This is a genomic window from Sporosarcina ureae, assembly GCF_029267015.1.
In the GTDB taxonomy this organism is placed as follows: domain Bacteria; phylum Bacillota; class Bacilli; order Bacillales_A; family Planococcaceae; genus Sporosarcina; species Sporosarcina ureae_D.
The window spans coordinates 1-115,343 of record NZ_JARIEA010000070.1 but is presented as its reverse complement, the minus strand read 5'-3'; the positions used below and the strand labels follow the sequence as shown (position 1 = coordinate 115,343).

The 115,343-nt window shown below is 41.5% G+C and carries 103 protein-coding genes and 3 other annotated features (1 of these 106 running past the window's edge); of the genes, 16 read left to right on the top strand and 87 right to left on the bottom strand.

What is annotated here, in order from left to right:
* The 4 genes from Q7P97_RS11865 to zapA all read right to left on the bottom strand — a co-directional run.
* Window positions 1–369: the 5' portion of an endonuclease MutS2 gene (locus Q7P97_RS11865; RefSeq protein WP_303969375.1), read on the bottom strand. The gene continues 1,989 nt to the left of window position 1, outside the view; 369 of the gene's 2,358 nt are visible here — the first part of the coding sequence; it begins with the start codon at window positions 367–369; its stop codon lies off the left edge, out of view.
* A gap of 16 nt (window positions 370–385) precedes the next feature.
* Window positions 386–2,092, bottom strand: coding sequence for a DNA polymerase/3'-5' exonuclease PolX (gene polX / locus Q7P97_RS11860; RefSeq protein ID WP_303969374.1), 1,707 nt, complete (start codon window positions 2,090–2,092; stop codon window positions 386–388).
* 86 nt (window positions 2,093–2,178) lie between these two features.
* The gene (locus Q7P97_RS11855) at window positions 2,179–2,718 is read right to left on the bottom strand and encodes a CvpA family protein (RefSeq protein ID WP_303969373.1); all 540 of its coding nucleotides are present in this window, start codon (window positions 2,716–2,718) and stop codon (window positions 2,179–2,181) included.
* 10 nt (window positions 2,719–2,728) lie between these two features.
* On the bottom strand, window positions 2,729–2,989 hold the full coding sequence (zapA, locus tag Q7P97_RS11850) for a cell division protein ZapA (RefSeq protein ID WP_303969372.1): 261 nt from the start codon (window positions 2,987–2,989) through the stop codon (window positions 2,729–2,731).
* A 174-nt stretch (window positions 2,990–3,163) separates the two neighbouring features.
* Between zapA and rnhC the strand changes: the two genes are divergently transcribed.
* Window positions 3,164–4,102: a ribonuclease HIII gene (gene rnhC / locus Q7P97_RS11845; RefSeq protein WP_303969371.1), complete on the top strand. Its 939-nt coding sequence runs from the start codon at window positions 3,164–3,166 to the stop codon at window positions 4,100–4,102.
* A gap of 53 nt (window positions 4,103–4,155) precedes the next feature.
* Here rnhC and pheT read toward each other — a convergent pair whose 3' ends face one another.
* The 3 genes from pheT to Q7P97_RS11830 all read right to left on the bottom strand — a co-directional run bounded on the left by pheT (window position 4,156) and on the right by Q7P97_RS11830 (window position 8,758).
* Window positions 4,156–6,567, bottom strand: a complete 2,412-nt coding sequence (gene pheT, locus Q7P97_RS11840; protein WP_303969370.1) for a phenylalanine--tRNA ligase subunit beta — start codon at window positions 6,565–6,567, stop codon at window positions 4,156–4,158.
* Between the two features lie 12 nt (window positions 6,568–6,579).
* Entirely contained in the window at window positions 6,580–7,617 is a 1,038-nt protein-coding gene (gene pheS / locus Q7P97_RS11835; protein ID WP_303969369.1) for a phenylalanine--tRNA ligase subunit alpha, read from the bottom strand.
* Window positions 7,618–7,699: 82 nt separating this feature from the next.
* Window positions 7,700–7,934: a binding site (T-box leader), on the bottom strand.
* Window positions 7,935–7,987: 53 nt separating this feature from the next.
* Window positions 7,988–8,758 (bottom strand): TrmH family RNA methyltransferase, encoded by a 771-nt coding sequence (locus tag Q7P97_RS11830; RefSeq protein WP_303969368.1) that lies wholly within the window; start codon window positions 8,756–8,758, stop codon window positions 7,988–7,990.
* 83 nt (window positions 8,759–8,841) lie between these two features.
* On the opposite strand from Q7P97_RS11830, the gene sspI reads away from it, so the two are divergent.
* The gene (sspI, locus tag Q7P97_RS11825; RefSeq protein WP_303969367.1) at window positions 8,842–9,057 is read left to right on the top strand and encodes a small acid-soluble spore protein SspI; all 216 of its coding nucleotides are present in this window, start codon (window positions 8,842–8,844) and stop codon (window positions 9,055–9,057) included.
* A gap of 235 nt (window positions 9,058–9,292) precedes the next feature.
* On the opposite strand, the gene Q7P97_RS11820 is transcribed toward sspI, so the two are convergent.
* From Q7P97_RS11820 to Q7P97_RS11800, 5 genes are all read right to left on the bottom strand, one after another.
* Window positions 9,293–10,915, bottom strand: a complete 1,623-nt coding sequence (locus Q7P97_RS11820; protein ID WP_303969366.1) for a long-chain fatty acid--CoA ligase — start codon at window positions 10,913–10,915, stop codon at window positions 9,293–9,295.
* Window positions 10,916–11,139: 224 nt separating this feature from the next.
* Complete coding sequence (locus Q7P97_RS11815) at window positions 11,140–11,598, bottom strand: small multi-drug export protein (RefSeq protein WP_303969365.1); 459 nt, start codon at window positions 11,596–11,598, stop codon at window positions 11,140–11,142.
* 104 nt (window positions 11,599–11,702) lie between these two features.
* A complete protein-coding gene (argF, locus tag Q7P97_RS11810; protein ID WP_303969364.1) occupies window positions 11,703–12,668 on the bottom strand; it encodes an ornithine carbamoyltransferase in 966 nt (321 codons plus the stop codon).
* A gap of 147 nt (window positions 12,669–12,815) precedes the next feature.
* Window positions 12,816–13,901, bottom strand: coding sequence for a M42 family metallopeptidase (locus tag Q7P97_RS11805; RefSeq protein ID WP_303969363.1), 1,086 nt, complete (start codon window positions 13,899–13,901; stop codon window positions 12,816–12,818).
* Between the two features lie 48 nt (window positions 13,902–13,949).
* On the bottom strand, window positions 13,950–14,936 hold the full coding sequence (locus Q7P97_RS11800; RefSeq protein ID WP_303969362.1) for a diaminopimelate dehydrogenase: 987 nt from the start codon (window positions 14,934–14,936) through the stop codon (window positions 13,950–13,952).
* Between the two features lie 156 nt (window positions 14,937–15,092).
* Between Q7P97_RS11800 and Q7P97_RS11795 the strand changes: the two genes are divergently transcribed.
* On the top strand, window positions 15,093–16,262 hold the full coding sequence (locus Q7P97_RS11795; RefSeq protein WP_085426501.1) for an MFS transporter: 1,170 nt from the start codon (window positions 15,093–15,095) through the stop codon (window positions 16,260–16,262).
* Between the two features lie 87 nt (window positions 16,263–16,349).
* Here the strand turns inward: Q7P97_RS11795 and recQ are convergent, their stop codons facing one another.
* The 3 genes from recQ to pssA form a co-directional block, all read right to left on the bottom strand.
* Entirely contained in the window at window positions 16,350–18,122 is a 1,773-nt protein-coding gene (gene recQ / locus Q7P97_RS11790; protein ID WP_303969379.1) for a DNA helicase RecQ, read from the bottom strand.
* A 30-nt stretch (window positions 18,123–18,152) separates the two neighbouring features.
* Entirely contained in the window at window positions 18,153–18,572 is a 420-nt protein-coding gene (locus Q7P97_RS11785; RefSeq protein ID WP_303969361.1) for a hemerythrin domain-containing protein, read from the bottom strand.
* A 106-nt stretch (window positions 18,573–18,678) separates the two neighbouring features.
* Window positions 18,679–19,212 (bottom strand): CDP-diacylglycerol--serine O-phosphatidyltransferase, encoded by a 534-nt coding sequence (pssA, locus tag Q7P97_RS11780; protein ID WP_303969360.1) that lies wholly within the window; start codon window positions 19,210–19,212, stop codon window positions 18,679–18,681.
* Window positions 19,213–19,269: 57 nt separating this feature from the next.
* Here pssA and asd point away from each other — a divergent pair, with 57 nt between their 5' ends.
* Together asd and Q7P97_RS11770 are read left to right on the top strand one after the other, a co-directional pair.
* Window positions 19,270–20,049, top strand: coding sequence for an archaetidylserine decarboxylase (gene asd / locus Q7P97_RS11775; protein ID WP_303969359.1), 780 nt, complete (start codon window positions 19,270–19,272; stop codon window positions 20,047–20,049).
* A gap of 17 nt (window positions 20,050–20,066) precedes the next feature.
* Entirely contained in the window at window positions 20,067–20,555 is a 489-nt protein-coding gene (locus tag Q7P97_RS11770; RefSeq protein ID WP_303969358.1) for a DedA family protein, read from the top strand.
* 152 nt (window positions 20,556–20,707) lie between these two features.
* Here the strand turns inward: Q7P97_RS11770 and cydC are convergent, their stop codons facing one another.
* From cydC to Q7P97_RS11745, 5 genes are all read right to left on the bottom strand, one after another.
* Entirely contained in the window at window positions 20,708–22,435 is a 1,728-nt protein-coding gene (cydC, locus tag Q7P97_RS11765) for a thiol reductant ABC exporter subunit CydC (protein WP_303969357.1), read from the bottom strand.
* Complete coding sequence (gene cydD, locus Q7P97_RS11760; protein ID WP_303969356.1) at window positions 22,432–24,153, bottom strand: thiol reductant ABC exporter subunit CydD; 1,722 nt, start codon at window positions 24,151–24,153, stop codon at window positions 22,432–22,434. Before cydD ends, cydC begins: the two co-directional genes overlap by 4 nt.
* Window positions 24,153–25,169: a cytochrome d ubiquinol oxidase subunit II gene (gene cydB / locus Q7P97_RS11755; RefSeq protein WP_303969355.1), complete on the bottom strand. Its 1,017-nt coding sequence runs from the start codon at window positions 25,167–25,169 to the stop codon at window positions 24,153–24,155. The genes cydD and cydB overlap by 1 nt, the downstream gene beginning before the upstream one ends.
* Window positions 25,156–26,559, bottom strand: coding sequence for a cytochrome ubiquinol oxidase subunit I (locus tag Q7P97_RS11750; RefSeq protein WP_303969378.1), 1,404 nt, complete (start codon window positions 26,557–26,559; stop codon window positions 25,156–25,158). Before Q7P97_RS11750 ends, cydB begins: the two co-directional genes overlap by 14 nt.
* Before the next feature lie 353 nt (window positions 26,560–26,912).
* Window positions 26,913–27,407 carry a hypothetical protein gene (locus Q7P97_RS11745; RefSeq protein WP_303969354.1) on the bottom strand — a complete coding sequence of 165 codons (495 nt, stop codon included), beginning with the start codon at window positions 27,405–27,407 and terminating at the stop codon, window positions 26,913–26,915.
* 334 nt (window positions 27,408–27,741) lie between these two features.
* Between Q7P97_RS11745 and Q7P97_RS11740 the strand changes: the two genes are divergently transcribed.
* Window positions 27,742–29,166 carry a catalase gene (locus Q7P97_RS11740; RefSeq protein ID WP_483315716.1) on the top strand — a complete coding sequence of 475 codons (1,425 nt, stop codon included), beginning with the start codon at window positions 27,742–27,744 and terminating at the stop codon, window positions 29,164–29,166.
* A 606-nt stretch (window positions 29,167–29,772) separates the two neighbouring features.
* Here Q7P97_RS11740 and Q7P97_RS11735 read toward each other — a convergent pair.
* Both Q7P97_RS11735 and Q7P97_RS11730 read right to left on the bottom strand, forming a co-directional pair.
* Window positions 29,773–30,588, bottom strand: coding sequence for a DUF368 domain-containing protein (locus Q7P97_RS11735; RefSeq protein ID WP_303969352.1), 816 nt, complete (start codon window positions 30,586–30,588; stop codon window positions 29,773–29,775).
* 193 nt (window positions 30,589–30,781) lie between these two features.
* Window positions 30,782–32,161, bottom strand: a complete 1,380-nt coding sequence (locus tag Q7P97_RS11730) for a polysaccharide deacetylase family protein (RefSeq protein ID WP_303969351.1) — start codon at window positions 32,159–32,161, stop codon at window positions 30,782–30,784.
* A gap of 394 nt (window positions 32,162–32,555) precedes the next feature.
* Between Q7P97_RS11730 and trhO the strand changes: the two genes are divergently transcribed.
* Window positions 32,556–33,530, top strand: a complete 975-nt coding sequence (trhO, locus tag Q7P97_RS11725) for an oxygen-dependent tRNA uridine(34) hydroxylase TrhO (RefSeq protein ID WP_303969350.1) — start codon at window positions 32,556–32,558, stop codon at window positions 33,528–33,530.
* A 95-nt stretch (window positions 33,531–33,625) separates the two neighbouring features.
* Here the strand turns inward: trhO and pstB (Q7P97_RS11720) are convergent, their stop codons facing one another.
* The 6 genes from pstB (Q7P97_RS11720) to Q7P97_RS11695 form a co-directional block, all read right to left on the bottom strand.
* Complete coding sequence (gene pstB, locus Q7P97_RS11720; RefSeq protein WP_303969349.1) at window positions 33,626–34,402, bottom strand: phosphate ABC transporter ATP-binding protein PstB; 777 nt, start codon at window positions 34,400–34,402, stop codon at window positions 33,626–33,628.
* 12 nt (window positions 34,403–34,414) lie between these two features.
* Complete coding sequence (gene pstB / locus Q7P97_RS11715) at window positions 34,415–35,215, bottom strand: phosphate ABC transporter ATP-binding protein PstB (protein ID WP_303969377.1); 801 nt, start codon at window positions 35,213–35,215, stop codon at window positions 34,415–34,417.
* A 43-nt stretch (window positions 35,216–35,258) separates the two neighbouring features.
* Window positions 35,259–36,143, bottom strand: a complete 885-nt coding sequence (gene pstA / locus Q7P97_RS11710; RefSeq protein ID WP_303969348.1) for a phosphate ABC transporter permease PstA — start codon at window positions 36,141–36,143, stop codon at window positions 35,259–35,261.
* Window positions 36,143–37,072 (bottom strand): phosphate ABC transporter permease subunit PstC, encoded by a 930-nt coding sequence (gene pstC / locus Q7P97_RS11705; RefSeq protein WP_303969347.1) that lies wholly within the window; start codon window positions 37,070–37,072, stop codon window positions 36,143–36,145. Before pstC ends, pstA begins: the two co-directional genes overlap by 1 nt.
* Window positions 37,073–37,114: 42 nt before the next feature.
* Window positions 37,115–38,023, bottom strand: a complete 909-nt coding sequence (locus Q7P97_RS11700; protein WP_303969346.1) for a phosphate ABC transporter substrate-binding protein PstS family protein — start codon at window positions 38,021–38,023, stop codon at window positions 37,115–37,117.
* Window positions 38,024–38,261: 238 nt separating this feature from the next.
* On the bottom strand, window positions 38,262–38,966 hold the full coding sequence (locus Q7P97_RS11695; RefSeq protein WP_303969345.1) for a response regulator transcription factor: 705 nt from the start codon (window positions 38,964–38,966) through the stop codon (window positions 38,262–38,264).
* 284 nt (window positions 38,967–39,250) lie between these two features.
* Between Q7P97_RS11695 and Q7P97_RS11690 the strand changes: the two genes are divergently transcribed.
* A complete protein-coding gene (locus Q7P97_RS11690) occupies window positions 39,251–40,267 on the top strand; it encodes an NADP-dependent oxidoreductase (protein ID WP_303969344.1) in 1,017 nt (338 codons plus the stop codon).
* 150 nt (window positions 40,268–40,417) lie between these two features.
* On the opposite strand, the gene Q7P97_RS11685 is transcribed toward Q7P97_RS11690, so the two are convergent.
* Both Q7P97_RS11685 and Q7P97_RS11680 read right to left on the bottom strand, forming a co-directional pair.
* A complete protein-coding gene (locus Q7P97_RS11685; RefSeq protein ID WP_303969343.1) occupies window positions 40,418–41,401 on the bottom strand; it encodes an NAD(P)/FAD-dependent oxidoreductase in 984 nt (327 codons plus the stop codon).
* 109 nt (window positions 41,402–41,510) lie between these two features.
* Entirely contained in the window at window positions 41,511–41,798 is a 288-nt protein-coding gene (locus Q7P97_RS11680) for a DUF6509 family protein (RefSeq protein ID WP_085426520.1), read from the bottom strand.
* Between the two features lie 169 nt (window positions 41,799–41,967).
* On the opposite strand from Q7P97_RS11680, the gene Q7P97_RS11675 reads away from it, so the two are divergent.
* On the top strand, window positions 41,968–43,659 hold the full coding sequence (locus Q7P97_RS11675) for a M3 family oligoendopeptidase (RefSeq protein WP_303969342.1): 1,692 nt from the start codon (window positions 41,968–41,970) through the stop codon (window positions 43,657–43,659).
* A 62-nt stretch (window positions 43,660–43,721) separates the two neighbouring features.
* Here Q7P97_RS11675 and Q7P97_RS11670 read toward each other — a convergent pair whose 3' ends face one another.
* The 6 genes from Q7P97_RS11670 to Q7P97_RS11645 form a co-directional block, all read right to left on the bottom strand.
* Window positions 43,722–45,203: a GGDEF domain-containing protein gene (locus Q7P97_RS11670; protein ID WP_303969341.1), complete on the bottom strand. Its 1,482-nt coding sequence runs from the start codon at window positions 45,201–45,203 to the stop codon at window positions 43,722–43,724.
* A gap of 174 nt (window positions 45,204–45,377) precedes the next feature.
* Entirely contained in the window at window positions 45,378–47,057 is a 1,680-nt protein-coding gene (locus Q7P97_RS11665) for a formate--tetrahydrofolate ligase (RefSeq protein ID WP_303969340.1), read from the bottom strand.
* Between the two features lie 34 nt (window positions 47,058–47,091).
* Entirely contained in the window at window positions 47,092–48,075 is a 984-nt protein-coding gene (locus tag Q7P97_RS11660; RefSeq protein WP_303969339.1) for a zinc-binding dehydrogenase, read from the bottom strand.
* 471 nt (window positions 48,076–48,546) lie between these two features.
* A protein-coding gene (locus Q7P97_RS11655) for an IS3 family transposase (RefSeq protein WP_303969338.1) occupies window positions 48,547–49,874 on the bottom strand; the annotation gives its coding sequence in 2 pieces (ribosomal slippage) (window positions 48,547–49,502 and window positions 49,502–49,874; 1,329 coding nt in all).
* A 132-nt stretch (window positions 49,875–50,006) separates the two neighbouring features.
* A complete protein-coding gene (locus tag Q7P97_RS11650; RefSeq protein WP_303969337.1) occupies window positions 50,007–50,495 on the bottom strand; it encodes a helix-turn-helix domain-containing protein in 489 nt (162 codons plus the stop codon).
* 122 nt (window positions 50,496–50,617) lie between these two features.
* Window positions 50,618–51,103: a dUTP diphosphatase gene (locus tag Q7P97_RS11645; RefSeq protein ID WP_303969336.1), complete on the bottom strand. Its 486-nt coding sequence runs from the start codon at window positions 51,101–51,103 to the stop codon at window positions 50,618–50,620.
* A gap of 94 nt (window positions 51,104–51,197) precedes the next feature.
* Between Q7P97_RS11645 and Q7P97_RS11640 the strand changes: the two genes are divergently transcribed.
* Window positions 51,198–51,578 carry a sigma-w pathway protein ysdB gene (locus Q7P97_RS11640; RefSeq protein WP_085426527.1) on the top strand — a complete coding sequence of 127 codons (381 nt, stop codon included), beginning with the start codon at window positions 51,198–51,200 and terminating at the stop codon, window positions 51,576–51,578.
* A gap of 42 nt (window positions 51,579–51,620) precedes the next feature.
* Here the strand turns inward: Q7P97_RS11640 and Q7P97_RS11635 are convergent, their stop codons facing one another.
* The 20 genes from Q7P97_RS11635 to citZ form a co-directional block, all read right to left on the bottom strand.
* Entirely contained in the window at window positions 51,621–51,911 is a 291-nt protein-coding gene (locus tag Q7P97_RS11635; RefSeq protein WP_085426528.1) for a DUF1294 domain-containing protein, read from the bottom strand.
* 79 nt (window positions 51,912–51,990) lie between these two features.
* On the bottom strand, window positions 51,991–52,350 hold the full coding sequence (gene rplT, locus Q7P97_RS11630) for a 50S ribosomal protein L20 (protein WP_029052910.1): 360 nt from the start codon (window positions 52,348–52,350) through the stop codon (window positions 51,991–51,993).
* Between the two features lie 42 nt (window positions 52,351–52,392).
* Complete coding sequence (gene rpmI / locus Q7P97_RS11625) at window positions 52,393–52,593, bottom strand: 50S ribosomal protein L35 (RefSeq protein ID WP_029052909.1); 201 nt, start codon at window positions 52,591–52,593, stop codon at window positions 52,393–52,395.
* Between the two features lie 26 nt (window positions 52,594–52,619).
* The gene (gene infC, locus Q7P97_RS11620) at window positions 52,620–53,126 is read right to left on the bottom strand and encodes a translation initiation factor IF-3 (RefSeq protein WP_143560340.1); all 507 of its coding nucleotides are present in this window, start codon (window positions 53,124–53,126) and stop codon (window positions 52,620–52,622) included.
* A 479-nt stretch (window positions 53,127–53,605) separates the two neighbouring features.
* Window positions 53,606–55,540, bottom strand: coding sequence for a threonine--tRNA ligase (gene thrS, locus Q7P97_RS11615; RefSeq protein WP_303969335.1), 1,935 nt, complete (start codon window positions 55,538–55,540; stop codon window positions 53,606–53,608).
* Window positions 55,541–55,586: 46 nt separating this feature from the next.
* Window positions 55,587–55,817: a binding site (T-box leader), on the bottom strand.
* A gap of 103 nt (window positions 55,818–55,920) precedes the next feature.
* The gene (gene dnaI, locus Q7P97_RS11610; protein ID WP_303969334.1) at window positions 55,921–56,862 is read right to left on the bottom strand and encodes a primosomal protein DnaI; all 942 of its coding nucleotides are present in this window, start codon (window positions 56,860–56,862) and stop codon (window positions 55,921–55,923) included.
* A 1-nt stretch (window position 56,863) separates the two neighbouring features.
* The gene (locus Q7P97_RS11605; RefSeq protein WP_303969333.1) at window positions 56,864–58,225 is read right to left on the bottom strand and encodes a replication initiation and membrane attachment family protein; all 1,362 of its coding nucleotides are present in this window, start codon (window positions 58,223–58,225) and stop codon (window positions 56,864–56,866) included.
* A 33-nt stretch (window positions 58,226–58,258) separates the two neighbouring features.
* Window positions 58,259–58,726, bottom strand: coding sequence for a transcriptional regulator NrdR (gene nrdR, locus Q7P97_RS11600; RefSeq protein WP_085426533.1), 468 nt, complete (start codon window positions 58,724–58,726; stop codon window positions 58,259–58,261).
* A gap of 116 nt (window positions 58,727–58,842) precedes the next feature.
* Window positions 58,843–59,865 (bottom strand): glyceraldehyde-3-phosphate dehydrogenase, encoded by a 1,023-nt coding sequence (locus tag Q7P97_RS11595; RefSeq protein WP_303969332.1) that lies wholly within the window; start codon window positions 59,863–59,865, stop codon window positions 58,843–58,845.
* Between the two features lie 129 nt (window positions 59,866–59,994).
* Window positions 59,995–60,594: a dephospho-CoA kinase gene (coaE, locus tag Q7P97_RS11590; protein WP_303969331.1), complete on the bottom strand. Its 600-nt coding sequence runs from the start codon at window positions 60,592–60,594 to the stop codon at window positions 59,995–59,997.
* Window positions 60,595–60,606: 12 nt separating this feature from the next.
* On the bottom strand, window positions 60,607–61,479 hold the full coding sequence (gene mutM / locus Q7P97_RS11585) for a bifunctional DNA-formamidopyrimidine glycosylase/DNA-(apurinic or apyrimidinic site) lyase (protein WP_303969330.1): 873 nt from the start codon (window positions 61,477–61,479) through the stop codon (window positions 60,607–60,609).
* Between the two features lie 10 nt (window positions 61,480–61,489).
* Window positions 61,490–64,114 (bottom strand): DNA polymerase I, encoded by a 2,625-nt coding sequence (gene polA, locus Q7P97_RS11580; protein ID WP_303969329.1) that lies wholly within the window; start codon window positions 64,112–64,114, stop codon window positions 61,490–61,492.
* 98 nt (window positions 64,115–64,212) lie between these two features.
* The gene (gene hflC / locus Q7P97_RS11575) at window positions 64,213–65,238 is read right to left on the bottom strand and encodes a protease modulator HflC (RefSeq protein WP_303969328.1); all 1,026 of its coding nucleotides are present in this window, start codon (window positions 65,236–65,238) and stop codon (window positions 64,213–64,215) included.
* Window positions 65,235–66,212, bottom strand: coding sequence for an FtsH protease activity modulator HflK (gene hflK, locus Q7P97_RS11570; RefSeq protein WP_303969327.1), 978 nt, complete (start codon window positions 66,210–66,212; stop codon window positions 65,235–65,237). The genes hflC and hflK overlap by 4 nt, the downstream gene beginning before the upstream one ends.
* Window positions 66,213–66,281: 69 nt before the next feature.
* Window positions 66,282–67,697, bottom strand: coding sequence for a two-component system histidine kinase PnpS (gene pnpS, locus Q7P97_RS11565; RefSeq protein ID WP_303969326.1), 1,416 nt, complete (start codon window positions 67,695–67,697; stop codon window positions 66,282–66,284).
* Window positions 67,698–68,399, bottom strand: coding sequence for a response regulator transcription factor (locus Q7P97_RS11560; RefSeq protein ID WP_303969325.1), 702 nt, complete (start codon window positions 68,397–68,399; stop codon window positions 67,698–67,700).
* Window positions 68,389–68,874 carry a MaoC/PaaZ C-terminal domain-containing protein gene (locus Q7P97_RS11555; protein WP_303969324.1) on the bottom strand — a complete coding sequence of 162 codons (486 nt, stop codon included), beginning with the start codon at window positions 68,872–68,874 and terminating at the stop codon, window positions 68,389–68,391. Before Q7P97_RS11555 ends, Q7P97_RS11560 begins: the two co-directional genes overlap by 11 nt.
* A gap of 148 nt (window positions 68,875–69,022) precedes the next feature.
* Complete coding sequence (mdh, locus tag Q7P97_RS11550; RefSeq protein WP_303969323.1) at window positions 69,023–69,961, bottom strand: malate dehydrogenase; 939 nt, start codon at window positions 69,959–69,961, stop codon at window positions 69,023–69,025.
* A gap of 69 nt (window positions 69,962–70,030) precedes the next feature.
* Window positions 70,031–71,299 carry an NADP-dependent isocitrate dehydrogenase gene (gene icd, locus Q7P97_RS11545; RefSeq protein WP_085426544.1) on the bottom strand — a complete coding sequence of 423 codons (1,269 nt, stop codon included), beginning with the start codon at window positions 71,297–71,299 and terminating at the stop codon, window positions 70,031–70,033.
* A gap of 71 nt (window positions 71,300–71,370) precedes the next feature.
* Window positions 71,371–72,486, bottom strand: a complete 1,116-nt coding sequence (citZ, locus tag Q7P97_RS11540; protein ID WP_085426545.1) for a citrate synthase — start codon at window positions 72,484–72,486, stop codon at window positions 71,371–71,373.
* A gap of 45 nt (window positions 72,487–72,531) precedes the next feature.
* Between citZ and Q7P97_RS11535 the strand changes: the two genes are divergently transcribed.
* On the top strand, window positions 72,532–73,635 hold the full coding sequence (locus tag Q7P97_RS11535) for an AI-2E family transporter (protein ID WP_303969322.1): 1,104 nt from the start codon (window positions 72,532–72,534) through the stop codon (window positions 73,633–73,635).
* On the opposite strand, the gene Q7P97_RS11530 is transcribed toward Q7P97_RS11535, so the two are convergent.
* From Q7P97_RS11530 to Q7P97_RS11495, 8 genes are all read right to left on the bottom strand, one after another.
* The gene (locus tag Q7P97_RS11530) at window positions 73,628–74,011 is read right to left on the bottom strand and encodes an FxsA family protein (protein WP_303969321.1); all 384 of its coding nucleotides are present in this window, start codon (window positions 74,009–74,011) and stop codon (window positions 73,628–73,630) included. The two genes, Q7P97_RS11535 and Q7P97_RS11530, sit on opposite strands and share 8 nt — an antisense overlap.
* 55 nt (window positions 74,012–74,066) lie before the next feature.
* Window positions 74,067–75,827 carry a pyruvate kinase gene (gene pyk / locus Q7P97_RS11525; protein WP_303969320.1) on the bottom strand — a complete coding sequence of 587 codons (1,761 nt, stop codon included), beginning with the start codon at window positions 75,825–75,827 and terminating at the stop codon, window positions 74,067–74,069.
* Between the two features lie 38 nt (window positions 75,828–75,865).
* Window positions 75,866–76,825 carry a 6-phosphofructokinase gene (pfkA, locus tag Q7P97_RS11520; RefSeq protein WP_303969319.1) on the bottom strand — a complete coding sequence of 320 codons (960 nt, stop codon included), beginning with the start codon at window positions 76,823–76,825 and terminating at the stop codon, window positions 75,866–75,868.
* A gap of 63 nt (window positions 76,826–76,888) precedes the next feature.
* Complete coding sequence (locus Q7P97_RS11515) at window positions 76,889–77,842, bottom strand: acetyl-CoA carboxylase carboxyltransferase subunit alpha (protein ID WP_303969318.1); 954 nt, start codon at window positions 77,840–77,842, stop codon at window positions 76,889–76,891.
* A complete protein-coding gene (gene accD, locus Q7P97_RS11510; RefSeq protein WP_483315715.1) occupies window positions 77,839–78,660 on the bottom strand; it encodes an acetyl-CoA carboxylase, carboxyltransferase subunit beta in 822 nt (273 codons plus the stop codon). Before accD ends, Q7P97_RS11515 begins: the two co-directional genes overlap by 4 nt.
* A 47-nt stretch (window positions 78,661–78,707) precedes the next feature.
* Entirely contained in the window at window positions 78,708–79,370 is a 663-nt protein-coding gene (locus Q7P97_RS11505) for a FadR/GntR family transcriptional regulator (protein WP_303969316.1), read from the bottom strand.
* A gap of 237 nt (window positions 79,371–79,607) precedes the next feature.
* A complete protein-coding gene (locus Q7P97_RS11500) occupies window positions 79,608–82,676 on the bottom strand; it encodes a DNA polymerase III subunit alpha (protein ID WP_303969315.1) in 3,069 nt (1,022 codons plus the stop codon).
* A gap of 19 nt (window positions 82,677–82,695) precedes the next feature.
* Window positions 82,696–83,637 (bottom strand): DHH family phosphoesterase, encoded by a 942-nt coding sequence (locus Q7P97_RS11495; RefSeq protein WP_303969314.1) that lies wholly within the window; start codon window positions 83,635–83,637, stop codon window positions 82,696–82,698.
* A 119-nt stretch (window positions 83,638–83,756) separates the two neighbouring features.
* On the opposite strand from Q7P97_RS11495, the gene Q7P97_RS11490 reads away from it, so the two are divergent.
* Window positions 83,757–84,086, top strand: coding sequence for a YtpI family protein (locus Q7P97_RS11490; protein WP_303969313.1), 330 nt, complete (start codon window positions 83,757–83,759; stop codon window positions 84,084–84,086).
* Window positions 84,087–84,096: 10 nt separating this feature from the next.
* Here Q7P97_RS11490 and Q7P97_RS11485 read toward each other — a convergent pair whose 3' ends face one another.
* On the bottom strand, window positions 84,097–85,404 hold the full coding sequence (locus tag Q7P97_RS11485) for a DRTGG domain-containing protein (protein ID WP_303969312.1): 1,308 nt from the start codon (window positions 85,402–85,404) through the stop codon (window positions 84,097–84,099).
* A 126-nt stretch (window positions 85,405–85,530) separates the two neighbouring features.
* Window positions 85,531–86,208: a metal-dependent hydrolase gene (locus Q7P97_RS11480; RefSeq protein ID WP_303969311.1), complete on the bottom strand. Its 678-nt coding sequence runs from the start codon at window positions 86,206–86,208 to the stop codon at window positions 85,531–85,533.
* A 106-nt stretch (window positions 86,209–86,314) separates the two neighbouring features.
* Here Q7P97_RS11480 and Q7P97_RS11475 point away from each other — a divergent pair, with 106 nt between their 5' ends.
* A complete protein-coding gene (locus Q7P97_RS11475) occupies window positions 86,315–87,409 on the top strand; it encodes a M24 family metallopeptidase (protein ID WP_303969310.1) in 1,095 nt (364 codons plus the stop codon).
* 125 nt (window positions 87,410–87,534) lie between these two features.
* Here Q7P97_RS11475 and ald read toward each other — a convergent pair whose 3' ends face one another.
* Window positions 87,535–88,656, bottom strand: coding sequence for an alanine dehydrogenase (gene ald / locus Q7P97_RS11470; protein WP_303969309.1), 1,122 nt, complete (start codon window positions 88,654–88,656; stop codon window positions 87,535–87,537).
* 242 nt (window positions 88,657–88,898) lie between these two features.
* Here ald and Q7P97_RS11465 point away from each other — a divergent pair, with 242 nt between their 5' ends.
* The gene (locus Q7P97_RS11465) at window positions 88,899–89,354 is read left to right on the top strand and encodes a universal stress protein (RefSeq protein WP_085426559.1); all 456 of its coding nucleotides are present in this window, start codon (window positions 88,899–88,901) and stop codon (window positions 89,352–89,354) included.
* 137 nt (window positions 89,355–89,491) lie between these two features.
* Here Q7P97_RS11465 and Q7P97_RS11460 read toward each other — a convergent pair whose 3' ends face one another.
* The 5 genes from Q7P97_RS11460 to sppA all read right to left on the bottom strand — a co-directional run bounded on the left by Q7P97_RS11460 (window position 89,492) and on the right by sppA (window position 93,933).
* Window positions 89,492–90,718, bottom strand: coding sequence for an acetate kinase (locus Q7P97_RS11460; RefSeq protein ID WP_303969308.1), 1,227 nt, complete (start codon window positions 90,716–90,718; stop codon window positions 89,492–89,494).
* A 149-nt stretch (window positions 90,719–90,867) separates the two neighbouring features.
* The gene (locus tag Q7P97_RS11455) at window positions 90,868–91,782 is read right to left on the bottom strand and encodes a class I SAM-dependent methyltransferase (protein WP_303969307.1); all 915 of its coding nucleotides are present in this window, start codon (window positions 91,780–91,782) and stop codon (window positions 90,868–90,870) included.
* A 51-nt stretch (window positions 91,783–91,833) separates the two neighbouring features.
* Window positions 91,834–92,337: a thiol peroxidase gene (tpx, locus tag Q7P97_RS11450; RefSeq protein WP_085426562.1), complete on the bottom strand. Its 504-nt coding sequence runs from the start codon at window positions 92,335–92,337 to the stop codon at window positions 91,834–91,836.
* Window positions 92,338–92,365: 28 nt separating this feature from the next.
* Window positions 92,366–92,911, bottom strand: a complete 546-nt coding sequence (locus Q7P97_RS11445; RefSeq protein ID WP_303969306.1) for an RDD family protein — start codon at window positions 92,909–92,911, stop codon at window positions 92,366–92,368.
* 17 nt (window positions 92,912–92,928) lie between these two features.
* The gene (gene sppA / locus Q7P97_RS11440) at window positions 92,929–93,933 is read right to left on the bottom strand and encodes a signal peptide peptidase SppA (RefSeq protein ID WP_303969305.1); all 1,005 of its coding nucleotides are present in this window, start codon (window positions 93,931–93,933) and stop codon (window positions 92,929–92,931) included.
* Between the two features lie 105 nt (window positions 93,934–94,038).
* On the opposite strand from sppA, the gene Q7P97_RS11435 reads away from it, so the two are divergent.
* Window positions 94,039–94,839 (top strand): NAD kinase, encoded by an 801-nt coding sequence (locus tag Q7P97_RS11435; RefSeq protein WP_303969304.1) that lies wholly within the window; start codon window positions 94,039–94,041, stop codon window positions 94,837–94,839.
* Between the two features lie 81 nt (window positions 94,840–94,920).
* Here Q7P97_RS11435 and mbcS read toward each other — a convergent pair whose 3' ends face one another.
* The 9 genes from mbcS to Q7P97_RS11390 all read right to left on the bottom strand — a co-directional run bounded on the left by mbcS (window position 94,921) and on the right by Q7P97_RS11390 (window position 108,237).
* Window positions 94,921–96,495 carry an acyl-CoA synthetase MbcS gene (gene mbcS, locus Q7P97_RS11430; protein WP_303969303.1) on the bottom strand — a complete coding sequence of 525 codons (1,575 nt, stop codon included), beginning with the start codon at window positions 96,493–96,495 and terminating at the stop codon, window positions 94,921–94,923.
* A 573-nt stretch (window positions 96,496–97,068) separates the two neighbouring features.
* Complete coding sequence (gene hisS / locus Q7P97_RS11425; RefSeq protein WP_303969302.1) at window positions 97,069–98,331, bottom strand: histidine--tRNA ligase; 1,263 nt, start codon at window positions 98,329–98,331, stop codon at window positions 97,069–97,071.
* A gap of 74 nt (window positions 98,332–98,405) precedes the next feature.
* Window positions 98,406–98,623, bottom strand: a binding site (T-box leader).
* A 248-nt stretch (window positions 98,624–98,871) separates the two neighbouring features.
* The gene (gene dtd / locus Q7P97_RS11420; RefSeq protein WP_303969301.1) at window positions 98,872–99,312 is read right to left on the bottom strand and encodes a D-aminoacyl-tRNA deacylase; all 441 of its coding nucleotides are present in this window, start codon (window positions 99,310–99,312) and stop codon (window positions 98,872–98,874) included.
* 15 nt (window positions 99,313–99,327) lie between these two features.
* Window positions 99,328–101,526, bottom strand: a complete 2,199-nt coding sequence (locus Q7P97_RS11415) for a RelA/SpoT family protein (RefSeq protein ID WP_303969300.1) — start codon at window positions 101,524–101,526, stop codon at window positions 99,328–99,330.
* A 145-nt stretch (window positions 101,527–101,671) separates the two neighbouring features.
* Window positions 101,672–102,184: an adenine phosphoribosyltransferase gene (locus Q7P97_RS11410; protein ID WP_085426367.1), complete on the bottom strand. Its 513-nt coding sequence runs from the start codon at window positions 102,182–102,184 to the stop codon at window positions 101,672–101,674.
* Window positions 102,175–104,520, bottom strand: a complete 2,346-nt coding sequence (gene recJ / locus Q7P97_RS11405) for a single-stranded-DNA-specific exonuclease RecJ (protein ID WP_303969299.1) — start codon at window positions 104,518–104,520, stop codon at window positions 102,175–102,177. Before recJ ends, Q7P97_RS11410 begins: the two co-directional genes overlap by 10 nt.
* A 574-nt stretch (window positions 104,521–105,094) precedes the next feature.
* Complete coding sequence (locus Q7P97_RS11400) at window positions 105,095–105,454, bottom strand: LapA family protein (RefSeq protein WP_303969298.1); 360 nt, start codon at window positions 105,452–105,454, stop codon at window positions 105,095–105,097.
* Window positions 105,455–105,526: 72 nt separating this feature from the next.
* On the bottom strand, window positions 105,527–107,794 hold the full coding sequence (secDF, locus tag Q7P97_RS11395) for a protein translocase subunit SecDF (protein ID WP_303969297.1): 2,268 nt from the start codon (window positions 107,792–107,794) through the stop codon (window positions 105,527–105,529).
* 131 nt (window positions 107,795–107,925) lie between these two features.
* The gene (locus tag Q7P97_RS11390; RefSeq protein WP_303969296.1) at window positions 107,926–108,237 is read right to left on the bottom strand and encodes a post-transcriptional regulator; all 312 of its coding nucleotides are present in this window, start codon (window positions 108,235–108,237) and stop codon (window positions 107,926–107,928) included.
* A gap of 132 nt (window positions 108,238–108,369) precedes the next feature.
* Between Q7P97_RS11390 and Q7P97_RS11385 the strand changes: the two genes are divergently transcribed.
* Complete coding sequence (locus tag Q7P97_RS11385) at window positions 108,370–109,887, top strand: putative polysaccharide biosynthesis protein (RefSeq protein WP_303969295.1); 1,518 nt, start codon at window positions 108,370–108,372, stop codon at window positions 109,885–109,887.
* Here the strand turns inward: Q7P97_RS11385 and Q7P97_RS11380 are convergent.
* From Q7P97_RS11380 to ruvA, 6 genes are all read right to left on the bottom strand, one after another.
* Window positions 109,884–110,519 carry a DUF421 domain-containing protein gene (locus Q7P97_RS11380; protein ID WP_303969294.1) on the bottom strand — a complete coding sequence of 212 codons (636 nt, stop codon included), beginning with the start codon at window positions 110,517–110,519 and terminating at the stop codon, window positions 109,884–109,886. The genes Q7P97_RS11385 and Q7P97_RS11380 overlap by 4 nt on opposite strands.
* A 108-nt stretch (window positions 110,520–110,627) precedes the next feature.
* Window positions 110,628–110,891 carry a preprotein translocase subunit YajC gene (gene yajC, locus Q7P97_RS11375; protein ID WP_099630010.1) on the bottom strand — a complete coding sequence of 88 codons (264 nt, stop codon included), beginning with the start codon at window positions 110,889–110,891 and terminating at the stop codon, window positions 110,628–110,630.
* Between the two features lie 50 nt (window positions 110,892–110,941).
* Entirely contained in the window at window positions 110,942–112,081 is a 1,140-nt protein-coding gene (tgt, locus tag Q7P97_RS11370) for a tRNA guanosine(34) transglycosylase Tgt (protein ID WP_303969293.1), read from the bottom strand.
* Window positions 112,082–113,134, bottom strand: coding sequence for a tRNA preQ1(34) S-adenosylmethionine ribosyltransferase-isomerase QueA (gene queA / locus Q7P97_RS11365; RefSeq protein ID WP_303969292.1), 1,053 nt, complete (start codon window positions 113,132–113,134; stop codon window positions 112,082–112,084). It abuts the gene before it with no gap.
* 18 nt (window positions 113,135–113,152) lie between these two features.
* A complete protein-coding gene (gene ruvB, locus Q7P97_RS11360; RefSeq protein WP_085426376.1) occupies window positions 113,153–114,151 on the bottom strand; it encodes a Holliday junction branch migration DNA helicase RuvB in 999 nt (332 codons plus the stop codon).
* A 19-nt stretch (window positions 114,152–114,170) separates the two neighbouring features.
* Window positions 114,171–114,776, bottom strand: a complete 606-nt coding sequence (gene ruvA / locus Q7P97_RS11355; RefSeq protein WP_099625894.1) for a Holliday junction branch migration protein RuvA — start codon at window positions 114,774–114,776, stop codon at window positions 114,171–114,173.
* Window positions 114,777–115,343 lie beyond the last annotated feature (567 nt).

Sequence of the window (115,343 nt, the reverse complement as noted above, 5' to 3'; positions counted from 1 at the left end):
CCGTGCAATTAAATGTGGAATGGAAATCTCATCTTCAGCTGTAACAGCTTCTAAAAATTGACGAAGAATTCTACTAGCACGGATTGTGTCTGCAATTTCTACTAGTTCCATCGCACTCAACATTCCACCAATTTGTGCGCGTTTGGCATGGGATCGAATATCATGAATCCCACCCATCGGTACATTTCCGCGTATCCGCAATAGCGCCAATCCTTCATCTGTCTCTTCTAGTAGGCGACTGACCTCTTCGAGACTCGTTGACGGTACTAATTGTTCTATGTGAGCACGCCCAGCGATCGACGTACATTGTGCTGATACTTGTTGAATAATTTTATCAAATTCAAGTGTTTTTAAGACACGCTTTTCCAATGTCTTACACTTCCTTTCATCTACGAATCACTTTCTCAATAAATGTTTCAAGCGGCCATGTGTTGATAACCTGTTCTGCAGGAAGCCATGCTTTTTGTGCGTACTCTACGCCAATCGGCATAATATCCAGTTGTTCTGTCGCATGCGCATCTGTATTGATCGCAATATTGACACCCGCTTCGATTGCTTGGATTAAGTGTTCTGTGCGTAAATCCAAACGGTATGGACTCGCGTTTACTTCTAATATTTTACCGTATTCGCTCGCCCACTTGATGAGCTGCTCAATATCGGGATTATAGCCTTCACGTTGACCAACAATACGACCAGTTGGATGAGCAATCATGTGTACATGTGGATTTTTACATGCGGCATGCAAACGCTCCATAATCTGTTCCTGAGGTTGATTGAAACTAGAGTGAATAGAGGCAATGACAAAGTCCAGCTGTTCCAGAATTTCGTCTTCGAAATCCAATGTCCCATCCGGAAGAATATCCATCTCTGTTCCACAGAATACTTCAATATCCGTATACTTTTCATTCACTGCGCGAATTTCTTCAATTTGCTTTATTAAACGTTCAGGTGTTAAACCATTTGCTACTTTCAAATAATGCGAATGATCGGTGATGACCATGTGTGAGTAGCCTTTTGCACGACAAGCTTCAACCATTTCTTCTATGGAATATCCTCCATCCGACCAAGTTGTATGCATATGCAAGTCAGAACGGATCAATTCCGGCGTGACAAGTTTTGCAATTTCATCTGTTCGATCAAGTTCCGTTCCATCCTTGCGAATACTTGGTGGAATGAATGGCAAATCAAAATGTGCAAAGAATTCCTTCTCACTTGAAAATGTCTGCACATGCCCCGCTTCATCTTCTACACCATACTCACTGATTTTCTGTTTGCGACTTTTAGCCAGCTGCCGCATTCGTATGTTATGTGCAGCGGAACCGGTAAAGTGATGGAGGGCGGTTGCGAATTGGTCTTCAGTGACAAAACGAAAGTCTGCATCGATTGGATGTTCTGTATCAAGTGAAATGGATAATTTGGCATCGCCTGCCGCAATCACTTTTTCAATTGGCAATGCAGCTAGTATTTTCTCACGAACAATTTGTGGTTGCTCTGTTACAAGAATCCAGTCAACATCGGAACTCTCTTCTTCACGTCTACGGTAGCTACCCGCCACTTGATACTTCTGAATCTCATCAATCAATTCTAATTCAGCCTGAACAATGTCAACAACTTTTGCGACTTGCCAAATCGGCGTCTTACCAGATCGTTGTGCTAGTATCTCAATTTCACGCAGTAAGTTTTCTTCCGTTTTTTTACCGAAACCTGGAACCTTACTTACTTCTTGTCTTTCGCAAGCTGCTTGAAGAGATTCAATTGAATCTATATTCAACGCTTCACGAAGCTTAGCTATTTTCTTTCCACCAAGTCCTGGGATATCCAACAGAGGAATTAACCCTTTGGGCACTTTCTCCTCCAGTTCAGTTAATGCATCTGAAGTTCCTTTTTCCATGAGATCAATAATAACGGCACCCGTTCCCTTACCGATTCCTTTCAATGAAAGAATATCATCCATTTCAGCGAGACTTCTGGTATCCAATTCTAGGATCGAAGCCGCTTTTCTGAATGCTGCTACCTTAAAATGATTTTCTCCAAGTAACTCCATGTATAATGCAATTTTCTCAAACGTGCGGATTATCGTCTTTTTATTCAAGTCAGTATCCTCCTCACTCTGTTAAAAAAGCTTCCACGCGTTCGGGAAGCTTTTGGTTCATATGTACAGTACATTATTTACTTGCGTTAGCCTATATAAACGAACCACCAATTTTTTATTGCCGAGGAAATAATCGGTGTGTGTTCAAACATCGCTTTCGCCAACATAGAATGACTCAATGAATTCTGGATTACCTCAATCGGCAGCATGGCCAGTAAAGATAATGTAAAAAAGATAAGTACGTAAAATTCAATAAAGCCTAGTGCAGCACCAATCAGACGTGCACCAAAACCAAGTACTGGTAAATGCTTCAAAAAGTCCAACATGGAACCAATTAATTGTAGAATCAATTTCATTCCGACAAATATCAATATAAATGCGATTAGCCGATAAAACGTCATATCCATATCCAAGTTTTCAAATGTCCAGCTAAGTGCATCTGCCGCAGTCGCACCCGGATATGGTATCCATAAAATTAGTTTTTCTGCTAGAGGCTTGTAGAACTTATACGCTACAATCACCGATATGATCAATCCAAACATGTGGATGAGCTGTACGATGAATCCACGTCTAAATCCTGCGATTAAGCCGCCTACCAGCAATAAAATGATGAGTAAATCTATCATATTTTGCCCCTCAACCCTTCAAATTTTTCAATTCTTCTTCTAATTCTTTTACTTTGTCCCGCATTTTCAAATATTCATTTACACTATTTACCGCCGTCAGAACAGCAATTCTTTTGCTGTCAAGATGCCGGTTATGCTTACTAATTTCGCGCATTTTTTCATCAACGAGCGAGGCTACATAACGCACATGTGAAGATGGTTCCGTACCAACAACCGTATATGTTTGTCCGTAGATATCAACTGTCACTCTTGCCTTTTTTTTGTCCGCCATTGTTACGACCTCCCCCTAAAAACCCTCTCATAATCATACCATGAAAATCGATTACTTGTGAATCAATTATGCCTCATATTGACATCAGGTTCGAATTTTTGACATTATTCTTCAGTACGGACTCTAGTTTCAGGTATACTGAGGAATAGATTATTTCAAGGAGTGGGTAAATATATGAGCCATCAAGTCATTGTTCTGTCTGAAAAAGAAATGCCAGAAGTAGTTCGCTACTATGGAACGAATAAAGTGATTCGCAATGCACCAGGTGTCATTTTCGCTGCAAAGACTTCCGATACATCCATCACTGCCTACCGTTCGGGTAAAGTGTTATTTCAAGGAGCAGGTGCGGATAGAGAAGCTGCACGCTGGAGCGCTAATGGTTCTAGTACTGCAGTAGCGAAGCCGAAGTCATCTATAGCAACTGGAGATACGTTACCCGCAAACTTTGCCTCCCTATCTGTTCTTGGATCGGATGAAACAGGTACTGGTGACTTTTTCGGCCCTATCACAGTAGCTGCTTGCTTTGTCAGTAGCGATCAAATTGAATTGGTAAAGGAATTAGGAGTAAAGGATTCCAAACAACTTACGGATGCGTATATGCAACAAATCGCAAATGACTTAAAAGAAGTCGTCACCTACTCCGTGAAAACGCTCGATAATGTTGCGTATAACGACATTCAAAGCCAAGGTTGGTCGCAAGGAAAGATTAAAGCGATTCTTCATAACCAAGCACTTCAGGAAGTATTGGAAAAAATAGATCCAGTCGTACCGGAACATATTTTAATCGATCAGTTTGCTCAACGAAAAACCTATTTCAATTACTTAAAAGATGAATCCAGCATTATTCGTGACAGGGTTCTTTTTTCAACAAAAGCTGAAAATCTCCACGTATCGGTAGCTACTGCCTCTATACTGGCACGGGTCGCTTTTCTCGAAGCAATGGATCAATTAAGTATTGAAGCAGGTGTAACGCTACCTAAAGGTGCAGGACCAAGAGTTGATCAAGTAGCTTGTCAGATTATCCGTAAAAAAGGAGAGCCTTTTTTACACTCCATCACAAAAGTTCACTTCGCCAATACTCAAAAAGCTTTGAAATTAGTGTATAAGAAATAATTCAACAGTATCAAAAGAAAATCTGGCCGCCCGAATGGGGAGCCAGATTTTTATTATGAGCGAAGTTGTGCATTTGCTTGGACTGTTAATGCATCCAATACTTTACTATGCGCATTGACGACATCTTCGTCCGTTAATGTACGTTCAGGATCAAAATATGTGAGTGAGAACGCAACAGATTTTGTTCCTTCTTCCACATTCTTTCCTTCATATAGATCAAACAACTGAACTTTTTTCAGTAACTTACCGCCTGCCTGATGGATAATCTTCTCTAACGTAGCAGCCGATGTATCCCGATCAACAACTAAAGCAATATCGCGGGAGATAGATGGATAGCGAGGAACAGCTGTATACAACAGTTCTTCCGTTGCCGTTTGCATAATAGATTGCAAGTTCATTTCCATTACGTATGTTTCCTGCAAGTCCCGTTGGTTTTGTACTGTCGGATGGACTTGACCGATGATTCCTACTGACTGATCATCCAACCAAACTGTTGCAGTACGCCCCGGGTGCATTTGATCGACAGTCGCTTTTGTGAATTGGACTCGCTCAAGCAAACCTAATTGCTCAAATAGTCCTTCTACAATTCCTTTCATGACGAAGAAATCAACTTTTTTCGTTTCACCTTGCCAAGCATGATGAACCCATTTACCCGTCACTACTGCGGCAACATGTTCTACTTCTTTTGGCAAGCCATCTTCTTCGATACCTAGGAAAACAGATCCCGTTTCGTAAAGTGCAATTGATTCATTTCGACGTGCCACGTTATACGTTGTTGCATCCAGTAGGTGTGGAATGATGCTTTGACGAAGAACACTGCGTTCTTCACTCATTGGCATAAGTAATTTCGTTACAGGTGCGGTCTCCAATGCAAAAGCCTGTGCATCTTTCGGTGAAGCTAATGAATATGTCAGAGCTTGTGAAAGACCTGCTGATTCAAGAAAGCCACGAACGATGCGACGTTTCGCTTGGTAAGGTGTTAATCCGCCTGGTGTACTTTCTACAACCGGTAATGTTTTCGGAATTTCATCGTAACCATATAGTCGTGCAATTTCTTCAATCATATCTTCTTTAATTTTCAGATCTTGACGACGTGTCGGAATATCCATTACCAGTTGGCCATTGATTAGTTCGGTAGGTATTTGCAAACGGTCCATGATCGTTTTCATTTCATCCATTGCAATTTTCATACCTAAACGATTATTCACGTAATCAGGTGATAGAATGATTCTTTCAGGTGTTTTGTCAAGTTCGTCGAAGATTACAGACCCTTCTAGAACTTCTCCACCTGCAAGTTCTGCCATCAATTGCGCAGCTCGCTCTGCCGCTTCGGCTACACGATTTGGATCAACACCTTTTTCAAAACGAGTGCTTGCGTCACTGCGTAGACCTACTTCTTTAGACGTTTGACGAACAGAACCTGGTGCGAAATAAGCCGACTCAATAACAACAGTCGTTGTTCCTTCATATACTTCCGAATTAGCGCCACCCATCACTCCAGCAAGTGCAACAGGCTCTCTGCCATTCGTTATAACCAATTGACGATCATTCAATGTACGTTCTGCTTGATCAAGCGTCACCATCTTTTCACCTTCACGAGCATGACGTACGACAATCTCTTTTGTTTCGAGTCGATCATAGTCAAACGCGTGAAGCGGCTGACCGTATTCCAACAATACATAGTTCGTGATGTCGACCACATTATTATGCGGACGAATACCTGAAGACATCAACGTGTTTTGCAACCACTGAGGTGATTCTGCAACCTTGATGTTTTTCACTACTTTGGCCACGTACATTGGATTGTCTTCAGGCGTTTCAACTGTAAGCTTCAAAGCGTCTTGAGCTTTCTCTGCAGTTGCTACATAAGAAATTTCCGGAAGTTTGATATCTTTCGATAAAATTGCTCCTACTTCATATGCCACACCGAGCATACTCAATGCGTCAGAACGGTTTGGCGTTAAATCGAATTCCAAAACGCGATCATACAAACCAAGATGAGTCAAAGCGCTATCTCCAGCACGAACATCATTCGGCAAAACATAAATTCCTTCTGCGTACGCTTTCGGAACCAATTTACCTTCTATGCCGAGTTCTTGCAATGAACAGATCATACCATTAGACTCTTCGCCACGAAGTTTTGCCTTTTTGATTTTCATGCCACCAGGTAAAACAGCTCCTGGACGCGCGACAATTACATTTTGTCCTTCTGCAATATTTGATGCTCCACAAATAATTTGTGAGATTTCTCCACCTACATCTACTTGACAGATATGTAATTTATCCGCTTCCGGATGTTTTACACAGTCGTTTACGTGTCCAATAACGATATTGTCCATATCGAATGAACGATCAATAATGCCATCTACTTCTATGCCAGCACGAGTGATTTTCTCAGCCAGTTCTTCTATGGAAAGTTCATTCCATTCTACGTAATTACTTAACCAATTTGTTGATACTAACATCAGTATTCCTCCTTATGCCTCTGTCCGGTGGAATTGTGAAATAAACCGAATGTCATTCGTATAGAAATGACGAATATCTTCCACTCCGTATTTTAACATCGCGATTCTTTCAGGCCCCATGCCGAATGCAAATCCTGTAACTTCTTCCGGGTTGTAGCCAGCCATTTCCAAAACGTTAGGATGTACCATACCCGCTCCCAATATTTCGATCCAACCTGTTCGCTTACATACATTACAACCTGAACCGCCACATTTGAAACAAGATATATCCATTTCAACTGAAGGCTCGGTGAATGGGAAGAAGCTTGGACGCAAACGAATTTCACGCTCAGCGCCGAATAATTTCTTCGCAAGTAGATCAAGCGTGCCTTTCAAATCACTCATGCGGATATTTTCACCCACGACAAGTCCTTCAATTTGAGTAAACTGATGGGAATGCGTCGCATCATCTGAGTCACGTCGATATACTTTACCAGGACAAATGATCTTAATAGCCGCTCCATCTTTCGCTTCCATAGTCCGCGCCTGGACAGGAGACGTATGTGTACGCAATAAAATATCCTCTGTAATATAGAAGGAATCCTGCATATCGCGAGCTGGATGACCTTTTGGCAAGTTCAATGCTTCAAAGTTATAATAGTCTTTCTCTACTTCTGGGCCTTCTGCGATTTCGTACCCCATACTGATGAAAAAGTCTTCGATTTCCTCTACAACACGTGTTAGCGGATGGTGGTTACCAAGTTCAACAGGACGACCTGGTAATGTAACGTCTATTGATTCATTTTCCAGTTGTTCCTGGATTGCTTGTTGTTCAAGCAGCACTTTACGTTCTTCAAGAATTTCCGTAACACTTTCGCGGATTTCATTGACTAGCGCCCCCATCTTAGGGCGTTCTTCAGCAGGTAGTTTACCCATTCCTTTTAACAGGTCAGTAATTGGACCTTTTTTCCCAAGATACGCTACGCGTACATCGTTCAATTCTTTGACAGTATTGGATTCTTTGATTTTCAGCATGACTTGTTCTTTTAGTTCGTGCAACTGTTCTTTCATGTGTACTTGCTCCTCTCTCTATTTCAGTGGCAATCGCATACTTCCCGATAATTTATCGGAAAACAAAAAAACTCGCCCCTATAAAAGGGACGAGGTCGATTTCGCGGTACCACCCTGATTAGTTTGCATCAAAAATATGATACAAAATCACTTGAATTGGAATAACGGTCCTTTGCCGGCACGCCTTTACATGTCTGGTCCAAGCGTGCAGCTCGCGGGGTGAACTTCAATGGAACATCGTTTTCCACACTTTCAGTCGAGGTGTGAAATCCCTGATCACGTGTTGGCCATTTACTTTTCCCGGTCATTGCTATTTTCTTTGATTCGCCTTCTAGTATACCGTAAAACGTTTACGCCTTCAATAGTGATATCATGACTGACGTAGTGTATAGAGCAATATGCCTGTCGCAACTGCCACATTTAATGATTCGGCCTGACCGTATAATGGAATTTTCACTACATGATCTGCTTGTGATAGTAACTCGTTATCAACACCGCTTCCTTCATTGCCTACTAGTAACGCAAATGAGGATTGTGCTTGCAATTCGTTAAGAGAAATTGCTTGCTGCAAACCTGTGCCGATGATCGGAACGTCATGAGCTTTTAAACGCTCGATCCACACCGTCAATTCTTCGCGGACTACAGGAATGTGGAAGTGTGAGCCTTGTGCTGAACGTACCGTTTTCGGATTAAATGGATCTGCACTTCCCTTACCGAGTACCACCGCATCAAGACCTGCCGCGTCTGCTGTACGAATCATCGTACCAATATTGCCTGGATCCTGTACAGCATCAATTAGTAATACTTTCTTCCATTGATGTTGATCGGCTTCCTCATATTGTGGCTGTTTACAATAAGCAAAAACACCTTGCGTTTGTTCCGTTTCAGAAATTTCTTTTGCAACTGCCGCTGTCAGTTCAATAATCGGCGCATTCCAGTGCGCTGGAATTTCAATATCCTCGCGTGCAAGCAATTGAATAACCAAATCCGGCTGTTTAATAGCTTCTTCTACAAGATGAAAACCTTCCACAAGAAACTCTTTTGTTTGATCTCGTTCTTTTCTCGTCGTCACTAATTTCTTCCAATGCTTCACTAAAGAATTCTGAGTTGATTCAATTCGTTTATTCAAGAGGCTGTACATCCTTTTTTTCTTTTTAGTGTACCAAATCAGCGTATATTTAGCGACTTTTGTGGAAAAGATACGAATAAAGGAGGCTGATGCAAATGAATTTCCAAATACGTGATGCAATTACAGCAAACATGACAAATAATAGTTCCACTGACGTTCGAGGTGTAATAGACGACGCCATACAAAGAGGAGAAGAACACCTTCTACCCGGACTAGGCGTATTTTTTGAACAACTATGGAAGCGTTCCGACGAAAAAGAAAAAGAAGAAATCACAAACGAACTATCCCAGTCATTCGCAAAAGCACAATAAAAAGGTGTGTAAAGAAAGACAAAAGAGATGCCACAGTCATTACAATGGCATCTCTTTTGTCTTAACTTATTCAGATTCAAGTACTGAAGTTCAAAATAGATTACAGCACTTACTTTAATGCGCAATAAAAAATATCTTCAATTCGCATTGCGAAGGATTGGCGCGGAGGAAGGGGACAACTACTTTATTTTATATCTGTCTAAAAAGCAATGAAACGATGCATCTCCGTATCCTTTTACTTGCTCGTATAATGCTCTTTCAACTGATCACGCAACGCAGCTTTCAAGAACTTTCCGACTGATGTCTTAGGAATCTCCTTCACGAACAAAACTTCATCCGGAATCCACCAACTCGCAAATTGTCCCTTTAACGAATCCTTCAACTCTTGCACTTTCGCATCATCTTCCGCCACATTTTCATTCAACACTACGCAAGCAAGCGGGCGTTCCATCCACTTCTCATGCGGAACCGCAATCACCGCTGCCTCGTAGACATCTTTATGTGACATTAACGCATTTTCCAAATCGACTGACGAAATCCATTCGCCACCACTCTTGATAAGATCTTTCGTACGATCCATCAACTTTAGGTAGCCATCTTCTGTCATAGCAGCAATATCTCCTGTATATAGCCATCCATCTTTGAATGCTTCTTCCGTACGTTCATCCTTATAATACTCGTCCGCGATCCATGGACCCCTAATGGTTAATTCGCCCATCGTCTTACCATCCCAAGGCACTTCTCCGTCTTCATTGATTATACGAATGTCGAGTCCCGGCATAACTAAACCTTGCAACGCACGCGTGTTGATTCGTTCTTCTGTCGACAAGTTGTCCATAGAGGAAGTTAGAACCGATAGACTAACGAGTGGTGTCGTTTCCGTCATACCATAGCCAACAATAAACGGTATATTGTATTTTTCTTCAAATGCACGAATCAAGCCTTTAGGAGATGCAGAGCCACCACACACAATGGCACGAAGTGATGAAATATCATGCGATGCTTGCTCGAGCTCTTTTAATATAGCTAGAAAAACGGTTGGAACGCCAGCTGTCATTGTTACTTTTTCACTTTCAATCATGTCAAGAAGTACGGAAGGATTGAATCCCGGGCCAGGTAATACTTGGGTTGTCCCATAGAACACACCAGCGAACGGAATTCCCCATGCATTTGCATGGAACATCGGCACGATAGACATCGCGACGTCACGTTCGCACAGCCCCATAGCATCTGACAATCCAAGTGCATAACTGTGCAGCACTAATCCTCTATGCGAATAAATCACGCCTTTGGGCTGACCTGTAGTAGCCGATGTGTAACATAAGCCTGCTGGAGTATTTTCATCTAAATCTTCTGGATAGTCATACTCATCCGAAGCCTTTTCCAATAATGCTTCATATGAATGGACGTTTTCTAACGTAGTTTCAGGTATTTCCTTACTGTCACTCATGACGACAAAATGCTTTACCGTTTTCAACATAGGTGCCATTTTCTCAAGATGAGGGAAAAACTCTTCATCCACTAGCAAGATTTCGTCTTCTGCGTGATTAATGATATACATAATATGTTCAGGCGATAGCCGAATATTGATCATGTGCAAGACTGCTCCCGTACAAGGGACCCCAAAATAGGCTTCCAAATGGCGGTGGTGGTTCCACGCAAATGTACCCACTTTTGTTCCGTGTCCCATTCCTAGCTCTGTTAATGCATTTGATAGTTTACGTGTTCTCTTCGCCCATTCACGATACGTAAAACGCTGTATGCGCTGCTCTCCTGTACGTGAAATGATCATCTTGTTTGGAAAGAATCGTTCTGCCCGTGTAATAAATGTTGATAGAATCAATGGGGTTTGCATCATATCCATCCGCTCCTCTTTTTTTAGAAGTGAAATTATCAATCCGTCGTGCATGATTCAAAGCATGTACTCTTCATTTCAATGAAATCGATACGCAGATGGAATGATTCTCAGGATGTACTCTATGCGCAAACGAGTAGTACTATGAATAGTTGTTCACGTTACTTTCTGAATATAGTATATACGTTGTCGAACTATTCTGTCTACATAATTCGGTAGTATATCGCTTACGCTAATTTTTCACGTGTCCAAAAGAATACGTCAACTCCCATAACCGTTAACGTTCCAAATACAACTGACCAGATCGCAAGACTAATTAGTAGCCAAATGGCGGTCTGAGATTTGGAAGAACCGAGCGCCAACGCTAAAAATGCAGCCAGATGAGAGCCAATGAGAACCGGACCAAGAAGGGCAAGGCCAGGAATACCAAAGCGCTTCCAAATACTTTCAGCTCGTGCAGTACGTTTTGACGGAGCTGTCGAATCCGTTTTCTTTCTACTTTCCCACCAGTCTTTTAACTTTTGAAAGATCATAATTTCTAGTATTATAGTCAAAGCATTTCCTGCAAATCCAACTAGCACGGCAGTTACCAAAGGCATTCCACGTAAAATACCGAGCGGAACTGCCACCAGCACTTCAAACCCTGGCGCTGCACCTGCAAGAAACACAAGTAGATATGTTAACAAAAAGTTTCCTCCCCTACTTCGATTCCATTCAGTATATCAAATGATAGGAAGCAGAGCATAAAAAAACTGTTTTCCTCGTAAAGGAAAACAGCTAATCAATTTATTTATAGTAATGAAGCAATTACCGCTTTTTGTGCGTGCAGACGATTTCCTGCTTGTTGGAAGACATACGAGTTCTTACCGTCGATTACGGAAGTCGATACTTCTTCTTCACGATGCGCTGGAAGACAGTGCAAGAATACATAATCTTTTTTCGCATGACCGACCAATTGATCATTGATCTGGAAGTCTTTAAAGTCGATCAAACGCTGCGCTGCTTCTTCTTCCTGCCCCATGCTAGTCCAAGTATCTGTATAAATAGCGTCTGCATCAGTGGAAGATTCGATTGGGTCGTAAGTAGACGTTACGCTACCTCCGTTCAACTCAGCAATTTTCTTTGCTTTTTCAAACAAACCTGAATGATATTCATAGCCTTTTGGCGTTGCGACAGAAACGTGCATACCCATATGTGCACCTGCAATCACTAATGAATGGGCAACGTTATTTCCGTCACCAATATACGAAAGTTTCAAGCCTTTCAAGTCACCTTTAACTTCTTTGATTGTCAGTAGATCTGCCATCGCTTGGCACGGATGGAATAGATCGGTTAACCCGTTAATGACAGGAACTGATGTATGTTCTGCCAATTCTTCCACCATTTTATGAGATTTCGCACGGATCATCACGCCGTCCAAAAATTCGGACAATACTTTTCCAGTATCTGAAACGGATTCGCCACGCCCAATCTGTAAATCACGCGCATTCATGAAAATGCCATGTCCGCCTAACTGGATCATGCCCACTTCGAATGAAATACGTGTACGTGTGGAGTTTTTCTCGAAAATCATCCCGAGTGTCTTACCTGCTAAAATGTCCGGCGTTTTACCAGCCAATGTATCCTGTTTCATGTCATATGCCAGTTGTACGAGATACGCGACCTCTTCGCTAGAATAATCAAGTAGTGTTAAAAAATCGCGTCCTTTTAAGCTGTCTTTTTCTATAAGTGAAGTTGTTTGATTTGTTTTTACCATTTTTTAATCCCCATCCATCCATTTGAAGTATGTATAAACTAGTATACATATGTATATTTATGAAGTCAAATGAATTTTTATAACTTATCATATAATTTAATTAAAAAAACAACGATGCTTTTGAGCATCGTTGTCTACTAGTATTATTTATTCAAATGTAATGTTTTTTACTTCATCTGCATCGAGACGTTTAACGACTTCCACTAAAAGTTTCACTGTGTTTTCAAAATCTTTACGGTGAAGCATGGCCGCATGACTATGGATATAGCGTGTTGGAATACAGATCGCCAATGTCGGAGTTCCCGTTCCGCTTACATGAATTGATCCGCCATCCGTTCCACCGCCGGACATGGTTGCAAATTGATACGGTATATTCAACTCTTCTGCTGTATCCACTACGAAGTTGCGTAATCCTCTATGCGATACCATCGAAGCATCATATAGTAAGATTTGTGGACCTTCGCCCATTGTTCCAACAGACTCTTTCGCGGTAACACCGGGTGTATCACCAGCAATACCTACGTCGACAGCGAAACCGATATCCGGCTGAATTTTATTTGCCGCTGTTTTAGCTCCACGCAAACCTACCTCTTCTTGAATTGCCCCCACACTATACAAACGGTTCGGGTGTTTCTCATCTTTCAACTGCTTCATCACTTCAATCGCGATTGCACAGCCGATACGATTATCCCACGCTTTTGCGAGCAAGTAGTTTTCATTTTTCATCACGGTAAATTCGAAGTATGGCACAATCATATCGCCTGGAAGAACACCCCATGATAGAACCTCTTCTTTTGTTTCGGCACCTACATCAATGAACATGTCTTTAATATCAACAGGTTTCTTACGTGCTTCAGGAGTCAGGATATGTGGCGGCTTTGAACCAATTACGCCTGTAATCGTCTCGCCTGAACGTGTAACGATGGACACTCTCTGCGCAAGCATAACTTGTGACCACCAGCCACCAACTGTTTGGAAGTAAATGAACCCCTTATCATCGATTCGTGTCAACATGAAGCCTACTTCATCCAAGTGTCCTGCGATCATGATCTTCGGTCCGTTTGCATCGCCTTCTTTGCTTGCAATCAGTGAACCGAGTCCGTCATGATCGATTTCATCTGCATAGGGTTTAATGTGCTTCGTCATGACGTCACGTGCTTCGCGCTCATTGCCCGGAATTCCTCGTGCATCGGTTAAGTCTTTTAGCATTTCTAATGTCTCATCCAGTTTCATAAAAGATTCTGCCTCCTCATTATACATTCCAAAATAATTTGTCTGATATTATAGTAATTCTTTACGAATAGCTGCAGGTGATTTAGGTGATAACAAGCCTGGTGCGATGTCATAAACTGTTTTCGCTCCAGTATCGCCTTTTTGCTGCAATTTATAAGCTGCTCTTGCATATGCGACAAGGACACTTGATGTAAATTCGGGATTGCTATCTAATTTAAGTGAGAACTCTATGACTTGATCTGTGTGCTTGCCCGTGTTGCCACTGCGAATGACGAAACCGCCATGCGGCATCTTCGCATGGTCAAGACGAAGTTCTTCTTCTGTAATAAAATGAACGATCGTATCGTAATCTGCGAAGTAATCAGGCATCGTAACAATCGTTTCACGTACTTGATCTGCACTAGCTCCTTCTTCAAGAACGACATAACATTCACGTGTATGTTTATCTTTTGTCGAAAGCTCAGGGTGCTCACCGTTACGCACACGATTGATCGCATCTTCAGCTGGCAATGTGTACTGAACGCCTGCTTTCACGCCGTCAACACGACGCACAGCATCGGAGTGACCTTGACTTAATCCTTTACCCCAGAACGTATACGTTTCACCTTCAGGCAAAATAGATTCACCCATTAAGCGGTTGATCGAAAATAAACCCGGATCCCATCCGACAGAAATAATAGCTGTTGTTCCTGCCTCTTTAGCTACTTCATCAACTGCCGCGAAGTACTCTGGAATCTTGGCATGCGTGTCGAAGCTATCTACCGTTGTAAAGTGTTTCGCAAGGGCTGGCCCTTGTTCTGGCAAGTCATTTTTAGAACCACCGCATAAGATCAAGACATCAATATCATTTTTAAATGATTCTATTTCGTCCAGCTTATGAACGGGTACTTGCTCTGAAAGTAATTGTACGTCTTTTGGCTCTCTGCGCGTGAATACGCCAACTAATGTCATATCTTTATTTTGACTGATTGCTGACTCTACGCCACGCCCTAAATTACCGTAACCAGCGATTCCTACTCGAATTTCTTTCGTCAAGATCACTCATCCCCTTATGCTTTGTTGTTTACGTTTCTCATTTTACCGTGAAGGATGGTAGATTGCGAATATTTATCTTTGAGCAGTTCAGTTCTATTCAAAAAGTTTCATGTTAAAATAGATAGTAGTTGAATTTTTTGTAAAGTGAGGATCATTATGCGCTTTTTTGTCTATCTAATTGTTTTCTTCTCGTTTTTTGATTTATTTTCACAGTTGCCCATCATGAGTCCGTTCGCTACCGGTCTCGGCGCTTCTGCTTTTATTGTTGGATTATCGGTCGGTATTTACTCGTTTGCGAATATTTTCGGTAATATCATTTCAGGTATTTTGACAGATCGCAAAGGACCATTCTATATTCTATTATTCGGTTTGTTCACATCCGCTTTGTCGTTGTTCTCATATGGATTGATTTCTGGTTCAGGAACATTAATCGGCATTCGTTTTGTGCACGGCTTAACGGAAGGTTTGATCATTCCAGCTGCCTTCACGTTTCTAGCTAACGGTTCCGAACGTTCCAAGCGTGGTAGAAATGCTGCAATCTCAGGTGCGTTTGTTGGACTTGCTGCCATTTTCGGACCTGCTTATAGCGGGATCGTTTCCGTTAAGACAAGCGTTGTAACAATCATGGCCATCAATGGGGTCTTCATGGTTCTACTGACAATTGGCGCCATTATATTTTTACGTTCGTTTACATACGTAAGAAAAGTAAAGACAGCGAAACAAAAAGCAGTCAAGCCGTTAGCATTTTTCCGACACCCAGGTATCATACGAGCTTTTCTTGGCGCGTTCTTCCTGATGTTCTCACAAGGCGTGTTGGCCTTAGTACTCCCACTAAAAGTCGAGTACCTTCAGTTTGATGCAAAAACGACAGGCATGCTGCTAAGTGTTTTCGGTCTAGTCGCTGTGTTGATTTTCGTTTTGCCGATCAATCGGATTTTTGATATTGCTCGTCCGATGGTCACATTGGCAGTCGGCTTGATTTTGATGAGTGGCAGTATGTTGTTCTTATCACAAGTTGACGAACTATCTTTGATGATGTTGGCGATGGTCGTCTATGGAACTGGATTCGCATTCCTATTCCCTTCTATTAACTCATTGCTAATTGATTCTACGGAACCAGAAACGAGAGGGAAAGCGTACGGATTCTTCTATGCGTTCTTCTCGTTTGGCGTTGTAGTAGGATCTAGTGCTATCGGTATATTGGACTTGGAATTCCATCATGCCTTTATGCTTGCAAGTGCGATTTTGTTGATCGCAGCTATTTTTACATTAATCGGTTTGCGAAAAGATACTCGTCCATTCGAGGGTCAACGCTCTGCACAGTAAATATTATAAAAAAGGTATCATAGTCTTAGAATTAAAAAAGACATCACAGGAAGTCGAAAAACAACGACTACCTGTGATGTTTCCTATTTACGCTTGCTGTGTTGAAAACGAATCGATAATCTCAAGGAACACTTCTCCGTAACGCTCAAGCTTCGTTTCGCCTACCCCTTGCACAGTTAATAACTCTTCATTAGTGGCAGGCATTTTTGCTACCATATCTCGTAATGTCTTGTCCGAGAAAATAACGAATGGTGGGACACCAGCTTCTTGTGCCAGTTTCAAGCGCATCGCTCGCAGTTCGTTGAATAACGGATCGTCTTTAGCGATGACAGTTGTCACCATCTCGCCTTTACGCCAGACTTTTACTTTTCCTAGTAAGACGTCTTTCCCATCTTCACTGACGAAAATAGTTGGATACGGCCCACTTTCAACTTGTAGATAATTCTTTGAAATCAAAAATTCGATAAAATCTGCTACGTCTTTGGCATTGCGCCCTTTCATCAATCCATATGTCGATAGCTCATCAAAGTTCAATTCTTTGAGCTTCTTATTTCTCGATCCTGTCAGTACTTGCGCAACCATCGTCTTACCGAAGCGTTGCCCCATGCGAATAACACAGGAAAGCACTTTTTGCGTATCAACGGTTACATCAAACTGTTCGCGCGTGTCGGTGCAGTTACCGCAACGACCACAATCTTCAACATCCTCTTCGCCAAAATACTTGATGATATGTTTTTGCAGACAGCCTTCCGTATGGCAGTAATCTACCATCACTTGCATCTTTTTGATTTCATTCGATACACGGGAAGGATCTGGAGACTGTTCGATGAGGAAGCGTTGTGTTAAGACGTCTTGCGAAGAGAATAACAAATAACAATCACTGTCGAGCCCGTCACGCCCTGCTCTTCCAGCTTCCTGATAATAACTTTCCATATTCTTCGGCATTTGATAATGAATGACGTAGCGAATATTGGATTTATCAATTCCCATACCAAACGCGTTAGTTGCGACCATCACGCGTGCATCTTCCATGATGAATCGATCTTGTTGCTGTTGGCGTTCATCAATTGATAATCCTGCATGATACTTTGCAGCTTGAATACCGCTTTTTTCAAGTAATAAATAAACTTGCTCCACTGCTTTTCTAGTAGCGGCATAAATAATGCCCGATTCATTTTTGTTTTTTTGAACATATTCTTTAACAAATTGATCTCGGTTTTGACCTTTGACTACAGAGAACACCAAATTGCTTCTTTCGAAACCAGTTACGACGCGACTTACAGGCGGGATATGCAATTGCTGGCATATATCATCCTGTACTTCCGGCGTGGCCGTTGCGGTTAGTGCAAGAACAATGGGTCGGCTGTTTAAATAATCAAAGATACGATGGATATTTCGATAACTCGGCCGGAAATCATGTCCCCATTGTGAAATACAATGCGCTTCGTCGATCGCAATCAGTGGAATCGTCATTTTTTGCAATTGGTTGAGAAAGGATTCGGAATCCAATCGCTCTGGAGCCACATATAACAGTTTATATTTTCCTTCAAGTGCGTTGTCCATTGTACCAAAATATTCTTCTGTCGATAGCGTACTATTAATATACGCTGCAGGAATACCTAACTGATGCAATGCATCGACTTGGTCTTTCATCAAGGAAATAAGCGGCGAGATGACAAGAACGGTTCCTTCCATCGCTAGCGCAGGTACTTGATAACAAACCGACTTACCGCCACCTGTTGGCATGACGCAGAGTGAATCATCACCTTGCAATACTTGATCGATGACCCGTTGTTGTCCCTCCCGAAATGCTGAATAGCCAAAATACTTATCCAATATATCTAATGGATTTTGAATGATCGCCACCACCTCCTCTTAGTCATTCATGTTTTATGATTCAAATAATATCCGTTCTTCTTCTCGGCTATGTAATTCATTCACTACAATTAATCCGTTGAACTTTTGAAGAATTTCAGGTGTTACAGTTGGATCTTCTTCACGCAACGCTTCTATATCTGCTACGAGTATTCGCATTAAATCATGATCTCGTGTAAGTTGAATAATATCTCGTTCGAGTTCAGGTTTTTCTTCCATCATTTGCTTGTAGAAACCTTCTTCTTCCGCATCTGCATGACTGATGACACGCGTCTTCCAATAATCCACTAAATGATCGCAAGCTTGCTGAACCATTTCCGTTTCACCTTGTTCGAAGTACTCCAATAAATCATCTGTTTTCATGATGGCTCCCGAGAGTCCCCCTTCATGAATAGCCTTATGTGAATGAAGCTGTCTTAATGCGGGTCCTGACATAGTGACCACTCCTTATAGTTTTCTTAAGCATAACAGAATTCATGTTTTAGTGATAGTTTCCCCTAATGAAAAATGCCTCGCAGAAACTTTCTCCGCAAGACATTATTTATACTTTTGCTATACGAATGCGACTGACCATCATCCAAGCTAGCACACACATATAGATTACAAAATAAGGTGCAATCAAATACGGTACAGCAAAATATCCCAATGTAAGCAATACTCCAGCTACAGTAATAGGCAAGCCATAATAAGAACCGTCAAACTCTTCTACATTATAGCGAGCCAAACGAACAGCACCTGCTAGAATATAAAATATTACAGCAGACAAGCCAATCCACATCGTATCGGACAACGCCGTGGAATATAGTAGAATAGCAGGAGCTACTCCAAAAGAGACCAGATCACTAAGTGAATCAAGTTCCTTGCCGAAAGCTGATTCCGCTTGGTAGTGTCTAGCGACCATGCCGTCAAACCGATCAAATAAAGCAGCAAAGAAAATAAACATTAAACTCATATGCGCATGACCCTGAAGCACAAGCAATATCGCTATAATCCCTAAACTCAAATTAAAAAGTGTAATGATATTCGCCAATTGGGATTTTAGTTTAGTATAATCAAAATATCTGAATGAAAACAAATTACAGCCTCCTCATTGTATCTCTCTAGTATATTCTTTTAACGGAAGGAAGAAAAGATGAAAACACGTATTTTTAAATCATTTGTTGAATTAACCGGATCACCGATCTGTTCTGCTTTGTTAAAACAAATAACTACTTCACGAATTAGTAAACTGTTAATCAAGCCTTTTGCATCTTTTTATCATATTCAACTAGACGAAGCTAAATACTCAATAGAACAATATAAAAGTCTTAACGACTTTTTCACTCGCTCATTACAACCTGGTAAAAGACCGATTGACAACCATCCAAACAGTTTGATTTCACCAGTAGATGGTGTACTGAGCGATTCAGGAATTATAGACTCGCAACAGCAATTTATAGTAAAAGACAAAACATATAGTCTGACTTCGCTGCTTGGCGATTCAAAAAAAGCCTCACGCTATACACATGGCTATTATTATTTATTTTACCTCTCACCTAGACATTACCACCATTTCCACTACCCTGTTTCAGGAACGCTTGTGAACCGTTATGCATTAGGTTCTACTTCGTATCCTGTTAACGATTTAGGTATTCGTATGCGTAAAGATGTATTTTCTTCCAATCACAGGGTTATTTCTGAGCTTTCCACTGATTTTGGACAGGTGGCCATTGTTAAGGTTGGTGCATTAAATGTAAATAGTATCCGCATTGCAAATTCTGAAACTACTTGTGAAAAAGGACAAGATTTTGGTCATTTTGCATTTGGTTCTACTGTTATTTTATTTATTGAACAAAGTAATATGTTTAGGCCCGAAGAAATGCCTTTTACAGAAGTCCAAGTTGGTGATAGGATCGGAGTGTGGCAATCTTAAGTAGATGAGGTTTTATCATGGAACATCTCCAAGAATATATAGTGCAGTATGGCTATCTTTCTATATTTTTCTTTTTGGCTCTTGGTATTTTCGGCTTGCCTATGCCGGATGAATTGCTTGTAACATTTGCGGGTTATTTGACTTCAGCAGGTACATTTCATTTTGTATTCACGATAATCTTTACAATATCCGGTGTAATGGTCGGAACATTGTTCACGTATATGATTGGTAGAAAAGTTGGTAAACCATTGATTCGGCGTTTCGGAAATTACTTCTTCCTTACGCCTCGACGTATGCAAAAGATTGAGCGTTGGTTTATGACCTATGGCTCGTGGACGGTGACTTTCGGTTATTTCGTTCCCGGCATGCGCCATTTAATTTGTTATATGTCAGGCATGAGTGGTATGAGTATTCGACGATATGTGTTGTTCGCTATTCCAGGCGTTATTGTTTCCACTACGGTATGCTTGTTGCTTGGCTACTTCATCCGTCTTCCTTTTTTCTAAACGCTAGCAAATGAAAGCAGATGGCATAGTTTTTCAAACATATCTTTTACCTTCTCGATAGTAAATTTTAAAAGGACGACACCATTTCTGCTTAAGAAATGGCGTCGTCCTTTTTATAAGTCGTTCTTAGTCGGAATTGTAATTCAAGAAATTCACATACCTTGATCCAATGCATATAGCTGTCGATATCTTTCATTCGTAGCTAATAATTCTTTGTGTGTCCCATCCATGATGATTTCACCATGATCCATGAAAATAATCCGATCCATTTTTTCCATACCCATTAAGTGATGTGTGATCCATACGACCGTTTTATCTTGAAGAGAGTGATGAAGTGTTTCTACGAGAGATTGTTCAGTCACTGGATCTAACCCAACAGTCGGCTCATCCAAAACGACAACGGGCGTTTGTTTCAATAAAATTCTTGCCAGTGCAAAACGTTGACGCTCTCCACCTGAGAATCGTTGTCCTGTTTCCTCCATTTGGGTTTTCAAGCCTTCAGGCAGTGATTGCAAATACTCATATAAACCTACTTTTTCCGCTACTCGTTGTACATCTTCAGTAGTAGCGAATGCATCGCCAAGTTTAATATTATTTTGAACAGTTGTTGCGAAAAGATAAGGTTTTTGATTTAAGACGCTCATCATCTCATATATAGAGTCTCCATACAGCGATGCAGGTTTCTGATTGACATGTACATGTCCGCTTGTTGGCTGAACTGTGCCTAATAAAAGCTGTATGAGAGTAGACTTACCTGCGCCACTTTTACCAAGTACTGCAACTTTTTCTCCAGGTTGAATCGTCAGTGAAAAATGCTGAACCGCATTTTCTTTCTGACCTTCATACCGATAACTTACATTGTCGAGTTCGATAGTCGCTTCTTCCACATTACCAAGCTCCATTGCCGTTTGATCCACTGCAGTATTTTGCTGATGAATGGCATCAATTCTTTGCAAAGATGCTTCATAAGCAGGTAAACGTTCTATAGCAAACGATATGGGAATCAATCCTTCTAAAATCGGCAACGTAACCAATGTAAATGCAGCGATATACGTAGGTGCCAATGAACCTGCTACGGCTTGCTGTCCTGCCCAAACTCCGACGACTAAGACTAGTAGCCCTGAGAAAATTTGCAATTGCATTGTCCGAGACTGTTGCCAATACGCCAGTTTTTTATCAATAGCATGGCTTGCATGACTTTCCTCTTTAAATGACGCAAGGAATTGTTCTTTTCTGCCACTAATGATCCAGTCACGTAACCCAAAAATACCTTCTGTCATCGTATTATACACTTGACTGTGAAGTTTTTTCGATTGCAACTGGTTTTTCTTCATCATATAAAGTGACAGCATAGGATAAATAAACGTCACGATTGCTAGTAACACAGCCATAATAAGCGCAAACATCCAGTCATAGATTGCCAGCACAATTACAGAGAAACTGAATAAAAATAAACCAATGACAGTCGGAAACAGCGTACGGATGTAGACGTCTTGTAAATGTTCAATATCATCCGCTAGTGCACCAAGTAAATCGCCTGTTTGAAAACGTGAACGAATGAATAATGCTTGCGGCTCCAGTACGTGATATAGCTGCACCCGCATATCAGCAATAATCTTCAATACGGCATTATGGCCAAGCAAACGCTCTACATATCGCAAGGCTGCACGTGAAATACCGAATGTCCGAACTGCCACGATCGGAATATAAACGAGTAATATCGTTTCAGGCCTTTCCGATGTACGGGATATTAAATATCCTGAAGTAAAGGTCAACATCGCAGCCGAGAGAATAGTCAGTGTTCCGAGAAGTATAGTAGATAGTATGGTTTTGTTATATTTACGGGCATAGGGAAGTATATGTTGTTGGTACAAGTTCATACAGCATGCCCCCTTCCACGCGCTTCAAGTAAACGACAATAGGCTCCGTCTAGTTGCAATAATTGTTCGTGAGAGCCCGTTTCTACCACTTTACCGTTTTCAAGTACTACTATGGTATCCATTTCCTGCATCCAATGAATACGATGCGTAGCAAATACAACGAGTTTATCTTTTAGAAGCGGTAAAATCATTTGCTTCAATTCATGCTCTGTTTCAATATCTAAGTGTGCAGTCGGCTCATCGAATAATAAAATCTGACGACGCTGCAATAATGAACGCGCTAAAGCAATCCGCTGTTCTTCCCCACCACTAAGCACGCGTCCGCCTGCACCGATCCGTTCTTCGTAACCTAAAGGGAATGTCGCAATTAACTGATCCAAACCTACACGTTCTGCTGCATCTTGTACTTCCTGCAAAGAAGCGTCGGGTTCATAAAAGCGTATATTACCGTTTACAGTATCTGGAAATATCGTTGGATGTTGCGGAATGTAAGCAATTTGATTTTGCCAATCTGCAACAGCGAGATGCGGTAATTCTTGTCCGTCAAGTCTAAAACTACCAGCCCTCGGAAGTGTGAATCCCGATAATACATCAATCAACGTGGACTTCCCTGCACCTGAATGACCGATGACACCTACTTTTGTAAACCCGTTTAATTCCAGATTCAAGTCTACAAAAATGGTTTGTTCCCCCATTTTGACTTCGACCGTACGCAATTCAAGTTTTGATTTGTCATTCCAAGCTGCAATCGGCGAATCAACTACTGGCTGAACCATTGTTTCCTCTTCTAATATACTGTGGATTTGTAAGCTCGCGTCCTTACCATCAGCTGTCGCATGGAAGTCATTCCCCAACTCCCTAACAGGTGAGAAAAATTCTGGTGCTAAAATCAAAATAGCTAAAGACGGTTCAAGAAGAATTTGTCCATTGATCAATCGCAGACCAAGTTCAACCGCCACTACCGCTACGGACAAACTTGCAAAGAAATCCAATGAAAATGAAGATAGAAACGCATAGCGCAATGAACGGTTCGTCGCAATGCGGTATTTATTACTTACGATCGCAATGGATTCTTCGTGCGCTCGGCTACGTCCCAAGTATTTCAACGTCACAATACCCCGTAATGAATCAACGAAATGTCGAGATAATAAACGGTACGTATCCATCTGTTCATCAATTTTCTTCTTCGAAACCAACCCGATCAAAATTAAGAAAATGATCAGAATCGGCAAGACTATAATGAGCGTCACAGCTGACATAATATCTAGAGTAAAGACATATACCACAATGACAAACGGAACAATGGCCATCGCTAACGTACGCGGTATAAGCAATTCTATATACTTTCTGAACTTCGGGACACCTTCTAAACCAAGCGTCACCAAATGTCCAGAACCATATTTCCCTACAACCTGAGGACCAAGATCAAAGATTTTCTTTACTAATTGTTGCTCATAATCCTTTGCTGTTAGATCGGCAAAGCGATATGAAATCCGTTCCTTCGCCCATTGAATCACATGACGTACACTGTTTGCTACGACAAAAATCACAAATGACCGAAGTGCTTCACTCCAGTCTGCACCTTGGAACAATTGTGTAATCGCTTTTGCTAAGTAAATTGCTTGAAAAACAATGGAAATTGACTGAACTACAGTAAGTAGTCCAATCAATGCCATCACTTGTTTACTTCCTTTGTATTGAAGCAAGTATTTATCCATTAGTATTCTAGATGCTCCTTATCACCTGTCAACCGTTTACGGAACACGTAATAACTCCAAATTGTATACGCCAAAACGATTGGCACCATAGTAAACGCTACGATCGTCATGATTTTCAGCGAATATTCTCCTGAAGCTGCATCTGCAATCGACATATTAAATGCAGAATCCATTGAGCTGATCATCACATTCGGGAATAGCGCAATGAAAAAGTTAGCCATAACAATGATCAACACTAAACCAGTCATTGTAAAGCTCAGTCCTTCTCGTTTAGTTTTCAAGAAGAAGAACAGTAAACCGTACAATATAACCGCCAAACCATACAGAGGAATCAAAATAGCTCCATGATCTGTAAAGGCGTCTGTATCCAAATATGTGAAGATGATGAACAATACGAGAAACACGCCAGTCAATGCATACACTTTACGTGCTGCTGTATTCGCTCGCTCTCGTAACTCGTCTACCGTTTTCAATCCAATGAACAGTAACCCGTGCAAATACGATAACAGAACAAACGTTACACCGCCAATAACTGTGTAGACATTTACGAAATCGGTAAAGCTTGCATACATGTTCATATCTCCATCAATCGGTAATCCACGAATTAAACTCGTGAAGAACACCCCGAACAGGAATGGCGGTAAGATACTACCGATGAAAACCGCCCAGTCCCATGTCTTGACCCAAGCTTTTGAATCCACTTTATTACGAAACTCAAAGGCAACGCCGCGTATGATGAAAGCTAACAACAAGACGACGAAAGGAAGATAAAACCCACTGAACGCTGTCGCATACCAGTGTGGGAAAGCTGCAAACATCGCGCCCCCAGCAGTAATCAGCCATACTTCATTCGCATCCCAAACGGGCCCAATTGTATTCATCACGACTCGCTTTTCCAAATCATTACGTGCTAGGAACTTCGTGCTCATTCCTACACCAAAGTCAAACCCTTCCAAAAAGATAAATCCTGTGAAGAGGACACCGATCAATATAAACCAGATATCACTTAATGGCATGTCCTGCACCCCCTGTTTCAAACGGATCTGTTGCCGATACATCCTCTTCCGGCTGCTCTTCAGGACCTCGTTGAATAAATTTCACAAATAATACGACCATGATGATACCGAGGATCGTATAAATAGTAGAGAAAGATATGAGTGAAAACAGAATCTGCCCTGCTGAAACGTTTGGGGAAATACCATCAGCCGTTTTCATCAAACCGTTTACTACCCAAGGTTGTCGTCCCATTTCAGACATGATCCAACCAAATGAGTTACCTATGAACGGTAAGAAAATCCCTATTATTAGAAGTCGCAAGAACCAAACAGATTCTACTATCTTCTTACGGAACAACAAGAACAGACCCATTGCACCTAACCCTAGTAGTGTTCCGCCCATAACCACCATTATACGGAAGCTCCAAAATGTTGTTTTAACTGGTGGAAGATATTCGCCTTCTCCGTGCTTATCAATCATTTGTTGTTCCAATGCGTTCATACCTGAAACTTTCCCTTTAAATTCACTATATGTTAAATAGCTCAACATATAGGGTATGTCGATACGTTTACTTGTCTCACGATTTTCCACGTCAATCTTGGCGAACAAAGTCCAAGCAGCCGGGTCTCCACTATCTTCCCATAGCGCTTCCGCTGCAGCCATCTTCATTGGTTGAGCATGCATCAAGTACTGTGCTTGTGCGTGACCAGTAAATGCTATTCCGAGACCTGATAACATACCGACTACTAGTGAGATCGTTAAAGACTTCTTAAAGAAATCCACTTTACGTTTTTTGATCAAGTACCATGCGCTGACACCAACTACGAAGAATGCACCGGTGGCAAAACTACCAAAAACTGTATGTGGGAACGCAACCCATAGTTTCTCATTTGTTAGGACAGCCACAATGTCATTCATTTCCGCACGGCCATTTTGTAATACATAGCCTGTTGGATTTTGCATGAACGAATTCGCTGCTAAAATCCAGAACGCTGACATGACTGTACCGATAGATACTAACCAAATACACGCTAAGTGTAATTTCTTCGGAAGCTTATTCCAACCGAAGATCCAAATTCCAATAAATGTAGACTCTAAGAAGAATGCTAGTAATGCTTCTACTGCTAGTGGAGCTCCGAAGATGTCTCCAACGAATCTAGAGTAGGCTGACCAGTTCATTCCGAATTGAAACTCTTGAATGATTCCTGTTACTACACCAATCGCAAAGTTTATAAGAAAGAAAACACTCCAGAATTTCGTCATTTTTAAGTAAATTTCATCTTTCTTCACTACATACATCGTTTGCATGATCGCAATGATCAGTGCCAGGCCGATGGACAAAGGGACGAAAATGAAGTGAAACAATGTAGTAGATGCGAATTGGATTCTTGCTAATAAGACTTCTTCCAACATATTGTTGATCTCCTTTCGATCTGTGTTTCTATTACCTAGAATAACGCAGAACAAAAAAAAGTTCGTGAAGTATGTACGATATTCCTGTTACAAACCTGCGAACTTATGTCAAAACTGTCTATAAGTTATGGCAGCTTTGTAACAAAGCCCGAAAAGTGCCGGTTTGAATGGTTTTCAGTGGATTTCCTCTCTAAATCTACCAGTAGCGGTTGGATTAAAACGAGAAGACAATCCACATTAGGCGGAAGATTTCCGCTTAGAACGTCAGTAAACGGTGCCTTCCCCTTTTTCTAACTACGCTAATATATAAAAAAACTTGCTACCTATATAGTAGGAAGCAAGTTGTTAATTTAGATTTTATCTATTACTTTCATAATCTCATCATAATCAGGATGTCCTTTATGCAGATGTATAATGAAGTTATCTATTCGTCTTACGGCTAATTTCTCTGTCTTACTACCAATATATACAGGAAGATTCCCTGTCTCGTCGACTATTTCCAAACGCTTGTCAGATGGATCTAGTTTATAGAGATGTAATGGAAGTAAAGCATCGCCGTTAATATTCAATGTCATGCCACTTTCCGCCCTAAACATATCGATTGCTGCTTCAGCTGGTTCGCTCACTGTGAATCCTGCTACCTCGAGTAGACTAACCACTTCTTGAAATACCTTTTCATCTTCCACAGCAGGAATTATGATCTCCTCTTCTTCTGGAATTTCAGGCGTTAGTTCAGGTGTCTGTTCTTGTGGAGCTGCTTCTTCTTCGTCACTACACGCCACTAACGCTACTGATAAACAGCTAAGTACAATGGCATACAAAACCCATTTCTTCATAAAGCTCATAGATTGATGTCCTTTCTATTAAAACAATTTCTATTATTATTATACATCATTCTACAATTATACTTAATCTAATTCGTATTTCTAGACAAATGGTTGGCAACAAATTATGATGAATATACAGTACATAATAACCTATACTTATTAACAACTATTACTAGTTGATAATTATTATAAATAAGGCTATCTTTTTTAATTTAGCTTTGCTATACTAGTATTCATAGGTTATAAACTACCAATTTAGGAGGAATGCATTTTGAATAACAATGATAATAATTCTCAAAAAAGAAAATTGACGACTGCTGCGGGTGCACCTGTAGTCGATAACCAAAACTCTATGTCAGCTGGTCCACGTGGTCCGCTTCTATTGCAAGATGTATGGTTGCTTGAGAAATTAGCGCATTTTGATCGTGAAGTAATTCCTGAACGTCGTATGCACGCAAAAGGCTCTGGAGCATATGGTACTTTCACTGTAACGCATGATATTACAAAGTATACGAAAGCAAAGCTATTCTCAGAGATTGGTAAACAAACTGAGATGTTCGCACGCTTCTCCACTGTTGCAGGCGAACGTGGTGCAGCAGATGCAGAGCGCGATATCCGCGGATTTTCTTTGAAATTCTATACTGAAGAAGGAAACTGGGACATGGTCGGAAACAATACACCTGTATTCTTCTTCCGTGATGCATTGCAATTCCCTGACTTGAATCACGCAGTAAAACGTGATCCACGTACGAACTTACGTAGCCCAACAAACAACTGGGATTTCTGGACTAGTCTTCCTGAAGCGTTACACCAAATTACTATTTTAATGAGCGACCGTGGTATTCCACGTTCATTCCGTGAAATGCACGGTTTTGGTAGCCACACATTCAGCATGATCAATGCAAACAACGAACGTCACTGGGTTAAGTTCCACTTCCGTTCCCAGCAAGGTATTGAAAACATGACAGATGAAGAGGCTGCAGCAACAGTTGCAACAGATCGTGAAAGTTCACAACGCGATTTGCTAACTAACATCGACAATGGCAATTTCCCTAAATGGAAAATGTACATTCAAGTTATGACAGAAGAAGAAGCAATGAACATGCCATACAATCCATTTGACTTAACAAAAGTTTGGTATAAAAAAGACTTCCCTTTAATTGAAGTCGGTGAATTTGAATTGAATCGCAACCCTGAAAACTACTTTGCTGAAGTAGAGCAAGCGGCATTTACACCAGCAGCGGTCGTTCCAGGTATTGGATTCTCCCCTGATAAAATGTTACAAGCTCGTCTATTCTCTTATGGCGATGCACAACGTTACCGTTTAGGTGTCAATCATCACCAGATTCCTGTTAACGCACCAAAATGTCCGTTCCACAGCTTCCACCGCGATGGTGCAATGCGTGTTGATGGTAATTTGGGCTCAACTACTCACTACGAGCCAAACAGCTACGGTGAGTGGCAAGAACAGCCGGACTTCAAAGAGCCGCCACTAAAAATTCATGGCGACGCAGACCACTGGGATTTCCGTGAAGATGATGATGATTATTTCACACAACCAGGAAAGTTGTTCAATTTATTGAACTTGGAAGAGCAGCAGCGTCTATTTGATAATACTGCGCGTAATATGGGTGATGCACCGAAAGAGATTAAAATCAAGCATATTCGCCACTGCTACTTGGCAGATCCGAAATACGGTGAAGGTGTAGCAAAAGCTTTGGATATTCCAATGGCTGATGTTGATATCGAAAACACGACAACGATTGTTGAAGAGTAAGTTTATATAAAAAAGAGATGTCCCGATTGTTACAATGGGGCATCTCTTTTTGTGCGGAATTAGGTTTAAGGATTAGTGCAGGGTTAGTTAATAGTGTGTACAAGGGAATTGAAGCTCCAGCTGGTGGACGCTTTCCCATGGGCTCGCGGTGAGCTGATCCATCGGGAGTCGCCACCAGCTTCCGCTTCAATTCTACTTTTATAGCTGAGCTACCTATATTACTCACTATAAGTAGTGTGTGAACTATTGTTTTGTTTTAACTTATTTGAGTTCAAGTAAAACAGTTAAATACCGATTACACCCCCTACTTCAATACAAATCAATAACGTTTCACCCTGCAAGGGATTGGCGCGTTGGAGGGACTAGACTCTGAGAGGATCAGTGGGACAGATGAAACACCCATCCAAGCGAGTGCCGTAGCGAAGGACGACTTTTGTGAGTAAAAGCGAAGCGTTAGGAGCACATCTTTGCATTTAATTCCCACTCCAATAAGAATGCCTGCCACATTATCGCTATTATCTTTCCAAACACAATTTTTCAAGTGAAAAAAGAAGCTATCACTAGATGTCATGAAAGTTATGACTTCTTGGATAGCTCCTTCTCATTCTACGCTTTATCGCCTACGCCATTTAAAATGTTAGCAATCAACAGTCCAAGTACGATGGCGATCACACTCATGACGAATGGTGTACCACTTTCAGGCATGCCTGGGAAAATTACGAAAATCGATCCTAGGATTAATCCTATGATGACAGCAAACATGCCCGTGTGGAAATGGGATAGTAAATAGCGTATAACTTTACTGCTAATGATAAATCCAAATACGATCCCGCAACCTGTAACAATGATAATTGGTAAATTAAAGTCTGATATTGCCGTAATGACCGTCGCATAAACGCCTAGCAATAGCAAAACGAATGATCCACTTACTCCTGGTAACAGCATTGCCATACTGCCTGCCCATCCTGAAAGGAATAAGATGATAGTACTTTTAACTGTCAGATGGGTAATGGTTATTGGAGCAATAGGATTCAAAAAGGCGGTAGAAGCCAATGCTGCGGCTACTAGTAGCATTAATACTATATGGTGAAATTTGAAGTTCTGTTTTAAGCCTGCTTGCTTTGAAACAAATGGAATGACACCAATAATTAATCCTAAAAAGAAGTACTGAGTAGGTTCATGATAATGTTTCAGCAAATAGGAAATGACTTTACTGAATAGAATAATCGTTGCGCCCATTCCAATACCAAGAGGCAGTAGAAAACCGATATGCTTCTTCCAATCCTTACTAAAAAATCCGCTAATTGAAATAAGTAACTGATCATAGATCCCTAATATGAATGCAATTGTTCCGCCACTAACTCCAGGAACCAAGTCACTGATTCCCATCAAAAAACCACGATATAAATTTCTCCATTCCATGCCTGTTGTTCCCCCAATGATTTCATTCCGTTTAGTATATCATGCTGTGCTGCATTAACTACAGTTCACAACTATTTCTTTTCTTCAGATATTACAACTGTTTGAACACTATATGAATATCCGCACCTAAATAGGACTATGCAAAACAAAAGTTGTTCCATTGTTAGTCAAAAACAATGAAACAACTTTTGTTTTAATAATCGTCCATTTCGGAAACTGTCACGAATTTATATCCTTGTGACTGTAAATTCTCAAGTACCGCGTCCAGTCCATCTGCTGTGGACTTATGAATATCGTGCATTAAAATTATGCTTCCTGAACGGGTAGCATCCGTCACATGTTTTAACAACAGCTCTGGATCATGATGCTCCCAGTCTAATGTATCCACGTTCCATAACACCACAGGTAATTTCGTGCTTTCTCGTACACGATCATCAACGGCCCCATATGGCGGTCTGAAAACAGTAGCCGTTTTTCCTGTAGCTGCTTTTATTATTTCTGAGGTGCCTGTCACTTCACTTAAAAGTTCAGTATCCGTAACCCCGGTCAATGAAGGGTGATTCCATGAGTGATTACCTATCTCATGTCCAGCTTCGGCTACCTTCTTGGCAATTGCAGGGTACGAATTCACTCTATTGCCAAGCATAAAGAATGTAGCTTTTGCATTGTATTTATCAAGTGTTTTTAAAATCCTTACTGTGTATATAGGATCTGGTCCATCATCAAACGTCAACGCAATAGTCTTTTCTTTTTGGGTCTCATCTGTTTCTACTTGGAACCTCTTCGCAATGAATGGATTCAATTTACTCAATGGAATCTCCACTGTTGCCGGTCCAGCTTGACGTTTAGTAAATTCACCCGTTCCAAAGTATAAAATTAATGAATCATCGGTTAAAGCAAAGTTCTGATAGTTTACCCACATCGGCTCTGTTGGTTGCCATACACTTTCGTCAATCACATCATCCTTAAGTAAAGGACTATGATGTATTTCGTGTCGCACTACACTTGCCATGCGCTTTAACTTTTCAAGATTATGATCCACAACGTCCTGAATCGCTAATTCTTTGCCAGTTTCAGGATTGATATGAAACGTATGCATTTCTACTTGACTATCCTGATCAGCAAAATATGTGACAGCCCGCATGACAAATGAATAGTTTCCCGAAAGATGTTGAAGCGTTTCAAAAGATACATCGAGCTTTGACACCCGGTTATTCTTTTGTTGCTCTGTCGCATAAGCTGTTTTTAATTCCTCAACGTAATCTAGCACTTGTTGATTGAACCCATCATACTCGGTTTGTGGATAGTGAATGGTAAATGGATACTGTGCATCGTTATCCTTCTCCACAAACTCTTTAATTCCTGGATAGGCTGATGTAATGGACTCTACCGCTACTTCTTGTTTTGGCTCAGGTATAATCTCATGCGTTGCCTGTTGAATGGGATCTTGAACTTTATGGTTTTTCATTACATTCATTATTAATATAAAAGTAACTGATGTCATGACAAGAATCGCTATGATAAATATATTGTCAATCCATGGTGAACGTCGTTTTGTATTTGTGATTTTCATAAAAAAAAACTCCTTTATAACACAATGCCCTATATCTCCGAACTAATTACAATTTATTTTGTAATTGAACTCCTATACCCTTTAAAATAAAAAGTTACTCTACATTTTAATGATATATTCTTATGCAGATAAAAGCTATAACTTTCCTGTTTTTCTATCTACTAGTATACAATAAATAATGGATGATACAAGGTTTCACCCATTCCCGCTAGTTACTTTATAATGAACAGTTATGTGAAAAGATTTTAGAATCCTTTTCTCAAAAATAAAATTATGCTATACTATTCAGGGCTCGAATTTTGCAACTTCGGGTTCAAGGGATGACCTATCTCTTTGTACACACCGATCTCGGCTGTTGTCTATTGCAAAGATTAAACAGAAGGCGGTAATTTATATGGAAAAGAAAGACTATCGGGTTTTATTGTTTTATAAGTATGTGACGATTGAGGAACCAGAAGAATTTGCAGCTTCTCACTTGGCATTTTGCAAAGAAACTGGATTAAAAGGACGTATCTTAGTTGGATCAGAAGGAATCAATGGTACTTGCTCTGGAACAGTTGAACAGACCGATGCGTATATGGAGCATATGAAAGCCGATCCTCGATTCGCTGATGTATGGTTCAAGATCGATGAAACAGATCGTCATGCTTTCAAAAAAATGCATGTTCGCTATCGTCCAGAAATTGTGAACCTTAGCTTATCTGAAGACGTCAATCCACTGGAACTTACGGGTGAGTATCTAGAACCTGAACAGTTTTTACAGCAAATGCAAGAAGAGAATACGGTGATACTAGATGCTCGTAATGATTATGAGTATGACCTAGGTCATTTCCGTGGTGCGATCCGCCCGGATATTGAAAACTTCCGTGATCTTCCTGAATGGGTAAATGAAAACAAAGAACAACTTGAAGGTAAGAAGATTCTTGCATATTGTACGGGTGGAATTCGTTGTGAGAAGTTCACAGGCTGGTTAAAGCGTGAAGGATTTGAAGACGTTGCACATTTACATGGTGGAATTGTTTCTTACGGTAAAGATCCTGAAGCAAAAGGTCAGTTATGGGATGGTCAGTGCTACGTATTTGACGAGCGCATTGCCGTTCCGATCAACCAAGTAGAACATGTCATTGTAGGTCGTGACCACTTTGATGGAACTCCCTGCGAACGATATGTTAACTGTGCGAACCCCGAATGTAATGCGAAAATTCTATGTTCCGAAGAAAATGAACACCTCTATATGCGTAGCTGTTCAGACGATTGCCGTACACATCCTCGTAACCGTTATTTCGTTGAACACGATATGACAGTGGATGAATACGATGCACGCATAGCTAAAATTGAAGAATTACGTGCAAGCGAAACGATTTCTTAATAGATGAACAGCCAGCTTCCTATGATCAGGAAGCTGGCTTTTTGTTATCGTATGTAATGGATGATTTAAGTACCGATTTTTCATTTATCTCATACTTAACCAAATTTTCCTGCTATATAGTCTTTTGTTTCAGAAAATACGGGTTCGTTAAATATTTTGTCTGTCTGTCCATACTCTTTGACTTCTCCATTTAAGAAAAATGCTGTGAAGTCAGAAATTCTCGCGGCTTGTTGCATATTATGCGTTACAATGACGATTGTATACTGCGCTTTTAACGTTTGTATCAGCTCTTCCACTTTCGCAGTAGAGATAGGATCCAATGCAGATGTTGGTTCATCCATTAATAATATACTCGGTTTAGTTGCTAGTGTGCGTGCAATGGTTAACCGTTGCTGCTGTCCACCAGATAAACCAGTGGCGGATTGATGTAATTGATCTTTTACTTCATCCCATAGTGCGGCAGAGCGTAAATTCTCCTCGACGATATTATCGAGTACTGTTTTATTGTTTTCTCCGTGAATACGAGGTCCATAAGCGATGTTCTCATAAATCGAAAATGGAAAGACAGAAGCATGTTGAAACACCATTCCTACTTTCTTTCGGAGCTCTACCGGATCAATAGAAGTATCTGTTATATTTTCATCACCAATCCAGATTGCTCCTTCCGTCCGCACTCCTGGAATCAAATCATTCATACGATTTATTGTTCGTAAAAAGGTGGATTTCCCACAGCCAGATGGTCCTATGAGTGCAGTGATTTTCTGCTCTTCGAACTTCAAATTTATATTCTTCAGTGCATGATAGCTATCATAAAAGAATTGTAGACTTTCAGTTTGAATAACTGTTTGTCTTCTAGTTTCCGCTACCTTCATCACTAATCTCCCCTATCCTATACGTCCATTAATGTAGTGTTCGGTTTGTTCATGACGTGGATTATTGAAAATCTGTTCAGTGGCCCCATGTTCAACTACTCGCCCCATGTAAAAATAGGCTACTTCATCAGAAATACGCGCGGCCTGTTGCATATTATGTGTCACTATCACGATTGTATAGTCTTTTTTTAACTGAGAAATCAGTTCTTCTATTTTTGCTGTAGATACAGGATCAAGTGCAGATGCAGGTTCATCCAGTAATAATACGCTCGGCTGCATCGCAAGTGCTCTAGCGATACAAAGGCGTTGTTGTTGCCCACCAGAAAGACGCAAAGCCGAAGTATGTAATTGATCTTTCACTTCATCCCACAGTGCGGCTTTTTTCAGACTGTCTTCTACGATTCTTTGTAATTCTGCCTTATCCTTCACTCCATGTCGTATAGGTCCAGAGGCAACGTTTTTGAATATAGATTTGGCAAACGGTACAGGTCTTTGAAATACCATTCCAATCTGTTTGCGTATCTCATGTACATTCACACGAGGTGAATGTAGTTCTATCCCCTCATAAAAGATTTCTCCTTCCGTACGACATTGGTCGATGTCATCATTCATTCGATTAATCGAACGCAGGAAAGTCGATTTACCACATCCCGATGGACCGATTAATGCCGTAACGGATTGTTTCGGGAAGGTTAGACTAACTTGATCCACAGCACGATGTTCACCATAATACACCGACAAATTAGTAGTTTGCAGCACGGAGCTTTGTTGGAAATCGTGACTGTCTGCCAGTTTGGTTCTATTCGTTTTCATTGTAACAGGCTGTAATGCAACTGATTGCATATGGATCCTCCTTTTAGTTGGCACTCATCTTTTTAAACAGTACATTCCCAATAAGACGTGATGTGAAATTAAAGAATAAAATCGAAATAATTAATAATGCAGCTGCTCCGTCAGAAATAGCTGATGCGTCCGGCATAATACCTTCTCCGTTAATTTTCCAAATATGAACTGCCATTGTTTCGGCCGGTCTAAATGGATTTAATGGGGATGTAGGTGACAGTGGGTTCCAATTAGTGAAGTCTATAATCGGTGTACTCATTCCGGCTGTGTAAATTAGAGCAGCTGCCTCTCCGAATACTCTTCCGGATGCCAGTATGACACCTGTGACAATACCAGGAAGAGCTGCTGGAAGTATAATAGTCGTAATCGTTTCCCATTTTGAAAAACCGAGCGCCCACCCTGCTTCGCGCTGTGATTTAGGGACGTTACTGATTGATTGTTCAACCACTCGGACTAATAAGGGAAGGTTGAACACGGATAGTGCAAAGGCGCCTGATATGATTGAAAAACCCCAACCCATATACAAAACGAAAAACAAAAATCCGAACAATCCTACTACAATCGATGGCAAAGAAGAAAGCACTTCGATGAGTACACGAATACAACGAATGAACCAATTGTCTTTCGCATATTCCGCTAAATAAATTCCAGCCCCAATCGCAATGGGGATCGAAATAATCAGTGTCAACACGAGTAAGTAAAATGAATTAAAGAGTTGAGGGCCAACCCCGCCACCCTCTTTAAAAACCTGTGGAGGAGACGTGATGAATTGCCAGCTGAGTTGCGGAATCCCTTGAACAAAGACAAATCCCAGCAATCCTGCTAAAACTGTAATGATCATGCCGACAATTACATATAATCCAGCTGTCGCGAGTCGATCTGTACTTTTAGCTGACATTAGCTACTTTTCCCCTTTCCAATCATTCGGACTGTGATGGTGAAGAATAGGGACATCAGTAAAAGTACAAGCGCAAGTGACCAAAGTGCATTATTCTCAACCTGTCCCATGACGCTGTATCCCATGCCCATCGTTAATACACTAGTAACCGTGGAAGCCGGGTCAAATAGGGATTGTGGGATAACAGCAGCATTCCCGATGACCATCTGCACAGCTAATGCTTCACCAAATGCACGCGCCATTCCGAATATAATTGCCATCATCAAGCCGGGTTTCGCTGTTTTCAAAACAACTTTACAAATCATTTGCCACCTAGTAGAGCCGAGTGCCAAAGAAGCTTCACGGAATGAACGTGGAACTGCTTGAATCGCATCAAAAGCTAAGCTTGTGACGGTTGGTAAGATCATGATGGATAATACAATCGTTCCCGCTGCAATACCGAATCCACTGCCTGGGAACAGATTACGTAAAAAGGGAACAACTACAGTTAAGCCGATGAATCCATATACAACTGAAGGAATACCTACTAACAGCTCTATGACCGGTTGCATGATTCTCTTTCCAGTTCTCGGTGCGATCTCACTCATGAAAATTGCAGCACCAATTGCGAGTGGCGCCGCAATCAGCGCAGAAATTCCTGTAACTGCTATGGAACCTACTAAAAAAGGTAAGGCTCCAATGATAGGCTTACCCAGGGAATTTACTTCCGCTGGGTTCCAAGCCGTACCTGTAAAGAAGTCTTTGACACTGCCGTCATTTGTAATGAAAGTAGATAAGCCTTTTGAAAAGACCAGAAATAGAATGGCTGCGGTGATCGTCGCTGTTAAGGCAACTGAAAGGAATGTCATCCACTTACCAATACGCTCCATGCGCATTTTATTGCTTTTTCTATACAGTGGATGTTCCATCTCTTTTATCATTTTAGCCATTCTATACACTCCTTCCGAAAGTAGAGTAGTTTACAAACACTATCATTTTTTTGTAACAGTTCCTTGCGCATCCCGTTCTACCTGCATACCTGTCACCGGTAGGTAGTCCATTTCGGGAAGTAATGTTTCTTGAATCTCATCTGAGAGTATATAGTCGATCAATTCCTTGGATAGTCCCGTTGCTTCACCGTTTGTATACATATGCTGGTAAGCCCAGATTTTCCATTCATTCGACTCGACATTTTCACGATTTGGTGTAACTCCATTGACTTTTAAAGCTGTAGTTGTTTGATCAAAGTATGAAAATGCTAAGTAGCTGATTGCTCCTGGTGTTTCACTGACAATTTTACGCACTGTGCCTGAAGAATCTTGTTCTTGTGCATCGATCGGCTGTTTTCCATCTAGGGCAAACGCTTCAAAAGTAGCTCGCGTACCAGATCCTTTTGCACGATTGATAACAATAATTTCTTGATCATTTCCGCCAAGCTCTTTCCAGTTTGTGATGTCTCCAGTAAAGATTGCAATCAAATCTTCAGATGAAATATCGGTTACACCCGTCTCTGGGTGACTCACTGGTGCCATTCCGACGACAGCTACCTTATGGTCAACTAAGTTACTTGCGTCCACGCCTTCTTTTTCTTCAGCGAATATATCAGAGTTTCCGATATCTACTGCATCTTCGCTAATTTTACTTAAACCCGTTCCACTTCCGCCTCCTTGAACGTTAATGACCGCGCCTGGATTTTTTATCGTATATTGCTGCGCTGTCGCTTCTACTAAAGGTTGTAGTGCACTTGAACCTACTACCATGATTGGCTCAGTTTTTTGATTGGTTTCTTGGTTGGATTCATCCTTTTCACTTTCATCCGCTTTCGTACTGCTACAAGCTGCGATCACCCATGTACAAAGTAAAACAAACGCCAAAACGGTAATTCGATTACGCTTCTTCATCATTTCTCCCCCTAGGCTTTTTTCGTTTTAGTAGTAGCTCTCTTTCCACTGCTTCTTTACTATAATCAAAGAGTATTGAGGAGTGATGGATGAAACGTAAAGGTTGTGTAAAGACTCTGTATAGAAAAAACAATAAGTCAAAATAGGGATGAATAGTATGTAAATGCTAATGCAAATAAAAACTGAAGGTTAAATCCATTTGGGATTCACCTTCAGCTTCAATATGTATATACATAATTTATTTTATTAATTTCTCAAATTTATAACCAAAACCCCTAACCGTCTTGATGTAGACGGGACGTTTTGTATCGGGTTCAATCTTTTCACGCAGATGACTAATATGAACATCTACAATACGGGAATCACCTGTGTAGTCGTAATTCCATATCGCATTCAGCAGCTGTTCACGGTGTAGTACTTTACCTGCATGCCGCATCAAGTATAGTAGTAGTTCAAATTCTTTTGGTGTCAGCTCTAGAGGAATTCCATCCAAAAAAGCTTCAATTCGATCTGGATGGACTAGTAAACTACCATTACGTACCTCTGATGTCGGCTCTTTTATGTGAATAGAATCCTGTAGTTCTATTCTGCGCAAAATAGCTTTCACACGAGCGAGTACCTCACGTGGACTAAAAGGTTTTGTTAAGTAGTCATCTGCTCCCAATTCTAATCCAAGGACTTTATCAAATTCATCACTCTTTGCTGTTAACATTAAAATCGGTGTGTGAACCTTTTCTTGGCGGAGCTTTTTACATACATCCATACCGTCCATTCCAGGTAGCATAATATCAAGAAGTAGTACATCCGGTTTTTCGGAAAGTGTCATAGAGATCGCGGTATTTCCATCTCGGGCTAAATACACTTTATATCCTGCATGTTCCAAATTATATTGCAAAAGAGTAGCTATTGACTGTTCATCTTCTACAACCAAAACCTTTATCATTTGGTTAGCTCCTTTACGGCTAAATTATTAATATTTCTGAATGTCTACGTCTTTACTTTACGATGATATCAGGAAAATGTCTATCTTAATCCTATTTTCTTAGATTTGTATTTAATAAGTCCATTAAAAGTTATAAAGTTTGAGTTGTTCCAACAACTATGAAATGCTTTTTTTCACTTCAGTGCAATTAATTGACTTCGCTACTTCGTCCTAGTAATCTTATCATTAAGCTTACTTTTAGTTAGTTAATAAAAGTAATTACACTTAAAACTGGAGGAATTTATATGACACAAAAAGAAATTCATTTAGCTAACCGTCCTAAAGGATTACCTACTATGGAAACATTCCATTTCGTAGAAAAATCAATTCCTGAACTGAAAGAAAATGAAGTACTTGTACGTACGCTATACGTTTCTGTCGACCCATACATGCGAGGAAGAATGATAGATGCAAAATCGTATATTCCCCCATTTAAACTAGACGAAGTGATTGCAGGCGGAGTCGTCGGGGAAGTGACTGAATCTAACTCAGAAGCATTTTCACCAGGAGATTTTGTTGTAGGAAACCTTAACTGGGCAGAGTACTCAGCTGCAGCTGCAAAAGATCTACGTAAAATCGATCCAAGTATTGCACCGATCACTACTCATTTAGGTATTCTTGGGATGACGGGTCTAACTGCATACTTTGGGTTACTCGATATCGGTAAACCACAAGCAGGTGAAACAGTTGTGGTATCAGGTGCTGCCGGGGCAGTTGGTTCAGTAGTGGGTCAGATTGCCAAAATGAAAGGTGCCAAAGTGATCGGGATTGCTGGCTCTCAGGAAAAGATCGATTACTTGAAAAATGAACTTGGTTTTGATGAAGCCGTCAATTACAAATTAGATAGCTTCAAAGAGGACTTAACAAAAGCCGCGTCAAACGGAGTGGATATCTATTTCGATAACGTCGGTGGTGAAGTTACCGACGCGGTGTTTACTTTATTGAACAAACATGCACGTATCGCTCTATGCGGCGCTATCTCTTCCTATAACAAAGAAGGTCAAGACGTAGGACCACGACCACAGTCAACGATGATTAAAACAAGTGCGTTGATGAAAGGCTTCACAGTAGGAGATTACGCAAAAGACTTCCCTACTGCATCAGCTGACTTAGGGAAATGGTTATCTGAAGGCAAGTTGAAATACGAAGAAACGATTGTAGAAGGTTTTGAAAATATCCCAGATGCATTTCTTGGTTTATTCGAAGGGACTAATTTAGGGAAACAACTAGTTAAAGTAGCAGATCCTAAAACTGCAAAGTAATATTTGATTAACAATAAAAATAGGCTGTTCCAAGAAGTTATGAATTCTTGGAACAGCCTTTTATATTTCATAATCTTTTGCTGTAGCACACTACATATAAAAAACACCTTGTACGGAGATATCTCTCCATACAAAGTGTGTGCTCGTTTATTAACCAAATACACTTGTACTGTGCAATGGTTGTACTTTTGCTTTAGGATCCAAGAACGCTTTCGCGTGGCTTATGGCAACCGGCGCTTCACCCATACCTACCGCAATTAATTTTACTTTGCCGTCGTATGTAGTTACATCACCTGCAGCATAAATCCCTTCAATATTCGTTTCCATGCGAGAGTTTACTTTAATGGAATTACGCTCCATATCCAATCCCCAGTCCTTTAATGGTCCTAGAGAAGATATATTACCGTAATTGACTACGACATGATCGAATTCAAGTTCTTTCATACTGCCGTCTTTTTCTTTCAGTATTACTTTATCCATTTTATCTCCGTCACCTTGTAACTCACTTACAGCATGTGAAGTTAACACGTTGACACTGGATTTGTGCAATTGATTGACACTTGTTTCGTGTGCAGTGAAACGTTCTCTTCGGTGAACAAGTGTTACTTGGCTTGCTATATCTTCAAGCATTAACGCCCAGTCAAGCGCAGAGTCTCCTCCACCACAAACACAGATATTCTGATCTTTAAACAAAGACAAGTCTTTGATACCGTAGTGCAATGTTTTACCTTCAAAAATAGGTTCTTCTTTCAATCCGATTTTACGGGGTTGAAAAGCACCAATACCTGCCGTCAATAAAATAGTACGTGTCAAATGTTGTCCTTTGTCTGTCGTTAGAACAAAATGATCGTCTTTCTTCTCGATAGACAATGCAGCTTCGCCTAAACAAATTTCAGGTTTTGCATAGTGTGCTTGTGTTACGAGGTTAGACACTAAGTCTTTTGCCAAAATCTTAGGGAATCCACCAACGTCATAAATGTACTTATCAGGATATAGTTCGATCAATTGGCCGCCAAGTTGTGGCAAGCTATCAATGATTTTAACAGACATCTCACGCATACCTGCGTAGAATGATGAAAATAATCCAGTGGGTCCGCCACCGATAATCGTAATATCCACTATTTCTTGATTCATCTAAAACACTCCTATATTTAATTCTTTAATGAGAAGCTATTGGGATACACCATTTATATTTCTCTAGTACATTATCCTCTATTTTAAAAAGAATAACATCTATTTTGTATTAGACTGCTGGGAAAATTTCTGCACAATATTGCTCTGCTGCGGCTTGTTCTTCTTCGTCCCATTCTACATCAAATGGACTTTCTGTTGCCAATTCATAAAAATGGTACGTTAACATCTTTCGCTGGCCATCCTTCACAGAATATAGCATACGTAAGCCGGTACCTTCTTCATTGAACAGTTCATCTTCTTCATCGAACTTAACTGTCAAAAGAAATTCGTAGCGCTGACCATCGATTATACCTGTTGGATCGACCAATTCTTCCACTTTACCATTTACTATTTGCATTCATTTCTCCTTCTTCCCGCTCACTAAGAGTTTACTCTCTCTATCCTACATCATTTTATAAGTTCGTGGCAATTTATGTACGTCATTTCCGGTAAATAGTTTGCATTTCTATTACTGTTACTTGAAAATGAAGAGATAGTCACACTATATGCAAACTAGGAGGACTACAATGCTTACTTTTGAAGATTATGAGTACACTCGCCCAAATATCGAAAAACTACAAACTGAGTTCAAATCAGCACTAACCCAATTTGAGCAATCCAGCTCATTTGAAGATCAATCCAAAATTATTGAGCACATTAACCAGTTGACAAGCGATTACAGTACACAAGAAAACATTATGTATATTCGATCTTCTATTGATACGAATGATACATTTTATCAAGATGAGCGGGATTATTTCGATGAGATCGGCCCTGAATTCCAGGCTTTGCAAAGCGATTATTATAAAGCTTTGATCGCCTCCCCTTTCCGTTCTCAGCTCGAGGATAAATGGGGAGCTCAGTTATTCCATCTTGCCGAAAATGCTATTCGATCCTATTCAGATAAAGTCTTACCTCTCTTGCAAGATGAAAATAAGTTGATCTCCGAGTATTCCAAACTCGTGGCTTCAGCTCAAATCACGTTTCAAGGTGAAACGCTGACATTAGCTCAACTCGGTCCATTTAAGGAATCACTTGATCGTGCCGTTAGAAAAGATGCGATGAATGCTACTGCTGATTTCTTTGCATCACATGAAGAAAAATTTGACGAAATTTTTGATCGTCTTGTAGCAGTACGTCATAAAATCGCTACCGCACTTGGATTCACAAACTTTACTGAACTAGGTTACATTCGCATGGACAGAATTGGCTATGACACGGAAATGGTAGAAGATTTCCGTAAACAAATTCGGATGCATGTTGTACCATTGACCGAGAAAATACGCGGTATGCAAAGTAGACGAATTGGTATTTCTCAAATGAAGTTTTATGATGAACCTTTGCAGTACCCTGAAGGAAATCCGAAACCAAAAGGTACGCCTGAATGGATTATAGAAAACGGACAGAAGATGTATTCCGAGTTATCTCGGGAGACCGGACGCTTCTTTGACTATATGAAGCGTAAAAATCTTTTGGATTTGGTCGCGAAAAAAGGGAAAGAAGCTGGTGGCTATTGTACTTTTATCGATAACTACGACTCCCCGTTCATATTTTCAAACTTTAATGGAACGTCGGGGGATATTGATGTCTTGACCCATGAAGCAGGTCATGCATTTCAGGTTTATTCAAGCCGTTCGATCGGAATACCTGAATATATTTGGCCGACAACTGAAGCAGCGGAAATTCATTCCATGAGTATGGAGTTCTTTACGTGGTTCTGGATGGATCGTTTCTTCGGTAGTGATGCAGACCGTTATCGCTATGCACACTTACTAGAAGGCGTACTATTTTTGCCATATGGTGTGGCAGTTGACGAGTTTCAACAACGCATCTACGATCACCCTGAACTGACACCTGCTGAACGTAAAGCAGTATGGAAAGATTTGGAGTCCACTTATTTACCAAAACGGGATTATGATGGACATCTCTATCTAGAACAAGGTGGTTTTTGGCAGAGACAAGGTCATATATACGAAGTACCGTTTTATTATATTGATTATGCTTTTGCACAAATCTGTGCTTTTCAATTTTGGCAACGTTCATTGGAAGACTTTGATGACGCGTGGTCAGACTACTTGGCATTGTGTCAATTAGGAGGAAGTAAATCATTTCTGGAACTTGTAGAGACTGCCCATCTGAAATCCCCTTTTGAAGAAGGTACTATTGAATCCATTATGGAGTTCATCAGTGAATGGATGGTCGATCATAAGATTTATTAATTCAAGAACATAAAAGAGGATGTAACAGAATGTCATAATCATGACGTCTGTACATCCTCTTTTTATAATTCATTCGAGTTATATAAGGAATATTGATCTTTACCCTTTTTCTTCGATTGATACAATGCCAAATCGGCTTTACGATATAGTGTTTGAATGGTATCTTTTTTCATCGCCACAGCAATCCCAATACTGATAGATAATTCAATGCCTTCTGTTTCCAAATAGCTAAATGACTCTCTCATCGCTTCTAGCATATTATTTGCACGCTCTATGACGTGTTCATCAGACATGCGTGAAAACAACACGACAAATTCATCGCCGCCAATTCGGGCAGCCAAATGATCTTTTCCACTTTCTTTATCGATAATATTCGCGGCTTGCACCAATAATTTATCGCCTTCTCCATGTCCTAATATGTCGTTTACAGATTTAAAGTTATCTAAATCAATAATCATAAACTGTAGCGGACCTTTTTTCTGGCGAAGCCACTCTACTGCCGTATCGTCAAAAGCAGCACGGTTTTTTAATCCCGTAAGCGCATCATGGAATGCCAAATGGACAGGTCTTGCAATCATTCTTGCAAGAATAATCGACATGACTATAGTAGTAAACGCAATGAAAGCAGTCTGAAATAGAAACTGATTACGATAGGATGTCAGCACGCTAGAAAATGGTACATCATAGTACGCAATTTCTACTACACGGTTCGTAGAAAGTCCAGGCACTGTATCTGCTTTATAGGGTATATATCGATAGGTTATAGTTTGACCGTTCTCTTTTACTGTTATCTCTTCTTTTTTAAAATTTTTATAAGCAGCTGTAAAAATTGGTTTTCTTGAAGGGTTGATCATCTTTTCCTTACCGACCGCTCGATCCCCAAGTAATAGACCTAAGTAGTTGTATAGATTGATGGACTTTATCTGGTCATTTTCATTTTCTAATCTGTGCATCGTATCTAGAAAGTTAAATTCTTTAAACACAAATTTATCTTCCAATAGATATCCCAATTCAATTATATAATTCTGATCAGGAGTCGGCATATAACTAAACTTTTTAAATCCACCTGTGTTCTGTTGAACATCGAGCGCATCATGCGCGAATACTCCTAGTTTTCTACGCTCAGATAAAAGCGAACTGAATTTCGAACAACATATATTAAAATCCAATCCTATATCCGGTTTATAACTACTTTCAATCACTACATTGTTTTGATCAATGATAAAGATATCCATACCCATCTTCTTTTTCAATGCTTCATAATTCCATGTTGAAAAATCAGGTTGCTTTTCATACAATTCAAGTAGGTCTTGGGAATACTCTCTCATATCCCTCTCTCGTTCTACGTCTAAAACATTATATACTTTATCAATAGTTACAAGACTTGTAATGATTTCATCTTCTACCATTTGAATTTGCGTTTCCAAACTGGTTTCCACATTCTTTTTCAATCGAATATAATCTGTCACGATAATAACCAAAGACAACAGCAAAGTAAACGAAATGAGGATGCCTGTTAACTTCATACGAAAGCTTTTATTCACTACATGGCACCTCTTCTCCTCAGCATCTGTTCAAAACGTCAAAGAATAGTATAGCATAACAGTAGTTCAATGGAACCTCTTTTAAAGGTATTTTTTACTTTTTCATATGACTTTTTTCAACAAAAAAACAAAGAGCTGAAACTCTTTGTTTTTTGTCATCACTTTATAAATACATCACATTAAGCCTTTAGCATTACCGTCCGAATCTACATCCATATTCAGTGCTGCTGGTTTTTTGGGTAAGCCAGGCATTGTCATAATATCGCCTGTTAGACAAACTAAGAAACCCGCACCTAGTTTCGGTAAGATACTGCGTACTGTAATCGAAAAGTTTGTTGGTCGTCCCAACTTTTTCGGATCATCAGAAAACGAGTACTGAGTCTTCGCCATACAGACGGGCAACAGATCCCAACCATTTTGTTTAATCACGGCTAAATCTTTCTTTGCTTGATCCGTAAATAATACACCTATACCACCGTATACTTTTTGCACAACTGCTGTCAGCTTTTCTTCAACTGATTGCTCGACTTCATAAATTGGCGCGAAGTTATTTGGCTCATCCATCACTTTCAAGACTTCTTTCGCCAATGCCTCACCGCCTGCTCCACCGTCTTGCCATACGTCAGTTAATGCCATTCTCACTTCATTGTCTTGACACCACTTGTGAACTTTTTGTAATTCGCTGTCAGCGTCTCCTACAAAACGGTTGAGCGCTACTACGGGTTGCACCCCGAATGCTAGAATCGTCTCTATATGCTTCTCCAAATTAACTAACCCTTTTTCTACCGCTTCACTATTCTCTGCTTTTAATTCCTGCTTCGCTACTCCACCGTGCATTTTGAGCGCACGGATTGTCGTCACGAGAACTACTGCATCCGGCTGAAATTTACCGACGCGCGCTTTAATATCCATAAATTTCTCTGCACCTAGATCTGATCCGAATCCTGCTTCTGTCACAACATAGTCCGCTAGATTACGCGCTGTATTTGTCGCAATCAATGAGTTGCAACCGTGTGCAATATTCGCAAATGGTCCACCGTGAATTAAAGCCGGTGTACCTTCGATTGTTTGTACGAGATTGGGTTTGAACGCATCTTTAAGAAGAAGTGTTAACGCACCCTCAACTCCTAAATCGCGCACAGTTACCGCTTCTTTAGTATACGTATAGCCGATGACAATATCAGACAAGCGCTCTTTCAAGTCCTTTAAACTATTCGCTAGACAGAAGACTGCCATGATTTCTGATGCTACTGTAATGTCGAAGCCATCTTCACGTGGGACACCTTGTGAAGGTCCACCTAAACCAACCGTTACATGACGCAGTGCACGGTCATTCATATCCATTACTCGTTTCCAAGTAATACGGCGAGGATCGATATTTAACACATTCCCTTGATGCAAGTGGTTATCAATCATAGCACTTAACGCATTGTTTACCGTCGTAATGGCATGAAGGTCACCAGTAAAGTGTAAATTGATATCTTCCATCGGTAATACTTGGGAGAAGCCGCCTCCTGTCGCTCCACCTTTGACACCCATTACAGGGCCCAATGAAGGTTCGCGTAATGCGATCATAGTTTTTTTACCTAAACGTGAAAGTGCATCTCCAAGTCCAACCGTCACTGTTGATTTTCCTTCTCCAGCCGGTGTTGGACTCGTAGCAGTTACGAGAACTACCTTGGCTTGTGAAGTTTGTTTAGGTATGAGATCTACATTAATTTTCGCTTTGTATTTACCATACAACTCTAGGGCATCCAATGGAATTCCGGCTTGATCCGCAATGTCTTCAATTGGTTGCATCGTTGCTTTTGAAGCGATTTCCAAATCTGTCAGTGTCTTTACCTCTTTTGTCACTAGTTCCACTGCCTTTCTATGCTGATCATATAGTTTATTTCGCAATTTCTATAACGATTTTACCGAATTGAACGCTGTCGTCCAGCTTAGTAAATGCCTCACTTGTTTTTTCAAGAGGAATTACCGAATCAATTACAGGATGGATTTGATGTTCTTCCATCAAAGTCAACATCTCGCGTAATTCTTCACGACTTCCCATCGTAGTGCCTAGTAAAGAATACTGACCATAAAAGAATTCACGTAAATTCAGTTCGACAGTGTCTTCTGTCGTTGCACCGAATACTACGATATGACCACCTTTTTTAAGAATTTCAAGTGAACGATTAAATGTTGCTCTTCCTACACTTTCAATCACCAGATCCACTGTTTCCTCTTTTAGTTCTGCTGGCCATTCGCTGTTCGTATCAATTGCCCTATCTGCACCGATTTTCATAGCATGATTTCGTTTTTCTTCGTTTCTTGAGGATACGATGACACGCGCTCCCATTTTCTTTGCGAATTGAATCATAAACGTTGCGACGCCACTTCCTGCTCCAGGAATAAAGACCGTTTGTCCTTCTTCTATACGGCCCCTAGTCACCAATGCTCGATAACCTGTAAGCCCTGATAGAGCGATGACTGCAGCTTCATTCCACGTAAGATGTGATGGCTTTTTCTCTAGCTGTTCTGAGGATATGCAAATCTTTTCAGCAAACGTACCATGATCCGGCATACCTAGAATATCAAATTCAGCTGGTGGCGCATCGCTTTCTTTAAACCATCGAAGTGATGGATTGATAATGACTTCATCTCCAACATTCCAACCGGTTACACCTTCTCCAATTGATTCGATCGTGCCTGCGCCGTCTGAGCCTAGTGCCAAGGGTTCTTTGACGTCTCCACGTCGTTTGGGTATTGCAGTATCACGTCGATTGAGTCCTGCTGTTTTCAATGCGACGATTACTTCACCATTTCCAGCTGAGGGATCGGCGATATCTGTATAGTGCAACTCACCATTTTCATGAACGAATGCTTTCAATCAACTCATCCTCCTTGGGTTTATCTACGATTCTATCATAACGCATTTCTTTCTATATTCCTACATTTCACGCTATTTGATTATTAATTATTTGGGAATTAAGGGTGTGGCTGACGGTGTGTTGGGTTGGGGATTTGCACTTCGGAGGGGACGCTTTCCTAGAGGGCTCGCGGTGATCCAAGTGCCCACACTTGCAACGTAGGATGGGAAGCGGAAGTAGGCGGCGCATGCAAAGATGTGCTCCTAACGCTGAGCTTTTACTCGCAAACGCTGTTCTTCGTTACGGCTCTTGCCGCGGGCCCATGGGAAAGCTTCCGCCAACTGGAGCTTCTATCCCTTCGTACTGTCAAACTAATTCATTGTACTTACCTGATTTAGATTGTAAGCCTTAGATTATACAAAAAATAACCCTAGAAGCATACTTGAACTGAGCCCCATTTCGTGGACAGGTGATAAAAAGAACCGTTTTTCTTATGCGGCGATGAGATGACTTCGGTATTGTGCCGGAGTCATCTTTTTTAGATCCCACTGTTTACGTGTGCAGTTATAATGCTCCATGTATTCATCCACCATGATTTTCAGCTCTAGTAAACTGCCTGCTTGTTTGTAATCAACATCGTCTTTAAAGTGACCGAAGAAGGATTCGATCGGCGCGTTGTCTAAACAATTGCCTCTTCGTGACATCGACTGCACGAGTCCCATCTTGCCAACTCGTTCCTGATAGTCGGGGTGCGTGTAATGGAATCCTTGATCTGAATGAATCATCGCTTCCGGATGGACATTTCCATCTAGTGCGGCTTCCAGCTTTCGTAAGGTCCTTAATACGATCCCCATACGCAGACTGCACGAGAGTTCGTGTGCCACCACTTCGCGGGTTGCCACGTCTTTTACGCAAGAGAGATACACGGTCTGGCCAGTCTTGATTTTCAGATACGTAATATCTGTGACAAACACCTTCTCTGGTTCGTCTTGTTCGAATTGACGGTTTAGACGGTTCGGCACTGTCCGGTGTTCCTGCGTCGCCTTCGCCAGTTGCTGATACGGATTCTTTCTGCGAATCTTTGCGAAAAAGTTGTACTTACGCATTAGACGTAGGATTTTTTTGTGATTCATCGGGATTTCAAGTAATTCTGCCGCAGCCATGTAAAGTCCACGGTATCCAATTTTTCCGTTGAATGCATCGTAAATACTTTTAAGCAGAAGGTAATCCCGATAGTCCTCCTCTTCCTGAACTGCGTGCGCTTCTGTGCGGGCAATCCAGGCGTAATAGCCACTTCTTGCCACGTTGGCGATCTGGCAGAGGTGGGATGTCATCCCCTTGAGTTGATGATTTCGAATCACTTCATTGATCACTTGATATTTTTCTCCAGCTGTTAATGTGTTCTCTTCGCCTGCCTTTCGAGTTCCTCTAGCTTTTTTAACAATTCCACCTCAGCCTCCAAGTATTGGATTCGAGCTTCTGCCTTTTTCAATTTTTCTTCAGGTGAGGTCTCTTTCGTGGAGGGCCGGCCGGTACTTCCTTTCCCGCGTCGTTCCTTAAAGAAGCCCGCTTCTCCATGTTCGTCCAACGACTTTTTCCATCGACTCAACGAACTTTTCGCTTTCTTAGAACCGATCATTTCCAAATCAAACCCGGCTTCCCTAAATATTTGAGAAGGGCCTTTCCCGTCCTGATAGTTCTGTACCGCCTTGATTTTAAACTCAGGCTTATATTGAATCGCACGGTCCGAAACGGATTGTACGTTTGGATTTCGCTCTAACAGGCTGCGCTGGTGTTCATTAAACAATATTTTGCTCATCTCATACACTCCCGTCTGACTAGTTAACTTCAGTATACCTAGTCCATGGGACAGAAAAAACCCCAAAAGGAGACACTTTTTTTAAAGTGTCTACCATTTGGGGTTCAGTTCAACTAACTTCTAGGGTTATTTTTATAGCGTACGTCTTTTATATTTAGCAAGCTCGAGTAGTTCTAGTACATCCTTCTTAGGAAGACGGATAGCCAGCTCCATTAGCTCTTTTTCAGCTGAGCGACGTCCTTTACCGCTGCGATACTTCTCTTTGTTCACTGCGTCAATTTCTGCATATAGCTCGTCCGTCTCTGTTGGCCACTTGCCTGAGGTTTCGACATTCATCGTTTCACGAAGGCGATCATAGAGTGATTCTACTGTATTACCTGTCGTTTTGATATACGGCGTAAAAGTCACCTCGCCCATGATCAGTTCATCCGTAGAAACAGAGAAACGCTCTGAAATTTTAGCAATCCATGCAGCAGATGGAGCATTTTTACCGCGCTCCCAATCTTTAATTCGGCTGGCTGATGTACCAATAGCCGCGCCAAATGCCATCATTGACAGTCCACGACGTTCTCTCAGTGCCTTTAAACGCAATCCAAAATCATCTTTACTCCATTCGTTCAACGAAATACCCCCTGTATGACCTATGTTGTATTAATTTTATTATCAAAACAGTCTCTTTGTCAATTTATTTTTATATGAAATGTCTTTTATAGCTTAATTTGTGACAAGCCTACTGTTACCGCTTAGTATCCGCTTCTTTGGCGAGCATAGTTCTCTTCATTTTTATCGATATAAGCTTGAATAATTTGATCTTCAGTAAATCCGAGCGTATTCGCAAGTGCACCGTAATTCACCCATATATTTTTATAATCTTCAAATGTTAATGAATCCAAGAATGTATAAATGGATCGACCTGTTTGAATGAATAGTTGGGTCAAGTTTTGATCAGTACTTTCCCCTGCAGGCCATTCTTCCAATCCGTCAAAGTTTTTTTCAATTCCTAAAGATAATAAAAAATGAATAGAATCTACATACTCTTCTAAGATGACGTCATTAGCGGAAGGACCTTTAGTGCTCCAGAATTTAAAACAACGGGTTTCATTAGCCAACTCAGAAAGTTCGACTATTAGTGCCAAACCTCTTTCTGTGAATGTTTCATTCGTTTGATGATTTTTTTGTATGTATGTATCGAGCGCTCTTTGCATTTCAAATAGTTGATGTAATTTCATTTGAATTCCCTCCAACGTTTTGCTTTAAAATGAAACCTTCTATGCTACTCATCCGTATAGTACAGTACTATATAATTTGCAGGAGCTGATTTCATTGATTTTATTAATTCGTGTCTTCATTATAGCACTTGTCATTTATTTATTTTATGCCGGTATTCGCTATTTGACAGATGCCAAGCGAAAGCTAGACGAAGCGTATGAAAAAGAACAATATTATTTTTATGATGACGCCAAAAATATCCGTAAAAACTTCTTCATTACGTACAAAGGTGCAATGTTTGAAGGTGAGAAGTATTTAGGCACTACTCCCAATTCATTTGATGTAGTTTCCATCTTTATTTGGGTTAAGAATGAATCTAAATTACAAGGTATGACAAAAGAAGATTTTCACTTCCTGGAATCGGAAGTTCAGACGTATTATCCATATGCCGAAATCAATTGGAAAAATCCAATTGAACAGTTAATGAAATCCTAATTCGAAGGAAATAGTTGCTCGCGACTATTTCCTTTTTTTACGTCAAAACATAACAGTAGCCGGTAATTTCACACCGTATGCTGCAAGTAAAATTACAATATCAAGTAGCATCAGAAGTAGAAACCCAATACGAAAATTGGTCTTTCTCGTTTTGTGGTGAAAGAACTGCATACCAAAGTATGCTCCTACTCCCCCACCAAGCAAAGCAAGCAACCATAGATTTCTTTCTGGTATGCGCTGCTTTTTCTTCTTAGATTGTTTTTTATCATATCCCATTGCTGCGAATGCCCAGATCGACAGGATTACCATATAAATCAATAGAGTTTGCGCCATTTCAGCCATTCCTCCATACGAAAAAAATCCACCTTCATTTCCATATAAGAATGAAAACGAAAGTGGATTTTGGTTCATCTTATTTTGCTACAGATTTTTTTGCTGTCTCTGCAAGTTGTGCAAATGCTGGTGCATCTGTCACTGCAAGTTCTGCAAGCATCTTACGGTTTACATCGATGCCAGCTACTTTCAAGCCGTGCATTAATGTGCTGTATGAAATACCATTCACACGAGCAGCCGCGTTGATACGTGTGATCCATAGTCTACGGAAATCACGTTTTTTGTTACGACGGTCACGGTAAGCATAGTTATAAGATTTCATAACCTGTTGGTTTGCTACCTTATAAAGTCTATGTTTTGAACCGAAATAACCTTTTGCTAATTTTAATACTTTTTTATGACGCTTGCGCGTTACTGTTCCACCTTTTACGCGTGGCATAGTGCATTACCTCCTGCTTATCCTATAAGTGTGTGTTCGATCTTACTTCATGTTTGTTAGCATTTCGCGAATACGCTTGTAATCGCCTGAAGAAACTAGTGAAGACTTACGTAAGTGACGTTTAGCCTTCGTAGATTTGTTAGCAAAAAGGTGACTTGTGTAAGCACGGCCACGCTTTAATTTACCAGTTCCAGTTCTTTTGAAACGTTTCGCGGAACCGCGGTGTGTTTTCATTTTTGGCATGTTCTGTTCCTCCTAAATTGTTCGTCTTACTGTTTTTCGGCTAGCGGTGCAAGTATTAAGAACATGCTCCGGCCTTCCATCTTGGGCTTAACTTCAATAGTTGCTACTTCTTTGCAAGCTTCTGCAAAGCGATCAAGAACTCTTTGGCCAATTTCTTTGTGCGTAATGGCACGACCGCGGAAACGAATCGAAGCTTTTACCTTATCCCCATTTTCAAGGAACTTGATTCCGTTACGAAGTTTCGTTTGGAAATCATGCTCATCAATTGTTGGACTAAGTCGAACTTCTTTCATGTTGATGATCTTTTGGTTCTTACGTACTTCACGCTCTTTCTTTTGCTGTTCGAACTTGAACTTTCCATGGTCCATAACACGAGCTACTGGGGGCTTCGCTTGTGGAGCAACAAGAACTAAGTCCAGGTTTGCTTGAGCAGCAATTTCTAAAGCTTCATTACGCGTTTTGATACCGAGTTGTTCGCCGTTGTGATCAATTAATCGCAGCTCACGTGCTCGGATACCATCATTTACGTACATGTCTTTGCTAATAGTAATCCACCTCCGAATATTGTCTCGTGAATACACGTTTTGGTATGTCGGATTGTCCGACTTAAAGGTCCCACAGGTCCATCCATTTTACGAAATAAAAAAAGTAGACAAATTATGATTTGTCTACCCGCGCAAGTAACCTATGCACGTATGCATAGAAATCACTAAATGTGCTAACCTGGCAACAACTACATTGCGTCGATCAGGTGAGAAGCGGGTAGCCTCTTCTTATACCACAAACTGTATTCAGTTAACCTTATTTATATTACCATGTCTCGTATCGTTTGTCAACAACTCTGTAGATCATGTTGTTGGATACATAGGTTATGTTTGAATTAATTCAACTTTTTAAGTATAGCGCATAGTGTTTACTATTGCAACTATTATTTTCATTGCAAGTGCTAGTTACGCTTTTAAACTTACTAAAGGGCTTGCGGGCGGCTCCCGCAAACACCTTCTTCTATCTATCAGTCCTTCTTAACATCTTCTTTAATTGCCTCAAGAAATGCTTCGAACGACATGCTTTCGGAATTTTGTTCGCCATATTTACGAACGTTCACTTCGCCAGCTTCCATTTCACGATCACCAAGTACAAGCATGTACGGAACTTTTTGTACTTGGGCTTCACGAATTTTATAGCCAAGCTTTTCGTCACGACTGTCAACATCTACTCGGAAACCAGCCATCGTAAGCTTTTCTTTCACATCTTCCGCATAGTCGAGGTGAACGTCAGACGACACCGGAATCAGTTCAACTTGGATCGGCGCTAACCATGTAGGGAAAGCTCCTTTATACTCTTCAATTAAGAACGCTACAAAACGTTCCATTGTAGATACGACACCACGGTGGATTACAACTGGACGATGTTGCTTGCCGTCTTCACCGATATATGTGAGATCAAAGCGCTCTGGCAATAAGAAATCAAGCTGGGCAGTAGAAAGAGTTTCTTCCATACCAATTGCTGTTTTAACTTGTACATCCAGCTTCGGACCGTAGAATGCTGCTTCGCCTTCTTCTTCTGTATACGGAAGCTCCATCTCATCCATCGCTTCTTTTAACATAGCTTGTGCGCGTTCCCACATCTCATCGTCATCAAAATATTTCGTTGTATCTTCAGGATCGCGATACGATAGACGGAATGAATAATCTTTAATATTGAAGTCTTTATATACTTCAATGATCAACATGACAACACGTTTAAACTCTTCTTTAATCTGATCCGGACGCACGAAGATATGCGCATCGTTTAATGTCATTCCGCGTACACGTTGAAGACCTGAAAGTGCTCCAGACATTTCATAACGGTGCATTGTGCCAAGTTCTGCCAAACGAAGTGGCAAGTTACGGTATGAATGAATACCATTTTTATAAATCATCATGTGATGCGGACAGTTCATCGGACGTAGTACTAGATCTTCATTGTCCATGCTCATTGCAGGGAACATACTGTCTTGGTAGTGATCCCAGTGCCCTGAAGTTTTATAAAGTTCTACACTTCCTAGTACTGGAGTGTATACGTGCTGGTAACCTAATCTTTCTTCTTTATCTACGATATAGCGCTCTATTACGCGTCGGATGGTAGAACCTTTTGGCAACCACAACGGAAGACCTTGACCGACTTTTTGTGAATTCGTGAAGAGATTCAATTCTTTACCGATTTTACGGTGATCACGCTCTTTCGCTTCTTCAAGCATGCGCAAATGTTCTTTCAACTCATCTTTTTTGAAGAAAGCTGTTCCATAGATACGCTGAAGCATTTTATTATCCGAGTTCCCTCTCCAATACGCTCCTGCGATGCTTAATAACTTGAATTCTTTTAGTTTACCTGTCGATGGAACGTGGATTCCGCGGCATAAGTCGAAAAATTCACCTTGTTCATAAATAGAGACTTGTTGATCTTCAGGAATCGCTTCAAGAAGTTCTAATTTGTATTCATCATCAATTTCTTTGAAACGTTTTTCCGCTTCTGCACGAGATACATCGTGACGAATGATCGGCAAGTTTTCACCGATAATACGTTTCATTTCTTTTTCTAATTCAGGTAAGTCTTCAGCTGTAATCGGTGTAGGTGAATCGATATCATAATAGAATCCATTATCGATAGTAGGACCTATTCCTAGTTTCGCATCTGGGAATTTACGTTTGACGGCTTGAGCCAAAAGGTGAGCCGTACTATGGCGTAAAATGTCCAATGCTTCATCTGATGTTGGAGTAATGATGCTAATATCACCATCTGTATGGATTGGAGATTTTAAATCGATTAATTGGTCTCCAATCTTCCCTGCCAATGCGCTTTTGCGTAATCCAGGACTGATGGAGCCTGCGATTTCTTCCGTTGTTACACCGTTCTCAAATTCTTTTACTGCACCGTCTGGAAATTTCAATTGAATGTTTTCTGACATTTGTATGACTCCCTTTCTTTTTTTGAACGCAAAAAAGCCTCATCCCTAAAGGGACGAGGCTTGAGCTCGTGGTTCCACCCTTCTTCCTTCCATTCGCAAAAAAGCGAAAAGACCGAAGCTTTCGATCGGCTAACAGGCCGTTACCGTCATCAGCTACTTACTTTCACTGATGCTGCTCGGAGGTGGTAAATTTACCTTCTGCCTACAAGGGTCTCAGCCATGCCCCTGTTCTCTGGATAGGTGAAAAATAAATTATTGTCCTCTTCGATGCATTTAGACATTTTATTTATGTTGAACTGTGTAAATAGTATAGAAAAGTCTGAGCGTAATTGCAAGTATATTTTATTAATTATTTCAACAAAGCCGTGCATGTTGAATAATTAATCCCGCCAGTTCTCGCCACCGAGTTTGAATGGTTGGCTGACCATGCGGATCCTCTCCATAATTCGTGCCGCTTTAATAGGCTCTTTTTCTCCACGCTGACTCGTTGTTAGATGGTGTTCCAATTCATTGTAATTAAAATTGGAGGTGAAGAATACTGGCAACTTTTCAGCCATACGGTACTGCAAGATGGTGCCTAGCACTTCATCCCTTGTCCACGTTGACATCGTTTCCGCACCGATATCATCGAGCATCAATACTGGAGCTCGTTTTACGAATTCCACTTTTTCGTCTAGTGTTTGGTTTTGGATGGACTGTTTCATTTCGCGAAGGAATTCTGGTACATAGACAACGACAGTCTGTATACGTCTAGTCGCCAATTCATTCGCTAACGCACCTAAAATGAAGGACTTTCCAATACCAAAGTTACCGAATAGATAGAATCCACGTTCCGGAACCTTACCGGTAGACTCGATTTGATTCAAGAAGTCTTTAGCAGCCCGCATAACGATCACGCGACTATCTTCTGAAAGGAAGTCAACGTTAGATAAGCGCGCTTCCATGACTTCTCTAGGCATGTACATGCTATTGACCATTTTAGAGATGTTTCTACGTTCATCTTCCAATTGCTTCGTAGGACAGATGATGTAGTCAATATCAATAAGGCGCTGTGCTATGACTAATTTCGGCTCAAAGCCTTTCATGACATTTATGCATCCATCTAGATTCGGACAGCGCTCACAAGCATGGGAAGCGGTAGTGTATTCATATAACTTACCCAAACTGCGGTTGACTACTTCTGTGTTTATTTCATCTGAATGTTCGTGAATGAAATGTTGGACACCTGGATCTTCCATCACTTCTGTTCGAAGTTCGTCGTATTTTTGGGCTAATGAAGGAGCATTAACTACTCGTTTCATCGCATCTCCAATTCGTTCCATGTTATTTCACCTCTGATTCTTGAATCCCCAATTCTTTCAATAACTTTTGGCGCTCTTCTTCAACATTGAAATCATTAGTTTTTTCGGATTTCTCATTCTTTTTATCACGCTTGTTAAACCATTCGGGAACTTTTTCTTCCCTAGTTGTTTTTCGATTTCTTGGTGTGGATTGCTTGCCTTCTTTAAGCCATTTCATGTATTGGTCATGTTCTTCTCTGGATAACTTCAAAGCCGTTTTCGCATCATTTACTTGTTTATTCGCCCAATGCGAAGCAATACGTTCCACAAAACTACTCGTGATTTTACCATCATTACGCAACATCACATATTGTAACAAGACATTGACGACGCCAACCGGAAACTTGTGTAAATTGATCAATCGTTCAGCGAGCTGGATATCCACTAGGAAAGGTTCTTTCTTACTCACTTTGCGCAACATTTCTTTCGGTGGTGTATGTTCCAAATAAAATAGTAATTCTTCATCACGACTCATGTTCTCTTTTGGTACTTCATCGACAATCGGCTGTGTAAACACCGACTGCAATTTAGGCGGTTGCATTGACGTATTCATCTTATAAAACTCCGCAGCTGCCTTTCGAACTTTTTCTTCTGTCAGCTGATGATTTTCATCCATCGCAATCATGACGACTTTTTGCATATCGAGCGGACTGAGTGAATACAAGAAAGCTAGCATCGCAATCATTTCCTGAGAAATAGTTCGTAACGAAGCTTTAGGGATCATTTGTTCAGATAAACCATTATAAAATAAATCGAAATTAAAATTAGCTACATAAAAGGGTATGCCGGGTGGTTCACTTTTCCCTTGAAACTGCATTCCTGCAGTCAATTCCATCGCTTGATCGCCTCTTGCTGGTTTATAGACATCTAAAAACGTTCTTGAGATATCGTGATACTCTTCTTTCGCAATCGGCTCTTCTAAAAATCGGCCACGTAATTGACGATACGGCTGCTCCCCGATCTTACTGAATAAAAATGTAGATAAAAGCGGGTCATTGAAAAAAGAAGGTGCGTCAAGCGGTGGTAATAGTTCATAAAGGAAAGACCGCTTATCTACTTCATGTTTTTTCTTATACGTTCGTAATAATCCTATAGCTTCCAATGAAATCCGTGCTTCAAAAATAGATTGAAGTGGAAAAGAGGACATATTCATTAAGTAATAGTGGGTATGTTCTTGCGGTTCCTTGCTCTCCGCATCCGTCCATAGCGTCATAAATAAACTGATCGCTTCAGGACCGATAAGTGGCTGATAGAATAATGTAAGCATCTGTCGGTCGTACGCAGAAAAAGGATGTGCTAATTTCACTTCGAAGGAATCGACAGGCTGCAACTCTGTGTAAAGCATTTCGACAATCGCCTCCCCTTCTAGTTAAACGCCTTACTTTTGTTCATCTTTCCTGTTTTGTAATTGTTGTAATTCGTCAATAAAGACTGTGATGTCTTTGTAATGGCGATAGACAGATGCGAATCGAACATACGCTACCTCATCTACATCCACTAAGCGCTCCATCACCATTTCTCCTACTTGTTCAGAATCTATTTCGACATTTCCTGAGCTTCTCAGTTCTTTTTCGATAGAAACTACGATTTCTTTTAATTGTTCAATCGGGACCGCACGCTTTTCACAAGCGCGAATTAACCCTCTCAGCAACTTTTCACCGCTAAATTCTTCGCGTGTCTTATCTTTCTTTACGACAACTAACGGAGAATGCTCTACTTTTTCAAATGTAGTGAAACGAAAACTGCATTTTTCGCACTCACGTCTTCTTCGAATCGAATGGTTTTCTTCCGCAGGCCGTGAATCAATCACGCGTGTTCCGTTGTAGTGACAAGCTGGACATAACATAGTTAGTTCCTCCGCATATTCATTAGTACTTTTCATTATAACAGAAACTAACCGTACAACAACAAACGGACATAGAAAAGCACTTCATCTCGTAAGATGAAGTGCCGATTCATTCATTAAGAAGTTACTTTGTCCGTTAATGCAGCAGCGACTTTTTTCGCCAATTGCACAACACGTGCTGAATAACCCCACTCATTGTCATACCAAGCAAGTACTTTGATTTTACGATCACCCATAACCATGGTAGAAAGTCCATCAAGTGTTGCAGATTCTGTTGTCGTATTGAAGTCGATCGAGACAAGTGGTTCAGTAGTAAAGCGAAGAATGCCTTTCATCGAGCCTTCTGCTGCTTTACGGAACGCATTGTTTACTTCTTCAACCGTCACATCTTTCTCAACGTCTACTACTAAGTCCACTAGCGAAACGTTCGGTGTGGGGATACGTAGTGCCAAGCCGTGAATCTTTCCTTGAAGCTCAGGTAGTACGAGAGACAAAGCTTTTGCAGCACCTGTTGATGTTGGAATGATAGACTCACCACAAGAACGCGCACGACGTAAATCTTTATGAGGGTTATCTAAGTTCTTCTGATCATTTGTATACGCATGTACAGTTGTCATGAGGCCGTTTACGATACCAAATTCATCATTCAATACTTTTGCGACCGGCGCCAAACAGTTTGTTGTACAACTTGCGTTTGAAATTACACTATGATTTTCAACATCTAATTTGTCGTCATTCACTCCGAGAACTATTGTTACATCTTCATTTTTACCTGGTGCCGTTAAAATTACTTTCTTCGCTCCTGATTCCAAATGAAGTGCAGCTTTCTCGCGTGAGTTGAATACGCCTGTTGATTCGATCACGATATCTACACCAAGTTCTTTCCAAGGCAATTTCGAAGGGTCGCGCTCAGTAATCAGTTGCACACGTTTACCGTCAACAACGATTGCGTTTTCTTCCGCTATAATCTCACCATCGAACACGCCATGTGTTGAGTCATATTTCAAAAGATGTGCAATAGTTTCTGCTGGATATGTAGCATTTACCGCAACTAGATTCACATCATCTTCCTTAATAATTTGACGGAATACCATTCGTCCAATACGGCCGAGTCCATTAATAGCAATTTTTGTAGTCATGAAAGGGATCCTCCTGCATATATGTTATATGTTATACTTTATATCTTTAATCGTTCATTAGTATAACACATATTATCGTTATGCCAACACTATTGCATCATAAATCTACAATTTAATTTACCAACGTAATTATTTGGGTACCGCTTGCCATTTTTCTAGGATATTTTCCAACTGTTTTTGAGTTTCTTCCACTGTATCGTTGTTGTGAATCACCGCATCCGCGCCTTGTTCTTTGATGCTCATATCCAATTGAGAGGCAATTCTAGCATCAGCCTCCGCTTCCGTTAGTTCATTGCGCGCGATCAGTCTCTGCTTTTGAATTTCCTTCGTGACAGAAACAACGATAATTCTTTCTACATAGTCATGGAGTTTACTTTCAAAAAGTAATGGAATGTCCATGATGACAGTTTGATAGCCTTGGTTCACATAGTCTTCCTTCTGTTTGACCATTTGGCTTCTAATTGCAGGATGCATCAATTCATTTAACTGCTGCCTTTTTGTTTCATCACCAAAAACAATTGCTCCGAGCTGTTCACGATGTAGCGTTCCATCTTCCCGCAACACATCTGCACCGAATGTTTGCTGGATCTCATCAAGCAATGGACTGCCTGGTTCTACAACTTCTCTCGCAATGACATCCGCATCTACAATCGGGTATCCTTTTTCACGCAACATATTGGCAACGGTACTTTTTCCGCTCGCTATACTTCCAGTTAATCCAATAATCATGTTCATCGCTCCTTATTTCTGGCATGATGGGCAATAGACAGATGTTCTGCCCGCAATCTGTTTACTCTTTGTTGACGTATCACATTCCAAGCACGTTTTTTTCCCATACATATGCAGCCGATTTTGCATCGTACCTGCATTGCCATTAACTGAACGATAATCGGATATCGTACTGCCGCCTGCATCAATGCTTTCTTGCAAAACGCGTACGATTTCTTCGAATAATAATATTTTGCGCTTTCTGCTAATCCTTTCGGCTGAACGTGCAGGATGAATCTTCATATGGAATAATGCTTCTGTAGCGTAGATATTACCGCATCCTGAGATCACTTTCCCATCCATAATTACTTCTTTGATCGGTTTTCTTTTATATTTCGGAGTTTCTGCCATCGATAAAAAATGTTCCAGTGCTTCGTCAGAAAAAGGTTCTGGTGCCATCTCTAACAAAGGAGGAAAATCTTCTTCTGTCTGCAAAAGGCGCATTTCGCCGAATCTTCGTATATCTGAGTAGACTAGTAAACCGCCATCTTCCATTTCTAAAAAGACATGTGCATGCTTGCGAAATTTCTCTTCTGTGATTTCGTCAGGGGAATTTACGACAAACCAAGCGCCCGTCATGCCAAGATGGCTGACAAGCAAGTATGGTTGATCTTCTTTCATTAAATGAAAATAAATATATTTACTACGACGCACAATTTTCTCGATTTGCATGTTTTCCATGCCGTGAAGAAAGTCGTCTACAGATTTCCCTTTAATAATCGTTTCTTTTCCAGCTGTTTTAGAAATGACAACGGTATCCGATACAGATAGTTGCTTCACCGTTCGTCCTTCCACGAGTGGCGCAAGGTCTCGCACCACTCCTTCTACTTCCGGTAGTTCTGGCATGTATATCCACTCACTTCGTTTCGTACCAAGACTTCCCATAATTCCAATCGACTTTTAATGGAACGTCGAGTTGGATTGTTTGTTCCATGACTTCCGGTACGATTTCTTTTAATTTTTCTAGTTCGTCCAAAGGTGCTTCAAAGATTAATTCATCATGCACTTGTAGCAGCATTCGTGCTTGCATATTTTCTTTTTCGAGTCTGGCATCCATATCAATCATCGCTTGCTTTATGATGTCTGCTGCAGTCCCTTGAATAGGCGTGTTCATCGCTGTACGTTCAGCAAAGCCCCGCAAGTTGAAATTGGAACTTGTAATATCCGGTAAATACCGTCTGCGTTTCAACAGTGTCGTTACATAGCCTTTTAGCTTCGCATCCGTAATACTGTCATCCATATATTGCTTGACGCCTGGGAAACTCGCTAAATACGTATCGATAAATTCCCCTGCTTCTTTACGGGTAATATTTAAACTTTGCGATAATCCATAATCACTGATTCCATAGACGATACCAAAGTTGACAGCTTTTGCTGCGCGACGCATATTGCTATCGACTTCTTCTTGCTTCACACCAAAAACATCCATTGCGGTTTTCGTATGAATATCCGCACCCTGCCGGAATGCTTCAATTAATTTTTCATCTTGCGAAATATGTGCAAGTACACGCAATTCAATTTGTGAATAGTCGGCCGCAAACATAATCCATTCTGTTTCAGATGGAATGAATGCCGCTCGTATTTTACGCCCTTCTTCTAAACGGATCGGGATATTCTGCAAGTTCGGATTGATTGAGCTCAATCTTCCCGTCTGTGTTAAAGCTTGTTGGAATCGTGTATGGATCTTACCATCTTCATGAATCTCTTTCGTTAGTCCTTCAATGTATGTTGAATTTAATTTACCAAGCTGTCGATATAATAAAATATGTTGAATAATTTCATGTTCACTTTCAAGCTTCTCTAGCACATCCGCAGCTGTTGAATAACCTGTCTTTGTTTTCTTGATCGGAGTTAGACCGATTTTCTCAAACAGAATAACGCCCAGCTGTTTAGGCGAGTTAATATTGAATTTCTCACCAGCCATTTCGTAAATCGTCTTCTCAATGACTGCGAGACGTTCCGATAGCTGTTCTCCAATCGTTGCTAGCACATCCACATCCGTTTTCACACCGGTTACTTCCATTTTACCTAGGATCTTTGCCAAAGGTAGTTCCAAGTCATGGAACAAGTCTTGCTGTTCATTGTCCTCTAACTGTTTTGTGACGATTGGGTACAGTTCCCATACTGCATGTGCTTTTCGCGCGGTATGGTTGGCAAGTTGTTCAGTTGCCGGTACAGTCCGTTTAGCGCCTTTCCCATAGACCGCTTCATCGCTTTCTACACCATGGTAGCCAAATGAACGTGCGATTTCAGAGACTTCATTCGTTGAAAATGAAGGATTGACGATGTATGCCGCCAGCATGAGATCGAATTCTGCACCGTTTAGTTCCATGCCGAGTCGCGCAATCGCTGCATAGGCTGATTTAGAGTCCGAAACGTATTTACGAGTAGCATGATCAGAAATCCAGTTCTTAAAGAGTTCAGAGGATGTAGCTAATTCTATAGAAATAAAGTACGTATCTGTTTCATTCGATAGTCCAATACCTAAAATGTCTTCGGATAAATAATTATCTCCATCTATTTCGACATGTAGAGACATCGTATCCGTCAGCATCGCTGAAGTAATTTCTTCTACAGTGTGTATGGCAATTTCTTCTAGTGGTTGAACTTCGATAGGTGCATCCATCTTTTCAAGTAACGATTTAAATTGTAACTCTTTATATAGCTGGATAACTTCTTCTTCGTTAGGACCCGCATAGTCCAAATCGTTCAATGACACCGTAATCGGCGCATGCACTTCAATCGTCGCAAGTTCTTTACTCATGAATGCTTGTTCTTTATTATTCACAAGATTTTCTTTCATTTTCTTTGCCGTGATTTGATCGATCGATTCATAGACTTTTTCGACGGAACCGTATTCCTTCAATAATTTCAATGCCGTCTTTTCACCAATTCCAGGCACGCCGGGGATATTATCAGATGCATCGCCCATCAAACCTTTCATATCGATGATTTGTAACGGTGCAATACCGTATTTTTCTTCGATATGCGCTGGTGTGTATTTTTCCAGATCGGTAATACCTTTTCTTGTAATACATACTGTCGTCTGATCATTCGCAAGTTGCGTTAAGTCTTTATCACCTGAGATGATGACAACTTCTGCTTCTGCGTCACTGCACTCCCTGCTCAATGTACCGATAATATCGTCCGCTTCATACAAATCAAGTTCATATTGCGTAATTCCGAATGCTTCAATGAGTTTACGAATGTACGGGAATTGTTCCGATAACTCTGGCGGGGTTTTTTGACGTCCACCTTTATATTCCGTATACGTACTGTGGCGGAATGTCGTTTTCCCTGCATCCCACGCCACAATCACATGCGTCGGTTCTTCATTGGCTAAGATGGTCTCCAACATCATCGTAAAACCGTATACCGCATTTGTATGAACACCTTTTTCATTCGTTAATAAAGGCAAAGCAAAGAATGCACGGTACGCTAAGCTGTTTCCATCCAATAAGACGACTTTCTGTTTTGTCAAAATTCATCCCACTCCTTTATGTTTGTCACTATAAAAAAACGTCATTTTCATCTAGTTTACCACGTTTGGCAACTCTAATGAAAATGACGCACTTATGATTACTCCATATTGCCCGTTAATAGCTTAGCATACGGTGAATCTGCCGGAAGAATGATCATCGTTTCATCATTCACGACTTTTGTATAAGACTGAAGTGTTCTATACAGTTTATAGAACTCAGGATCTTTTGCATACGCGTTGTTATAGATTTTTGCAGCTTCTGCCTCACCTTGCGCAGTTACGATTGCTGCTTCTTTTTTTGCTTTTGCTAGCATCTCTTGCACTTCACGATCTGTTTCTGCTTCAATCTTCTGCTTCTCTGCATCCCCTTCTGATAGGTATGATTGAGCAGTCGAATCACGTTCTGATATCATACGTGTGTAGATCGATTGTTCGTTTTCTTCCGGTAAGTCGATGCGCTTCATACGGACATCCACTACTTTAATTCCGTAGTTGCCATCATCCAAGAATTTATTTACTTTAGCTGTGACATCGTCATTCAAACTTCCACGAGAGGAATCTTCGTCATTGACAACATTGACGTAATCTAGACGTCCCATTTCATTTCGGACAACAGAGTAAATAAACTCTTCCATTCTCGCTTCCGCATTGACGATATTACGTGCGTTCGAAATCATTTTTGCTGGATCTGTAATATGCCATACTGCATAATTATCAATGATGATCCGCTTCTTATCTTTTGTATTGATTTCTGCTTCTGACACGTTAGAAGTCATGCGGTTTTTCGGCAATGTACTAACACTTTGAATGAATGGTATTTTCATATTGATACCAGGTTTTTCGATAATCCGAGTAATCTCACCAAACTGACGGACGACACGGTACTCATTCTCTTTTACGATAAATAAATTGGATAACAGAATAACGAGAATCGCAAAAACTACTGTTAGCGTTATAATGAGTTTCGTATATTTTTTCATATCAAACGCTTTTTTCGGTCGCATTTGCGTTACTTTAGGATCTGATTCCGGTCCCGGCTTCTGCGCACTTCTTTTTTGATCGGTTTCCCCCATCTTTTTGAGGGCTTCTTCTATCTTCTTGAAAGGGTTTTGTTCGTTACTCATGAAGCTTTCCCTCCTTTTTCAGCTGACGTATTCTTTTCTTCAGTAACCGGCGGCTGATCTTTTTGCAATTGCTGGAGTGGTAAATACTTCATCGTTTCTCCGCTATCGTTCATGATGTAAAGGTTTGCTTTAGGAAGAACTTGCTCCAATGTCTCTAGAATCAGACGCTCGCGTGTGATGTCTTTACTTTTTGCATATTCATTATACAAATCAGTGAATACCGCTACATCACCACGTGCTTGTTCAATACGCGCAGTCTTTTTCCCTTGTGCTTGTGATTTGATCGCATCACGTTCACCAATAGCTTCTTTCGTTCTCTGGTTTTCATATTTCTTCGCTTCGTTAATTTTTGTATTCTTCGTTTCACGCGCATCTGTTACAGCAGTAAATGCCGCACGTACTTCTGCGTTCGGTAATTCAACATCTTGCAATTTTACACCTTGCACTGCGACACCGATATCATACTTCTCTACTAAGCTAGTCAATAGATCACGTGTCTTCGCTTCGATTTCAGCTTTTCCATCCGTTAACGCGGCATCGATTGTGGAACTACCGATAACAGAACGAATAGAAGCAGATGCTGCATCTCTTAAGATTTCAATAGGATCTTCTGCATTAAATAAATACTTCTTCGGATCCACAATACGCCATTGTACTGTTAGATCGGTCAGAACGATATACTCATCACCTGTAATCATCTTCGTTTCCTTATCTACGATTTCACCTGATTTATCTTGCTTGTAACCGAAGTGGATACTATACGTTTCCTTGGACAAAATTTCTGTTTTTTGAATCGGCCAAGGCAATTTGAAATGTAGACCTGAGTCTGTGACAGGTGCACCCGCTTGTCCAAATGAAATGACGACAGCTTGTTCAGACTCGTCAACTGTGTACCATGTAGTAAAGACGATCAACAAAAGTAATAATCCAGTGATAAACAAACCGATTGTCACTAGGATCCTTTTTGTGCTCATATCTGTTCCCCCTTTTCTATGTATGACTACTGTACGGAACAGTAGTCAAATAAGTTTCAACTTTCTTTACTACAGTTGTTCATGGATAGGCAAGTGTATGCGGAAAACCGTGCCGACGCCGACTTCACTTTCTACTGTGACGATTCCATGATGCGCTTCCACTATGTGTTTAACAATCGCCAGTCCTAGCCCTGTCCCGCCTGACTCTCTACTTCTAGCGCGATCTACACGGTAAAAACGTTCAAATAAACGTGGTAGTTCTGATGGCATAATGCCTATTCCTTGATCGCGAACCGTAATTTCTACGTACTCCTCTACTTCTTCTACCAAAACTGTCACTATCGTTTCTTCCTGTGAATAGGCAATCGCATTATTTAATAAATTCACCATCACTTGCACTAAACGATCATGATCAGCAGGAATCATTACCTGTTGTGGAATATGCAAATCGATACGCATATCTTTTTCCTGAACTTTTGCCTGTACAATTTTGATGGATTGCTGAACTACGTCAACCAAATCAACAGGTTTTCGTGTAATTTCAAAACTTCCTTGTTCCATGCTGGACAAGCGCAATAAATCCTCGATCAATAATTGCAAACGATTACTTTCTTTATACATGATCTCGAGGAATTCACGTTTGGTAACAGGATCTTCTACCGCTCCGTCTAGCAACATTTCTGAAAAACCTTTAATAGACGTAACAGGCGTTTTGAGTTCATGAGAGACATTAGCCACAAAATCTTTGCGCACTTGCTCAAGTCGAACTAACTTTGTAATGTCATGCATAATAATCACAATTCCGAGCCAGTTACCATTCTCACCAATTACAGGAGCACCATATATTTCTAAATGACAAACACCTTCCTCAAGCAATACTTTCGATTGGAATGAACGCACTTCTTCCGTCAAGAAAATCTTTTCAATTTCAATTTCAATATCTGAAGGTAATCCTATATCTTTAAATGTTTTCCCCATCAGTTCTTCACCGTCACGATGAAAAGTTTCTTCAAACACGCGATTGACTAAGTTCACTGCGCCATGTCTGCCGAACATCAGGAGACTACTGCCAATGCTACTAACCAATGTTTTTAAGCGCTCCTGCTCCATTGCACGAAGCGCAGAGTTGCCTTGTAGTTTCTGTGCGACTGTATTGATTGAATTCGTCAGCTGGTAGTTCATCTCACTGTCTTCATTATTCGCTCTTGCCAAGTAGTTCCCTTGCGCTAACTGGTGCGCAACATCCATGAAGTGGTCAATCGGTTGAACATACTGTTGAATAATCTTCGCCAACACGAACATCATGACAATAAACACTAGGACGAGCGTGAACAGTAAGTAGACCCAATACGTTTGTTGAATGCCTGCATCTACATTTTCTCCGAATAAATGAAAAAATTGTCCTAAGATAATTCCTAGCACAATTAACAGAATGGATAAAATGACTGCGGAAGCCGTTAAGAGTTTAGTATAATAGTTCTTCATCTAGTTTTGCTCCCCGAACTTGTAGCCAACGCCTCTCATTGTTTTGATATAGCGTGGCTTTCTCGTATTTTCTTCGATTTTATCGCGTAGATGACTAACATGTACGTCAACAATTCGTGTATCTCCCGCAAAGTCATAATTCCAGACAGCTTGAAGTAGCTGATCTCGAGTGAATACGCGATGTGGATTCTTCATAAAATAAACGAGCAACTCAAATTCTTTCGGCGTGAACTCGAGTGGTTGGTTATCTAAATAGACTTCCATACGTTCAGGATAGACTGTCAATTGACCCGCTATCAATTTCTTTTCCTTTGTATTCTTAGGTTCTCCTGTTCGCCTCAAAACTGCACGTACTCTAGCTGCCACTTCACGGGGACTGAAAGGTTTAGTCATATAATCATCGGCTCCCATTTCAAGTCCAATGATTTTATCCATTTCTTCTCCTTTGGCGGTTAACATAATGATGGGTGTTTCAATGTCTTGTTTTCTCAACATACGGCACACTTCTAATCCGTCTATTTTGGGCAACATTAAATCCAAAATAATCAAATCGGGTTGTTCATCCAACACTTTTTCTATCGCTTCTTCTCCATCATTCGCAAGTACCGTTACGAAGTTTGCTTGTTGCAATGTAAATTCAATCAGCTTTTGAATTGATTGCTCATCTTCTACAATCAAAATCTTTTGTAGTTTAGTTTCCATCCGCAAGTTCCTGTGTCTGGCTTTGTTTAGTAGGAAGCTTTTGTGGGGCGATGACTACTATTTCTCCACTCATTACTCGCTCTCCTTCTTGATCCGTTGCATCCACTTGAATCGTTACTTGGTTCATTGCAACATCAAGCTTCGTAACTTCCAAGACGAATTCTACAATAGCATAGTGGTAGACGGGTTTAGGGAAATGCAATTGTTGGTTAATAATATGTGCACCTGGTCCTGGCATGTGTTTAGAAATAGCCGCCGTAACAATTCCGGTCAACATGATAGGCGGGACAATCGGCTGTCCATATATCGTCTCCGCTGCATAGTCATGTTGTAAATAGAGCGGATTCGCATCGTTTGTCAATCCTAGATACAACATCAAATCTTTATCCTCGATCTTTTCGGTCAAATGTAGCCTCTCACCTAGTTCTAACTCCGTTATATCTTTTCCTATAGCCTTACGTTTGCTTTTCAACAAATAATCTCCTCCTCTATTTCTTCAATCATCAATAAAAAGCTGAAAATTACTTCAATAATTAAATTATAACAATCCGTTCTTCAAAAATCGAGTTAACACGAAAAAAGATCGAACAGCTAAATAGCCATTCGATCTTAAACCTATACGTTTACGCTAGAACACTCATTACTGTACGTACAGAATCAGCAGACTTTTGAAGTCCAATCTTCTCATCGTCAGTTAATTCAAGTTCTATGATCCTTTCGATACCGCCTGCACCTAGAACAGTCGGTACACCTAGATAAATGCCATTCATGCCATATTCGCCTTCTAAGAATGCGATAGATGGCAATACACGTTTTTGATCTTTCAAAATAGCTTCTGTCATTTCAACTAACGCAGCGGCTGGCGCATAATACGCAGAACCATTGCCTAATAAGTTGACGATTTCAGCTCCACCTTTACGCGTACGATTCACAATTTCTTCTAAACGACCAGCTGAGATCAAGTTTTCTAATGGTACACCACCAGCAGTAGAATAACGTACTAGAGGTACCATATCGTCTCCATGACCACCCAATACGAAGCCTGTCACGTCTTTTACTGACAGGTTTAATTCCTGTGCGACAAACGTACGGAAACGAGCCGTATCAAGTACACCCGATTGACCGATTACACGTTCTTTAGGGAATCCTGATTCTTTGTAGACTGTATACGTCATCGCATCAACCGGATTCGTCAAGACGATGATTTTCGTGTCAGGAGAATACTTCACAATTTCAGCTGTTACCGATTTCATTACTTTTTGATTTGTCTGTACTAAGTCGTCACGGCTCATTCCAGGTTTACGCGCAATACCTGCAGTAATTACTACAACATCAGAGTCTTTCGTATCTTCGTAATTGGATGTACCCATGATGTTGGCATCAAACCCTTGAACCGGACCAGCTTCCAACATGTCCAATGCTTTGCCTTTCGTAGGATTTTCCATAGCTGGAATATCTACGATGACGACATCACATAATTCTTTTTGAGCTAAAAGGAATGCAGTTGTTGCTCCAGTAAAACCAGATCCGATAACCGATACTTTTTTACGCTTCAATGACATGCAAAACTCTCCTTTGTCAGAACAATATAGTAGAAAGAGGAGGATTTTCATCCCCCTCTCGTTTACTTCTTATAGGTTTTTGATTAATTCGTCAGCGAATCCAGAAGTGCTTACTTCTTCTGCATTGTCCATTAGACGTGCGAAGTCGTATGTCACTACTTTAGATGCGATAGACTTTTCGATAGAAGCAGTGATTAGATCAGCTGCCTCAGTCCAGCCAAGGTGTTGAAGCATCATAGTACCAGATAGCAATAGGGATGAAGGGTTAACTTTATCCAGTCCTGCATATTTAGGTGCTGTACCATGAGTCGCTTCAAAGATTGCATGACCTGTTTCGTAGTTAATGTTCGCGCCCGGAGCAATTCCGATTCCGCCTACTTGTGCAGCAAGTGCATCAGAAATATAGTCTCCGTTCAAGTTCATTGTAGCTACTACGTCGAACTCTTTTGGACGAGTAAGGATTTGTTGCAAGAAGATATCAGCAATTGCATCTTTAACGATGATTTTGCCAGCTGCTTCTGCATCAGATTGTGCTTTGTTCGCAGCATCTGTTCCTTCAGCGTCTTTAATACGGTCATATTGTTTCCAAGTGAATACTTTGTCGCCGAATTCTTCTTCAGCTAACTCGTAAGCCCAGCTTGCGAATGCGCCTTCTGTGAACTTCATGATGTTACCTTTGTGTACAATTGTTAGAGACTTGCGTCCTTCTTCAATTGTATAGTTCATTGCAGCACGTACTAAACGCTTCGTACCTTCTTCAGAAATTGGTTTGATACCAAGACCAGAAGTTTCAGGGAAACGAATATTTTTAACACCTAATTCAGTTTGAAGGAAGTTAACTAATTTTTTCGCTTCGTCAGAACCTTTTTGGTACTCGATCCCAGCATAGATATCTTCAGTGTTTTCACGGAAAATAACCATGTCACAATCCTCAGGACGTTTCACGGGTGAAGGTACTCCTTCGAAATAACGAACCGGACGCAAGCAAGTGTAAAGATCTAGTTCTTGACGTAGTGCTACGTTCAATGAACGGAATCCTCCACCGATCGGCGTTGTAAGTGGCCCTTTAATCGCAATTAGATATTCTTCAATTGTGTCAAGAGTTTCTTTTGGAAGCCAGTCACCAGTTTCGTTGAATGCCTTTTCTCCTGCAAGAACTTCTAACCAATTAATCTTCTTTTTTCCGTCATAAGCTTTTTCAACAGCTGCTTCGATTACGCGTGAAGCTGCATGCCAAATATCCGGACCTGTGCCATCGCCTATAATGAAAGGAATCGTTGCGTGATCTGGGACGTTTAAAACACCGTTAGTTACTGTAATCTTTCCATCATTAGCCATTATTGATATCCTCCTGAGTTCAAAATCAGTGGGCCGGTATACGAGATACCGCCCCACGAATTTACTTTTTTTTATCGTTCATTGATTGGAACATACTTCTGCATGCCTGGTCCAACGTACTCTGCACGCGGGCGAATCAAGCGGTTGTTTTCGTATTGTTCTAGGATATGTGCAATCCATCCTGAAAAACGAGAAACTGCAAAAATAGGTGTGAAAATATCATGATCGATGTCTAATGAATGATATACCGAAGCGGAATAGAAATCAACATTTGGAGGCAATTTCTTTTCTCCAGTGACAATTGCTTCGATTTGTTCAGACATATTGTACCACTTTTCTTCACCGCGAAGAGTAGTCAATCGCTTAGACATTTCACGTAAGTGCTTCGCACGTGGATCACCTTGACGGTATACACGGTGTCCGAAGCCCATGATTTTTTCTTTGTTAGCAAGTTTTTCACGAATATATGAATCGACCTTATCTTCGTCGCCGATTTCCATTAGCATATTCATAACCGCTTCGTTTGCACCGCCGTGTAATGGACCTTTAAGAGCGCCAATTGCAGCAGTTACGCCAGAATACATATCAGATAGAGTCGCTACACAAACACGCGCAGTGAACGTAGATGCGTTCAACTCATGGTCTGCATGTAGTACAAGTGCTTTGTTGAATGCTTCTTCAGCGATATCAGCAGGCTCTTCCCCAGAAAGCATGTAAAGGAAGTTTGCCGCATAGCTTAAACCTTTTTTAGGTGCTACTGGCTCTTGTCCTTTTCTGATACGTGCGAATGCAGTAACTACTGTTGCAACTTTAGCCTGAAGCTTAACTGCTTTCTTGTAGTTTTCTTCTGGTGACATATCTTCCGCTTTTTCATCGTATAATCCTAGAAGCGAGATTGCTGTACGAAGTGCTGCCATTGGATGCACTTTGTCGATTGGGTACGTTTTGAAGTGATCAAGAACCCCTTGTGGAATTTCTGCGTTATCTTCTAACTGCTGCTTCAATTCAGCAAGTTCCTTTTCATTTGGCAAACGTTTGTGCCAAAGCAAGTAAACTACTTCTTCAAAACTAGCATTTTCTGCCAAATCATCGATGCCGTATCCTACGTATGTAAGAGTGTCATCGATAATGGAACTGATTTGAGTTTGTGCTGCCACGATACCTTCCAAACCTTTTGTTGCTGTCATGATATTCGCTCCTTCTTCCCAGTTTGGTCATCTCCCTGAAGCGGAGTGCAGAACGATGACCATCTGCTAATTATATTTTTATCTAAAACGCTTACAAAGACCATTATAAGCAACTTTAACGGTTTTGTGAATGGTAAAGATGTTTTTTATTTATTATTACCCGAAAGGAATGGACAAATCCGCATGATATCCATCGACTCCAAGCGCTTCCAAACCTATGCCCGTCAATGGTTGCCGGCTATATTAATCGTGATTTTTCTCATCGTGATCCCACCTATAGGGTTTGCGATAGTTTTCGCTTTCTTCACTGCTCCGCTTATGAATTCTTTAATTGCGCTTACAAAACTGCCGGCTTTTCTAGCTGCTTTATTCATAATGGTGGTGCTTGCCTCTTTAGTATACACCTTTCTATTTCTATCAATCAACGGATTGATTTCTGTCATATGGACAATGGAAGATCAATTAGGTGTAATTATCGAAATGATGGATAGCAAAGGCTGGAATTTACATGCCGCCGCAGAACAATTTATTCAATTAAGTCATGAGGCAATGGAAGGGATCATTAGTTTACTGCAAAAGACGTTTCAGCAAATTTTCAGTACATTTTTATTTATTATCGCGTACTTTTTCGCTTTACGAGAAAGTGCCACCAATCGCTTTTGGTTTTTAGTTTACTTCCCTAAAAACTTCAGACAGGTAGCACGCAAGATTTTTGATAGGTCAAGCCGTTTGATGGGGCATTTCTTCTCGGTCCAAATCCGCTTATTCTTCATGACCTTTACACTGATGGCGATCGGTTTTTGGCTACTTGATTTTGAATCATTTCTAACAAAAGCATTCTTGATATCGTTAGTTGACAGCATTCCGTTCCTGGGAATAGGACTAGTATTTCTTCCGATGATTGCGTTTTCTTTCTATATTGACGATATACACATCGCGATCGGCTTATTGGTCCTATATATCGTACTACTCGTCAGCCGACAGATGGTTGAATCCCTTCTTTGGGCACACGCGTTTAAATTACGAACCGTACACTCTTTCATTATTACCGCTTGTGCAGTGTATTTATTCGGGTTGTACGGTATCATGTTTTTACCCTTTTTCTTATTTATCGCATTAAAAGTTAAAGAACATCCGACATTTACATAACTCGGATTTGACCATTACGTATTTTATTGTAAATCCATTTGACGATAAACGGATACAAAATTTTACGTGGACCACTGAACAATAATAATAGTCCTACAATATCTGTAATGAAGCCCGGCATTAATAATAATAATCCACCTAGTAAAATACACACACTGTCGACTAGCGCTTTACCAGGCGTTTCTCTGTTGGCCATGCGAAACTGTAAATCGCGCCATGCACGTAGACCTTGTTTCTTGGCTAGGTAAGCACCGCCGATACCGGTCGCGATAATAATTAAAATTGTCGGCATGATCCCAAGTGTTTTACCTGAAAACATTAATAATGCCAGTTCTGACGTTGGCACAATGATGAATAACGCTATTAACCATTTCATATAGGAACCTCCAAAAAAGACCGCTCTCTCTTTACGAGAAGCGGTCTATATATTTTTACAATACTTTTGCGTGACCGTTGTAGATTACACCGCTCGCTGCATCCATTGTAATGTCACTGCCATTTTTAATAACCGATGTAATGTTTTCAGCACCAACGATTACAGGTATACCTAGACTTAAACCAACAACTGCTGCATGGCTAGTGAGTCCTCCTGTTTCGGTGATGATGCCTGCGCATCGCTCAAGAGCAGCAAACATATCACGGTCTGTAGAATGCGTGACAATGATGTCACCATCTTTGATTTGTGTTAATGCTTCCTGTGAATTCTTGATAATCTTCGCTTTACCGAAGGCAACGTTTTTGCCGATACCTTGGCCGCGACCAATTAAATCCCCGATAACGTGTAATTTCATCAAGTTGGTTGTGCCTGCTTTACCGACTGGTACACCCGCAGTGATGATCACTACATCGCCATGAGTAACATATTGGTGTTTAACACTTTCTTCGACTGATTCCTGAAGAATACCGTCGATGTCGAGTGCTTTCTTTCCAACGATTGGATAAACACCCCAAACAAGTGTCAGTTTATTGGAAATCACTTCTGAACGTGTTACCGCAATAATAGGAACACCAGGACGGTATTTCGCGATCATTGTTGCAGTTTGACCACTTTCCGTTGGTGCCAAAATCGCTTTAACATTCAAGTTAAGAGCTGTATAAGAAGCAGCTTGTCCAATCGCCTCTGTTAGATTCCCTTCTTTTTCTCTTGTTCTTGTGGAAACGACAGAATGGAAGTCCATGGATTCTTCAGTAGACAAAGCAATTTTGCACATTACTTTTACAGATTCGACCGGGTACATTCCAGCAGCCGTTTCACCCGAAAGCATAACAGCATCTGAACCGTCCAAAATCGCGTTGGCTACATCACTTGCTTCAGCACGTGTAGGACGTGGGTTTCTTTGCATGGAATCCAGCATTTGCGTCGCTGTGATAACAGGTTTACCATACTGGTTACATTTACGGATCATCATTTTTTGTACCAAAGGAACTTCTTCAGCGGGAATTTCTACTCCTAGATCTCCACGCGCAACCATCAGGCCATCAGACAATTGAAGAATTTCGTCTAGATTGTCTACGCCTTCCTGATTTTCAATCTTTGGTACGATATGAATATGTCCGCCATTATTATTTTCAAGTAATTCACGGATTTGAATAACATCAGATGCACGACGTACGAAAGAAGCTGCGATAAAATCAACGCCCTGTTCAATACCGAAAAGGATATCCTCTTTATCTTTATCCGTAATTCCTGGCAATTGCACAGATACATTCGGAACGTTGACACCTTTATTATCTTTTAAAGGACCTGCGTTAATTACTTTTGTATGAATTAATCCTTTTTCGATATCTTTGCCTGTTACTTCAAGTTCAATCAAGCCATCATCTAAAAGCACGAATGAACCGCGATCGACGTCATGAATTAACTGTTCGTACGTAACGGAAAATGTTTTTGCAGTACCGAGTACTTCTTGCATTGAGATATCTACTGCTTGTCCTCTTACTAACTCGATTTGGCCTTCTGTCATTTTATGCGTTCGAATTTCAGGACCTTTTGTATCGAGCAAGATTCCAACTACTTTTTCTTTTTCAGCTGCCGCTTTGCGAATTCTTTCAATACGTATTCTATGCTCTTCTTGGGTGCCGTGGGAGAAGTTCAGGCGTGCAACGTTCATCCCTGCGTCAATCAGTTCTAGCAATCCTTCGTAAGATTCACTTGCTGGACCGATTGTACACACGATTTTTGTCTTTCTCACTACTTATCGCTCCTCTGCGTCATGTCGACTCTGACTAATTAGATGGATAGTGTTTCTGCCAATTCTAATAATGACAAGTCCAACTTTTCTTGTTTAATAAAGACTTCTTCTAAATTATAGTCTACCACTTTATGATTTCTCATTCCAACAGCAGAACTTGTTTTTCCGGACAATAATGTTTCAACCGCTCTGGCTCCGTATTGACTGGCAATTACCCGGTCACGCGCGGATGGTGAACCACCGCGTTGCATATGTCCTAAAATAGACACTCGGGTTTCGACTCCCGCTTCTTCTTTCAAAATATCTGCCAACTGTGTAGCAGACATTATACCTTCAGCCAGTACGATAATACTGTGTTTTTTCCCGCGGCTTGTACTTCGCTTGATGCGCTTGACAATGGAATCTGCGTCAAACGGCTTCTCGGGTAATATGATGGATTCGGCACCGCCGCCTAGCCCTGCCCATAATGCTAAATCTCCTGCGTCACGACCCATTACTTCAATAATAAATGAACGTTCGTGGGATGTTGCAGTATCCCTGATTTTATCGATTGCTTCAACGACCGTGTTTAGTGCGGTATCGAACCCAATCGTAAATTCTGTACCGGGTATGTCATTATCAATCGTAGCAGGTACACAAGCACACGGAACACCCATTTTAACTAATTCGTTCGCTCCTCTAAATGACCCGTCCCCACCAATGACTACCACTCCATCAATCGCATGGAGCTTGATTTGTGCCAGAGCTTTTGCACGACCTTCTTCTGTCATAAACTCCGGGCATCTAGCGGATCGCAGTACGGTTCCACCGCGCTGAATAATATCTCCAACAGAGCCAAGCTGGAATTGCTCTATTTTGCCATCAATCAACCCTTGATAGCCATTGAACACGCCAGAAACTTCCAATCCTTCATAGATCGCTTTTCTGACTACAGAACGAATTGCCGCATTCATTCCCGGTGCGTCGCCACCACTTGTTAAGACCGCAATTTTTTTCATGTCGATCCCATCCTTTAATCATTACTTGTATGTACGAGCAAAAGACGCGGTTGCCCGCATCTTTTATTCCGAAAACACGCCAATACTCCGGAATTTATTGTATCGGTTATCAATCAACTCTTCTGATGATAAATCGCATAATTCCTTTAATGATCTACGTATAGTACAACGGATCTCAATAGCCTGTTTATTAGCATCACGATGTGCACCACCAAGTACTTCGGGAATGATTTCATCAATGATGTTCATATCTTTCAAATCAGGTGCAGTGATTTTCATCGCTTCCGCCGCCTGTTTAGCAAGTGATGGATCCTTCCACAAGATAGAAGCTGCGCCTTCAGGTGAAATAACCGAGTATGTGGAGTTTTCAAGCATATGGATATGATTTGCAACTCCTAGAGCCAACGCACCCCCACTGCCTCCTTCTCCAATAACGATGGAGATTACAGGAACTTTCAAGCCTGCCATTTCAACGAGGTTGCGGGCGATCGCTTCACTTTGTCCACGTTCTTCCGCCGCCTTACCAGGATACGCACCTTTAGTATCAATGAAACAGATAATAGGACGATTGAACTTTTCCGCTTGTTTCATCAGACGGAGTGCTTTACGGTACCCTTCAGGATGTGGCATACCGAAGTTGCGTTTAACATTTTCTTTCGTATCTTTACCGCGCTGATGTCCGATAATTGTAATAGGCGTTTCTTCAAATGAAGCAATTCCGCCTATTATGGCTTCGTCATCTCCAAAGTTGCGGTCGCCATGAAACTCAAGGAAGTCTTCAAACAAACGAGTAATATAATCTTTCGTTGTAGGTCTTTCCGGATGCCGAGCTACTTGTACACGATCCCACGGCTCCATGCCTTCATAGATATCTTTTTCTAATTTCGACAAGCGGTTTTTCAGATTGATGATTTCAGAAGAAAGATCTACATCATTCATTGCTGTATACTCTTCTAATTCATTGATTTTTTCACGCAATTTTACGATAGGTTCTTCAAATGCGAGTGTTTTACTCATACAATTTCGATCTCCTTCCGTGCGTGAAGGCTCAGGATTTTATTCATCACTTCTGGCATTTCATTGCGATGAACTACCGCATCCAATTGCCCGTGATTCAATAAAAACTCTGCTGTCTGGAAATCTTCCGGCAGTTTTTCACGTACTGTTTGTTCAATTACGCGCCGTCCCGCAAATCCTATTAGAGCTTTCGGCTCTGCCAAGTTGATATCACCAACTGAAGCGAAACTAGCCGATACGCCACCTGTCGTCGGGTATGTCATAATGGAAATATACAATAAGCCTTTGTTGGCATGTCTTTCAAGAGCTACACTTACTTTAGCCATTTGCATTAGACTAATGACGCCTTCTTGCATACGGGCACCGCCACTTGCCGAGAAGATCAACATAGGAATTCCTAATTCAGTAGCTTTCTCTACAGCTCTTGTGATCTTTTCCCCAACTACCGAACCCATGGAACCCATACGAAAATGTGCATCCATCACGGCAACTGCGACTCGGTTCTCATGAATGGTTCCGACACCAGTAAGCACAGCTTCGTTTAGTCCAGTTGCTAATGCGTCTTTTTCAACTTTTTCTGTATAAGCAGGGAAGTTTAGCGGATTCTCTGTCTTTAAGTGATTATCCATTGATTCAAAGCTGCCTTCGTCAAATAAGTGATCGATTCGTTCTTGTGCCGTCATTTTATAATGATGCTGACAAGAAGGGCAAACTTTACCATTCTTCAGCAAGTCCTTTGTCAAAATCACATGCTTACACTCCGGACATTTTGTCATAATTCCTTCTGGTACATCTGCTTTACTTTGAGCAGACGGCATTGTATGTTGGTCAACTTTTGGTTTCTTTTTAAATAATTGCTTGATACTCATTCCGTTCCCCTTCTTTCTCCCTCAACTTGATGCATCCATTTTTCATACCAAGTTAAGGCTTTTTCCGTATTCCCTGCCATTATTTCGTCCAGCAGTTCATGCACAGTTACTATTTCTTCATCTGTTGCAATAGCTACATCGAAAGAAACACCACTATACTGTTTCAATAAAAACCAAATTTTCAAGGAGAGCCGATTTTCAGTAGCGACAATAGTTTCGCGCACAATATCTTCACGCAAAAACACAGACTCTTCTTCTCGCAATTTACTTTGCATGCCTTTCCATACAGGCAGCATACGCAGTTCTTCATTTTCTGTAACCGTTGTAATAGCTGCACGTTCATGAATCATCCTTGTTTCAACTACATCTTGGATAGATCGCGCTTGCTGCATAATAAACGTCGAGAGAACTTCCACTAACTGATGTTTTTTGAAATCGGATAGAAATGTTCCTTCGCCTCGTCTTGTTTCAATGAGGCCAAGCAATTCCATACTTCGTAACGCCTCGCGTACTGCCGTTCTGCTTACTTGCAGCTTTTCCGCTAAATGACGTTCAGATGGTAACTTATCGCCATACTCGATTTTTTGTTCACTAATCAGTAATTGTAGTTCTCCGATAATATCCAAAAAACGCTTGGATGATGATTGTGGATTTTGCATGAGGAGAACTCCTTTTTCGTTCCATAAACGGAGTGGTCTGACCACCCTGCATACTAGCATACAAAAAAGTCGGCACTACGTAAAGCAATATCGTGAAATTACAAGTGTTTTTATTTCGTCATTTTTCGTACTGACTGAACGCTCGCTTAGTAAAAAGTCGAAGTATAGTCCATCATGGCGCAGATTGCGTCATGATGGACTATACAAGATTTTACCCATACATTATGAACCACTTTTTCAGTCTCCTGAAAGACTCAGTGACTCTAATTGCTCGACAATGAGTTGAACAGATTGATTACGAAAATCGATGCTACCTGACACTTGAACAAACGCTTCTTCTTTTAACTGGACGCTGATCTGTGCATATTGTTTCGGAAATACTGTACACGATATTTCTTCCGTCTCGTCCTGTATCGTTAGAAAAGCCATAGCTTCCCCCTTTTTAGTACGAATACGTTTGATCGATAAGATGATTCCTATACACGTTGCTTTCGTCCCTCGGTTCAAAGAGAACAGTGACGCGATCGGTGGGATCTGACTCGCTGCATTTCTTTTTAATTGTTCCACGGGATGCTCGGATAAATAAAATCCTAACGTATCATGTTCGAAACCAAGCTTCGTCATCTGATCCATTGTGCCGCCTGGTGTATATTTGGGTTGCGAATTAAATTGGAATTGATCACTTAATGCATCATCTCCTATGAAAAGTGCATGGGAATGAGCTGCATCTATCGAAGCGAGAAGAACTGAGCGTTTTTGATTAAAATCGTCGAGTGCACCTGATTTAATTAATGGGATGATGGCTTTTTCAGAAAAATGATCGGCTCCAAGTGAGATAGCCATGTCAAACATCGATGACCAACTCCCCTTTTCCCTGGCAGCCGCCAATTGCTGATAAAATGCGAAGGTAACTCCTTTAATTGCGCCCAGACCGAGACGAATCGCATGTCCTTCCACTGTATGTGAATAACGGCTAGTCTTGACAGATGGCGGTAGTATCTGGATTCCTTTTGCCTTCATTTCACGAATTACTTCCATCATCTTGTCTTTGCTTCCAGTTAATGAGGAAAGGAATGCTGCATAAAAGTAAGTAGGTTCATTTGCTTTAAAAAATGCCAGTCGATAGGAAACCATTGAATAGGCCACCGCATGGCTTTTCGGAAATCCATAATCCGCGAATTTAACAATTAAGTTGTATACATTATTCGCTTTGATTTGATCAAACCCTTTTTTACTTGCCCCCGCAATAAAGTGTTGCCGTTCCTCTTCTAATACTTGCTGATTTTTCTTGCTGATTGCCCGCCTTAGAAGATCCGCTTCTGCCATCGTAAAGCCGGCAATTTCCACCGCAAGTTTCATGATCTGTTCTTGATAAATAATGATACCGTATGTCTCCGAGAGAATAGGTTCTAGCTCTGGTATGTCGTAGACAGTCGGCTCTTGTCCATTTTTCCGACGACTATACAGCGGAATGAACTCCATAGGACCTGGTCGATATAGCGCGTTTACTGAGTATACATCTTTGAAATTATCCGGCTGTATAGTCTTTAATGCACGCCGCATGCCGGGCGATTCAAATTGGAAGATTCCTGTTGTGTCACCATTTTTAAATAATTTGTACGTGGCCTGATCATCGAGTGGAATGCGTTCAAAATCAATAATCTGCTTTTTATTGTATTGAATCATTGCACGGATTCTGTCGAGTAGCGTTAAATTACGTAATCCAAGGAAGTCCATTTTCAATAAACCGACTTCTTCCACGTCTTTCATCGCCCATTGTGTCAGGAATACTTCATCTGATCCAATCTGCAATGGAACGTAATGGACGAGAGGTTTAGCTGCAAGGACGACACCAGCTGCATGCGTCGATGCGTTTCTCGGTAAATCTTCCAAGCGTTCCGCAGCTTGCCGCCACAGCTCTCTACGTGGCTCTACTTGAATCCAGTCACGTAGTTTCTTTGACTGGATAATCGTTTCTTTGAATGATCGACCACTATTTAATTCATTGGACATGAATCGAACTTCTTCAGGCGTGAAGTCTAGCACCCTGGCCACATTTCGTGCGACTGCTTTCGTTGACAACGTACCGAATGTGATAATCTGTGCGGCATATTGTTTACCGTATGTATTTGCCACATAATTCACCACTTCTGTTCTGCGATTATCCGCAAAATCGATATCAATATCAGGCATCGTTACACGTTCGGGATTTAAAAAACGTTCAAATAGCAATCCATATTTGATTGGGTCCACTTCTGTAATCCCGAGTGCGAACGCCACTAAAGAGCCTGCAGAAGACCCACGCCCAGGACCAACTAGGATGCCTTCCGTTTTTGCGTAACGCACATAGTCTTCTACTATTAGGAAGTAATCGGTGAAGCCCATCTGATCGATAATGGATAGTTCGTAGTGAAGACGTTGTTCGTATTCTTCTGGCAGTGACTGGAAACGTGCTTGAAGTCCTTTTCGACAATTTTGCTCGAGAAGTGAAATAGGCGCTTGGCTGTCTGCGACAGGAAACTTTGGCATGAGGAAATCTTCTTTTTGGATAGTTACTACGCACGAATCCATAATGTCTTCTGTTGTCTGTAACCATTCTGGATGATCACCAAACCAATTAACAAGTTCTTCTCGTTGTGGTAAATAAGCTTGTCGATAACGATTAGGGGGCTTTTGAGAATCATTCAATTTATAGCCTTTGCGTATGGCTGTCGCGACTTCGTAAGCTTGAAAATCTTCCTTATGAAGAAAGCGCGTTTCTTGACAAGCAGCGATCGGCAATCGACTTTCTTCACTTAATTGAATAATGCTTGCTTCTTCAGTATGCGCTCCTCCCCCAGGCCTACCGATTCCAATGAATGTTGAAGCGTTAGAATCTTTTTCTGCCACTAGCTGCAAGACGTGTAGATCACGCGCATTCGCCCATGAAGAATCTGTCATCGCGCATATGATGATGCACCCTTCTCTGTAAGCTTGAAGCCAGTTGAGTGGGAGGTTCTCTTCGTCACGCGTAGAAATGGCGCTGCTCATTTTCATTAGATTAGAGAACCCTGTTTCGTTTTGTGCATAAATATAAACAAGTACTTCATGATCTTCGACTTCCAATGTAACGGACAAACCGATTACAGGACGGATGCCGTATTTAGCTAACATTTTGCTGAACGATCGGACACCATATAATTTACTATTGACGATAGCAGCAGAAGAAGCCCCTCTTTTTTGCAAAAGAGGAGCCAGTTCATCTAACTTTACAATTCCACGCAGTAAGTCTGCGCCCGTTACGATTTGCGGATACATCAGGTTCATTTCAATCCCTCAGCTCTGCTTAATATTTTCTGCAAAGTTCTTGCAGTTTGACGATGATTTCATCTACTTCTGTCCAGGAATATGCGGAAGCGCCTGAGGCCAGCGGATGGCCACCACCATTATGTTGCATCGCTAACGTATTAATGACAGGCCCTTTCGAACGGAGACGGACACGAATTTGATCATTTTCTTCAATAAAGATAATCCAAGCACAAATTCCTTTTACATCGCCCAGTGACCCTACTAATTGCGAAGTCTCTGACACTGTGACATCGAATTGATCCAGAATTTCCTGTGTTAGTTTAATATACGCTGCTCCATTTTCATCGATTGTAAAGTTTTGGTACACATAACCTTGTAGATGCAAGATTTTACGATCGACTTCGTACATCCCAGCAAATAACTCGGTGCGATCAAATGGTTGCTTGATCAATGAACTAGCTGCTTCAAAAGTTTTTTCAGTCGTGCTTTGGAACATAAATCGGCCTGTGTCACCCACAATCCCTGCGAAAAGGAAACGTGCTGCTTCCGGAGACATTTCCCATCCGAATGACGCGTGACCTTCCTCATAAATCGTATAGATCATTTCAGAACAAGAACTCGCGTCTGTATTCACCCAGCGTTCATTACCATATGGATCTTCGTTCGGGTGATGATCGATTTTCAAAACATACGTACCTTTATCGTAAAAAGGTCCGTCAATACGGTCCGTGTTTGCAGTATCGGTGACAATAACAAGGGCACCTTCGTAATCTGCTTCAGTCACCGCATCCGGTTTTCCTAAATAACTTAATAGTTCATCATGTTCTCCTGCCGCAAGTACTTGCTTTTTAGGGTAATTCTTTTTGATAAGTTCTTTCAATCCCATTTGTGATCCGTATGCATCGGGATCCGGTCGGACGTGACGGTGGATGATGATTTTCTCGTATTGTTCAATTGTGTCAATGATTTGTCGTTTCATGTATATTCCCCCAGGTTTCTGCACAAGTATTCGCATTTCCTTTTAAAAGCCGCTACAATGTATAGTGAACCTCGACGCGTAGGCCACAGGTTATTTTTCATATAATGGAGGCTTTTTTGATGGAAATGGTTAATTTTATTTTTGTATTTGGTATAATCGCTTCCGGCGTATTCTATTTCGTTTTCAAAACACGCCAATTCCGCACAAGCCCCATGTTTCCCATCCGTAAAAAGATGTATGCAAGCATGGCAGGCACAGCACTTGGTGCGCTATTGATTTTTTTCGGAGTCAATCAATTACTTATTTTTGATGGTGCTCTAACATATATCGTGTCCGCTATCTTCATTTTATTCGGTGGCTATGTTGCGATATTTAACTTTAATGCTCAAAAACATTATAAGCAATTCGTAGCTGAAGAACGTGAACTGAACAAAGCTGATGTCAATTGACGTCAGCTTTTTATTTTTCAAAAAGCTGGAACGTCCCCATTGCTTTCGCCACAATACCATCATTTGATATTAGTTCGATTTCTAGCTTGATGAATCGACGGCTTAAGTGAATAATCTTCGGTTCGACTGTGACCGACGCGCCAAGTTGTACTTGTTTGATGAAATAGATCGTCACGTTTTCTGGTACACTTTCGCCTCGTTTTTGAAGCTTGATCGCACGACTACCCGCTTCTGTCAAAATCGTTAACATCGCTCCATAGGATAATGAACCAAATTGATTGGTCATCTGCGGTACAACGGCAAACTCTATTTTTTCAGGTGAGTTGGAGATGGCTTTCATTTGATTCTTGACGATATCATCGATTGTTTCGCCTTGTTGCGGTTGACGTTGTGTCATTTGCAATGCTTTTAAGACATCTTGTCGACTGATGATCCCCTCTAAGACTCCGGCATCATTAACGACTGGCATTAAGTCGATACCTTCCCAAATCATACTATGCCCTGCCGACGCGACACTCATTTTACCGTTTACAGTAATCGGACCGGGCGTCATGACTTTCCCTATGGTGTCCACATGCGGTTTACTGACGACATCACGAGACGTAATAATCCCTACTAAAGTGCCATCGGCTTTTACGACAGGATAAGCGGAGTGTGACGTTTGATGATTTACTTCATAGAATTGGTCAACTGAATCCTCGGGGGATAACGTGACTGTACTGGCTAGAGGTGTTAAAATATCCTCCACCAATAAAATTTCCTTTTCAATCAGCTGATCATAAATTGCACGATTTAACATAGTGGCGACTGTGAAAGTATCATAACTTGTTGAAATAACAGGCAAATTCATTTCGTCTGCTAGTTGCTTTACTTCATCAGTCGCATCGAAGCCACCTGTCACGAGAACAGCTGCTCCTGCTTTAATCGCTATTTCATGCGCTTTCAAACGATTTCCAACAATCAACAAACTACCTGCATCAATATAACGAATCATATCCTCGAGTTGCATAGCTCCGACTACAAATTTCGTTAATGTTTTATGTAATCCATCACGTCCACCCAGTACCACACCGTCTACAATGTTGATGACTTCTGCAAATGTCAGACGTTCAATATTTTCTTTTTTCTTTTTCTCGATTCGAATCGTACCTACACGTTCAATAGTGTTTACCAATTTTTGATTTTCCGCTTCTTTTATCGCCCGGTAAGCGGTTCCATCACTGACTTCCAATGCTTTCGCAACTTGTCGTACAGAGATCTTTTCGCCCACTGTCAAGCTTTCTATATAACGCAAAATCTGTTCGTGTTTAGTTGACATGATTTCACCTTTTTCTTCGACCTGATTTAAGGTTTCGGCTTTTAGAATATCATACCATAAGTCCATCAAAAATACGGTCTAGGACGCTAACAATGCGTCTTAGACCGTATTTATTTATTTCCTATTTTATAGCTCGATGGAATCTCCTGGTTGCATTATTTTCACTTCATGATTCGTCACGAGTGATTTGAAGTCTTCAGGCTCCAATTCAATCGGTGGAAACGTATTGAAATGAACAGGAACTGTTAGCTTCGGATTCAGCAACTCAACGGCCTTCGCTGCATCTTTAGGGCCCATCGTGAAATTATCTCCGATAGGTAGGAACGCAACATCAATTCCCTCTTCCCCGTACAGTTTCATATCGCTGAATAAGGAGGTGTCTCCTGCATGATAAATAATTTTATCTTCAATCGTCAGTAGTAAACCTGCAGGCATACCCGTGTAAATAATTTCATTATCTTCTGTTGTATAAGAAGAACTATGGAAAGCTTGTGTATATTTTACGGTACCGAAATCAAATTCCTTTGATCCTCCGATATTCATGCCATGCGTATTCAATCCTTGGAATCCAAGATATACGGCTAATTCATTCGGAGCAACGACTAGGATGTCTTCTCTTTTCGCGATCTCCATCGTATCCCCTACATGGTCATTATGGCCGTGCGTCAGTAAAATCACGTCTGGCTTTTCGTCTTCTGCTTTTAGATCTGTTAATTTATTTCCTGTAATAAAAGGATCGATTAAAATAGTCTTTCCTTTTGTTTCGATTTTAACGATCGAATGGCCATGATATGAGATTTTCACAACGATCACACTCCTATTTTTAATCACTTATACACTCTATACCTTCTACAACACAGCGCAAAACCCTCTTTTTTGTTATACTAAGCAAAACAGAGGAGGTAACATGTTGATGAACATTCAAAAAGTACAAGATTTCTTAGAAAAACATAATATTGATGCAGCACTTATAACGAATCCAGATAACATATTTTATTTAACAGACTTCCGTAGTGATCCACACGAACGATTACTTGGCGTTGTGGTTTTCCAGAATGCTGATCCTTTTGTTATTTGCCCAGCGATGGAAGTTCCAGATGTAAAAGCAATCGGTTGGCAGTACGAAGCAGTAGGCTACAAAGACACAGATAATGCGTTTAAGTTCCTAGAACAAGCCATTAATGAACGTATTCCTACATTGTCACTACTCGCAATCGAAAAAGAACATTTGACTGTGGACCGATTTGAAATTCTTCAAGAACGCTTCCCTGCTTTGCAATTCGCTAAGTTGGATGACGAATTAGCTAAAAATCGTCTGATTAAAGATGATAAAGAACTTCAGCACTTGCGCAAAGCAGCAGAATTAGCGGATTATGCGATCGAAGTAGGTTGCAATGAAATCGCTGAAGGGAAAACCGAACTGGAAATAGTTCAAGCTGTCGAGCAAGCTGTTAAACAAAAAGGTGCCGAGAAGATGTCGTTTGAAACAATTATTGTATCGGGCACAAAAACGGCTTCACCACATGGTATTCCAGGAGAGAAAAAAATCGAAAAAGGTGATTTCATCTTATTTGATCTTGGTGTGGTCTATAAAGGTTATTGTTCAGACATCACACGGACGATAGCGTTCGGTGAGCCAACAGAGGAAAAGCGCAAAATTTATGAGACCGTTCAGAAAGCACAACAAGCAGCAATTGACATCGTGCGTCCAGGTACGTTAGCAATGGAAGTTGATCTAGCGGCTCGTTCTATTATCGAAGAATCTGGTTACGGTGAGTTATTCCCACATCGTATCGGACATGGTCTTGGTATTTCTGTTCATGAGTTTCCTTCTTTGACAGCTACGAATGATATGCCGCTTCAAGAGGGCATGGTGTTTACAGTTGAGCCAGGCATTTATGATCCGACGATTACAGGTGTACGGATTGAAGATGATTTGTATGTGACGAAGGATGGCGTTGAGGTGTTGACGAAATTCCCTAAGGATTTGAAGGTAGTTAAGTGAGTTAAAGACTGGCGAATGAAATTGAACCGTTAATCTCATTTATATAAAAAACTGAAGGCAGTCCCCAGTGCGGGAAATGCCTTCAGTTTTAGGCCGTTACTTTAAGTAATGGTCTTTTTTGTTGATTAAATAGACTCAAGTACGTCTTCAACAGAAACGTGTTCAAGGCCTTGTGCTTCTGCTACTGCTTTGTATGTTACGTTTCCAGCTAGTGTGTTGATTCCTTTACGCAGGACTTCATTGTCTGTACATGCTTTTTTAACGCCTTTATTGGCAATTTGAAGAGCGTAAGGAATTGTAACGTTTGTTAGTGCCATTGTAGACGTTTGTGGAACAGCGCCTGGCATATTAGCTACAGCATAGTGAATGACACCGTGTTTTGTGTAAGTCGGGTCGTCATGAGTTGTGACGCGGTCAGAAGTTTCGAAGATTCCGCCTTGGTCAATTGCGATGTCAATCACTACAGAGCCAGGGCTCATGGATTTAACCATTTCTTCTGTTACAAGAGTTGGCGCTTTTGCTCCAGGGATTAGAACACAACCGATTACCAAGTCTGCGTCTTTTACTGCGTTAGCGATATTGTATGGGTTGGATACCAACGTTTGAATATTCTTGCCGAAGATCTCGTCAAGCTGACGAACACGCTCCACGGATAGATCTAGGATTGTTACGTGTGCACCGATTCCGATCGCAACACGCGCAGCATTCGTACCTGCTTGTCCTCCACCAATGATTGTTATTTTGCCGCGTGATACGCCAGGTACTCCAGCAAGCAAAATTCCTTTTCCGCCTCTAGTTTTCTCTAAGTACTGTGCACCAATCTGCGTCGCCATACGACCCGCAACTTCACTCATTGGTGCCAATAGTGGCAATCCGCCACCTGGCAATTGTACTGTTTCATAAGCAATTGCTGTTACTTTGTTTTCAAGTAGTGCTTTCGTCAATTTTACTTCCGGTGCTAAGTGAAGATATGTAAATAGGATTAATCCTTCACGGAAATACTGATATTCTGATTCTGCAGGTTCTTTTACCTTCAGTACCATATCTGCTCCCCATGCCTCAGCCGCTGTATCGACGATTGTCGCGCCTGCTTCTTTATACTCTTCATCTTGGAAACTTGAACCGATTCCAGCACCCTTTTCAATTACTACTTCGTGACCAGCTGTTAGTAATGTTAATACACTTGAAGGGGCTATTGCCACTCGGTTTTCATTGTTTTTAATTTCTTTTGGAACACCAATACGCATGCAAAATCCTCCTAGAATTGTAATTTCTTTTCGTTCATTTTTTATTATCTCGTTGTCGATTCATGACTATTTAATCTTATCAGAAAATAGCTAGATTTACCTCATTTTTTCAACGTTTTTCCATACAAACTTCATTTTCTAAATTTTTATAAAACATTTCGACAAAAAAGAAGGACTATCATAAACCACGTAGAATAAGAATAGTGTAGAGAGAATTTAATTTTAAGGATGGAGTGGTAATTATGGCACTTACGTACAAAGACATCATCGTAGCCGTGGATGGTTCAGATGAGGCTAAATGGGCTTTCAAGAAAGCGATCGCGATTGCAGATCGTAACGACGCAACTCTTCACTTGATCAATATTATTGATACGCGTTCATATGCGGCAGTTGAAGCATACGATCGTTCAATTGCTGAGCGTGCGCAGAAATATGCTGAAGAATTGTTGACTGACTACCGTAAAGAAGCAGTCGAAGCAGGCGTTGCAAATGTTGAGATTCACGTGGAGTATGGTTCTCCTAAAACATTGATTCCACGCGATATCGCGAAGAAACTTAATGCAGATTTGATTATCTGTGGTGCTACTGGACTTAACCGTGTAGAACGTTTCTTAATCGGAAGTGTTTCCGAGAATATCGTGCGTTCCGCGAAGTGTGATGTACTTGTTGTACGTACACCTGAACATCTACAAGGCTAATATGTATGTAAAGGCTGTCCGGGAAGTCGTTCATTCGATTTCCTGTGGCAGTCTTTTTTCTTTAGTTAGATGACGCCATAATACCAAGTTCGTTAAAAATATCCCGCCTGTCGGTTTACAGGCGGGACATTTTATATTTATTCAGCAGCTACTTGTAATACTTCTTCCGGTAGTGGGATGTTAGCAATTCGCACTGTGTCGCGAGCTAGCATGATTTCTTCGTTTGTTGGGATGATAAGTACTTTAACTGGTGAATGTGGGAAGCTGATATATGCTTCTTCACCACGGATGTTGTTTAGACTTGGGTCGAAGTATACACCCATGAATTCCAATCCACGCATGACTTTTTCACGAACAATCGTACTGTTCTCGCCAATTCCTGCTGTGAAGATAATGGCATCTACCCCACCCATGCCCGCAGCGTATTGTCCAATATGCTGGTGAATACGATCTGTGAATACGTCTAGAGCCAATTGCGCACGCTCGTTGCCTTGTTCTGCTGCTTCCGTAATATCGCGTAAGTCACTAGAGAATCCACAGATACCAAGTAGTCCGGATTTTTTATTTAGTACATTGACTACTTCTTCGGCTGTTTGGTTCGTACATTCCATCATGTATGGAATGAGCGCAGGGTCAATGTTACCTGATCGCGTGCCCATGATCACGCCTGCTAACGGAGTGAAGCCCATAGACGTATCTACTGACTTACCGCCTTTAACCGCTGCAATACTTGCACCGTTACCGAGGTGGCAAGAAATAAGGCGTGTATCTTCAAGCGGTCTATTTAAAATTTTTGCAGCACGCTCCGTTACGTATTTATGGCTTGTACCATGGAAGCCGTATTTACGGATTCCGTATTTCTCATAGTACTCATATGGCAATGCGTACAAAAATGATTTCTCAGGCATTGTCTGGTGGAATGCAGTATCGAATATTGCTACTGCTGGTATATTTGGTAACGCTTTCTTAAAAGCCTTTATTCCGACAATATTAGCTGGATTATGCAAAGGTGCAAAGCTTGAAATTTCTTCAAGTTTCTCTATTACTTCGTCTGTAATTAATACTGAGTCACTATATAGTTCTCCCCCGTGAACTACTCGATGACCGAGTCCGTCAATTTCATCATAAGACGAAACGACTCCCTCACTTAGTAAATGTTCCAATAACATTTCAACAGCCATAGAGTGATCAGTAATATCTAATACTTTTTCGATTTTCTTTTCATCCGTTGCCATTGTGAAAATAGAATTCTCTAAACCAATGCGCTCGAATAACCCCTTAGTAATTTCTTCTTCGTTCGTCATTTCGATCAATTGGAACTTTAAAGAAGAACTTCCCGCATTTATCGATAATATTTTCGGCACAAATACCCACCCCTTAAAATAATTACGTCGTAGAACGTTAAAATTTATTATAGTAGCTAACTATTTTAAAAGCAATTGAATTCGAGCAATTCATCCTTTTTCGTTTAAATATTCTTAAAATATAAAAAGGAAGAGAATGTGACGTTGCGTCACTCCCCTTCCTCTTCCATCCAAACACTTAATTTATCAAAGAACTTTTGCATAGCCTTTGCATTTCCCAGCTCAGGTATTTTCGCTAACAAAACATCCGGCAAGACATAGTTTTCATTTGGCGGTTGTTGTAACAATAAAATACTTTTTGCAAAACGTTGATCCGCAAATATTGAATCCGGTAATTCAAGTAAACCTCTCAATAATTTATGCTCTTTGACAAAATTTAAAATAGGTTCTGCCCCTTCAGCCGTCAATAGTTTTGAAGGAACGATGAATAATCCATAACCACCCGGCTTCACATAACGCATAGATTGTTCAATATATAAATAATGTGAAAAAGCATGACCTTCAGATGCCATGAGTTCATACTCCATAGCGACTTCATCATCTGGATAATAGCCTACAGGTATATCACTTACCACTGCATCGACTACATCGATAGGCAATGGACGAAGCGCATCTTGTAAATAAAATGATACTGGCAACTCCAATAAATTCGCGGTTGCAGCAGCAATTTGAATCAATACATCATCGATTTCAACTGCGCTGGCAGAAGCGGAACCTTTATATTGATTCATTACAGTAAATAACAAATTTCCCGTTCCTACAGCAGGGTCCAGGAAGGTTACAGGTTGCTTTGTATCCATTAATTTATTGATTAGATAACCTATCAAGAAGCCGATTGTATCAGGCGTCATTTGGTGATGAGCTTGTGTAGACTGCTTTAATCCTTTTAATAAGGCAAGCTGGATACCTTTACGAATTTCTTCCTTATCAGGATCTTGCAATTCTACTGCCGACGGTTGATCCAACCATTTTTCACTAGCTTCTAACACAGCGTCCAAATATAACCCATCAGTCGCCGCTGCATGGTTGTCGTAATACGTAAACACTTTTTCCATATTGCTCATTCAAAATTCCTCCAAGAAGAAACCCACCTCTTGTTCAGGTGGGTTTTTTAATTAATTCAATTCTTTAACTGCTTTAATCGCTGCATCATAATCCGGGTGGTCAGTTGCTTCGCTCACATACTCCACGTACGCTACTTTGTCGTCGCGATCGACTACAAAAATAGAACGAGTCAATAGACGCAATTCCTCAATCGCCGTACCGAAGGCTTTACCGAATGAAAGATCACGATGATCAGAGTACAAATGTAAATTTTCTACCTTCTCATCTTCTTTCCAACGTCCTTGTGCAAACGGAAGATCGCAAGAAATCGTCATGACTTCCACATCATCACCAAGTGACGTGGCTTCGTCGTTGAAACGCTTAGTCTGGATAGAACATACACCTGTATCAACAGAAGGCACTACACTGATCAAACGCACTTTACCTTTTGAATCGTCAAGTGTAACAGGATTCAAATCATTCGCAAGGACTGTGAAGCTTGGTGCTTGATCTCCAACTTTCACTTCTGAACCTAACAGATGAACCGGATTATCTTTGAATGTAACTTGTACCATAACTAACCACTCCTTTTAAACTAGTGTACTAAACCGTAGGGTCTTCATGCAACTGATGATGTTCAGGTTCAATGATTTTCTGTATTTCTTTTCTCTCAAATGTTCGTTCATGCACGACAACTGTGTCAGCAAAGACGTCGTGAAGTGCTTTCTTTTGAGGTAAAAATAGAACGAGTAAATAGGGAATCCATAACATTTGTGAAATAAAACGACCGAAACCTTCCCGGAAGATAACAGAACTCCACGTTGCCTTTTCCCCGTTTGATTTCATTACACGAATTCCCATGATCATTTTCCCTACCGTCTGTCCCGCGATTTTCGTCATGATGATAAAATACAACAATAACAAGACAAGTGCCGTTACTTTATACGGGCTAAATAAAAAGGCAGAGGGCTTAGTAATCGCCATATCGAGTACGCGGAATACTGGCTTGACAAAGATGCCGCTAATAGCCGAAATGATCAGCATGTCAATTAAAAATGCCCACAGTCTGATCCAGAATCCTGCATATTTCGGCACGAGCATCTGTTCAAGTCGCATAGTTGGTTGCGTATCCAGCAGTTCATTCGTCATGATTATTTCCCTCCTTATTATTCACCGTATAAATACATCATGCGTGGCGCTGTATTTTCAGTCAGTAATTTTTTCAAAATTTGTGATTCAACATCTCCATTGAACACATCATGTGCTTTCATGGAAAGAATAGCTTTCAAATTAGTCGGCATTCCATATTCGAAGACTTCCGCTTTTTCTAAGTGATAATCTTCTTTCATCGCGGAAACAACGATTGGCAACTTGCCATAATCATCTGCAAGACCCGCTTCGATTGCTTGACGACCATTCATTACGCGTCCATCCGCAACTTTGCGAACAGCCTTTTCTGACATACCACGGCCATCTACAATAATATCAACGAAACGTTTATACGAATCATCAATCATTTCTTGTAACATCGCACGTTCTTCAGGTTTCATTTCTCTAGTCGGACTCATCATATCTTTATAAGGACCTGACTTGATTGTTGGGAATTCCACACCGTATTTTTCCGCTAATTTACCGTAATTGACAGATTGCATGATGACGCCGATAGATCCTGTCAACGTTTCAGGGTGAACATAAATTTTATCGGCTGGTGCTGAGATGTAATATCCACCTGAAGCTGCCATACCGCCCATCGCTACATAAATCGGAATCTTTTTCGAAGTTTGAATTTCTGTCAGTGCGTCGTAAATATCGGATGACTCCAATACGCCTCCACCTGGAGAATTCACTGAAAGGACAATTCCTTTCACAGTTTCATCGTTCGCCAACTCATTCAACTGCGTCATAAATTGTTGATGGTTGTACTCAGCCCCACTGAAAATAGACGCTTCACCCGTATCTTGGATGACTCCATCCACTGTTAACACAGCAATTCTTTCGTTAGCACTTCCTTCTTCTACTACCGTTTCCTGCACTTGCGTTTCCATCAAGTTGATCTCACTAACGAAACTATTCCAGTCTCTAGTGAAAACCCATGACATGGCATTAATACCTACCGATACTACGATCAAAATCGCAGCAACCGCTACGGCTATCCATCTTTTTGCATTCATAAGTAAATTTCCTCCTTTGTCCACATCTACTTATACGTTCCTCATCGTCCAAATGTTTCATTCATGCTACACTTATTCTATTAACTGAAAAAGGAGACGATTCAAATGACTACCCAACACGTAATTTTTCTTTTCAGCCGTCTTGATGAAGACACTATCCATAAAAAACATTTCGTTGGACAACGACTTAAAAGTGAAGGCTTCAGACTTACCGAAGACCACACCGAAGCAACGGTTATACTTAGCGTTGGAAGCGACGGGACCTTCCTTCAAGCTGTCCGCAAAACCGACTTTCGTCAAGATTGTCTGTATCTAGGCGCGTCTGTGAAAGGTGCACATGGTGTATATTGTGATTATCAATATGATGATATTCGCTCACTTGTCGAAACTTTACGGCAAGAGACTATTGAAGAACGACATTATCCTTTACTTGAAGTAACCATTAATCAGCATAAACCATTTTTATGTCTAAATGAATTCAGCATTCGTTCTACTATTATCCGTACATTCGTCATGGACATTTTCATTGATGATCTATTATTTGAAACTTTCCTCGGTGACGGTATGATCATCTCTACACCAACCGGCAGTACTGCCTATAACAAATCCGTCAAAGGTGCCGTGATTGACCCACGACTCCCTTCATTCCAAGTGACTGAACTTGCGTCGGTCAACAACAATCGTTATCGCACACTTGGCACTTCGTTCATCCTCAGTAACGAGAGAACGTTAACACTCAATGTCCAACAAGAAGGTAATGAATTCCCTTCCATTGCAGCGGATAACGAAGCACTCGGTATTAAACAAGTAGAAAAAGTGGAAGCGCGGCTAAGTCATAAAGTGATTCGCACCGCAAAACTTCCAAATAACTCCTTCTTCGAAAAAGTGCAACGTACATTTTTCTGAATCAAAACCAAAAGGACTGGTCAATCGTCGAATTAAAACGACTTTCGGCAGTCCTTCTTCGGTACTAGTAGTGGATCAGTATTATTGATTTTGTTCTTTTTTACGCAATTCAATACGCATAATTTTTCCCGAAGACGTTTTTGGCAACTCTTCCATAAACTCAATTTTACGTGGATACTTGTAAGGTGCCGTCAACTCTTTCACGTGATTTTGCAATTCTTTCACAAGCTCTTCGGTTGAACCAATTGAATCATCTCGTAGAACAACAAATGCTTTTACGACATTTCCACGTTCTGGATCCGGACTTGCAACAACTGCACATTCACGAACAGCTGGATGTTTAATTAGCGCATCTTCCACTTCAAAAGGCCCGATTGTATAACCCGAACTTACGATAATATCATCGCCACGTCCTTCAAACCAGAAATAACCGTCTTCATCCTTTTTCGCGCGGTCACCTGTAATATAATAATCTCCTCTAAATTGCATCTTCGTACGTTCAGGGTCATTCAAATACTCTTGGAATAGCGCTGGAGTGCTCTTATGAACTGCAATGTCTCCAACTTCATTCGCGCCCGCTGGTTTGCCTTCATCATTGATGACATCGACGATATTGCCTGGCGTCGGTTTGCCCATAGATCCAGGACGCGGTTCCATTCCGATCATTGTACCGACCAGAAGCGTATTTTCTGTTTGACCGTATCCGTCACGCACATTTAGTGAAAACTGTCTTTCAAAAATATCGATCACTTCTCGATTTAATGGTTCGCCAGCTGAAACAGCGCTTTTTAGGGAAGCCAATGAAAACTCATCTAGATTCTTCGCTTTTGCGATAAATCGATATTCGGTCGGCGTACAGCATAAAACATTTACTTTGTATTCATCTAAGAAATGCAAATATTTATCTACGTCAAACTTACCATTGTAGACAAACCCCGTCGCTCCACTTCCTAGAACTGATAAGAACGGTGTCCATATCCATTTCTGCCAACCAGGTGCTGCAGTAGCCCAAACTATGTCACGTTCTTCAATGCCCAACCAGTTCGGTGCAGTCGTTCTTAAGTGTGCATATCCCCATCCATGAGTATGTACTACGCCTTTTGGCTTGCCTGTTGTCCCAGACGTATACGATAAAAACGCCATATCGTCACTAGCGGTATCGCATGCAGTAAATTCAGAAGAGGCATTTTTTTCTTTTTCTGCTAAAGATACTTCCCCTTCTTTTGCTTCACCAATAATATAGACTGTCACTTTGTCTAAGTTATTTACATGTTCTAATTGATCGGTGAATGCGTCGAATGCAATAATTGCTTTTGCATTACTATGTTCGATTCGATATTCAATATCGGAGGAACGCAACATTTCTGAACTAGGGATCACAACAAGTCCTGCTTTAAGTGCACCGATATATGTAACGTATGCTTCAATCATGCGAGGCACCATCACCAATACTACATCACCTTTTTGTAGCCCAGTCGATGTCAGCGCATTCGCTGTTCGGTTGGCTGCTTTGATGAGTTCATCGTATGTTACTTCTTGTTGTTGATTTTGCGCGTCTACATAAATTAATGCTTTTCTACCGTCACCCGTTGCATATTTTTCGAATTCCGAAACGATGTTATAACGGTCTGGCGCAAGTAGTTCTTCACGGTTCATTTTCATTCCCCCTTTTACTTAATAGTACAAGTATACAAATAGAATCGTAATATTTCAAAATTTTATTTCCTTTTTTCCATTATATTGTACGGATAGGTATAGTATGACGTGTTTTGTTCATAGTGAGTGGATGGGAAAAGGATAGGCTGAATTGGGGTACGTGAGGGGATTTACGCTCTAGGCGGACGCTTTCCCATGGACGTGGCTTGAGCCGCTTCCCTCACTACGTTCAGTCCAGGGTCTCAAGGCGCACGCTGATCCATCGGGAGTCGCCGCTCTGCACTCCAATCCCTACTTAGAACTTTGGAATACTTTATGCCTCTACTAAAATTTGTTTTTGTACTTGCACTTAAAACAAAGCACAAGAACAGAAAATAATTCCCTTACTGACTTTAGTGACGTCTATGAGTAAATAATGTCGCTAAGTAGGATTGGAGCGTAAGAGGGGCGACTCCCGGAGGATCAGCCCGACAGGTGAGACAACCAAAGGAAGCGCAGCGACCTGGTTGGCTCACCGCGGGCCCTCGGGAAAGCGTCCCCTCTGAAGCGCAAATCCCATACACCATCCAATGTTTACTTCTTCAATTCCCCCATCAATTCGTCAACCGCAACCTTCTTTTGTTCTCCGTCTGCCATGTTCTTTAGCTGGACGACATTTTCGTTCACTTCGTCCTCGCCTATGACGATGACGTGGTTCGCTTGCAAGCGGTCAGCGGACTTCATCTGGGCCTTCATCTTGCGGTCCATGTAGTCCATCTCGCTACGCAAGCCATTGTCGCGTAGTTTACTGAGGATCTCGAAGCCTTTTTCGCGTGCTGCGTCGCCGAGTGTGACGAGGTAGACGTCGAGTGACGGTTCGTCCGTGAAGGACTTTCCTTCTGCTTCAAGCGCCAGCAAAAGTCGCTCTATGCTAAGGGCGAAGCCGATCCCAGGTGCGGGTGGGCCGCCGATTTCTTCAGCGAGTCCATTATAGCGTCCGCCACCACAAAGAGTCGTGATTGCGCCGAAGCCTTTGGACGTGCTCATGATTTCGAATGCTGTGTGGTTGTAGTAGTCAAGTCCACGTACGAGATTCGGGTCGTATTCGTACTCGATGCCTGCGATGTTCAAGTAGTTTTTCACTTTCTCGAAATATGCACTTGATTCTTCATTGAGATAATCAGCGAGTGACGGAGCTGTTGTCATCAATGGGTGTTCTCTGTCCACTTTACAGTCGAGTATGCGCAATGGGTTTTTCTCCAAACGGTTTTGGCAGTCTGAACAAAATTCTTCAATGCGCGGACTGAAGTGTGCGATCAGTGCTTCACGGTGCGCGTCGCGTGATTCCTTGTCACCAAGTGAATTCAACACAAGTTTGATGTCCGATAGACCGGTTTTTTTGTAGATGTTCATTGCCAATTCAATCACTTCTGCATCGATTGCTGGGTCCGCGCTGCCGATTGACTCTACGCCGAACTGGACGAATTGGCGATAACGGCCCGCTTGTTGGCGCTCATAGCGGAACATCGGACCTGTGTAATATAACTTCACCGGCTGATCTGCGTATCCAAACATTTTGTGTTCGACGAATGAACGAACGACAGGTGCTGTGCCTTCAGGGCGCAATGTCATCGAACGATCGCCTCTGTCCGTGAACGTGTACATCTCTTTTTGCACAATGTCTGTCGTATCTCCAACTGTACGCTGGAATAATTCGGTTTGCTCAAAAATCGGTGTGCGGATTTCTTTGTAGTTGTAAACATCGCAAATTGATCGAGCGATTTTTTCAACGCGCTGCCACTTCCAAGAAACGTCAGGAAGAATATCCTGTGTACCGCGGGGAACTTTGAAATTCATAAGTAAAACTCCTTTCGATCATCTGATAACGGGTGAACTTCCAGAAAACACAAAAAAGCTCCCATCCCTAATAAAACAGGGACGAGAGCTTGTAGCTTCCGCGGTTCCACCCAAATTGACACAAATGTGCCCACTCGAATCCGGATAACGGCCGGTTCCGTCCATGCCTACTACTTTCAGCATGAATCCTCCGTGGTGTTGTTCGCTTTACGGTACTGTCAGGGAATTTCAGCCAAGTTCCCGTTCTCTTTCCAGCCTGTAGTAAAGGTATTTTCCACATCATCGGTGTATGAATTAATTCGATTACTATCTATGTTAGTCGCAACCGCTGCTACTGTCAACTCGTTTGACGAATTATATAGGATGAGTAGAATTAGCAAATGCTCATACATACTGTTCATCCGCTCTATTCGAACCCGTGAGTGCTCTATGAAACGTCGTGACCGCTCTATCACGCCTGTTATTCGCTCATAGGCTTCAGCTAAGCGCTCTATCACGCCACGCAACCGCTCATAGACTTCCCAAGCACGCACTACTTCATCACTTCGACTCAATCATCAACGTCACCGGACCATCATTCGTCAACTGCACGTCCATCATGGCACCGAACTGTCCTGTTTCGACGTGGAGTCCGTGACCACGCAACTGTTCATTGAAGTATTCCCATAACGGTTCTGCTACGTCAGTTTTCGCGGCGTCAATAAAGCTTGGACGACGGCCTTTTTGTACGTTGCCATACAACGTAAACTGGGAAACCGATAAGATCGCGCCATTGACTTCATTGATCGAATGATTCAATTTCCCTTCGTCGTCTTCGTAGATGCGCAAGCCCGCAATTTTGTTTGCAATATAGTTGGCGTCTTGTTCGGTATCGTCATGCGTGATACCAACAAGCAATACATAACCTGTTGAAATGGCACCCGTAATTTCTCCGCCAACTGTTACAGAAGCATCTTTCGCACGCTGTAATAAGACTCGCATGTTCACACCTCCTGTTTAGTTCATCACTCGTTCTACGGAATACACATCTTTAATATGTTTGATTTTCTCGACAGTACGCTGTAGATGTGTGATGTTCTGAATTTTGATCGACATATGGATATGTGCGATATCATCTTTATCTGCTTTGCCACTAACCGCGATAATCGGCGTATTCATATCCGCCACGACCATCATCACTTCATTCAGCAAGCCTTGTCGATCAAACGCTGAAATTTCAATATCAACTTGGAATTCTTTTTTAACCTTCTCATCCTGCAACGCCCAGTCTACGTCAATAATTCGCTCTTGCTGACCTTGCTCGGATAAAACGTTCGGACAATCGGTACGGTGGACAGAAACTCCGCGTCCACGTGTAATGAAGCCCACAATTTCATCGCCTGGTACAGGATTACAGCACTTCGAAATGCGGATCAACATATTGTCAATGTCCTTGACGATTACGCCTGATTCTGTTTGTTTCTCAGGCTTCGGCGTATGAATATCCGAGACGATTTTGTCAATTGTTTCTTGCTTCACGCGTTCCTTACGCATTCGCTCAGCTAGTCGATTGACTACTTGTTGTGCGGTAATGCCGCCCGATCCGACTGCTGCGTAGAGATCTTCTTCAGAAGTGAAACTGAATTTATCAATCGTGCGCTGCATATTTTCTTTACTCAACGCTTCTTTGACGTCATACTCTTCAGCTTTCAATTCCTTCTGAATCATTTCGCTGCCTTTGTCGATGTTCTCGTCGCGTAATTGTTTTTTGAAGTACTGACGAATTTTATTTTTCGCTTGTGATGTGTGCGCCAGTTTCAGCCAGTCACGACTTGGACCAAATGATTGTTTCGATGTCAAAATTTCCACAATGTCGCCTGTCGATAACGCCGAATCCAGAGGAACAATTTTACCATTGACTTTCGCACCCGTCGTCCGGTTACCGACTTCGGAGTGCACACGATAAGCAAAGTCGATTGGCACCGATCCTTGCGGCAATTCGACAACATCCCCGTCAGGTGTAAATACATAGACCATGTCCGAGAATAAATCGAACTTCAATGACTCCATAAACTCCTGCGCATTGGATGATTCATTTTGAATTTCAAGAATCTCACGGAACCATGTAAATTTCGAATCAATATCACTATCTAGTTTTGCCACTGGTTTGCCTTCTTTATACGCCCAATGTGCCGCTACACCAAATTCAGAAATTCTGTGCATCTCTTCTGTACGAATTTGCACTTCGAGAGGATCTCCAGCAGGGCCCACGACCGTCGTATGAATGGACTGGTACAAATTTTGTTTTGGCATCGCGATATAGTCTTTGAATCGTCCAGGCATCGGCTTCCATAGCGTATGGATAATCCCGAGCGCTGCGTAGCAATCCTTGATACTTTTCACCACAATACGAACTGCTAATAGATCATAAATTTCATTGAATTCTTTTTTCTGAATGACCATCTTTTGATAAATGGAATACAAATGTTTCGGTCTGCCATGCATTTCTGCCGCAATACCCATTTCGTCCAGTTCGACACGCATCTGGTTCATGACGTCTGTCAAATACTGTTCACGTTCTGTCCGCTTTTGCTTCATCAAATTCACGATGCGATAATACTGTTGCGGATTGGAATAGCGTAATGCAATATCTTCAAGCTCCCACTTAATGGTGGAAATCCCAAGACGATGAGCAAGTGGTGAGAAAATTTCTAGTGTTTCTTCGGAGACACGACGTTGTTTAGCAGCAGGAACATGCTTCAATGTCCGCATATTATGCAAACGGTCTGCTAATTTAATTAGAATGACACGGATATCCTGTGCCATCGCAATAAACATTTTGCGGTGATTTTCCGCTTGTTTTTCTTCATTGGATCTGAATTTTAGTTTATCGAGCTTCGTTACGCCATCCACGAGCATCGCGACTTCATCACCAAATTCGCGGATGATATCTTCACGGCTAATCTCCGTATCCTCTACCACGTCATGCAAAAAGCCTGCCGCAACAGTTTCTGGATCCATTTGAAGTTCAGCCAAAATGCCTGCCACTTGAATCGGATGGTTGATATACGGCTCACCTGAAGTTCTAAACTGTCCTTCGTGAGACTTTTCTGCCATGACATACGCGCGCTTAATGAATTCGACGTGCTCTTCATTCATGTATTTGGCGACCAAGTCGTATACGTCTTGTTCTGTCAGGTCTTGATTTTTCGCCATTATGTTACCCCTTTCAACCTATTCCGTAAATATTTAGATAATTTTTTTAGTAGTATATGTATAATATCATTTATCGTTAAAGCGAATCAAACTCAGGGCCTATATAATAAGAATCCTCCGCGTTAAGCGAAGGATTCGTTAGGAATTAATACGTAATAAGCGCCTTGATGTTTTCATTCGTCAACTTTTTGCGACCTTCCAAGTACGTCAGTTCGATCAAGAATGCACAGCCAGCCACTACGCCGCCAAGTTTCTCGATTAATTCGACTGTTGCACCCACTGTACCGCCAGTTGCAAGCAAATCATCGACAACGAGTACACGCTGTCCAGGCTTGATCGCATCTTTGTGGATCGTTAGTTCATCTTGTCCATATTCCAGATCATAGAAGACTGAAATCGTTTCGCGAGGTAATTTACCCGGCTTACGAACCGGCGCAAAACCGATTTGAAGGGCATAGGCAACAGGACATCCGATGATGAAACCGCGTGCTTCCGGCCCCACGATGATATCTACGTCCAATCCTTTCGCATACTCGACAATTTGGTCTGTCGCATATTTATATGCTTCTCCGTTATCCATGATCGTCGTGATGTCTTTAAAGCTAACACCCGGTTTCGGATAATCGTCTACAGTCGTTACAAACTTTTTTAAGTCCACAGTTTTTCCTCCTCAACAGCGTCTGTCTCACGTAAAGAATCGAATACTTTCTTTAAGTCCTGATACGGAGCATAAAGCAATAGCTCTTCTAGTTTAATCTGCTGTTGGCGTTTTTTATAGGATGGTGCTTCTGCCAAATCACGTTTACCGGCAGATTCTAGCATCGTCACCTTACCATTCTCTAGTGTAACAAATTCTAGTTCATAAAACACTTTTGTCATGAACTTAATTACGTCTTTTTTCCAACCTTTATGTTTTGAAAGCATTTCGATTTGATTGTATATATCAAATGTCTCCCGCTTTTTCAAAAAGCTGTAATACCAACCAAATTGTTGACGGTCGGGCATCTTTTCGAAGTACATCGAATCATGCACATGTAGATGTAGATAGACACGGTCAGCAAGCGTCTTTTCCATCACTAGCTTCAACTGTTCTTTCGCCTGTGGCATATCGAGCAAAACGATCGCGGAAGATGGATACAGTTCATCGCGTCCGATCAAAGCAATGGGAACGTCTTTAAAGAACGGCGCGAAATGCAAAATAGCTTCTTCACTGAACGAAATGAATTGCGCTTTATCTGGAATCATCGGCAACCATCTAGCCGGCTCACGAATCCCACGATAATCAAACAACTGCCACTCGTCACATTTCACGTCTCCGACAAGTAACTGCGCTTTCTTGTTGCCGTTCCATTCATTGATCTGCAAGTCACCCGTCAAACTCAATTTACTCTGTGGTGCCATTTCATCTGCCAATGCACCCGCTCCGAAATAAATCGCGTCCAGTCGTTCTCCGTGATCGCCCATTTCAAGTTTTAGATGATCTTTCGCCGTACCGATTTTGCGGACAGATATCGTGTCCAGTTGTTCAAGCAAGAAAACAGGCTTCGGGAACCCCATACCAAATGGTCGGATTTTCTCAAGCGCTTCGATCGATGCAATATCAATTTCATTCATCGACAGCGGTACATCAATCGATAAAATCGGTTGAAGATCTTCTTCCGTCAACACGTCCCGTGCCTGTTCATTCAAATTCGAACGCAATAATTCAACATCTTCTATTTTCAGTGACATCCCAGCCGCCATCGCATGCCCACCGAAATGTGGCAGAATCGATGCATTCTTAGACAATTCCTTATACAAATCAAAACCTTCGATACTGCGGGCAGAACCTTTTGCAATCCCTGTCTCATGGTCAAGCGACAAAATGATGGAAGGACGGTAGTGTTTCTCCGTCAACCTCGACGACACGATGCCGACAACCCCCGGATTCCAACCTTCACCTTCGACGACTAAGACGTGAGGAATTTGATCGCCATAGCGAATTTCCACTTGTTCTTCCGCCTCTTTTGCGATCTCTTTCACCAATTGTTGCCTTTCTTTATTCAAATCATTCAACGACTCCGCAATTCCGAGCGCTTGTTGATCATTGTCAGACTTCAATAAATCCACAGCGACGTCCGCATCACCGAGTCGTCCGGGTGCATTTAAGCGTGGACCTATCGTAAAGCCAATCGTTTCTTCCGATAATGCATTCTGGTCATGTCCGCTCACTTGCATCAACGCTTTAATTCCCGGACGCTGCGTGCGACGCAATCTGCGAATCCCTTCCTTCACCATATAACGGTTCTCATCTTCTAGCGGAACCAAATCTGCTATGGTGCCGATTGCGACAAATTCTAACAAGTCGAGAGGTGGCTCTCCAAGTAGCGCAGAAGCGAGTTTGAATGCCACCCCTACCCCCGCGAGTTCTCCGAAGGGATAATTGCCTTCTGGATGACGAGGATGAATGACTGCATCCGCATCAGGCAATACTTCGCCCATTTCGTGGTGATCCGTTACGATGATCGTCATGCCGAGCGATTTCGCGAATGCGATTTGCTCGACGCCTGAAATTCCGTTATCAACGGTAATGATGACTTCGGTTCCATCTATATGTAGTTGTTCAAAGTAGTCGCTATTCGGTCCATAACCATGTTCAAATCGGTTCGGAATGGCGAAGTTCACTTTAGCACCAAGACGCTCAAGTGCTGTCGTTAGCACGGTTACGCTTGTTACGCCGTCCGCGTCGTAATCTCCATATATTGTAATTTGCTGTTGTGTGTCGATGGCTTGCTTGATACTGTCAACAGCTTTTTGCATGTCATGGAATAAAAATGGGTCGTGCAAGTTGGTTTCATCCATGTACAAGTACGCGTTTGCTTGTTCGCTTGTCGTGATGCCGCGTGAGACAAGTATTTTGGTCAGCATCGTAGATAGTTTTAAGTCTTTCGCGAGCTGATTGACGAGTTCTTCGTCAGGCCGATCAATTTTCCATCTTTTTTTGGATTGTATCAATGCGTTCACTTCCTCTGTTCTTATTATAGCTAATGTGGATGGAGACTGAAAGGAAACGATATGGAGAGGTTCGAAGCGGGATGGCGCCGTTGATCTGCCTACTCTGTAGTTATGACTTCGCTACTAACTGGATGAAAGACAGATAGTTTTTTTAAAGTGGATGACGTTCAGTTTAGTGTTTAACCACAGAATAGGTTCTAGCAAGCGCTTTTCACCTTCCACTCTTTGCGAAAACAACAAACTGTATTGCCCTTCACATCATCCAACGAAAGTGCTGCCAGTGGTAGGCGTAGCGAGGAGACTAAGACAGGCGCCCTTCCTGTCTCAGGCTCCTTGCGAAAGCCATCCACCAGCACCGAAGTGGGGACAATGACCGCCCCACTCACATCGTCAGCAGAACCACTACCACCATCCAATCCCCAATCGAAAAAATCACTTGCAAAAACAACTACCAACGCCGCTTATTACGCAATCATGCAAAAAACCAACTCTATCCCCACCTCTCCACTAAAATACAACACCACGAAAAAACCACAACAAGTCGCAAAGCACGACCTATTGTGGTATCACCTATTCAATACAACTCTTTCGGCGGAATAATTTCCGCCTGAACCAACGGCGGCTCCATCAACGTATCGATGCGCTCTTCCATCTCCTGCATCTGCCTACGCTGCGCAGTCAACTCCTCCTCCTTCAAATGCAACTGCTTATCCAACTCCTTCACACGGCGACTATTTCGATAAGACTTATAAATAGCAAAGAACCCACTAATAATTGCACCTAGCAAAGCCGAGCCCAAAATAATTAACACAAGTGGGATCATCTCTGTACCAAAGAAATAATTTACCGGCACAGACTCTACATTAAACACCGCAAACACTGCAATCAACACAGCAAATAACAAACCGAATAATACCGTCCACTGAAATTTCATAGGCTTCATTCCTCCATTCAAAAAAGCAGGATATACCGAAGTATACCCTGCTTTTTATATAGTTCAAACGTATTATACAACAGGTTCGTCTGAGCCCCATTGTTTTTTCTCTTTTTCTACTTTCATTCCGCCACTCTTCGCAATCTGCTTTCTCTTTAGATCGAACCAAAGTTGAGCAGAGATGAAGATGGAAGAATACGTACCCGCGATCAAACCAATCAATAATGCGATAGAGAACGGTCGGATTGATTCTGCACCAAGTGCCATCAATGCCACGACGACGAAAATAACTGTCAGAACCGTATTCACGGAACGACCAAGTGTTTGTCGCAATGATTTATTGACGATGGCCGCCAACTCGTCGTCATTATTAATATGCTTCGAGCGCTGCAAGTTTTCACGTATTCTGTCGAAGGTTACGATAGTATCGTTAATTGAGTAACCGATAATCGTCAGAACCGCCGCGATGAATGTAATGTCTACTTCCAATCGTAAAATACTGAAGATCGCAATCATGAAGAACGCATCATGCAGTAAACCGATAATGGCCGCAAGACCCATACGCCATTCGAAACGGAACGCCACGTAGATAATGATACCGAGTGCCGCAATGGCTAATGCATAGATCGCATTGCGCACAAGCTCTTTACCTACTGTATCCGAAACTGTCGAAACATTTGGCTCTGCGCCATACAGTGCAGACATTTCTTTTTTGATTTTATTGACTTCTTCTTGTGAGAAGTCTTCTTTGTATCGAGCCACCGCAATATTTTTCTCATCGCCTGAAATGACGACGTCTGACGTTGGGTGACCGATATCCTCAAGCTGTTTCGTTACTTCTGCTTCATCCAGCTGCTGTTCAGCCAGTACTTCAACACGTGTACCACCGGAGAAGTCGATTCCTAGATTGAGCTTGAAGACACCGAGCATAATCGCTCCGACTAACAACAAGACAATGGACAATGTATAGAAACGTTTTCTTGAATGAACGAAATCAAAACGGTCGAATTTCGTAGTCAAATCAAGTGTTTCATAGCCTTCATCCGCTGAGTGAACTTGTTTCTTGTTCAGTCCAAACCAGCTGACTTTATTGTCGAGGTATCCACTGTGAACGAGTAGACCAAGCAGTAGACGTGATCCCCAAACAGCTGTTAAGAAACTGACCATGATACTGATAATTAACATTGTCGCGAAACCTTTAACAGAGCTTGTACCATAAATGAACAATACTACTGCCGCAAGGAGTGTCGTGACGTTCGCATCAAGAATCGCGGTGAACGAAGACTTCGCTCCGGCCGTAAAGGACGTTTTAACCGATTTTCCGACACGTAATTCTTCTTTGATCCGCTCATAGGTGATGATATTGGCATCGACTGCCATCCCGACCCCGAGCATTAATGCCGCGATACCTGGTAGTGTCAACACACCATTGATTAATGTGAACACTAGTAAAATCAAAAAGATATAAACAGAGAGTGTGACAACTGCAATAAGCCCTGGCAAACGGTAATAGAGTGCCATAAAGATAAAGACCAAGCTGACGCCGACAATTCCTGCGAATATCGTTTTATCAAGTGCTTGCTCACCAAATTGTGCACCGACAGAAGTCGAGTAAATTTCCTCTAAATCAACAGGTAATGCACCGGCGTTTAGAATACCCGCTAAGTTCTTTGTCTCTTCAATAGAGAAGTTCCCTGAGATCTCGACATTTGAAGAGTTGATCGTTTTAGACACATAAGGAGCCGAGATGAAAGCAGGTTCTGGTTTCATGGCTTCTTCTTTAAAGGAGCTTTCACCTTCAATGAAGTCCAACCAGATGACCAACATATTGTCTGGCTTCATTTGTACAATTTGAGATGTAACTTCTCCAAATTTATTTGGATCTTTCATTTCCAATGTGACAACGGGATTGTTGTTCTCATCGAAATTGGCTTTTGCTTTACCTTCTTTCAAATCATTTCCGTCTAGCATCAATTCATCATTCGCATTACGGAACGACAGATTAGCTTGAGTGGATAATAATTCGCGGGCAGATTCCTGATCTTCTACCCCGGCAAGCTGAACGCGGATCCGGTTGTTCGATTCGATTTGAATACTTGGCTCACTTACACCGAGTACGTCAATACGATTCGTCAAAGCGCGGGCCGTATCGGCAACCGTCGACTCCGTGATCTTCTGTCCGTCTTTCAATGGCTTCACTTGGTACAGAACCTCGAAACCACCTTGCAAGTCAAGACCTAGCTTGACATCTTTTAAAATCGGACTCGTCGTGGAAAATACCGTTGATGCCAAAATAACGATAAGCAGCAAAAACGCGACGATCCTTCCTCTGTTTTTCATATTTCCTTTTCCCCCTCATATACTAGAGCGGCATAGCACTTGTTATGTACTTTCGGTCTCTCATTATACAACATACCAATTATGAAACAGTCGGTTGTCTGTGTCAAATACTTCATGACTAGAATCGCAAATCAATCAGTTTTTTTGGGCGAAAATAACACAGACCATTCCTCTTCGCTCAATTCCAAAACGTCTTCACTATTGCGTTGAGCCTCTGTTTGTGTATGGGTCATGAACTGTGCCGCGGTAATTGCCAGGACATCTGAAATCATTTCGTGTGAACGCATGGTGGAAATATCTTTTTTCCGCCACTTCTTCGCTACCAAATATCCTAATAAATCTTCTTCCGTAATCTCCGAGTAGCCGTAAAACGTCAATTCTTTTTTTTTACTTTCTAGTGCAGGGAGCAACTGTCTGTATAAGTCTGTCAGCTGTTGATCCAATGCCGCTTCCCCCCCTCGCGTTTTGTTCCGGAATAAACTTGATTATATCACATACACTTAACTATATTTGGGTTTTGCCCAAGCATTATGTAAGTAATTGAACGAGCGGCAAAACAGAAGGAGTGGTGCAGGGTGTCGTCATTCATACGTGGGACGATCTTTTTGATGGCGGCCGTGTTTTTATCGAAATTACTCGGCTTCGTCTATCGAATTCAATTTATGCGAGTAGCAGGAGAAGAAACGGTTGGAATCTATATGACCGCATACCCGGCATTCATCTTTTTCCTCTCCTTAGTACAGCTTGGCGTGCCAATTGCAATAGCTAAGGTAATAGCGGAACTAAAAGCGCAAGGTAGCACTGTACAATTACGACAAGTTATGAGAACTGCCACATTTATTACTATCTTATCTGGCGCAGTCTTCATTCCAGCATGTATTCTGTTCATTCCTTTTCTAGCCGAAACTTTACTCGGTAATAGCGCAACTTCTACTGCATTATACGTAGCCCTTGCCATCGTACCTATCGCTTCAATTGGTGGATTAATCAGAGGGTATTTTCAAGGGGTTTCACGAATTGAGGAAACCGCATGGGCACAAGTCATCGAGCAAATCTTCCGTATTTTATTGATTACGTGGATGCTTCCGTACATTTTAGCTCCTGATGATCCGATGATGAACGCGGCATATGCGATGGCTGTGACACTCGTAGCTGAAGTCGTGTCGGTACTGTATCTTTTATACAAATACCGCCAGCAACAAAAAAAGGAGCCAAAACCACAAAAAAAAGAACCGCGCTATCCGATGGAGCCCATCCTTGAGGTGGCACTTCCTTCGTCAGGCAGTCGTCTATTTGGAACTTTCACATGGTTTCTCGAGCCTATTATCTTTTTACGCGCACTCTCCATGGCAGGCGTTGGAACGGTAGCTGCCACTTCATTGTACGGAGTCATTTCAGGGGTACTTATTCCGTTATTATTGTTTCCGGCATTCATTCCGTATGCATTATCCGTCGTGCTTGTTCCGGCCGTAAGCGGTGCAGCTGCTTCGAGTAACGTCAAAAAGTTGCAAGAAAGAATTCACTTGGCATTACGTTTATCCGCTTTGACGGGGGCATTTGCGGCTACTGTTTTTTACATCCACGGCCAAGAACTCGCCGAGAAGTTATTTCATATTGTAGAAGGCGGCAGCTATATGACAATGCTCGCGCCCATCTTTTTCTTTTATTATATTCAAAGTCCGCTTTATTCCATTTTACAGGCAACCGGTGACGCAAAAGCCGGCATGATGAACTCCGTCTATGGCGGGATCGCGAAGCTTGCGGTCATGTTCATTTTGGCATCGCAACCTGGTCTTCAAGAAACAGGTGCTGTACTAGCGATCGGATTCGGCGTACTCATCACGTCTTTCCTACATATCGCGACACTGCGTAAAAACAAATCAACCGCCACAGGGTTCTCGATGTTCGCAATGACCTATATTGTGTTTTTGTTGACCGTCGTCATCCGTCCGATTTTCATTCCGATCGGCTCGCAACATTTATTTGTCGAATGCGCCATTACGTCAGGCGTGCTGTTCGCTTTATTATTGCTGACTAGACAAATCAAAGCGCAGGACTTTATCATGCTACGGAATTTAGTCAAACGTTATTAATCATGTTTTAGTTGTACTCTTATTTCACCTTGTTCATACGAGCAATAGAAAATCTTGCTCAAATCGGTGATATTTTTAGCATGTAATTCTTGCAGCAACCAGTCTTCTGTCTTACCGATCAACTCCAAATGCTCTGGCTGAATATCACCGTCAAGCACCAGTCCGACAATCGGCAGATCTCCGTCTTTTGTGAATACGGATAAATTCCCGGAAGGTTCGAGATACGCAAACGTCACATTATGAATCGAACCTACTTGATTTTCACGTAATTGTTGAAACAAATCGTCGAGATTATATCGCTGTTTACGCATTTCATCTTCCTGGATCTCTCCATGCTTAATAATTAGCGTAGGATCCCCGTCGACCAGATCACGGAACTTCTTGCTTTTCAATGAAATCATCGACGATATATATTGAATAACGAGTAACAAAAGGATGGGAAGAACCCCTTCGAAAATCGGTTTATCAGGTGATTCCACTATCATGGCGGCAACTTCTGCCATGATGATGAAGACTACAATATCTATGACACCTAATTCGCCCACTTCCCGTTTTCCCATAATACGTAATATCACCAGAAGAAACACATATAAAAAGATCGTACGTAAGCCGATGATCCATAAATCATGCACTGCACATCTGCCTCCTTCACACATAGTGTGTCGGCAGATCTTTTTTCTATACACCCGCATACAAAAAAGCGGCAATCTATGGACATACCAGTAGATAACCGCTTTTTATTATGACGCTGTTACAACTCTACCTACCGCTTGCTTGTCAAAACGCAAAACTGTAGTGTCCGATACACGTAAGAAAACAGATGTTTCATCAACCGCATCCACAGTTCCGTGAATACCACCGATTGTTACGACTTCGTCTCCACGCTTCAAACTAGTTTGCATCTCTTTCGCTGCCTTCTGTCTCTTCTGAGCAGGACGAATGAGTAAAAACCACATAATAGCCACCATGATGACTAGTGTGAAAATACCACCGTATTGTTCCATCATTTTAAATTTTCCCCCTTCCTAAAGCATCAAATTTTATTATACAAGATTTAAAAGTTTTTTGCATTCGGTTTGTTAAAGCCGTACTGCTCAAAAAACTCTTCACGGAAGTCACCGAGGCGATCTTCACGTATAGCCTGACGTACTTGCTCCATCAAATTCAGCAAAAAGTGCAGGTTATGATAGGACGTCAAACGAATGCCAAATGTTTCACCCGCACGAATTAAATGACGAATATACGCACGACTATAGTTTTTACACGCATAACAATCACAATTCGGATCAAGCGGTCCAAAATCGCGTTCGTACTTCGCATTTTTAACAACTACACGACCTTCACTCGTCATCAACGTACCGTTTCTCGCAATACGCGTTGGCAAAACGCAGTCGAACATATCAATTCCGCGGATTGCACCGTCGATCAATGAGTCAGGAGACCCAACGCCCATCAAATAACGTGGTTTGTCTTGTGGAAGCAATGGTGTCGTGAAGTCCAGCACGTTATTCATAATATCTTTCGGTTCCCCGACGGACAAACCACCGATTGCGTAGCCTGGGAAATCCATCGATACTAAATCGCGCGCACTTTGTTTACGAAGATCTTCAAACTCGCCACCTTGTACAATACCAAATAATCCTTGATCATTCGGACGACCATGTGCTTCAAGACAACGCTCTGCCCAGCGAGACGTACGCTCGACACTAGCTTTCATATACTCGTGTGTTGCAGGGAATGGAGGACATTCGTCAAACGCCATCATAATATCGGCACCTAAATCGTTTTGGATCTCCATCGCTTTTTCTGGGCTCAAGAACAACTTATCCCCATTAATATGATTACGGAAATGAACGCCTTCTTCTTTAATATCACGGAATTTACTTAAAGAAAACACTTGGAAGCCACCGGAATCCGTCAAAATCGGACGGTCCCAGTTCATGAACTTATGTAATCCACCTGCTTCTTTGACGATTTCATTTCCTGGACGTAACCATAAATGATACGTGTTACTTAAAATAATGCCTGCACCCATTGCCTTCAATTCTTCCGGAGCCATCGTTTTTACCGTAGCTTGTGTTCCAACCGGCATGAAAGCAGGTGTTTCAAATGAACCGTGTGGCGTGTGGACAATCCCAAGTCGCGCACCCGTTTGTTTACATGTTTTAATATGTTCGTACGTAATAGCTGCCAATTAACCTCGTTCCTTTCTTGTAGCAGGGCGGATCAACATCGCGTCCCCAAAACTGAAAAAGCGATACTGCTCTTTCACAGCTTCTTCATATGCACTCATGACGTGATCGCGTCCGGCAAATGCCGACAATAGCATCAACAACGTCGATTTCGGCAAGTGGAAATTCGTCACTAGCCCGTCAATTGCTTTAAACTCATAGCCAGGATAAATAAATATCGAAGTCCAGCCACTCGCAGCGACCACTTCTCCGTTATTCTCTGAAGCAATCGTTTCAAGCGTCCGTGTAGACGTCGTACCGACCGCTACTACATTGCCGCCATTGGCTTTTGTCTCGCGAACAAGTGCCGCCGTTTCTTCTGTCATCACATAATATTCCGCATGCATCGTGTGGTCTTCAATTGTATCTACACTAACAGGACGGAATGTACCAAGTCCAACATGCAACGTAATGAAAGCGATCTGCACGCCTTTTTCCCGTAAAGCATCCAAGATTTCATCCGTAAAATGCAAACCAGCTGTAGGAGCTGCAGCAGATCCACGCTCTTTTGCGAAAACGGTTTGATAGCGCGTCTGATCTTCCAACGTCTCAGTAATATATGGAGGCAACGGCATCTGTCCGAGCTGATCAAGCAACTCGTAGAAAATACCGTCATAACTAAATTTAAATTCACGCCCACCTTGTTCACCAAGTGCTGTACATTCAGCCTGCAGCAAGCCGTCACCAAATGTCACAATTGTTCCGACTTTTATACGTTTTGAAGGCTTGACCAATGTTTCCCAGCGGTCGTCCCCTGTTTCTTTTAATAATAATACTTCAATCGTCGCACCGGTTTCTTCTTTCGTACCGATTAAACGCGCCGGCAATACTTTCGTATCGTTCAACACGAGCAAGTCCCCTGCTTCTAGTTCATCCACTAGATCACGGAAATGCTTATGCGTGACGATACCATTATCCCGACCCATGACAAGTAAACGACTTGCTGTTCGGTCCAAAAGTGGTGTTTGTGCAATTAAATGCTCGGGTAAATCAAAATCAAAATCTTCTACTTCCATCACGCTAACTCCTATCTGTCACTCAGGAAGCGGATAACCGAAATGCTCGTAAGCCTTTTCTGTCGCCATCCGACCTCTTGATGTACGTTGAATAAATCCCATTTGTAATAAATACGGCTCATAAACATCTTCAATCGTTACCGACTCTTCGCCAATACTTGCAGCGAGCGTGTCAATGCCGACTGGACCGCCACGGAACCGTTCGATCATGCTATGGAGCAACTGATGGTCGATTTGATCGAGTCCATGATGATCCACTTGTAGCATATCGAGGGCTTCTTGTGCAATCGAAAGTGTAATGATTCCGTTACCGCGCACTTGTGCATAGTCGCGTACTCTACGCAGTAGACGATTTGCAATACGTGGTGTTCCACGCGAGCGTTTCGCCAGTTCCACAGCTGCTAACGGATCAATGTCCACTTCAAATAAATTCGCGCTTCGAATAACAATCTCCGTCAATGATTCCACTTCATAATACTCTAGTCTAAGCGGTACACCGAAACGGTCACGGAGCGGTGCAGACAATGCCCCTGCACGCGTCGTCGCACCGATCAATGTAAACGGCGGCAAATCCAGTCGCACAGAGCGCGCAGTCGGACCTTTTCCCACCATAATATCGAGACAAAAATCTTCCATTGCGGGATACAGCACTTCTTCAATCGCGCGGTTCAGCCGGTGGATTTCATCGATGAATAAGACGTCACCCGGCTCCAACGAAGACACGACTGCCGCTAAGTCACCCGGACGTTCAATAGCTGGACCGCTCGTCATGCGGACATTGACACCCATTTCATTACCTATTACCGTCGCGAGCGTCGTTTTTCCAAGCCCAGGAGGACCATACAGCAAGACATGATCCAAACTTTCTTCCCGCTTCTTTGCCGCCTCGATAAAGATCGATAAATTATCTTTCGCCTGTTGCTGACCAATATATTGTTGTAATAATTGCGGGCGTAATGACTGTTCAAAACTATCATCAAAATCCGTCGCTTCATTCGTCAGTATGCGTTCATCCATTGGAACCACCTCCATCGTATTAGCCTTGTTTCAATAATAACTTTAACGCCAGTCGCATATAGCCTTCTGTATCGAGTTCTTCTTTCTCGAGCTTCGGCTTCACTTTCTTTAGTTCGCGATCCGAATAACCAAGCGCAGTCAACGCAAGCAATGCTTCGTCGAGCTCGTCACTTTCAGCAAGCGTAAGCAATGTGTCTTCCGAATCCGGCAAATCAATCTCCGTAAATAGATCATGAAGCTTGCCTTTTAAGTCCAAAATCATTTGACGCGCTGTTTTCTTGCCGACGCCTGGAAACTGTACCAGGAACCCTTCATCTTCGCGCTCAATTGCACTTACTACTTGAGAAGGCAAGCCGTTCGCAAGAATTGCGAGCGCGCCTTTAGGACCGATTCCCGAAACGGTAATCAGTTTGCGGAACAGTTCGCGCTGTTCAAGTGTCTTAAAGCCGATCAATAATTGCGTGTCTTCACGCACATGCAAATATGTGAACACTTGCTGTACCTCGTCTGTTATATGGAACGCAAATGGATTCGGCGTCATCACTTGCCAGCCGATCCCCGATTGCTCCAGCACAACATATTCCGGTGTCACGCGTGTCACATAGCCTTTTATGTAATCGTACAAAGTATTCTCCCCCTAAAGTATACCTGTTATTATAGCATACGAACGGGTTTTCTACTTGTACGACCTTCGGAAATTTGCATAAATAAAACTGGTGTGTATTTCAAGTAATTTAAGTTCAAATTCAAGGTCAAGTGAAAATAGTGAGTGAATATTTGAGTGTGTTGGGATGGAAGCTCCAGCTGGCGGACGCTTTCCCATGGGCCCGCGGTGAGCCAACCAGTTCGCTGCGCTCTCTTTTGGTTGTCTCACCTGATCGGGCTGATCCATCGGGAGTCGCCCCCAACTTCCGCTTCCATCCTACATTGATAGTGGAGATACTTGTATCACTCAATGAAGGTAGCGTGTGAATTATTATTTTATCTTAAATTATTTAAATTCAAATCTAGAAGTTCAAAATTCATTAAAACACTTATTTCAATATGTAATAAAAAGTATTATCTTCTTACACTGCAAGGGATTGGCGCTACGGAGTGGAGACTCCCGCGGGAATAGCATGAGCCTTGAGACCCCGCAGGAAAGCAGTCCTCCCTACCGCCAATCCCAAACCCAACACCACTCCTATTCTTT

Bases quoted from the DNA above. Each gene is read 5' to 3' on its own strand.
- Q7P97_RS11855 (WP_303969373.1), bottom strand. From the start codon at position 2,718: ATGATAGATTTACTCATCATTTTATTGCTGGTAGGCGGCTTAATCGCA.
- zapA (WP_303969372.1), bottom strand. From the start codon at position 2,989: ATGGCGGACAAAAAAAAGGCAAGAGTGACAGTTGATATCTACGGACAA.
- rnhC (WP_303969371.1), top strand. From the start codon at position 3,164: ATGAGCCATCAAGTCATTGTTCTGTCTGAAAAAGAAATGCCAGAAGTA.
- pheT (WP_303969370.1), bottom strand. From the start codon at position 6,567: ATGTTAGTATCAACAAATTGGTTAAGTAATTACGTAGAATGGAATGAA.
- pheS (WP_303969369.1), bottom strand. From the start codon at position 7,617: ATGAAAGAACAGTTGCACGAACTAAAAGAACAAGTCATGCTGAAAATC.
- Q7P97_RS11830 (WP_303969368.1), bottom strand. From the start codon at position 8,758: ATGTACAGCCTCTTGAATAAACGAATTGAATCAACTCAGAATTCTTTA.
- sspI (WP_303969367.1), top strand. From the start codon at position 8,842: ATGAATTTCCAAATACGTGATGCAATTACAGCAAACATGACAAATAAT.
- Q7P97_RS11820 (WP_303969366.1), bottom strand. From the start codon at position 10,915: ATGATGCAAACCCCATTGATTCTATCAACATTTATTACACGGGCAGAA.
- argF (WP_303969364.1), bottom strand. From the start codon at position 12,668: ATGGTAAAAACAAATCAAACAACTTCACTTATAGAAAAAGACAGCTTA.
- Q7P97_RS11805 (WP_303969363.1), bottom strand. From the start codon at position 13,901: ATGAAACTGGATGAGACATTAGAAATGCTAAAAGACTTAACCGATGCA.
- Q7P97_RS11795 (WP_085426501.1), top strand. From the start codon at position 15,093: ATGCGCTTTTTTGTCTATCTAATTGTTTTCTTCTCGTTTTTTGATTTA.
- Q7P97_RS11785 (WP_303969361.1), bottom strand. From the start codon at position 18,572: ATGTCAGGACCCGCATTAAGACAGCTTCATTCACATAAGGCTATTCAT.
- asd (WP_303969359.1), top strand. From the start codon at position 19,270: ATGAAAACACGTATTTTTAAATCATTTGTTGAATTAACCGGATCACCG.
- Q7P97_RS11770 (WP_303969358.1), top strand. From the start codon at position 20,067: ATGGAACATCTCCAAGAATATATAGTGCAGTATGGCTATCTTTCTATA.
- cydC (WP_303969357.1), bottom strand. From the start codon at position 22,435: ATGAACTTGTACCAACAACATATACTTCCCTATGCCCGTAAATATAAC.
- cydD (WP_303969356.1), bottom strand. From the start codon at position 24,153: ATGGATAAATACTTGCTTCAATACAAAGGAAGTAAACAAGTGATGGCA.
- cydB (WP_303969355.1), bottom strand. From the start codon at position 25,169: ATGCCATTAAGTGATATCTGGTTTATATTGATCGGTGTCCTCTTCACA.
- Q7P97_RS11745 (WP_303969354.1), bottom strand. From the start codon at position 27,407: ATGAGCTTTATGAAGAAATGGGTTTTGTATGCCATTGTACTTAGCTGT.
- Q7P97_RS11740 (WP_483315716.1), top strand. From the start codon at position 27,742: ATGTCAGCTGGTCCACGTGGTCCGCTTCTATTGCAAGATGTATGGTTG.
- Q7P97_RS11735 (WP_303969352.1), bottom strand. From the start codon at position 30,588: ATGGAATGGAGAAATTTATATCGTGGTTTTTTGATGGGAATCAGTGAC.
- Q7P97_RS11730 (WP_303969351.1), bottom strand. From the start codon at position 32,161: ATGAAAATCACAAATACAAAACGACGTTCACCATGGATTGACAATATA.
- trhO (WP_303969350.1), top strand. From the start codon at position 32,556: ATGGAAAAGAAAGACTATCGGGTTTTATTGTTTTATAAGTATGTGACG.
- pstB (WP_303969349.1), bottom strand. From the start codon at position 34,402: ATGAAGGTAGCGGAAACTAGAAGACAAACAGTTATTCAAACTGAAAGT.
- pstB (WP_303969377.1), bottom strand. From the start codon at position 35,215: ATGAAAACGAATAGAACCAAACTGGCAGACAGTCACGATTTCCAACAA.
- pstA (WP_303969348.1), bottom strand. From the start codon at position 36,143: ATGTCAGCTAAAAGTACAGATCGACTCGCGACAGCTGGATTATATGTA.
- pstC (WP_303969347.1), bottom strand. From the start codon at position 37,072: ATGGCTAAAATGATAAAAGAGATGGAACATCCACTGTATAGAAAAAGC.
- Q7P97_RS11700 (WP_303969346.1), bottom strand. From the start codon at position 38,023: ATGAAGAAGCGTAATCGAATTACCGTTTTGGCGTTTGTTTTACTTTGT.
- Q7P97_RS11695 (WP_303969345.1), bottom strand. From the start codon at position 38,966: ATGATAAAGGTTTTGGTTGTAGAAGATGAACAGTCAATAGCTACTCTT.
- Q7P97_RS11690 (WP_303969344.1), top strand. From the start codon at position 39,251: ATGACACAAAAAGAAATTCATTTAGCTAACCGTCCTAAAGGATTACCT.
- Q7P97_RS11685 (WP_303969343.1), bottom strand. From the start codon at position 41,401: ATGAATCAAGAAATAGTGGATATTACGATTATCGGTGGCGGACCCACT.
- Q7P97_RS11680 (WP_085426520.1), bottom strand. From the start codon at position 41,798: ATGCAAATAGTAAATGGTAAAGTGGAAGAATTGGTCGATCCAACAGGT.
- Q7P97_RS11675 (WP_303969342.1), top strand. From the start codon at position 41,968: ATGCTTACTTTTGAAGATTATGAGTACACTCGCCCAAATATCGAAAAA.
- Q7P97_RS11645 (WP_303969336.1), bottom strand. From the start codon at position 51,103: ATGAAATTACATCAACTATTTGAAATGCAAAGAGCGCTCGATACATAC.
- Q7P97_RS11635 (WP_085426528.1), bottom strand. From the start codon at position 51,911: ATGGCGCAAACTCTATTGATTTATATGGTAATCCTGTCGATCTGGGCA.
- rplT (WP_029052910.1), bottom strand. From the start codon at position 52,350: ATGCCACGCGTAAAAGGTGGAACAGTAACGCGCAAGCGTCATAAAAAA.
- rpmI (WP_029052909.1), bottom strand. From the start codon at position 52,593: ATGCCAAAAATGAAAACACACCGCGGTTCCGCGAAACGTTTCAAAAGA.
- infC (WP_143560340.1), bottom strand. From the start codon at position 53,126: ATGTACGTAAATGATGGTATCCGAGCACGTGAGCTGCGATTAATTGAT.
- thrS (WP_303969335.1), bottom strand. From the start codon at position 55,540: ATGTCAGAAAACATTCAATTGAAATTTCCAGACGGTGCAGTAAAAGAA.
- dnaI (WP_303969334.1), bottom strand. From the start codon at position 56,862: ATGGAACGAATTGGAGATGCGATGAAACGAGTAGTTAATGCTCCTTCA.
- Q7P97_RS11605 (WP_303969333.1), bottom strand. From the start codon at position 58,225: ATGCTTTACACAGAGTTGCAGCCTGTCGATTCCTTCGAAGTGAAATTA.
- nrdR (WP_085426533.1), bottom strand. From the start codon at position 58,726: ATGTTATGTCCAGCTTGTCACTACAACGGAACACGCGTGATTGATTCA.
- Q7P97_RS11595 (WP_303969332.1), bottom strand. From the start codon at position 59,865: ATGACTACAAAAATTGCTATTAATGGACTCGGCCGTATTGGACGAATG.
- coaE (WP_303969331.1), bottom strand. From the start codon at position 60,594: ATGATTATTGGATTAACTGGAAGTATAGCGAGCGGAAAAAGTACCGTT.
- mutM (WP_303969330.1), bottom strand. From the start codon at position 61,479: ATGCCAGAACTACCGGAAGTAGAAGGAGTGGTGCGAGACCTTGCGCCA.
- hflC (WP_303969328.1), bottom strand. From the start codon at position 65,238: ATGAGTAACGAACAAAACCCTTTCAAGAAGATAGAAGAAGCCCTCAAA.
- hflK (WP_303969327.1), bottom strand. From the start codon at position 66,212: ATGAGCACAAAAAGGATCCTAGTGACAATCGGTTTGTTTATCACTGGA.
- pnpS (WP_303969326.1), bottom strand. From the start codon at position 67,697: ATGAAGAACTATTATACTAAACTCTTAACGGCTTCCGCAGTCATTTTA.
- Q7P97_RS11560 (WP_303969325.1), bottom strand. From the start codon at position 68,399: ATGGAAACTAAACTACAAAAGATTTTGATTGTAGAAGATGAGCAATCA.
- mdh (WP_303969323.1), bottom strand. From the start codon at position 69,961: ATGTCATTGAAGCGTAAAAAAGTATCGGTTATCGGATCTGGTTTTACT.
- icd (WP_085426544.1), bottom strand. From the start codon at position 71,299: ATGGCTAATGATGGAAAGATTACAGTAACTAACGGTGTTTTAAACGTC.
- citZ (WP_085426545.1), bottom strand. From the start codon at position 72,486: ATGACAGCAACAAAAGGTTTGGAAGGTATCGTGGCAGCACAAACTCAA.
- Q7P97_RS11530 (WP_303969321.1), bottom strand. From the start codon at position 74,011: ATGAAATGGTTAATAGCGTTATTCATCATTGTGCCAACGTCAGAACTG.
- pfkA (WP_303969319.1), bottom strand. From the start codon at position 76,825: ATGAAAAAAATTGCGGTCTTAACAAGTGGTGGCGACGCACCGGGAATG.
- Q7P97_RS11515 (WP_303969318.1), bottom strand. From the start codon at position 77,842: ATGAGTAAAACACTCGCATTTGAAGAACCTATCGTAAAATTGCGTGAA.
- accD (WP_483315715.1), bottom strand. From the start codon at position 78,660: ATGCCGTCTGCTCAAAGTAAAGCAGATGTACCAGAAGGAATTATGACA.
- Q7P97_RS11505 (WP_303969316.1), bottom strand. From the start codon at position 79,370: ATGCAAAATCCACAATCATCATCCAAGCGTTTTTTGGATATTATCGGA.
- Q7P97_RS11500 (WP_303969315.1), bottom strand. From the start codon at position 82,676: ATGAACCTGATGTATCCGCAAATCGTAACGGGCGCAGACTTACTGCGT.
- Q7P97_RS11495 (WP_303969314.1), bottom strand. From the start codon at position 83,637: ATGAAACGACAAATCATTGACACAATTGAACAATACGAGAAAATCATC.
- Q7P97_RS11490 (WP_303969313.1), top strand. From the start codon at position 83,757: ATGGAAATGGTTAATTTTATTTTTGTATTTGGTATAATCGCTTCCGGC.
- Q7P97_RS11485 (WP_303969312.1), bottom strand. From the start codon at position 85,404: ATGTCAACTAAACACGAACAGATTTTGCGTTATATAGAAAGCTTGACA.
- ald (WP_303969309.1), bottom strand. From the start codon at position 88,656: ATGCGTATTGGTGTTCCAAAAGAAATTAAAAACAATGAAAACCGAGTG.
- Q7P97_RS11465 (WP_085426559.1), top strand. From the start codon at position 88,899: ATGGCACTTACGTACAAAGACATCATCGTAGCCGTGGATGGTTCAGAT.
- Q7P97_RS11455 (WP_303969307.1), bottom strand. From the start codon at position 91,782: ATGAGCAATATGGAAAAAGTGTTTACGTATTACGACAACCATGCAGCG.
- tpx (WP_085426562.1), bottom strand. From the start codon at position 92,337: ATGGTACAAGTTACATTCAAAGATAATCCGGTTCATCTGTTAGGTTCA.
- Q7P97_RS11445 (WP_303969306.1), bottom strand. From the start codon at position 92,911: ATGACGAATGAACTGCTGGATACGCAACCAACTATGCGACTTGAACAG.
- sppA (WP_303969305.1), bottom strand. From the start codon at position 93,933: ATGAATGCAAAAAGATGGATAGCCGTAGCGGTTGCTGCGATTTTGATC.
- Q7P97_RS11435 (WP_303969304.1), top strand. From the start codon at position 94,039: ATGACTACCCAACACGTAATTTTTCTTTTCAGCCGTCTTGATGAAGAC.
- mbcS (WP_303969303.1), bottom strand. From the start codon at position 96,495: ATGAACCGTGAAGAACTACTTGCGCCAGACCGTTATAACATCGTTTCG.
- hisS (WP_303969302.1), bottom strand. From the start codon at position 98,331: ATGAATTTCAAAGTTCCCCGCGGTACACAGGATATTCTTCCTGACGTT.
- dtd (WP_303969301.1), bottom strand. From the start codon at position 99,312: ATGCGAGTCTTATTACAGCGTGCGAAAGATGCTTCTGTAACAGTTGGC.
- Q7P97_RS11415 (WP_303969300.1), bottom strand. From the start codon at position 101,526: ATGGCGAAAAATCAAGACCTGACAGAACAAGACGTATACGACTTGGTC.
- Q7P97_RS11400 (WP_303969298.1), bottom strand. From the start codon at position 105,454: ATGAAATTTCAGTGGACGGTATTATTCGGTTTGTTATTTGCTGTGTTG.
- secDF (WP_303969297.1), bottom strand. From the start codon at position 107,794: ATGAAAAACAGAGGAAGGATCGTCGCGTTTTTGCTGCTTATCGTTATT.
- yajC (WP_099630010.1), bottom strand. From the start codon at position 110,891: ATGGAACAATACGGTGGTATTTTCACACTAGTCATCATGGTGGCTATT.
- queA (WP_303969292.1), bottom strand. From the start codon at position 113,134: ATGGAAGTAGAAGATTTTGATTTTGATTTACCCGAGCATTTAATTGCA.
- ruvB (WP_085426376.1), bottom strand. From the start codon at position 114,151: ATGGATGAACGCATACTGACGAATGAAGCGACGGATTTTGATGATAGT.